Source organism: Microbacterium gorillae (assembly GCF_050990725.1).
Classification (GTDB): domain Bacteria; phylum Actinomycetota; class Actinomycetes; order Actinomycetales; family Microbacteriaceae; genus Microbacterium; species Microbacterium gorillae_A.
Genome location: NZ_CP158844.1, coordinates 687,081 through 802,423 on the forward strand (window position 1 = coordinate 687,081; position 115,343 = coordinate 802,423).

General features: G+C 68.5%; 97 protein-coding genes (2 of these 97 cut by a window edge). 52 read left to right on the forward strand and 45 right to left on the reverse strand.

Going from position 1 to position 115,343, the window contains the following annotated elements; all coding sequences use genetic code 11:
* The 4 genes in view from ABTV68_RS03055 to ABTV68_RS03070 are tightly spaced (at most 26 nt apart) and all read right to left on the reverse strand, a layout consistent with a single transcriptional unit that may run on beyond the window.
* Positions 1-766: the 5' portion of a helix-turn-helix transcriptional regulator gene (locus tag ABTV68_RS03055; protein ID WP_433676152.1), read on the reverse strand. 101 nt of this gene lie to the left of the window's left edge; the window shows 766 of its 867 coding nt (coding positions 1-766); it begins with the start codon at positions 764-766; the stop codon falls past the left edge of the window.
* Positions 767-792: 26 nt separating this feature from the next.
* Positions 793-2,049 (reverse strand): cytochrome P450, encoded by a 1,257-nt coding sequence (locus ABTV68_RS03060; RefSeq protein WP_433676153.1) that lies wholly within the window; start codon positions 2,047-2,049, stop codon positions 793-795.
* A 2-nt stretch (positions 2,050-2,051) separates the two neighbouring features.
* A complete protein-coding gene (locus ABTV68_RS03065; protein ID WP_433676154.1) occupies positions 2,052-3,233 on the reverse strand; it encodes an NAD(P)/FAD-dependent oxidoreductase in 1,182 nt (393 codons plus the stop codon).
* A complete protein-coding gene (locus ABTV68_RS03070) occupies positions 3,230-3,424 on the reverse strand; it encodes a ferredoxin (RefSeq protein ID WP_433676155.1) in 195 nt (64 codons plus the stop codon). The genes ABTV68_RS03065 and ABTV68_RS03070 overlap by 4 nt, the downstream gene beginning before the upstream one ends.
* 268 nt (positions 3,425-3,692) lie before the next feature.
* Here ABTV68_RS03070 and ABTV68_RS03075 point away from each other — a divergent pair, with 268 nt between their 5' ends.
* The 3 genes from ABTV68_RS03075 (at position 3,693) to ABTV68_RS03085 (ending at position 10,495) form a co-directional block, all read left to right on the forward strand.
* A complete protein-coding gene (locus ABTV68_RS03075; RefSeq protein ID WP_433676156.1) occupies positions 3,693-6,362 on the forward strand; it encodes a family 78 glycoside hydrolase catalytic domain in 2,670 nt (889 codons plus the stop codon).
* An 84-nt stretch (positions 6,363-6,446) separates the two neighbouring features.
* A complete protein-coding gene (locus ABTV68_RS03080) occupies positions 6,447-7,397 on the forward strand; it encodes an aldo/keto reductase (RefSeq protein WP_433676157.1) in 951 nt (316 codons plus the stop codon).
* Positions 7,394-10,495 carry a glycoside hydrolase family 2 TIM barrel-domain containing protein gene (locus ABTV68_RS03085; protein WP_433676158.1) on the forward strand — a complete coding sequence of 1,034 codons (3,102 nt, stop codon included), beginning with the start codon at positions 7,394-7,396 and terminating at the stop codon, positions 10,493-10,495. Before ABTV68_RS03080 ends, ABTV68_RS03085 begins: the two co-directional genes overlap by 4 nt.
* Before the next feature lie 16 nt (positions 10,496-10,511).
* Here ABTV68_RS03085 and ABTV68_RS03090 read toward each other — a convergent pair whose 3' ends face one another.
* Genes ABTV68_RS03090 through ABTV68_RS03100 form a run of 3 tightly spaced genes read right to left on the reverse strand, consistent with a single transcriptional unit; the run spans position 10,512 to position 15,002 of the window.
* Positions 10,512-11,759, reverse strand: a complete 1,248-nt coding sequence (locus tag ABTV68_RS03090; protein ID WP_433676159.1) for a four-carbon acid sugar kinase family protein — start codon at positions 11,757-11,759, stop codon at positions 10,512-10,514.
* The gene (locus ABTV68_RS03095; RefSeq protein ID WP_433676160.1) at positions 11,752-13,008 is read right to left on the reverse strand and encodes a RuBisCO large subunit C-terminal-like domain-containing protein; all 1,257 of its coding nucleotides are present in this window, start codon (positions 13,006-13,008) and stop codon (positions 11,752-11,754) included. Before ABTV68_RS03095 ends, ABTV68_RS03090 begins: the two co-directional genes overlap by 8 nt.
* A 5-nt stretch (positions 13,009-13,013) precedes the next feature.
* Positions 13,014-15,002 (reverse strand): glycoside hydrolase family 127 protein, encoded by a 1,989-nt coding sequence (locus ABTV68_RS03100; protein ID WP_433676161.1) that lies wholly within the window; start codon positions 15,000-15,002, stop codon positions 13,014-13,016.
* A gap of 250 nt (positions 15,003-15,252) precedes the next feature.
* On the opposite strand from ABTV68_RS03100, the gene ABTV68_RS03105 reads away from it, so the two are divergent.
* The 5 genes from ABTV68_RS03105 to ABTV68_RS03125 all read left to right on the forward strand — a co-directional run bounded on the left by ABTV68_RS03105 (position 15,253) and on the right by ABTV68_RS03125 (position 19,630).
* Entirely contained in the window at positions 15,253-16,599 is a 1,347-nt protein-coding gene (locus ABTV68_RS03105) for an ABC transporter substrate-binding protein (protein WP_433676162.1), read from the forward strand.
* A gap of 79 nt (positions 16,600-16,678) precedes the next feature.
* Positions 16,679-17,563, forward strand: coding sequence for a carbohydrate ABC transporter permease (locus ABTV68_RS03110; protein WP_433676163.1), 885 nt, complete (start codon positions 16,679-16,681; stop codon positions 17,561-17,563).
* A gap of 1 nt (position 17,564) precedes the next feature.
* Entirely contained in the window at positions 17,565-18,473 is a 909-nt protein-coding gene (locus tag ABTV68_RS03115) for a carbohydrate ABC transporter permease (RefSeq protein WP_433676164.1), read from the forward strand.
* A 4-nt stretch (positions 18,474-18,477) separates the two neighbouring features.
* A complete protein-coding gene (locus ABTV68_RS03120) occupies positions 18,478-19,134 on the forward strand; it encodes an aspartate/glutamate racemase family protein (RefSeq protein ID WP_433676165.1) in 657 nt (218 codons plus the stop codon).
* A gap of 94 nt (positions 19,135-19,228) precedes the next feature.
* Positions 19,229-19,630: a hypothetical protein gene (locus ABTV68_RS03125; RefSeq protein WP_433676166.1), complete on the forward strand. Its 402-nt coding sequence runs from the start codon at positions 19,229-19,231 to the stop codon at positions 19,628-19,630.
* Positions 19,631-19,667: 37 nt separating this feature from the next.
* Here ABTV68_RS03125 and ABTV68_RS03130 read toward each other — a convergent pair whose 3' ends face one another.
* Together ABTV68_RS03130 and ABTV68_RS03135 are read right to left on the reverse strand one after the other, a co-directional pair.
* On the reverse strand, positions 19,668-20,642 hold the full coding sequence (locus tag ABTV68_RS03130) for a sugar-binding transcriptional regulator (protein WP_433676167.1): 975 nt from the start codon (positions 20,640-20,642) through the stop codon (positions 19,668-19,670).
* Between the two features lie 133 nt (positions 20,643-20,775).
* Positions 20,776-23,367, reverse strand: a complete 2,592-nt coding sequence (locus ABTV68_RS03135; protein WP_433676168.1) for a family 78 glycoside hydrolase catalytic domain — start codon at positions 23,365-23,367, stop codon at positions 20,776-20,778.
* 99 nt (positions 23,368-23,466) lie between these two features.
* On the opposite strand from ABTV68_RS03135, the gene ABTV68_RS03140 reads away from it, so the two are divergent.
* Positions 23,467-24,297: an NAD-dependent epimerase/dehydratase family protein gene (locus ABTV68_RS03140; protein WP_433676169.1), complete on the forward strand. Its 831-nt coding sequence runs from the start codon at positions 23,467-23,469 to the stop codon at positions 24,295-24,297.
* Between the two features lie 6 nt (positions 24,298-24,303).
* Here ABTV68_RS03140 and ABTV68_RS03145 read toward each other — a convergent pair whose 3' ends face one another.
* A complete protein-coding gene (locus tag ABTV68_RS03145) occupies positions 24,304-26,028 on the reverse strand; it encodes a hypothetical protein (RefSeq protein ID WP_433676170.1) in 1,725 nt (574 codons plus the stop codon).
* A 129-nt stretch (positions 26,029-26,157) separates the two neighbouring features.
* Here ABTV68_RS03145 and ABTV68_RS03150 point away from each other — a divergent pair, with 129 nt between their 5' ends.
* Positions 26,158-27,405 (forward strand): D-arabinono-1,4-lactone oxidase, encoded by a 1,248-nt coding sequence (locus tag ABTV68_RS03150; RefSeq protein ID WP_433676171.1) that lies wholly within the window; start codon positions 26,158-26,160, stop codon positions 27,403-27,405.
* Positions 27,406-27,580: 175 nt separating this feature from the next.
* On the opposite strand, the gene ABTV68_RS03155 is transcribed toward ABTV68_RS03150, so the two are convergent.
* Genes ABTV68_RS03155 through ABTV68_RS03180 form a run of 6 tightly spaced genes read right to left on the reverse strand, consistent with a single transcriptional unit; the run spans position 27,581 to position 32,958 of the window.
* The gene (locus ABTV68_RS03155; protein ID WP_433676172.1) at positions 27,581-28,351 is read right to left on the reverse strand and encodes an SDR family NAD(P)-dependent oxidoreductase; all 771 of its coding nucleotides are present in this window, start codon (positions 28,349-28,351) and stop codon (positions 27,581-27,583) included.
* A 1-nt stretch (position 28,352) separates the two neighbouring features.
* Positions 28,353-29,207: a phosphogluconate dehydrogenase C-terminal domain-containing protein gene (locus tag ABTV68_RS03160; protein ID WP_433676173.1), complete on the reverse strand. Its 855-nt coding sequence runs from the start codon at positions 29,205-29,207 to the stop codon at positions 28,353-28,355.
* Positions 29,204-29,998, reverse strand: coding sequence for a TIM barrel protein (locus ABTV68_RS03165; RefSeq protein WP_433676174.1), 795 nt, complete (start codon positions 29,996-29,998; stop codon positions 29,204-29,206). Before ABTV68_RS03165 ends, ABTV68_RS03160 begins: the two co-directional genes overlap by 4 nt.
* Entirely contained in the window at positions 29,995-30,759 is a 765-nt protein-coding gene (locus tag ABTV68_RS03170; protein ID WP_433676175.1) for a triose-phosphate isomerase family protein, read from the reverse strand. The genes ABTV68_RS03165 and ABTV68_RS03170 overlap by 4 nt, the downstream gene beginning before the upstream one ends.
* Positions 30,759-31,229: a ribose-5-phosphate isomerase gene (locus ABTV68_RS03175; protein WP_433676176.1), complete on the reverse strand. Its 471-nt coding sequence runs from the start codon at positions 31,227-31,229 to the stop codon at positions 30,759-30,761. Before ABTV68_RS03175 ends, ABTV68_RS03170 begins: the two co-directional genes overlap by 1 nt.
* 1 nt (position 31,230) lies before the next feature.
* Positions 31,231-32,958, reverse strand: coding sequence for a dihydroxyacetone kinase family protein (locus ABTV68_RS03180; protein WP_433676177.1), 1,728 nt, complete (start codon positions 32,956-32,958; stop codon positions 31,231-31,233).
* Positions 32,959-33,101: 143 nt separating this feature from the next.
* On the opposite strand from ABTV68_RS03180, the gene ABTV68_RS03185 reads away from it, so the two are divergent.
* Complete coding sequence (locus ABTV68_RS03185) at positions 33,102-33,839, forward strand: FadR/GntR family transcriptional regulator (RefSeq protein WP_433676178.1); 738 nt, start codon at positions 33,102-33,104, stop codon at positions 33,837-33,839.
* Positions 33,840-33,993: 154 nt separating this feature from the next.
* Here the strand turns inward: ABTV68_RS03185 and ABTV68_RS03190 are convergent, their stop codons facing one another.
* Both ABTV68_RS03190 and ABTV68_RS03195 read right to left on the reverse strand, forming a co-directional pair.
* Complete coding sequence (locus ABTV68_RS03190; protein WP_433676179.1) at positions 33,994-35,067, reverse strand: M24 family metallopeptidase; 1,074 nt, start codon at positions 35,065-35,067, stop codon at positions 33,994-33,996.
* A 136-nt stretch (positions 35,068-35,203) separates the two neighbouring features.
* Positions 35,204-36,586, reverse strand: coding sequence for a glycoside hydrolase 43 family protein (locus ABTV68_RS03195; RefSeq protein WP_433676180.1), 1,383 nt, complete (start codon positions 36,584-36,586; stop codon positions 35,204-35,206).
* 157 nt (positions 36,587-36,743) lie between these two features.
* Between ABTV68_RS03195 and ABTV68_RS03200 the strand changes: the two genes are divergently transcribed.
* Genes ABTV68_RS03200 through ABTV68_RS03220 form a run of 5 tightly spaced genes read left to right on the forward strand, consistent with a single transcriptional unit; the run spans position 36,744 to position 41,517 of the window.
* Positions 36,744-38,075, forward strand: a complete 1,332-nt coding sequence (locus tag ABTV68_RS03200) for an ABC transporter substrate-binding protein (RefSeq protein ID WP_433676181.1) — start codon at positions 36,744-36,746, stop codon at positions 38,073-38,075.
* A gap of 50 nt (positions 38,076-38,125) precedes the next feature.
* Positions 38,126-39,085 (forward strand): carbohydrate ABC transporter permease, encoded by a 960-nt coding sequence (locus tag ABTV68_RS03205; protein WP_433676182.1) that lies wholly within the window; start codon positions 38,126-38,128, stop codon positions 39,083-39,085.
* Entirely contained in the window at positions 39,082-40,005 is a 924-nt protein-coding gene (locus ABTV68_RS03210; RefSeq protein WP_433676183.1) for a carbohydrate ABC transporter permease, read from the forward strand. Before ABTV68_RS03205 ends, ABTV68_RS03210 begins: the two co-directional genes overlap by 4 nt.
* Positions 40,006-40,007: 2 nt before the next feature.
* Positions 40,008-40,640, forward strand: a complete 633-nt coding sequence (locus ABTV68_RS03215) for a hypothetical protein (RefSeq protein ID WP_433676184.1) — start codon at positions 40,008-40,010, stop codon at positions 40,638-40,640.
* A complete protein-coding gene (locus tag ABTV68_RS03220) occupies positions 40,624-41,517 on the forward strand; it encodes a nucleoside hydrolase (RefSeq protein ID WP_433676185.1) in 894 nt (297 codons plus the stop codon). Before ABTV68_RS03215 ends, ABTV68_RS03220 begins: the two co-directional genes overlap by 17 nt.
* Positions 41,518-41,532: 15 nt before the next feature.
* Here ABTV68_RS03220 and ABTV68_RS03225 read toward each other — a convergent pair whose 3' ends face one another.
* Positions 41,533-42,552 (reverse strand): LacI family DNA-binding transcriptional regulator, encoded by a 1,020-nt coding sequence (locus ABTV68_RS03225; protein ID WP_433676186.1) that lies wholly within the window; start codon positions 42,550-42,552, stop codon positions 41,533-41,535.
* A 172-nt stretch (positions 42,553-42,724) separates the two neighbouring features.
* Between ABTV68_RS03225 and ABTV68_RS03230 the strand changes: the two genes are divergently transcribed.
* From ABTV68_RS03230 to ABTV68_RS03250, 5 genes are read left to right on the forward strand one after another with little or no spacing between them, the layout of a single operon-like run.
* Positions 42,725-43,720 (forward strand): NAD-dependent epimerase/dehydratase family protein, encoded by a 996-nt coding sequence (locus ABTV68_RS03230; RefSeq protein WP_433676187.1) that lies wholly within the window; start codon positions 42,725-42,727, stop codon positions 43,718-43,720.
* A complete protein-coding gene (locus ABTV68_RS03235; protein WP_433676188.1) occupies positions 43,717-44,646 on the forward strand; it encodes a 5-dehydro-4-deoxyglucarate dehydratase in 930 nt (309 codons plus the stop codon). The genes ABTV68_RS03230 and ABTV68_RS03235 overlap by 4 nt, the downstream gene beginning before the upstream one ends.
* On the forward strand, positions 44,643-45,770 hold the full coding sequence (locus tag ABTV68_RS03240; RefSeq protein WP_433676189.1) for a mandelate racemase/muconate lactonizing enzyme family protein: 1,128 nt from the start codon (positions 44,643-44,645) through the stop codon (positions 45,768-45,770). The genes ABTV68_RS03235 and ABTV68_RS03240 overlap by 4 nt, the downstream gene beginning before the upstream one ends.
* 2 nt (positions 45,771-45,772) lie before the next feature.
* Complete coding sequence (locus ABTV68_RS03245) at positions 45,773-47,206, forward strand: aldehyde dehydrogenase (NADP(+)) (RefSeq protein WP_433677534.1); 1,434 nt, start codon at positions 45,773-45,775, stop codon at positions 47,204-47,206.
* Positions 47,207-47,237: 31 nt separating this feature from the next.
* Positions 47,238-48,737: a DUF4038 domain-containing protein gene (locus ABTV68_RS03250; RefSeq protein ID WP_433676190.1), complete on the forward strand. Its 1,500-nt coding sequence runs from the start codon at positions 47,238-47,240 to the stop codon at positions 48,735-48,737.
* A gap of 50 nt (positions 48,738-48,787) precedes the next feature.
* Here the strand turns inward: ABTV68_RS03250 and ABTV68_RS03255 are convergent, their stop codons facing one another.
* Positions 48,788-50,146: an MFS transporter gene (locus tag ABTV68_RS03255; protein WP_433676191.1), complete on the reverse strand. Its 1,359-nt coding sequence runs from the start codon at positions 50,144-50,146 to the stop codon at positions 48,788-48,790.
* On the reverse strand, positions 50,143-50,586 hold the full coding sequence (locus ABTV68_RS03260; protein ID WP_433676192.1) for a MarR family winged helix-turn-helix transcriptional regulator: 444 nt from the start codon (positions 50,584-50,586) through the stop codon (positions 50,143-50,145). Before ABTV68_RS03260 ends, ABTV68_RS03255 begins: the two co-directional genes overlap by 4 nt.
* A 212-nt stretch (positions 50,587-50,798) precedes the next feature.
* Between ABTV68_RS03260 and ABTV68_RS03265 the strand changes: the two genes are divergently transcribed.
* The 8 genes from ABTV68_RS03265 (at position 50,799) to ABTV68_RS03300 (ending at position 59,560) form a co-directional block, all read left to right on the forward strand.
* Positions 50,799-51,644 (forward strand): alpha/beta fold hydrolase, encoded by an 846-nt coding sequence (locus ABTV68_RS03265; RefSeq protein WP_433676193.1) that lies wholly within the window; start codon positions 50,799-50,801, stop codon positions 51,642-51,644.
* Positions 51,645-51,761: 117 nt separating this feature from the next.
* Positions 51,762-52,811 (forward strand): lipoyl protein ligase domain-containing protein, encoded by a 1,050-nt coding sequence (locus ABTV68_RS03270; RefSeq protein WP_433676194.1) that lies wholly within the window; start codon positions 51,762-51,764, stop codon positions 52,809-52,811.
* Positions 52,790-53,746, forward strand: a complete 957-nt coding sequence (locus tag ABTV68_RS03275; protein WP_433676195.1) for a DNA-methyltransferase — start codon at positions 52,790-52,792, stop codon at positions 53,744-53,746. The genes ABTV68_RS03270 and ABTV68_RS03275 overlap by 22 nt, the downstream gene beginning before the upstream one ends.
* A gap of 272 nt (positions 53,747-54,018) precedes the next feature.
* The gene (locus ABTV68_RS03280) at positions 54,019-55,200 is read left to right on the forward strand and encodes an ROK family transcriptional regulator (protein WP_433676196.1); all 1,182 of its coding nucleotides are present in this window, start codon (positions 54,019-54,021) and stop codon (positions 55,198-55,200) included.
* A 53-nt stretch (positions 55,201-55,253) separates the two neighbouring features.
* A complete protein-coding gene (locus tag ABTV68_RS03285; protein ID WP_433676197.1) occupies positions 55,254-56,582 on the forward strand; it encodes an ABC transporter substrate-binding protein in 1,329 nt (442 codons plus the stop codon).
* 1 nt (position 56,583) lies between these two features.
* The gene (locus tag ABTV68_RS03290; protein ID WP_433676198.1) at positions 56,584-57,570 is read left to right on the forward strand and encodes a carbohydrate ABC transporter permease; all 987 of its coding nucleotides are present in this window, start codon (positions 56,584-56,586) and stop codon (positions 57,568-57,570) included.
* Positions 57,570-58,463 carry a carbohydrate ABC transporter permease gene (locus ABTV68_RS03295; protein WP_433676199.1) on the forward strand — a complete coding sequence of 298 codons (894 nt, stop codon included), beginning with the start codon at positions 57,570-57,572 and terminating at the stop codon, positions 58,461-58,463. Before ABTV68_RS03290 ends, ABTV68_RS03295 begins: the two co-directional genes overlap by 1 nt.
* Positions 58,464-58,573: 110 nt before the next feature.
* Positions 58,574-59,560 carry an LLM class F420-dependent oxidoreductase gene (locus ABTV68_RS03300; protein WP_433676200.1) on the forward strand — a complete coding sequence of 329 codons (987 nt, stop codon included), beginning with the start codon at positions 58,574-58,576 and terminating at the stop codon, positions 59,558-59,560.
* Between the two features lie 313 nt (positions 59,561-59,873).
* On the opposite strand, the gene ABTV68_RS03305 is transcribed toward ABTV68_RS03300, so the two are convergent.
* Positions 59,874-61,355, reverse strand: coding sequence for a carboxylesterase/lipase family protein (locus ABTV68_RS03305; protein WP_433676201.1), 1,482 nt, complete (start codon positions 61,353-61,355; stop codon positions 59,874-59,876).
* Between the two features lie 221 nt (positions 61,356-61,576).
* Positions 61,577-62,776: an ROK family protein gene (locus ABTV68_RS03310; protein WP_433676202.1), complete on the reverse strand. Its 1,200-nt coding sequence runs from the start codon at positions 62,774-62,776 to the stop codon at positions 61,577-61,579.
* 216 nt (positions 62,777-62,992) lie between these two features.
* Between ABTV68_RS03310 and ABTV68_RS03315 the strand changes: the two genes are divergently transcribed.
* Together ABTV68_RS03315 and ABTV68_RS03320 are read left to right on the forward strand one after the other, a co-directional pair.
* Positions 62,993-63,901, forward strand: a complete 909-nt coding sequence (locus ABTV68_RS03315) for a sugar phosphate isomerase/epimerase family protein (RefSeq protein ID WP_433676203.1) — start codon at positions 62,993-62,995, stop codon at positions 63,899-63,901.
* A 62-nt stretch (positions 63,902-63,963) separates the two neighbouring features.
* Positions 63,964-64,290 carry a hypothetical protein gene (locus ABTV68_RS03320; RefSeq protein WP_433676204.1) on the forward strand — a complete coding sequence of 109 codons (327 nt, stop codon included), beginning with the start codon at positions 63,964-63,966 and terminating at the stop codon, positions 64,288-64,290.
* 136 nt (positions 64,291-64,426) lie between these two features.
* Here the strand turns inward: ABTV68_RS03320 and ABTV68_RS03325 are convergent, their stop codons facing one another.
* Positions 64,427-65,038 (reverse strand): TetR/AcrR family transcriptional regulator, encoded by a 612-nt coding sequence (locus ABTV68_RS03325; RefSeq protein WP_433676205.1) that lies wholly within the window; start codon positions 65,036-65,038, stop codon positions 64,427-64,429.
* 98 nt (positions 65,039-65,136) lie between these two features.
* Here ABTV68_RS03325 and ABTV68_RS03330 point away from each other — a divergent pair, with 98 nt between their 5' ends.
* Positions 65,137-67,377, forward strand: a complete 2,241-nt coding sequence (locus tag ABTV68_RS03330; RefSeq protein WP_433676206.1) for a beta-glucosidase family protein — start codon at positions 65,137-65,139, stop codon at positions 67,375-67,377.
* Positions 67,378-67,518: 141 nt separating this feature from the next.
* Here ABTV68_RS03330 and ABTV68_RS03335 read toward each other — a convergent pair whose 3' ends face one another.
* The 8 genes from ABTV68_RS03335 to ABTV68_RS03370 are packed head-to-tail and all read right to left on the reverse strand — an operon-like array spanning position 67,519 to position 76,621.
* Positions 67,519-69,039 carry an aldehyde dehydrogenase family protein gene (locus ABTV68_RS03335; protein WP_433676207.1) on the reverse strand — a complete coding sequence of 507 codons (1,521 nt, stop codon included), beginning with the start codon at positions 69,037-69,039 and terminating at the stop codon, positions 67,519-67,521.
* Entirely contained in the window at positions 69,036-70,262 is a 1,227-nt protein-coding gene (locus ABTV68_RS03340) for a fumarylacetoacetate hydrolase family protein (RefSeq protein ID WP_433676208.1), read from the reverse strand. Before ABTV68_RS03340 ends, ABTV68_RS03335 begins: the two co-directional genes overlap by 4 nt.
* 32 nt (positions 70,263-70,294) lie before the next feature.
* Entirely contained in the window at positions 70,295-71,062 is a 768-nt protein-coding gene (locus ABTV68_RS03345; protein WP_433676209.1) for an enoyl-CoA hydratase/isomerase family protein, read from the reverse strand.
* The gene (locus ABTV68_RS03350; RefSeq protein ID WP_433676210.1) at positions 71,059-72,171 is read right to left on the reverse strand and encodes a hypothetical protein; all 1,113 of its coding nucleotides are present in this window, start codon (positions 72,169-72,171) and stop codon (positions 71,059-71,061) included. The genes ABTV68_RS03345 and ABTV68_RS03350 overlap by 4 nt, the downstream gene beginning before the upstream one ends.
* Positions 72,168-73,391: a CaiB/BaiF CoA transferase family protein gene (locus tag ABTV68_RS03355; protein ID WP_433676211.1), complete on the reverse strand. Its 1,224-nt coding sequence runs from the start codon at positions 73,389-73,391 to the stop codon at positions 72,168-72,170. Before ABTV68_RS03355 ends, ABTV68_RS03350 begins: the two co-directional genes overlap by 4 nt.
* Complete coding sequence (locus tag ABTV68_RS03360) at positions 73,388-74,458, reverse strand: Gfo/Idh/MocA family protein (protein ID WP_433676212.1); 1,071 nt, start codon at positions 74,456-74,458, stop codon at positions 73,388-73,390. The genes ABTV68_RS03355 and ABTV68_RS03360 overlap by 4 nt, the downstream gene beginning before the upstream one ends.
* A 52-nt stretch (positions 74,459-74,510) precedes the next feature.
* The gene (locus tag ABTV68_RS03365; RefSeq protein ID WP_433676213.1) at positions 74,511-75,467 is read right to left on the reverse strand and encodes an MBL fold metallo-hydrolase; all 957 of its coding nucleotides are present in this window, start codon (positions 75,465-75,467) and stop codon (positions 74,511-74,513) included.
* A complete protein-coding gene (locus ABTV68_RS03370) occupies positions 75,467-76,621 on the reverse strand; it encodes a mandelate racemase/muconate lactonizing enzyme family protein (RefSeq protein WP_433676214.1) in 1,155 nt (384 codons plus the stop codon). Before ABTV68_RS03370 ends, ABTV68_RS03365 begins: the two co-directional genes overlap by 1 nt.
* Positions 76,622-76,730: 109 nt before the next feature.
* On the opposite strand from ABTV68_RS03370, the gene ABTV68_RS03375 reads away from it, so the two are divergent.
* The 5 genes from ABTV68_RS03375 (at position 76,731) to ABTV68_RS03395 (ending at position 82,920) form a co-directional block, all read left to right on the forward strand.
* Complete coding sequence (locus ABTV68_RS03375) at positions 76,731-77,504, forward strand: FadR/GntR family transcriptional regulator (protein WP_433676215.1); 774 nt, start codon at positions 76,731-76,733, stop codon at positions 77,502-77,504.
* 172 nt (positions 77,505-77,676) lie between these two features.
* Positions 77,677-78,951: an ABC transporter substrate-binding protein gene (locus ABTV68_RS03380; RefSeq protein WP_433676216.1), complete on the forward strand. Its 1,275-nt coding sequence runs from the start codon at positions 77,677-77,679 to the stop codon at positions 78,949-78,951.
* 5 nt (positions 78,952-78,956) lie between these two features.
* Positions 78,957-79,913: a carbohydrate ABC transporter permease gene (locus ABTV68_RS03385; RefSeq protein ID WP_433676217.1), complete on the forward strand. Its 957-nt coding sequence runs from the start codon at positions 78,957-78,959 to the stop codon at positions 79,911-79,913.
* The gene (locus ABTV68_RS03390) at positions 79,913-80,740 is read left to right on the forward strand and encodes a carbohydrate ABC transporter permease (RefSeq protein WP_433676218.1); all 828 of its coding nucleotides are present in this window, start codon (positions 79,913-79,915) and stop codon (positions 80,738-80,740) included. The genes ABTV68_RS03385 and ABTV68_RS03390 overlap by 1 nt, the downstream gene beginning before the upstream one ends.
* A gap of 35 nt (positions 80,741-80,775) precedes the next feature.
* Positions 80,776-82,920: a right-handed parallel beta-helix repeat-containing protein gene (locus ABTV68_RS03395; RefSeq protein WP_433676219.1), complete on the forward strand. Its 2,145-nt coding sequence runs from the start codon at positions 80,776-80,778 to the stop codon at positions 82,918-82,920.
* 142 nt (positions 82,921-83,062) lie between these two features.
* Here the strand turns inward: ABTV68_RS03395 and galK are convergent, their stop codons facing one another.
* Both galK and galT read right to left on the reverse strand, forming a co-directional pair.
* Entirely contained in the window at positions 83,063-84,235 is a 1,173-nt protein-coding gene (gene galK, locus ABTV68_RS03400) for a galactokinase (RefSeq protein ID WP_433676220.1), read from the reverse strand.
* 122 nt (positions 84,236-84,357) lie between these two features.
* Positions 84,358-85,521, reverse strand: a complete 1,164-nt coding sequence (gene galT / locus ABTV68_RS03405) for a galactose-1-phosphate uridylyltransferase (protein ID WP_433676221.1) — start codon at positions 85,519-85,521, stop codon at positions 84,358-84,360.
* A gap of 103 nt (positions 85,522-85,624) precedes the next feature.
* Between galT and ABTV68_RS03410 the strand changes: the two genes are divergently transcribed.
* Entirely contained in the window at positions 85,625-86,596 is a 972-nt protein-coding gene (locus ABTV68_RS03410) for a LacI family DNA-binding transcriptional regulator (RefSeq protein ID WP_433676222.1), read from the forward strand.
* Between the two features lie 26 nt (positions 86,597-86,622).
* Here the strand turns inward: ABTV68_RS03410 and ABTV68_RS03415 are convergent, their stop codons facing one another.
* The 3 genes from ABTV68_RS03415 to ABTV68_RS03425 form a co-directional block, all read right to left on the reverse strand.
* Positions 86,623-88,887 carry a beta-galactosidase gene (locus ABTV68_RS03415; protein WP_433676223.1) on the reverse strand — a complete coding sequence of 755 codons (2,265 nt, stop codon included), beginning with the start codon at positions 88,885-88,887 and terminating at the stop codon, positions 86,623-86,625.
* A gap of 148 nt (positions 88,888-89,035) precedes the next feature.
* Positions 89,036-90,004, reverse strand: a complete 969-nt coding sequence (locus tag ABTV68_RS03420; protein WP_433676224.1) for a serine hydrolase domain-containing protein — start codon at positions 90,002-90,004, stop codon at positions 89,036-89,038.
* Positions 90,001-91,332, reverse strand: a complete 1,332-nt coding sequence (locus ABTV68_RS03425) for a Gfo/Idh/MocA family protein (RefSeq protein ID WP_433676225.1) — start codon at positions 91,330-91,332, stop codon at positions 90,001-90,003. The genes ABTV68_RS03420 and ABTV68_RS03425 overlap by 4 nt, the downstream gene beginning before the upstream one ends.
* A gap of 137 nt (positions 91,333-91,469) precedes the next feature.
* On the opposite strand from ABTV68_RS03425, the gene ABTV68_RS03430 reads away from it, so the two are divergent.
* From ABTV68_RS03430 to ABTV68_RS03460, 7 genes are all read left to right on the forward strand, one after another.
* Positions 91,470-92,393, forward strand: a complete 924-nt coding sequence (locus ABTV68_RS03430; protein ID WP_433676226.1) for a PmoA family protein — start codon at positions 91,470-91,472, stop codon at positions 92,391-92,393.
* Positions 92,390-93,496 carry a Gfo/Idh/MocA family protein gene (locus tag ABTV68_RS03435; protein WP_433676227.1) on the forward strand — a complete coding sequence of 369 codons (1,107 nt, stop codon included), beginning with the start codon at positions 92,390-92,392 and terminating at the stop codon, positions 93,494-93,496. The genes ABTV68_RS03430 and ABTV68_RS03435 overlap by 4 nt, the downstream gene beginning before the upstream one ends.
* Positions 93,497-93,512: 16 nt before the next feature.
* Positions 93,513-94,454 (forward strand): family 43 glycosylhydrolase, encoded by a 942-nt coding sequence (locus ABTV68_RS03440; protein ID WP_433676228.1) that lies wholly within the window; start codon positions 93,513-93,515, stop codon positions 94,452-94,454.
* Between the two features lie 211 nt (positions 94,455-94,665).
* Positions 94,666-95,958, forward strand: a complete 1,293-nt coding sequence (locus ABTV68_RS03445) for an ABC transporter substrate-binding protein (protein WP_433676229.1) — start codon at positions 94,666-94,668, stop codon at positions 95,956-95,958.
* Between the two features lie 15 nt (positions 95,959-95,973).
* On the forward strand, positions 95,974-96,972 hold the full coding sequence (locus ABTV68_RS03450; RefSeq protein ID WP_433676230.1) for a carbohydrate ABC transporter permease: 999 nt from the start codon (positions 95,974-95,976) through the stop codon (positions 96,970-96,972).
* On the forward strand, positions 96,969-97,877 hold the full coding sequence (locus ABTV68_RS03455; RefSeq protein WP_433676231.1) for a carbohydrate ABC transporter permease: 909 nt from the start codon (positions 96,969-96,971) through the stop codon (positions 97,875-97,877). Before ABTV68_RS03450 ends, ABTV68_RS03455 begins: the two co-directional genes overlap by 4 nt.
* Positions 97,874-98,542 (forward strand): hypothetical protein, encoded by a 669-nt coding sequence (locus ABTV68_RS03460; RefSeq protein ID WP_433676232.1) that lies wholly within the window; start codon positions 97,874-97,876, stop codon positions 98,540-98,542. The genes ABTV68_RS03455 and ABTV68_RS03460 overlap by 4 nt, the downstream gene beginning before the upstream one ends.
* A 93-nt stretch (positions 98,543-98,635) precedes the next feature.
* Here ABTV68_RS03460 and ABTV68_RS03465 read toward each other — a convergent pair whose 3' ends face one another.
* On the reverse strand, positions 98,636-99,646 hold the full coding sequence (locus ABTV68_RS03465; protein ID WP_433676233.1) for a LacI family DNA-binding transcriptional regulator: 1,011 nt from the start codon (positions 99,644-99,646) through the stop codon (positions 98,636-98,638).
* Positions 99,647-99,826: 180 nt separating this feature from the next.
* Between ABTV68_RS03465 and ABTV68_RS03470 the strand changes: the two genes are divergently transcribed.
* The 5 genes from ABTV68_RS03470 (at position 99,827) to ABTV68_RS03490 (ending at position 105,575) form a co-directional block, all read left to right on the forward strand.
* Positions 99,827-101,683 (forward strand): glycoside hydrolase family 2 protein, encoded by a 1,857-nt coding sequence (locus tag ABTV68_RS03470; RefSeq protein ID WP_433676234.1) that lies wholly within the window; start codon positions 99,827-99,829, stop codon positions 101,681-101,683.
* An 80-nt stretch (positions 101,684-101,763) separates the two neighbouring features.
* On the forward strand, positions 101,764-103,065 hold the full coding sequence (locus ABTV68_RS03475) for an ABC transporter substrate-binding protein (RefSeq protein ID WP_433676235.1): 1,302 nt from the start codon (positions 101,764-101,766) through the stop codon (positions 103,063-103,065).
* A 55-nt stretch (positions 103,066-103,120) separates the two neighbouring features.
* Complete coding sequence (locus tag ABTV68_RS03480) at positions 103,121-104,065, forward strand: carbohydrate ABC transporter permease (RefSeq protein WP_433676236.1); 945 nt, start codon at positions 103,121-103,123, stop codon at positions 104,063-104,065.
* A 5-nt stretch (positions 104,066-104,070) separates the two neighbouring features.
* A complete protein-coding gene (locus ABTV68_RS03485; protein ID WP_433677535.1) occupies positions 104,071-104,976 on the forward strand; it encodes a carbohydrate ABC transporter permease in 906 nt (301 codons plus the stop codon).
* Positions 104,973-105,575, forward strand: coding sequence for a hypothetical protein (locus ABTV68_RS03490; RefSeq protein WP_433676237.1), 603 nt, complete (start codon positions 104,973-104,975; stop codon positions 105,573-105,575). The genes ABTV68_RS03485 and ABTV68_RS03490 overlap by 4 nt, the downstream gene beginning before the upstream one ends.
* 64 nt (positions 105,576-105,639) lie before the next feature.
* Here the strand turns inward: ABTV68_RS03490 and ABTV68_RS03495 are convergent, their stop codons facing one another.
* Genes ABTV68_RS03495 through ABTV68_RS03525 form a run of 7 tightly spaced genes read right to left on the reverse strand, consistent with a single transcriptional unit; the run spans position 105,640 to position 113,869 of the window.
* Positions 105,640-106,317, reverse strand: a complete 678-nt coding sequence (locus tag ABTV68_RS03495) for a rhamnogalacturonan acetylesterase (RefSeq protein WP_433676238.1) — start codon at positions 106,315-106,317, stop codon at positions 105,640-105,642.
* A gap of 52 nt (positions 106,318-106,369) precedes the next feature.
* Entirely contained in the window at positions 106,370-109,000 is a 2,631-nt protein-coding gene (locus ABTV68_RS03500) for a Tat pathway signal sequence domain protein (protein ID WP_433676239.1), read from the reverse strand.
* A 34-nt stretch (positions 109,001-109,034) separates the two neighbouring features.
* Positions 109,035-109,688, reverse strand: a complete 654-nt coding sequence (locus ABTV68_RS03505) for a DUF1961 family protein (protein ID WP_433676240.1) — start codon at positions 109,686-109,688, stop codon at positions 109,035-109,037.
* Positions 109,685-110,566 carry a carbohydrate ABC transporter permease gene (locus ABTV68_RS03510; RefSeq protein ID WP_433676241.1) on the reverse strand — a complete coding sequence of 294 codons (882 nt, stop codon included), beginning with the start codon at positions 110,564-110,566 and terminating at the stop codon, positions 109,685-109,687. The genes ABTV68_RS03505 and ABTV68_RS03510 overlap by 4 nt, the downstream gene beginning before the upstream one ends.
* The gene (locus ABTV68_RS03515) at positions 110,566-111,537 is read right to left on the reverse strand and encodes an ABC transporter permease (protein WP_433676242.1); all 972 of its coding nucleotides are present in this window, start codon (positions 111,535-111,537) and stop codon (positions 110,566-110,568) included. The genes ABTV68_RS03510 and ABTV68_RS03515 overlap by 1 nt, the downstream gene beginning before the upstream one ends.
* 53 nt (positions 111,538-111,590) lie before the next feature.
* Positions 111,591-113,132, reverse strand: coding sequence for an extracellular solute-binding protein (locus tag ABTV68_RS03520; RefSeq protein WP_433676243.1), 1,542 nt, complete (start codon positions 113,130-113,132; stop codon positions 111,591-111,593).
* Positions 113,129-113,869, reverse strand: a complete 741-nt coding sequence (locus tag ABTV68_RS03525; RefSeq protein ID WP_433676244.1) for a DUF624 domain-containing protein — start codon at positions 113,867-113,869, stop codon at positions 113,129-113,131. Before ABTV68_RS03525 ends, ABTV68_RS03520 begins: the two co-directional genes overlap by 4 nt.
* 311 nt (positions 113,870-114,180) lie before the next feature.
* On the opposite strand from ABTV68_RS03525, the gene ABTV68_RS03530 reads away from it, so the two are divergent.
* Positions 114,181-115,308, forward strand: a complete 1,128-nt coding sequence (locus ABTV68_RS03530) for a Gfo/Idh/MocA family protein (protein ID WP_433677536.1) — start codon at positions 114,181-114,183, stop codon at positions 115,306-115,308.
* Positions 115,309-115,312: 4 nt separating this feature from the next.
* Positions 115,313-115,343, forward strand: the beginning of a protein-coding gene (locus ABTV68_RS03535) for a dihydrodipicolinate synthase family protein (protein WP_433676245.1). It continues 1,172 nt past the right edge of the window; the window shows 31 of its 1,203 coding nt (coding positions 1-31); its start codon is at positions 115,313-115,315; its stop codon lies beyond the right edge, outside the window.

Sequence of the window (115,343 nt, forward strand, 5' to 3'; positions counted from 1 at the left end):
GAGCCACCTCGCTCACCCGCAGCCCCGTGGTGCGCAGTAGCCGGGCGGCCTCCTGGAGCCGCACGTGGCGGATCCACGACTGCAGCGATTCGCCCGTGTGGCGGGTGAACAGTCGCTGGGCCGTGGTCTCGCTGCACTTCGCCGCCTCGGCCACCCGCTTCACCGTCAACGGCTCGGCGATGTGATGACGGATGAACGTCATCATCAGCTCCAGCGACCCCGGCACGGCGGCGTGCTGAGCGTGGTCCGAGGTCCACGCTGCGTTGTCGATCATGATCAGCCGACCGAGCGCACGGAAGTAGTCCTCGTCGAACCCACCCTCACCCAGCCGCTCGATGGCGATCGTGCCGTACTGGGTGATGCGCCGCGCGGCGTCCGCGCGCAGGGAGGACACGCCGGGGGAGAACTGCGTCGCATCGCCGTGACGTGCCGGATCGGCGAGCAGGGGATCACCGGGAAGGAACGCGACACGCGGGGTCACCGGGACGCTGGTGTCGTGGCGGGGGACCACGTGCAGCGTGCCGATGTGGAACGGCGAACGCGTGTTGGCGCGGTACTCGACACGGTGATGCCACGGCAGTCGCACCACGTGCTGCGCGTCCACGACGAACCGCTGTCCGCCGGCATGGATCTCGCCGCCGCCGCTGATGATCCACACGAACGACACGCTCATCACGTGCTCGTTGACGATGCGCTCGCCCGACGCGAACCGGTACCAGTTCGCGCCGACGACGACGGGCTCGCCTGCGGGGTGGTCAGCTGTCACAGGGATGATGCTAGTGCTGGCACTCCTCAGGACGTGCTGCCGTCCAGGCTCGCGATGACGGCGCCCGCCTCGTACACGGCCACCGGGTGGGCGAACGGCTGTGGTCGCAGCTGCTCCGCGTCCACCAGCGTGAGGTTCGGAAACGCCTCCAGCAGTGCGGTGATGGCGGTGCGGATCTCCACGCGAGCCACCTGCTGGCCGATGCAGCCGTGGATGCCGTAGCCGAAGCCGAGGTGACCGAACGCATCGCGGTGCACATCGAACTCCTCCGGATTCTCCGCTCCCCAGTGCCGCGGGTCGCGATTCGCGGCCACCGGCGAGACCGCGACCGACGTGCCCGCAGGGATCGTCACGCCCTCGATCTCCACGTCTTCGGTCGTGGTGCGCGCGAAGAGCGTCACGAACATGGCACCCACTCGCATGAACTCCTCAACGGCGGGCCGGATCTGCTCCGGATCCTCACGCAGCGCGGCGAGCTGCTCCGGGTGGGTGAGCAGCGCCACCGATGCGGTCGCGATCAGATAGGCCACGGAGTCGCGTCCCGCACCCATCAGCAGTCGCAGCACGCCCTCCACCTCGATCCGGTCCAGGTCGGGATTGGCCAGGAGGTCGGTGATGACGTCCTCGCCCGGGTCGTTCGCGCGCTCGGCCAGCAGCGCGCGGATGAAGTCGTACTTCTGCTGCGCGGTGGACGGCTCGACGAACAGGGCGACGAAGGCGGGGTAGTGGTGCTCGGGCACGCCCAGAACGTGGCAGTGCGTGCGCGCGGAGATGTGCATGGCGTAGTCGCGCCAGAGGTCGACGGTGGGGCCCAGGGTGCGCAGGTGCACGATCTGCTCGTCCACCATCGTGCGGATCCACTCCTCGCGATAGCGCGCCTGGCGTACCGAGAAGCGGGGCATCACGGAACGACGGAGCTTGGCGTGCTCGTCGCCGTCCAGGTTCAGGAGGTTGAGGGCATCGGAGGCCTGTCCCGCCTCATCCAGTGGACCCGGCAGCTCCAGGGGGACCGCCTCCGCCTCGGCGCGCTCGCCGTGCGCGGATGTCGTATCACCGGGACCGACCGGCATCCGACTCGGACGCATGCTGAATCGCGGATCCTGCAGCACGGCGACGGCGGCATGATACCGGGTGGCGACGAGCCCCTCGTGTCCGTCCTGGAACTCCAGCGGCATGAAGGCGCCGTCTTCTCGCCAGGCGGCGAGCTGCGGCGACGGCGTCAGCGGTGTGCCGTCGCCGGGCAGGGAGCGGGCGTGGAACGGGCATTCGGTGGGGATCGACATCGTCAGGCTCCTTCAGAAACGGGGACGGGGTGGGGCGCGGTCGCGACAGCGGCGCGTGCGGCGCGGAAAGCGCGGGGGGTGGCGTTCCACCCGATGACGCCACGCAGGTCGCCGCGGTCATCGCGACTGCCGTAGACGCGGCGATCGACGGCTTCGTCGGCGGGTGTCTCATCGGTGAGGCGGTGCGTGGGATCGAACCACCCGTAGGCGTTGATGCGCACCCCGTGGATCTCCGACCAGAACAGCGGCACCGGCGGCATGCTGTCGCGCCCGTGCTGGAGACGGAGCGCCACGGCGATGGCCTGCTCGATGGCGTAGCTCTGGTGTTCCACCCGGCGCGGCCGGCCGGAGATCGGATCGGTCCAGGCGGCGACGTCGCCGACCGCCGAGATACCGGGGACGGCTTCGCCGACGGCGTCGCACGCCACGCCATCGGAGACGTCGAGTCCCGAGGAAGCGAGCCACCGCGTCTGAGGCGTTCCGCCGATCATCGCGACGGTGAGGTCGACCTCGCGCGATGAGCCATCGGCGAAGGTCAGGAGGGTTCCGGACGCGGTCACGCTGCTCGAGTCGATCTCGGCGCGCAGTGACAGCTCGACACCGTGGTCCCGGTGCAGGGTGATCAGCTGATCCGAGAGTAGATCGCCGACACCGCCGAATCCGAGTGAGCCGGAGCGACCGATCAGCAACGTCTCGGCCTCGTGTTTGCGTGCGGCGCTCGCGATCTCCGACCCCAGGATTCCGGAGCCGATCACCGCGACGCGGTGAGCTGATCGGAGGCGTCGCCGCAGCTCGATCGCATCGTCCAGGGTGCGCAGCGTCAGGGCGGATGGCACGGCGGCGTGGGAGCGCGGTGCGGTACCCGTGGCGATGATCAGCTGGTCGAAGGCGAGCTCGCCCAGTTCGGTGTGCAGCACCCGTCCGCCCACATCGAGTCCCGTCGCGCGGCATCCCGTGCGCACCTGGATGCCGAGCTCGGCGAGTTCGGCCGCGGTGCGGATGACGGCTTCGTCGCCCTCCCAGTCGCCGAGCAGAATCTGCTTCGACAGCGGCGGGCGGGAGTAGGGGAGGTGGGTTTCGGATCCGATCAGCACGATCTCGCCGGCGAAGCCCTCCTGTCGCAGGGTCTCCGCGGCGGTCAGTCCACCGATCGAGGCGCCGACGACGACAACGCGCTCGGTCATGAGGAGGTGAGGCTGATGGCCCGCGCCGGGCAGAGCCGCACGGCGCGTGTCGCGGCATCGAGATCGGCACCCTCCGGGTCAGGCTCGAGCAGCAGCACGATGCCGTCGTCATCCTGGTCGAAGACATCGGGCGCCACGAGTGCACACTGCCCGGCGCCGACGCAGGCGCTCTTCTGAACCACAACGCTCATCGGTACTCCTTCGTGATGATGAAACGATGCGGTCAATTCAAGTCGGCGCTCCGCTGATCGCCCAGGGTGGCCGCACTCAGAACATGGACTGGACGAGCATGCGCCGGGCGCGGTTCGGGTCGGGGTCGCCGCTCGTGCCGGGGGCCGGCCGCACCGGCTCTCGGACGTCGTGGGGATCCGTGCCACGGAGAATCTGTTTTGACTTCCATTGATGAATCGATTCAGAATCGACATGACGCCGCAACGGCGCGCGTCCGAAAGGATCGGCATGACTGCCCCCCACGCGGCGATCGACTCCGCCACCCGCATCACTCTCGTCCGGAGCCAGCATGGCGCGGGGCTCCTCGGGGTGCCCGCGCGCGGTACCCGCCTGAGCTGGCGGGTGACATCGACCGCCCCCGGCACGGCCCAGGTCGCCTATCAGATCGCCTCCGGTGCCGACGCCGATTCGCTGATTCCGGGAGAGGTGGTCGATTCGAGTGCAGCCATCGGCGTTCCGGTTACCGATCCGCGGCCGGGTGCGGCGCTGACCTACGCCGTGCGGATCGCCACACAGCGGGGGTGGACCGCATGGAGTGAGCCGATCGTGGTGGAAGCGGGCCTGCCAGGGAAAGAGCTGCAGGGGCGGGTCATCGGCATTCCCAGTCCGGTGGAGGGGCCGGTGCAGATCCTTCGGCGGGTGTTCACGCTGTCCGACGTCCCTGCAGCGGCGCGGCTTCGTCTGAGCGCGCTGGGCCTCGTCGATGCCTGGATCAACGGGCGGCGCGTCGGCGATGCTGTCCTCACGCCCGGATGGACCTCCTATCAGAAGCGGATTCTGGTGGACACGCACGACGTGACCGATCTGCTCGTGGCGGGGGAGAACGTCATCGTGCTCGAGGTGGGCGACGGCTGGTATCGCGGCCGGATGGGCTTCGCCTGGCGCACCGAGATCTATGGGACCCGTTCCGGCGCGATCGCTCAGCTCGAGGATGCCGATGGCGTCATCGTCGCCACGGATGAGAGCTGGCGCGGCGGATTCGGTGCCGTGCGCGGCGCGAGTATCTATGACGGCACCACCGTGGATCTGACCCTCGCTCCGGCGGGCGTGCACAGCCCGGGCTTCGACGATGGCGCATGGGCCGGCGTTGACGTGATCGATCACGATCTCGCCGTGTTCGAGCCGCGATCCGCGCCACCCATCCGGGTGGTGGCGGAACTGCCCATGCGTCCGCTTGATCGGCGCGACGGCGAGCAGGGGGCGCGCTTCGATGCCGGCCAGAACGTCTCCGGCTGGGTGCGCGTGGTTGTCCGGGGACGCGCCGGCGATGTCGTGCGGGTGCGTCATGCCGAGGTCCTGGAGCCGTCGGGTGACCTGCACACGGCAGCCCTGCGGTCGGCGAAAGCGACGGACACGTATGTGCTGGACCGCGACGGCGAACATGTCCTCGAACCGCAGTTCACCTTCCACGGGTTCCAGTTCGCCGACATCGCCGGCGCTGAGGTGGTGTCTGCGACCGCGATCGCGATCTCCTCCGACCTCCCGCAGCGCGGCGAGTTCAGCTCCTCCCACGCCGCATTGGATCGGTTCCATGAGAATGTCCGCTGGTCTCAGCGGGACAATTTCGTCTCCGTGCCCACCGACTGCCCGCAGCGCGATGAGCGCCTCGGCTGGACGGGTGATGCGCAAGCGTTCGCCGCCACTGCGAGTACCCTCATGGACTCGGAGGCCTTCTGGCGCACGTGGCTGCGGGATCTCACCGCCGACCAGGGGGAGGACGGTGCCGTGGCCAGCATCGTCCCGGACATCATCCGCTTCGAGGACATGCGGATGGGCGAGGGGGCGGTCGACAATATGGGGCGCGCCGGCTGGGCCGACGCCGCCACCATCGTGCCGTGGGCGGCGTATGAAGCCTCTGGTAGCGATGAGGTGCTGGTCCAGCAGCTGGGGAGCATGCGCGATTGGGTGGAGCACCTGCGCCGACGTGCCGGCGATGATGTCGTCCTGCCCACCGAGCCGTTCCAGTACGGTGACTGGCTCGATCCCGACGCGCCCGGCGATCGACCCTGGCTCGCCAAGGTGTCCAGCGACTATGTCGCCAACGCCTTCTACGTCCGATCCGCCCGACTGCTGGCGCGTGCCGAGCGCCTGGTCGGAGATCCCGCTCGCGGGCAGGAGTATGACGAGCTGGCGGATCGCGTTGCGGACGCCACCTGGCACCGTTGGGGTGCGGAAGCAGCCCGCACCCAGACCGGTGCGGCATTGGCGCTGGAATTCGATATCGCGCCCGCTGAGGAACGATCGAAGATCGCCGAGGCACTCGCCGCCGATGTCCGTGCGCTCGACGGCCGAATCTCCACCGGCTTCCTCGGTACCCCGCTGGTGCTGTTCGCGCTGTCGAACAACGGCCATCTGGAGGAGGCCTACCGGATGCTGCTGCGTCGCGAAGCACCCAGCTGGCTGTACCAGGTCGATCACGGCGCCACCACCGTGTGGGAGCGTTGGGACGCCATCCTTCCGGACGGCAGTATCAACCCGGGCGACATGGACGCGGGATCCAGTGACGACGCCGGCAGCATGCTGTCGTTCAACCATTACGCGTACGGCGCCATGATCGACTGGGTCTACCGAACAGTTGCGGGAATCGCTCCCGCCGAGCCCGGCTATCGCGTCGCCCGCATCGCGCCGCGGCCCGGTGGCGGCATCGATCGCGCGCGGGCCGCGATCGAAACGGCGTATGGGCGGCTGGCGATCGCGTGGGAGCTGGACGCGGAGGTGCTCGCCATCACGCTGGAGGTGCCCTTCGGCGTCACGGCGGAACTGGACCTGCCGGTGACCGCGGGCTCGGAGGTATCGGTGAACGACGGACCAGCGCTTGGCGCACTCACGCATGGCGTGCATCGCATCACCGTGACGGGGGTCGGCGAGACGACGGGTCAGGCAGGACTTCTCGCGTGACAAAGTGAGCCGCGGCGAGTTCCCTGGAGGGCGCTGCTTCGATACACTGATGGCGGAAGTCAATTCACGGAGGAATGGATATTCATGTCGCCTGCAGGCTCGATTCCGACGCTCGGCCCCCTCGCCTTCGGCACCTCCTGGATCGGCGCAGATCCCGCTCGACGTGAACGGGACGAAGAGGCCGTGCTGGCGATGCTGCGCTCGGCGGACGCGTTCGTCGACACCTCCAACGCCTACGCGGGTGGTCGCAGCGAGGAGATCATCGGGGACGTGTTGGCGACACTCTCATCGTCCGAGCGTTCTGACGCCGCTGCGCGGCTGATCACCAAGGTCGACGCGGACCCGCGCACCGGCGTCTTCGATGGGGATCGTGTGCGCCGTTCGGTGGAGGAGAGCCTCGCGCGCCTCGGAGTCGATCGGGTGCCGGTGCTCCACCTGCACGACCCGTACTCCATCACGTTCGCGCAGGCCATGGCCCCGGACGGGGCAGTTGCAGCCCTCATCGCCCTGCGTGAGGAGGGTGTGGCCGGAGCGGTCGGCATCGCGGCCGGTCCGGTTCCGCTGGTGCGCTCCTACGTTGAGACCGGGGCCTTCGATGCGGTGCTCGTCCACAACCGCTTCACGCTGGTGGACGACTCCGCCGCGCCCCTGTTCCGCGATGCGCACGAGCGCGGGATGCGCGTCTTCAACGCGGCGGTGTTCGGTGGTGGACTGCTTGCGAACGGGCCGACGGCGGGAGCGACCTACCAGTACCGTCCCGCGGATGCCGCGCTGATCGACTGGACGCGTCGCGTTCAGGAGCTGTGCGCGGTCCACGGGGTGCCGCTCGCGGCCCTCGCCCTGCAGTTCTCCACGCGCTCGCCGCTGATAGATCACACCGTCATCGGCACCACGTCGGCGCACCGCCTGACGGAGCTGCGCGCGCTCGCGGAGGTGGACATTCCCGCCGAGCTCTCGGACGCGGTCGCGTCACTCGGCCCCGCCCCGACGCCGGTCGACGATACGGCGTATGCGGCGGGCGGCGCTGAGTCGTGACTGACGTCCGTGTCGACGCGTACTGGGAGAGCACGGCGCCTGGCAGCGGGCGGAGAGCGGCGCGTGCTGACGCGGTGTCCGATGCGCGGGTGCTGAGCCTCAACGGAACGTGGCGGTTCCGCCTCAGCCCGACGGCCGATGGCACCGGATCGGCTTTCCTCCACGACGACTTCGATGACTCGTCCTGGGACCCGATGACAGTGCCCTCGCACTGGGTCCTGGAAGAATTCACGCCGCTCGCGGGCGGTGAGCGCCGACGCATGCTGGGCACCGAGGAGGGACCGCTCTACACCAACACGGCGTACCCGATCCCGCTGGATCCGCCCCGAATTCCGGTGGAGAATCCCACCGGGGACTATCGGCTGGTGTTCGACGTCCCCTCCGATTTCGGCGGCGCTGTGCTGCGGTTCCAGGGCGTCGACTCCTGTGCGAAGGTGTGGCTGAACGGCGAGGAGCTCGGCTGGTCCACCGGGTCCCGGCTGCCGTTCGAGTTCGATGTCGTGCTGCGTCCGGGGCCCAACGTGCTGGCCGTGCGAGTGCACCGCTGGTCGGCCGGCACCTACCTGGAAGACCAGGACATGTGGTGGCTGCCCGGCATCTTCCGTGACGTGGAGATCATCGAGCGGCCCACCGACGCCATCGACGACCACTTCGTGCATGCCGACTACGACCACGTCACCGGTCTCGGCACGCTCCGCGTCGACGCGACCGTGTCCGGTGTCGTCGACATCCCCGAACTCGGCATCGCCGCGCTGCCGGTGGGCGAGAGCGTCAGCATTCCGGTCGAGCCGTGGAGTGCGGAGAGCCCGCGGCTGTACCGCGGCGTGCTCCGATCCGCGGGTGAGAGCATCGAGCTGGCCATCGGGTTCCGTCACGTCGAGGTGGTCGACGGCGTGTTCACGGTGAACGGGCGGGCCGTCACCTTCCGTGGCGTCAACCGTCACGAGCACCACCCCCGCACCGGCCGCACCCTCGATCGCGCGACGATGATCCGCGACATCGAGCTGATGAAACGCGCGAACATCGACGCGGTGCGCACCAGCCACTATCCGCCGCACCCGGACTTCATCCGGCTCTGCGACGAGTACGGGCTGTGGGTGGTGGTCGAGGTGGACCTCGAGACGCACGGATTCATCTACGAGGGGTGGGCGCACAATCCGCCCGCGCTGCCCGAGTGGCACGACGCGATCATGGATCGGCTGATGCGCACCGTGGAACGCGACAAGAACAGCCCGAGCGTGGTGGTGTGGTCGCTCGCGAACGAGAGCATGACGGGCAGCACGTTCACGGACATGCGGCGCTGGCTCGACCAGCGCGACCCCTCACGCGCCGTTCTCTACGAACGCGATCCGCGCTATCGGGACTCGGATTTCTACTCGCTGATGTATCCGTCGCTGGACCTGCTGGAGCGCATCGGCCGCCGTGAGGAGCCCCGCGGGGGTCGGCTGAGCATGCACGGCATGGTGTTCGACGCCGATGATGACGCTCCCGATGGCATCACGGACGCCGAGGATGAGCGCCGGCGCGGGCTGCCGTTCCTGCTGGTCGAGTACGCGCACGCGATGGGCAACGGGCCCGGCGGGCTGCAGGACTACTGGCGGATCATCCGAGCGCATGACCGGCTGTGCGGCGCGTTCGTGTGGGAGTGGATCGACCACGGCTTCACGGATCGGCTTCGCGACGGCACGGAGGTCATCCTGCACGGCGACGATATCGACTATGAGCCGCGGGGCGGTCGGTTCGGGCTGCACGGGCTGGTGTTCAGCGACCGGACCCCCACGCCAGCCCTCATCGAGCTGGCGAAGGCGCACGAGACGGTGCACATCGACGTCGGTGCCGCAGAGGTCCGCATCGTGAGCGAGCGCCACAGCACATCGACGGCTGATCTCGAGCTGCGCTGGCACGCGGAGGTGGACGGCGTGATCACGGCATCCGGGGTGCTCGACGCGCCGGTGCTGCTGCCGGGTGGCGAGTGCGTCGTCGCGCTGCCGACGGCGGCGCGGGTCACCGGGCCGGACGCCGTCGTCACGGTGGAAGCCGTCCTCGCGGCGGACACCCGCTGGGCACCGGCGGGGCATGTGGTGTCCTGGGGTCAGTTCGTCGGCACGGGCGGCAATGGCGGCTCGGCGATTCGCACCGCGGGCGACGGAACGGACTCGTGGGCGGAGAGTGCGGACGACCGTACTGTCGCGCCGGCTCCGGAGGCCGACGGTGGTGCGGACCTACGACGCGGAACTGCCACGCGATCGGACGAACACCGCGTCGGACCCGCCCGGTTCGATCCCCGCACGGGGCAGCTGCGCGGTCTCGGCGACCTCACGATCGCGGGGCCGGTGCTGGATCTGTATCGCGCGCCCACGGAGAACGATCGCGGCCAGGGCGACACCAACAACATCGCCGCCGTGTGGCAGAGGACGATGCTGGACCGACTGCTGCACCGGGTCGACGAGGTGGACGCCGAGCCCGATCGCCTCCGGGTGCGCGGCCGGACCGCGCCGCGCGCGCATCCTCACGGCGTGGAGTGGGAGTTCGTCTGGTCGGCCGATGGCGACGCGGTGCTGCTGCAGGTGAGCGTGGACTTCGTCGGACCGTGGACGAATACGCCTTATCTGAACCGGGACATCCTGGTGCCGCGCCTCGGGCTGCTGTTCGAGCTGCCGGCGGAGCAGGATCGGGTGACCTGGTTCGGGCGCGGGCCGGGGGAGACCTACGTCGACTCCTTCGCGGGCTCTCGGATCGGTCGCTTCACGGCGAGCGTCGATGATCTCCAGGTGGCGTATCCCGTGCCGCAGGAGAACGGCAACCACGTCCAGACGCGGTGGCTCGAGATGGCGGGGAGTACGGGTGCCGTGCTCTGTGTGGAGGGCGCTGAGCCCTTCGACTTCACCGCCCGGCGGTGGACCGCGCACGACCTGGCGCGTGCAGACAAGCAGCACCAGCTGCGCGACTCGGGCAGCGTGTGGCTCAACATCGACCACGCTCAGCAGGGCCTCGGCTCCGCCTCCGTGGGTCCCGCTCTCCCCGAGCAGTACCGCATCCCCCGCGAGCACACCACCTGGTCCGTGCGCCTCGCCACTACGCAGACCCCTCGTCAGTGACCGGACCAATCCGGACTCAGCGTGGGAGCGACGTGAGGAGGGTGTCGGCGCCGACCTGACCGCCCTTGAGCAGCAGCTCGAGGCCGTCGATGGCGGGGAGCGCGGAGTGAGCGGTGAGCAGCACGACGTTGTCGGTGGGGTTGGCGGCGATCGAGACGGAGTCCACGCCGAGGAGGCGGGTGACGCGGCCCGAGGTGTCGCCGCCGGCGACCACGATGCGACGCGTCACGCCGGCCTCCGCCGCGGCGCGTACGGTGCCGGCCGCCAGTGCTGCGATCGCCACCAACGGCTCCACGCCGTCGGGAAGCACCGCGTCATCGGCCGTCAGCACCACGCTCCGATCCGCGGACAGCGCCTCGAGCACACGAGGAAGCTGGACGGCATCGTCGTCGAAGGGCAACACCAGCCACCCGGCGTCTGCGGCGGCCTGCGCCTGCCGGCGGGTGGTGGCCGATCGGGAGCCAGAGACCGCGAGGATCGGTCCGGTCGCCGTTCCCACGCGGGGGATGCCGGCGGCTGGGCGTGAGTCGGTGGAGCCGATCGCCCAGCTCAGTCCGCCCGAGCCGATCATGAGGCGCGGTCCGGGGAGCGAGGTGACGGCACCGCCGACGGCACGCAGGTCGTCGTCGTCCAGGCCGTCGAGAACCACGGCGGACGCCGGTGACGCGTCGATGCGCGTCGCGAGATCATCGAAGTCCGTGCGCGCGATCGCGCCGATGGGCAGGTCTGTCTGCGCGGAGAAGTGCCGTGCCAGGTCCGCCTCGTGCATCGGCGTGGACGGGTGATTCGACATGGTCGGCTGGCGGTCGAGGCGATGGACCGTGCCGCCTTCCGACGCGAAGTGCTGACCGAAGACGGTGTACCGACCGAAGTCGGGCTGCGCGAACAGCATCGGCACCACGGAGGTGCCGATGACCTCGCGCCCGATCTCGATCACCCGCCCGATGCTGCCCACATCGGGTGCGGAATCGGCCGTTGAGCACGCCTTGTACTGGATCAGCCGTGCGCCGGTGCGCACGAGTTGCGCCAGGCGCGGTGCCACCTCCGCCGTGAGCGCTGCGGAATCCAGCGAACGCGAGATCCCGGCGATGCCGATGACCTCCACCCCGTCGGCCACCGCCTGCGCGAGCAGCTCATCGTCGGGATCCGCGGTGAAGAGCCGCCCCGACCACCCGTGACGCGCGAACTGCAGCAGCACGTCCACGCTTCCGGTGAAGTCGTCGCCGTAGTAGGCCACGCGCGGGGCGGTGCGGACCTCAGACACGCACGGGTCCGAACAGCTCGGAAGCGCGACGAAGCGGCTCGGATGCTGCGACCGCATCCTCGACGGACTCGCCCGCTTCGGCCGATGCCCACGCCTCGCGCAGGCTGCGCACGCCGGCCTGTGCCCCGTCGGGATGGCCGTGGATGCCGCCGCCGGCGAGCATCAGCAGATCCGTCGTGCCCACGGCGCGGTAGGTGGCATGAGCGAGACCGGCCCACTGTCCACTGGAGAGCACAGGGACGGTCGGCGTGATTCCGAGCAGCGGCTCGCGGACCGCGCTGATCGATGCGAGCACTTCCTCGTCCGTCTCGTAGAACTTGTTGCTGATGCCGTTGGTGTGCAGGTGATCGGCACCGCTCAGGCGGGCGATCTTCTGCCAGACACGGTAGCTCATGCCCAGCTGCTCGGAGCGGATGAGGGAGCCGATCATCGTGCGATGCCCGTGGATCGGGACCTCCGTGTGGCGGCTCAGGAACTCCAGGCCCGCGAAGCCCACCAGGTTCACGCACGCCATGACACAGGTGCCGCCGGCGGCGACCACGAGGTCGTGGTTCGCCTCCAGCCGTCCGATGTCGTCGGTGATGTTGAACGCGTACATCGGCATCACACCGGTGCGATCGGCGTGGCGCTTGAGCACCGGCATCACGGCGGCGACGCGGGCCGCCAGGGGAGCGGATGGGCCGTTGCCCTGCAGCTCGTCGTCCTTGATGAAGTCCACGCCGGCGGTGGCGAGCTCACCCACCAACTCCGCCAGATCGTCGGGGCTGAGACCGATGGACGGCTTCACGATGGTGCCCAGCATGGCGCCGGTGGGACGTCCCATCAGCTCACGTGTTCCGGCCACACCGAAGCGCGGGCCGGCGTATCGCTCGGCGAACGGGGCCGGCAGGTCGAGATCCACCAGCTTGATCGCGGCGAGCTCTTTCAGCTCGTAGAGGTTGCCGGCGACCGCCGCGAGCAGGTTGGGCAGCGAGGGGCCGAAGTTCGACAGCGGGAAGCGGAGGCGGATGAGTCCGCGGCGCCGCTCGGCCGGGTTGCCCGAGGAGCCGGGCAGTGCGCTCGCCCCGGTGAGAGGAAGTTCCTGCACGTCCAGGACCTGAGCGGCGAAGCGGGCGCGCAGATCGTCGGATTCGCGCTCCACCCGCACGAAGGTGCCGGTGGACTGCTCGCCGGCGAGGACCTCGGCGGCGTGCTGCAGGGCGAAGGACGTCTCGATGACGTACGTGGCGATGACGGCGTCGGTGCTCATGGGGATCACCACGCGATCGGCAGCCAGACGGACATCTCGCCCGCGCCGCGATTGCCCCAGGTGAAGTAGGGGACCAGCCGGGTGGAGATGGTCGCCAGCGGAGCGTCGTCGAGCTCACCATAGAGTGCGTCCGGGGTGGCGGGGAGCACCGCGAGATCCGCCTCCAGGGCGACCAGGCGCGTCCCGGCGATCTCGGTCTGCACCGGGGTGAAGACGGTGCCGCGGCGGACGGCGACCTGCTCGAGCAGGACATCCGCGGGCAGGTCGGCGCTCTCGATCGCGTAGACCACGGGACCACGACGAACCGCCACCTGGTTGGTGACCTCCTCGGCGAGGCGGTTGCCGCGCAGCACGGTGACGGGCATCGGCAGATCGAGGATGATCTCATCGCCCACCGACCACTCACGTTCGATGCGGGTGTAGCTGCCCGGTTCGGACACCGGATGCTGCTCGCCCGCGACGGTCAGCGTGGCACCCGCCACCCATCCGGGGATGCGCAGGTGCAGCGGCAGAACTCCGGTCGCGGCGGTGACGGTGAACGCGATACGCCCGCTCCACGGGTAGTCGCTGTCTTCGCGGAGGCTCAGTGCGGCCCCGTCCTGCTCGACGCTCAGCTCGCTGCCTCCGTACTGGTGGACGAACAGGCCCTCGGGGGAGAGCGATGCGGCGCGCTCGTGGAAGCGAGCCAGCGTGCGCACCGTGTTCGGCGGGCAGCAGAAGCAGCTCAGGTAACTCTCGCGCAGGCGTGCGTCGGATGCCGGGGGTGCGGGAACCGGGTGCTGACCGGTGTCACCGGGGCGACGAAGCTCGTACGGGAGATCGCGAACCTGACGCAGCGCGTTCGTGTAGAAGTACTCGCGACCGGAGAGGCTGATTCCGGCGAGGAGGCTGTTGTAGGCGATCTGCTCGATGACGTCGGCGTAGCGGGCGTCGCCGGTCGCCGCCAGCATCCGCTCGCTCCACAGGATCATGCCGATGTTGGCGCACGACTCGTTGTGTGCGGTGGTGTTGGGAAGCTGGAACGCCCGGCCATAGGCCTGGTGCACGCGGCTGATGTCCTGCTGCCACGGCGAGGCGTCCGGCGAGGCACCGTCGTAGAGGGCGCCGCAGCCGCCCGTGATGTACAGCTTGGTGTCGATGACGTCGTCCCAGAGGTTCGTGAGCACGGCGGTCAACTCCTCATCGCCGGTCTCCGCGACGAGGTCGGCGAGTCCCGCGTAGAGGTAGTTGGCACGCACGGCGTGACCCGCGACCACCTTCTGCTCGCGCACCGGGATGCGGTCCTGATTGTCGTCGCCACCCTCCTCGAAGTCATCGCGCACCCGGAGGAACGCCTCCGACAGTCGCAGATAGCGCTCCTCACCGGTGGCGCGGTAGAGCTCCAGCACAGCCATGTAGTGGCTCGGGCAGATCGCACTGCGCGCCAGCTCCACCGGCTTGTTCGTCGCCAGGTCCTCCAGGAACGACGCGGCACCACGGGCGGTGTTCAGCAGCACCTCGCTGCCCGTCACCTCGTAGTGGCGCACGCCCATCGTGATCAGGTGGCCGAGGTTGTAGGTCTCGAAGTGGAAGCGGTCGGCGAGAGCGACGGCGGCCTCCTCGCCGGTGCGCGCGGCGCGCTCGGAGATGAGGGTGGGGGTGTGAAGGTAGCCGTCCTCGCGCTGCACGGAGGCGATGAGGTGCGCCAGCTCATCGACGCGGGCGGCGAGCACCGGATCGGGGGCGACCTCCAGACGGGCGATCGCCGCCTCCAGCCACTTGTAGAAGTCGCCGTCCATGAACGGAGGGCCGTCGTGCTCGCCGGGCTCGAGTCCCGCCGCCACACGGAAGTTGCGCAGGCCCGGGCTGACGGTCGGATCGCTGAGCGACTCCCACATCGCCTCGATGGAGGTGTCGAAGGTGCGCTGCTGTACGGCACCCCAGAAGCCGCTCGCCCATCGGGCATGGGATGCGCCGAGTGGCTGAAGCGGAGCGTGTGGCGATGTCGTCGTCATGAGTGACGTCCTCCTGCGCGGACCGATGAGGTCCGCCGTCGTGCGTGGATTCGCGGGGGCGACGGGCGGCGGAAAGGCGCCGTCGCCCGTTCGCGCAGGTCCTCTCAGGCCTGCCCGGATTTGCAGTATAACCACGATTCGGGTCGAAATGAATAGAATTTCAGCACTGAGTGTTGACACGCACCTCGAATCTTCGTACTGTCGAATCGGTAACAGACACCCGCATGGCCGTCGTCAAGGAGGACGCCCTATGAACACCCGTCGCACCCCTCGCGCCCTGCTCGGTGCCGGCCTCGTCGCCCTCACCGTGGGCGCCCTGGCCGCCTGCTCCGCCGGGGGCTCCGGCACCGGCGAGAACACTGCCGGCGGCGATGCCGGCACCGCAACCGGCACCGACGCCAAGACCTTCACCGTCCTCACGGCGAACGAGAACCCGACCCTCGCCAAGGAGCTGGACGCGCTCGCGGCCGGCGCGTGCAAGGCCGAGAACGAGGCGCTCCCACTGGAGCACCAGACCGTGGCGCAGGCCGATGTGGTCCAGAAGGTCACCCTGCTGGCCAGCCAGGACGCGCTGCCGAGCCACTTCATCGCGGGCACCGCTATGGTGCGACCGGATGGCGACCTCGGCAAGGCCGGTCTGCTCGTCGACTACGACAAGGCACTCACCGACCTCGGCGTGCGCGACCAGGTGCTCCCCGCAGCGTCCTCCACGATCGAGAACGTCTACGGCCAGTTCGTCTCTCTGCCCTACCAGTACAACCTCGAGGGCATCTTCTATAACAAGAAGATCTTCGCGGACCTCGGCATCACCGAGCCGCAGACGTGGGATGACCTGCTCGCCGCCAACGAGAAGATCACCGCCGCCGGCATCACGCCGCTGGCCGTGTCGGGCTCCGCGATGTGGCCGGTGACCCGTCTCATCGGCATGTACGCGTTCCGCGAGCTCGGCACCACCGCCATGACCGACATCCGAGACGGCAAGGCCAAGCTCACCGATGACGCGTACGTCGAGGCGGCACAGGCCGTCGCCGACCTCGCGAAGTCCGGCGCCTTCGGCGACGGATTCATCTCGAAGGATCCGGCCGCCGCCACCAACGACTTCCTCACCGGCACCGCCGCGATGAAGTTCGACGGCACCTGGCTGCTCAGCAACATCAACGACCCTGAGCAGAACAAGATCGGCGAAGAGAACGTCGGCTTCATGCCGTTCCCCGCGGTGGACGGTGGCAAGGGCTCCATCGACCAGTGGCCGGCGAACGCCGGCACCGCTTTCGCGATGAACCCCAAGAGCTTCGGCCCGAAGACGGCGGACTGGCTCTCCTGCATCGCCGAGAACTACGGTGCGCAGGCACTCCAGGACGCCGGTGTGATCTCCGGCTTCAAGGTCAACCAGGAGGTCACCGACCTGCCCGTCATGACCGAGACCGTGCAGCAGAAGGTCGCCGAGGTGACCGAGACGGTGCTGTGGTTCGAGGCGCTGATGGACGCGAAGTCCACCAGCCTCGCGCAGTCCAACATGTCGCTGCTCGTCAACGGCCAGCTCTCCGCAGCCGACTACATGTCGCAGCTGCAGCAGAGCATCGATCAGAACAAGTAACTCCGGTCCTCTCTGATGACACAGGTCGGCCCGCCGCCGCAGGGCGGCGGGCCGACCGCCTCATGAAAGCCGCACGCCTATGAACCGCGTCTTCGGTGATCGCAAGACGATCATCATCCTTCTCGCGCCCACCCTCATCCTCTACACGCTGCTCAAGCTCGTGCCGGTGGCGTGGTCGCTCGGGCTGTCCTTCTTCGAGGGCAACAACCTGCGTGGCTTCGAGTTCGTGGGGCTCGACAACTTCGCGAAGTTCGTGAGCGACCCGGCGGCGATCCAGTCGCTCTGGGTCAGCGTCATCTTCGCCGTACTCGCCACGGCGGGGCAGATCGTGCTGGGGTATCTGCTGGCGCTGCTGTACGTGTTCGTGCTGCGCAAGGGGTCGGCTTTCATCCGCACGGCGGTGTTCTTCCCGATGGTGCTGCCCACTGTTGCCGTCGCGCTGCTGTTCCGCTCGTTAGTCTCCGTGGGGGATAACCAGGGCCCGGTCAACGAACTGCTGAATTTCTTCGGCATCCCCAGCCAGGAATTCCTCGCCACCACCATCGGCACCATGGGCGTAGCCCTGGCGATGACGTGGTGGAGCTCGATGGGCTTCTACGCCGTGCTCATGTACACCGGTCTGCTGGACATCCCGGATGAGGTCATCGAATCCGCGCGCATCGACGGCGCCAACGGGCTCCGGCTCGTCCGACACATCGTGCTGCCGCTGTCGGCGCCGATCCTCGTCTCCTCGATCATCTTCAGCTTCAACTCCACCCTCAAGGTCTTCGACAGCCTGCTCGCCCTGAACAGCGGCGGACCCGGAACCACGACCGCTCCGCTCACGCTGTACATGTACCGCACGGCATTCGACTACGCCGAGTACGGCTACGGCAGCACGATCGCGCTGGTGCTGACCCTCCTGTGCCTCGTGTTCACCCTCGCGGTCTTCCGCACCTCGGCCAAGCAGACGAAGGAAGCCTGACGTGACCGCCACCCAGACCCTCATCCAGGCCGACGCCGTGCCGCGCAAGGCCGCTCCGCGCCGCCCGCTCTCCCGCTCCGCCGTGCGTGTGCTGCGTCGGATCCCGGTATGGATCATCGTCGCGATCCTGCTGGTCGTGGTGCTGTACCCGCAGGTGTGGATCATCCTCGGCTCGTTCAAGACGCAGACCGAGTTCCTCTCCAACCCGACCTGGGCGCTGCCAGAGGCCTTCAACCTCGACAACTACGTGCAGGCCCTCACGCGGGGCAACGTGGCGACCAACTATCGCAACAGTCTGCTGGTGACCCTGCCGTCGGTGGCGCTGATCGTGCTGCTCGGCGTCGCCGCGGGCTACGCGCTCGAGGTGATGATCTGGAAGGGCCGCAACGCGACGTTGCTGCTGATCCTCGCCGGCATCATGGTGCCCGGCCAGATGATCCTCGTGCCGCTGTTCACGGTCTACTTCAAGATCGGCATCACGAATTCGCTCTGGCCGCTGATCATCACCTACACGGTGATGGGCCTGCCGCTGACGACGTTCCTCATGGCCACCTACTTCCGCGCGATCCCTCGCGAGATCTTCGAGGCCGCGACGATGGACGGCTGCAGCCCGCTGCGCTCGTTCTTCGTGATCGCGATGCCGCTGATGAAGAACGCGATCCTCACGGTGGCGCTGGTGCAGTTCTTCAGTGTGTGGAACGACCTGCTGATCGCCCTCACCTTCACCACGAACCCGGACCTCGCCACGATCCAGGTGGGCCTTCTCAGCATGAACGACGAGTATGGTTCCACCCAGTTCGGACCGCTGTTCGCGGCGATCAGCATCAATATCGTGGCGCTGCTCATCGTGTTCGTGTTCCTCAACAAGAAGATCATGACTGGCCTCGCGGCCGGCTCCGTGAAGGGATGACCGCATGACCGTCGACCGCATCGCGTTCCTGCACACCGGCGCCGTGGTGATCGGCCCCGTCGCCGAGCTCACCGCGCGCATCCTTCCGGGTGTGGAGAGCGTCAACTACCTCGATGACAAGATCGTCAAGGACCTGGGCGATGCCGAGCGTGCGTCGTCGGTGGAGGGGCGGCTCGAGGAGCTGGTGCGGGCGGCCCGTGACGCGCAGGCGTCCGTCGTCATGCTCACCTGCTCATCGATCTCCGAGTTCGCCGCGCCGCTGTCGGAGCGCCTGGGGATCCCGGTGCTCCGCATCGATGAGGCGATGGCCGATCATGCCGTCGCGCTCGGCTCGCGCATCGCCGTGATCGCGACGCTTCCCACCACCCTCGCTCCCACGACGCGATTGATCGCCGAGCGTGCCGGCGTCGCCGGCGTCGCGCCCAGCATCGTCAGCGAGGTAGTGGAGGGGGCGTTCGCCGCGGTGTCCGGCGGCGATCGCGCCGAGCATGACCGTCTCGTGGGGGCCGCGATCGAGCGCCTTGCTGTCGAGGCGGATGTCGTCGTGCTGGCGCAGGCATCGATGGCGTCCGCGGCCGATGCGGTGTCGGTGGACGTGCCCGTGCTGACCAGCCTGGAGCCCGGGATCGAGCGACTGCGCAACACCCTCGCCGGTTCCTGAGAAGGTCTGCGCAACCACGCCGCGACCTGATCGACGCTGGTAGCGTCGGTCGGGTCGCGGCCGTTCGTGTCGTGTCCGAGGAGAGGAGTCTGCGATGGGCGTGTGGGGAACCAAGCCGTGGGACAGCGATGAGGCGTCGGACTGGTTCAGCAGCTTCTTCGACGGGATCGATGTGGACGACCGCATCGCCGCCGCGTTCGCCACGGACGACGACTACGACCAGATCCGCGCGGCCTCCTACCTGCTCGCGGTGCTCGGCCGCTCCTACATCTGGCCCGGTGATCTGGACCGGCTCGACGCCCTGCTGGAGCGCGGCATCGAACTGCTCACACGGATGGTGGAGCCGGGGTCGGACTTCCGTGATCTCTACGACGACGATCTGCAGGTCGTCGCCGCCGTCCGCGCCGAGATCGCCGAGCTCGAGGCGCGCCTCGACGGTGACGACGAGGGCGACGAGGACCAGGACCTCGATGAGGAAGAAGACGACGAGGAGTGATCCCGATCGGCGTCTCGGACGCTGACCGGGACGCCGATCAGGCGAGCAGTGTCTGCGCCGTGGTGAGGTCGGTCACAAGAGCGTTGACCCACTTCCCCGCCAGCGCGCCGCGGATCGCCTCCACCTTGTGAGGACCGCCGGCCACGCCGACGCGACGGGGGACCCGCAGGAGGTCCGCGATCGGCACGGCCACGACCCGCTCATCGAGCTCACCCAGCACCGGTGTGCCGTCCGGGCGGAACGTGCGGTGACAGATGTCGCCGATCGCTCCGTCCGCGAGGAGCTGTGCGCGCTCGGCTGAGGTGAACGCGTTGCCGCTCGTGATCAGCACGTCGCTCGGCTCGATGTTTCCGATGCCCAGCACCGTGAGTGTCAACTGCTCCCAGTGCCGCGCGAGCTGCTGGAGGGCGTCATCGGCTAGCAGGGAGTCGCGGATCTCGCGGTTGGCGACGATGCCGGGCGCCTGCACGTAGACCGGCTCGGCACCGAGGAGGCGAGCGAACTCCCCGAGCAGCCGGTGGCTGTGTCCCTGCACCTCCGGGGCGCCGTTTCCGCCGAGCAGCTGCACAACCTCGGTGGCGCCCCGTGCGGTGAACGGCCGCATGCGATCGACCACGGCGAGCAGCGTCTGGCTCCACGAGGAGATGCCGATCCGGTCCGTGCCCGACAGGGTGGCCTCGAGGTAGGCGGCAGCGCCGGAGCCCAGGGCGGCGATCAGCTCAGCGCCGTCCGCCTCCGGGTCCACATCCACCACGACGGCGTCCGCGATTCCGTAGCGCTGTTCCAGCTGCTCCTCGACGTCCGCGTGCAGTCCGGGGGCCACGGTGACGGTCGTGCGCACGATGCCGGTCTGCGCCGCACGCTTCAGGAGACGGGACACCTTCGCCTGCGAGATGTTCATCGCCTCCGCGATGTCCGCCTGCCGGATCCCGCGCTCGTGGTACATTCGCGCCACCTTGGTCATGAGACGTACCTGGCCGTCCAGGGGGCGGTTGTAGCTGCTCGTCGGCACCGGTAACTTCCTCTCGGCCGTGTTCGGCCTCATCCCCAGCCGGTCCGTCCGGCATCCGCGATGTTGATTCGCTAACGAAACAATATTCATCCTCGCGGCGCGGGGCAACCGTTCGACTCCCGAAGACCGGGGATCACGGGAAGGGGAACTCGACCGTGTGGGTTCCGTGGCCGAAGAACTCGGGCGCACGACCGGGGACGTCGAGCACCGCATCAGCGCCCACCGGAACCGTCACGGTGACGGCGAGCACCCCGTCAGTGTGGGTCCAGGCGATCGCCGCCTCGCCGTACGCCGTGAGCTGGGTGGAGCGTGCCCACGTGAGTCCACCGCCGGGCCGAGGGGCGAATCGGAGGGTGCGTCCGCCGGGGGTGTCCAGGGCGAGGCCGGCCACCGTGCGGTGCATCCAGTCGGCCACGGCGCCCAGGGCGTAGTGGTTGAAAGACGTCATCGTGCCGGGATTGACCGTGCCGTCCGGGAGCATCGCATCCCAGCGCTCCCAGATGGTCGTTGCACCCTGCTCCACCTGGTAGAGCCAGGACGGGCACTCGCGTGTGAGAAGCAGACGGTAGGCGGCATCGAGCTGCCCGGTCGCGGTGAGCGCGTCCAGGATCAGCGGCGTGCCCACGAATCCGGTGGCGATTCGCCCCTCCGCCTCGGCGACCAACCCCGCCAGTCGCGCCCCGGCGTGAGAGCGCTGCTCGGCGTCGGGCAGCAGATCGAAGCGGATGGCGAGCGCATACGCCGTCTGCGCATCACTGGTCATGCGGCCGTCGGCGTCCACGTACGCGGTGCGGAACGCGGCGGCCACCTCGTCGGCCAACGCCCGATAGGAGCGCTCCTCCTCCTGTCGGCCCAGGATGCGTGCAAGATCCGCCACCGCCCGTGCCGAACGGGCGAAGTAGGCGGTCGCCACGAGATAGCGGTCGGTCCGGGCATCGGCGGGGTCCTGCGGCGGGGCCGCCGGATCCAGCCAGTCGCCCAGCTGGAAGCCCTCGTTCCACAGGCGGTCGGGGCCGGCGAGCTCGGCCACCCGATCCACCCACCGCCGGGCGCTGTGGAACTGGTCCGCCACCAGGCCCGTGTCGGCGTAGCGGTCGTGCAGCGCCGTGGGCAGCAGCGTCGCGACATCGCCCCACGCTGCTCCGGGACGGATCGGCGTCCACATCCGGTGTGCGGGGATCACCGGCACGTACCAGGGGATCGTCCCGTCGGGCAGCTGCTCCGCGGCGACGTCGCGCAGCCAACCGCCGAGCATTCCGGACACGTCGAACAGGGTGGCCGCCGTCGGACCGAACACCTGGATGTCGCCGGTCCAGCCGACCCGCTCATCCCGCTGCGGGCAGTCGGTGGGGATGTCGACGAAGTTGCCGCGCATGCCCCAGACGACGTTCTCGTGCAGACGGGTGAGCAGCGGGTCGGAGCACGCGAACCAGCCGGTGCGCTCCAGATCGGTGTGCATCACCTCGGCCACCAGGGCTCCGGCGGCGACGTCGGCGTCGAGATCGCCGGGCCATCCGGTCACCTCGACATAGCGGAAGCCGTGGAAGGTGAAGCGCGGCGCCCACTCCTCGCCGTCCGCCCGGCCGGCGAACGTGTAGGAGTCCGTGGAGCGCGCCGTGCGCAGCGGTCGGGTGTAGATCTCGCCGTCTTGCAGCACCTCCGCGGTGCGCAGCGTCACGGTTGTTCCCCGTGGCGCTGTGGCGTGCAGGCGCATCCTGCCGACCAGGTTCTGGCCGAGATCCAGGATCCGCGTGCCCGCGGGGGAGGTGAGGACGGCGATCGGAGCCACCCGCTCGGTCACGCGCACCGGCGGTCCGGTCGGCGCCACCAGTGTGGCGGGGTCCCGCTCGAAGGTGACCACCGGGTGCCATCCGGTCGGGTCGGCGCCCGGCGCGGACCAGCCTTCTTGCTCCTCGCGGCCGTCGTGGTCCTCGCCGTCGTAGTTGCCGGTGCGGATGATCGGCGACGGAGCCCAGGACCACGTGTCGTCGGTGGCGATGATCAGTCGCCGGCCGTCGACGAGTTCGATCTCCAGCTGCGCCACGAGGGACTGATCGCTGCCGTAGAGGTCGTGGAATCCGCCGTACCAGCCCATGCGTCCCCGGTACCAGCCGTCGCCGAGCCAGGCGCCGATGACGTTCTCGCCGGGGCTGAGCAGTGCGGTGACGTCGTGGGTGCGATAGCGGAGCCGATGCTGGTAGGCGGTCCAACCGGGAGCAAGGAGCTCGTCGCCCACGCGCGATCCGTTGAGCTCGGCTTCGAAGACGCCATGCGCGGTGGCGTAGAGGCGCGCGCGACGCACGGGGGCGTCCAGGTGGAAGCTCCGCCGCACCAGCGCGGGTCGCCGGGCGTCGAGATCGTCGGCGGGCACGATGGGTGCGCCCACCGGCACTGCCGTCCAGTCGGCGGGGTGGAGCAGGCCCGTCTCCAGCGTCGTCTCGCCGCTGTCGGCGCTGCGTTCGTCGTCCTCGCCGATCACGGCGACGCGCACGTGCGCCTGTTCGCGCGATGCGAGCGGGGCGTCCGGCCACGGCACGAGGACCTGCTCCGGTCCGGGAATGGTGAAGCTCCGCTCCGATCCGGATCGGCGAATCGTGATGACCGCCGCGCGCTGACGCCAACCGGGGGGTGCTTCCGTGATTCGCCAGCTCAGTCGCGGGCGGGCTTCGCCGATGCCGAGAGGATCGCGATGGTGCTCGATCACGGGGATGGAGACGGTGAGCATATCGTCCTTTCGCGGCGTCATTGCAGGCGTGGCGGGAGCGGCCCCGCCCTGCCATACTAGCGTTTGTACGTTTCAATTCAGGGGTGAATAGGAGATCGCATGATCGTCGCGGTGACAGGCAGCGGGGGCAAGCTGGGGCGCGCGACGGTAGAGCGGCTCCGCGATCACGGACACGAGGTCATCGGCTTCGACCTCACGGGACCGGCCGGACCCGGCTACACGAGGGTGGATCTTGCCGACTACGGGCAGGTGCTGGATGCCCTGCTCGGAGTGACCGCACGCCATAGTGGTGTCGACGCGCTGGTGCACTTGGCCGCCATCCCAGTGAACGGGCTGATTCCCGATGCCGCCACGTTCGACAACAACGTCACGGCGTCGTTCCACGTTCTGCACGCCGCCTATCGTGCGGGGATCCGACGAATCGTCACCGCGTCCAGCATCACCGCCACGGGGTTCCCGTTCGAGGTGGCACCGCCGTTCCTGCCGCTGGATGAGACGGTCTCGGCGGCCTACAACACCTACGCGCTCGGCAAGATCGCCGAGGAGGCCATCAGCGCACAGCTGGTGACCTGGGCCGAGGGCACGTCGATCACCGCGCTGCGTTTCACGAACGTCGTGGGCCCCGATGAGTACGCCACCTTCGAGCGTGCGGGGGAGCCGGGCTACCGTCGGGACCTGCTCGGGTCCTGGATCGACGCGCGTGATGGGGCGCTTGCCGTGGAGCTCGCTCTCGAGCACGCGCAGCCCGGCTTCGAGGTGTACAACGTGACGCATCCGCTCTCCGGCATCGCGGATCCGTCCCGGGTGGCGGCCGAGCGCTGGTTCCCGGGGACGCCGATGGCGGCGGATCTCGGCGAGCACGAGTCGCTGTTCTCCGCACGCAAGATCGTGGAACGTCTCGGCTTCGCACCGGAGCACGACTGGCGCTGACCGGCGTCACACCTCGACGCGGATCCAGGAGTCGGCGGGGACCGTGGCCTGCAGCTCACGGTCGGGGATGCGCAGGGTCACCTGTCGATCGACGGGTGACGGGTTCGCGACGAGGATCGTCGTCGTCTCCGCGGTGCGCGCGCCGATCGCCCAGACCTCTGCCGCGTCGGGCTGGTACAGGAGTTCGGCACCGGTGAGCGACGTGAGCGCGGCGATCGCCGCTTCTGCCGGTCGGGGACTGCCATCTTCCACACGGAGGCCGCGCGGTCCCGTCGTCTCGAAGAGCGACATCGATGCGGTGGTCGGAACGGCGAGGGCGGCGACCGAGGCGATGGTCCAGGTGGCCAGCTCGGGGGCGTCTTGGCGGTCATCGCTCGCACCCGTGAACTGCGCGCCGTAGCCCTCCGCCAGATCGGTGCGCTGAGGAAGACGTTCCGGCGAGGTCGCCACGTTGTTGAAGCGGGGCCGCAGGGACACCGGGCCGACATGCACCGGGCGACCGTCCGCGTAGCGTGCGGTCTGTTCAGCGATCACCCGCTGCATGCCCAGCGACTCCACCAGCTGCTCGGTGTCCAGGGTGTGAAACAGCGGCGTCGTGGTGACGGCATATCCGTCGACGTCCGGGGAGATGCGCTCTCGTTCGCGGTTCAGCTCGGTGAAGTGGGAACGGGCACCGCCGATGACGGGGACCTCGAGGCCGGCCTGTTCCAGCGCGGCGCGCGTGCGGGCGATCACCGCTGCATCGCTGACATGCTCGACGGCATCGAAGGCGGCCACCCGCACCGGGGGGTCCGCGAGTGCGGCCAGTGCTGCGGCCGCATCGATCAGAGGTTCGTCGGAGGAGGGCACGACGAGGTGCACCACCAGCGGACGCCGATCGGCCTCCGCGCGGCGCAGCGCGGCCGGCCAGGTGGGCGTTCGCAGATCGAGCTCCACGACGCGGAACCCGCCGTCTGCCGATGCGGGCTGCGGATCCGGTGCGGTGGAGGCCTCCACGCCGATCGCCGGGAACGTCCCGCCCGCGACGAGATCGATGACGAGCGGACCGTCGTGTGTCGCGGCGGCGGAGTCCACGCGCTCAGCTCGGATGGTGATCGACTGGTCGATCCGCTCCTCCGCTGGCAGGTCATAGGGGTAGGGGAGTGCGAGCGGACGACTGTAGGTCTTGAAGGACGCGTCGGTCCAGTTGCGCTGATCCTCCGTCTCGAACACATCACCCGTGAACGTCAGCGCGAAGCGGACGCCGTCGCGCATCGCGGCGAGACGCGCGATGTCCATCAGCGGCTGATGGGGACGGATGTCGCGCGGGAACTCGGACTGCTCGCTCGTGCCATCGGTGTGGTCGATGCGCACGGGAGTCGCGGCCCACCCCGCGGGGTGCAGTGCCACCAGGCCGATGCGGCACGTGCGGAACGCCTCGTGGCTGACGGCGCGCCACGACACGCGAAGCTCTGCACCGGCGACCCGGACGGTCACGGTGCCGGTGACGCGGGCGCCAAGACCGACCTGCTCGAGGTCCAGCTCGATGCTGTCCTTGCCGAAGCGCGTTGCGACGACCTTCGTGGGAACAGTGAGCCAGCCGGCATCGCGCACGGCAGCGCGGACGGCGCGGAGCACCACAACGCCGTCGAAGGCGATATCGGCGATCTCATCGCCGCGCAGGTCCAGGGTCCAGGCGCCGCTTCGCCACGGGCGGGCGTCATCGCGCCACCAAGAGGAAGTGTTGTCCACCTGACGACCATAACCGGTTGACCAGTTCCGCAGCCGCTGTGTGTCGCGTGGGTGTCACGAAGCTAAGCGGTTTACCGGCGGGCCTGTATCGTCGGGTTCATCCAATGACGGCTCGCACGAAGGACGGATATGCCGCAGAACTGGGCACAGAACTACACGTACGCGGCTCCGCGGATCGTGACGGCGAACAGCGTGGACGACGTCCGCGCGGCGCTCGCCGAGCCGGGTCCCGTGCATGCGCTCGGCACCCGACACTCCTTCACGGATGTGCCAGACACCCCGGGCACGTTGATCGACGTGACCGGGCTGGAGGGGCCCGCCGTGATCGACGCCGAGGCCGGCACGGCTCGTGTCACCGCCGGTACCCGCTACGCGGTGGTGGCGGAGCAGCTGCATCACTCCGGATTCGCGTTGCACAACATGGGTTCGCTGCCCCACATCAATGTGGGCGGCGCCACGCAGACCGCCACGCACGGCTCGGGTGATGCGCGCGGCGTGCTGAGCACCGCGGTGCGCTCGCTGCGCTACGTCGATGCGTCCGGCGAACTGCGTGAGGTCTCCCGCGGCGACGCGGACTTTCCGGCACTCGTGGTCGGCGTCGGTGCCTTCGGCGTGATCGTCGACCTTGATCTGGAGATCGAGCCGGACTACCTCGTTCGCCAGGACGTCTATCACGGCCTGACCTGGGACGCACTGCTGGCGAACGTCGATGCCGTCACCGGAGCCGGCGACAGCGTCTCGCTGTTCAGCCGCTGGGACGAGGCGCCCGGACCCCTCTGGGTGAAGCGTCGGGTCGCCGGCGCCGAGGTCGCTGCGGCGGACGCCATCTTGGACGCCGTGCGTTCGCCCGAGAACGTCTCGCCGCTCGGGATGGGTGACAACATCACCGAACTCGGAACCGCTGGCCCCTGGTATCTGCGGCTGCCGCACTTCCGTGCCGACAGCGAACCGAGCCGCGGTGACGAGATCCAGTCCGAGTACTTCGTCGATCGAGCCCACGCTGCGGCGGCGCTCGCGGCGGTGCGGGAGATCGCCGACGGGTTCCGCGAGCACCTGATCGTGACCGAGGTGCGCACAGCGGCCGCCGACGAGCTGTGGCTCAGCCCGGCGTACCAGCGCGACAGCGTGATCATCCACTTCACGTGGGAGAACCGCGATGCGGAGGTGCGAGCGGCCCTCGTCGACATCGAAGCGGCTCTGGCTCCGTTCGACGCTCGGCCGCACTGGGGCAAGCTCCACCTGTTCGACCGCGAGCGGCTCGAAGCGGTCGTGCCGCGACTGGCCGACGCCCGTGCCGTCTACGAGCGCATCGACCCCGAGGGTCGCTTCGTGAACGCTCACCTCGTCGTCCGCGTCGGCCTCCGCACCCCCCGCTGACCCCCGCGCCCCCGCGCCCCCCGCCCCCCGCGCCCCGCACCCCCCGCGCCCCGCACCCCCGCCCGCCGCACCGCCGAGAAACCCAAGCAAGTCCGAGAAACCCCGCGATGCAGGGTTTCTCGGACTTGCTTGGGTTTCTCGCGGGGGGAGGGGGGAGAGAGGGGGACGGAGGGCGTTAGAGGGTGGTCATGCCGCCGTCGACGGCGAACAGGGCACCCGTGGCGAACGCGGAATCGTCGCTGGCGAGGAACACCATGACGCCCGACACATCGTCGGGGGCTCCGGCGCGGCCCATCGGAATGCGGCCGATGATCGCGGCGCGGGCCTCCGGGTCGGTGGTGATCGTGGTCACCAGCCCCGTTTCGGTGTATGCCGGAACCACCGTGTTCACCCGGATGCCGACCCGCGCGTAGGCGGCGGCGACCGTGCGGCCGAGGCCGTGGATACCGGCCTTCGACGCGCTGTAGGCGGTGAAGTCGGCACCTTCGCCGTTCAGTCCGGTCGGGCTGCCGGTGAGGATGATCGATCCGCCGTCGTGCTCCAGCATCGTGCGCACGGCGTGCTTCACCGTGAGGAACGTGCCGGTGAGGTTGATGTCGATCGTGCGGCGCCAGACGTTGAGGTCGAGGTCGGCGGCCTTCGCGTCCTGGCCGAAGAGCTGCACGCCAGCGTTGGCGACCACCACGTTCGGCGCCCAGCCGGCTGTCGCCACGTGGTCGAACGCGGCGGCGACGGTCGCCTCGTCCGACACATCGCACACGACCGCGCGTGCCGCATCTCCGATGACCTCGGCCACGGACTGCGCGGCGGTGGCGTCGCGGTCGGCGATGATGACGCGTGCGCCCTCACGGGCGAAGCGCTCGGCGACGGCCTGGCCGATGCCCGCTCCCGCGCCGGTGATGAGGGCGGTCTTGCCCGCCAGTCGTCCGCTGTCGCTGGTCGTCATGTCAGCGAACGATCTCGTCGAGGTGCAGCATGCGTGCGAGGTTACGGTCCAGCTCGTCGTCGCGGAAGATCTTCTTCCAGTCGTCCTTGATGATCGACTCGCGGCCGTAGTCCATCGCGATGAGGCAGGCGTCGGAGAACGGGTTGTCGCCGCGCAGGCCGTTCGCGAGGGCCACCTGCGTGTGACCGTAGAGGATGCTGCGGGCGGCGGCCTCCGGCACGCCCATCGTGTGGATGGCCTCCTGCAGGGCCTCGTTGAGCAGCGACCCGATCATGCAGGCGACGGTCTCCACCAGCGTCGGCTCCAGCTGGGCCAGCTGCTTGACCGTCACCCAGTGCACGTCGATGACGGGCGCGTAGATCGCACGCACGGTGGCCTCCACGATCGCCTTCTTGTCCGGGTCGTCGGACTCGACGGCAGCGATGGCGTCCTGCGCAGCGGCGATGCCGCCGAACGTGTCGGCCCACTCCTCCTTCGTGGTGCGCTCCAGGAACACCGACGGGTGGCAGGGGTGTGCGACGGCCTGGATGACGTCCTCGCGTGTGGCCAGCAACCCCGCGTAGGCGGCGGCCGGGTCGAGGGTGAGAACGATCGCGCCGGGCTGCAGCTGCGGGACGACCTCCGCGGTGACCGCCGCGAGGGCGAGGTCGGGAACGGCCAGCACGACGATCTCGGCGTCGGCCACGGCGTCGGACAGCTCGGTGAGCTCGCGACCGGCGGCCAGCGTGCGCTCGCGTCCGGCGGGGGAGTTCTCCACGTACGAGACGGCGTGACCGGTGCGCACGAGGTTGTTGGACACGCGCATGCCCATCTTGCCGCCCGCGCCGACGACGGCGATCCGGTAGCTCTCGGTCATGATGTGCTCCTCAGGTGTTCGAGTGTGATGCGGGTCCATTCCCGCTCGGTTCGGATGGTGGTCTCGGGATCGCCCTGCCAGCTCAGCCAGTGCTCGACGATCTCGTTCACGCCACGTTCGCGCGGTCGTACGGTGTGCAGCAGGTGGTCGTAGTCGTGGAGCCCGTCGCCCATGGGCGCTCCGCCGTAGGTGAAGCCCACCCACCCCGGCATGCGGGCGAAGGCGAAGTCCTTCACGTGCACGTTTCGGACGAACGGGGCGGCCAGTTCCACGCAGTCACGGGGGTTCTCCAGCCGAGCCACGACGTTGGCAGGGTCCAGGCAGACGCCGAGGTTCGCGCTGTCGACGCGGGACACGACGCCGACCAGATCCGCGGTGCTCACCTGCTCGTAGGTCTCCAGCGCAAGATCGACCCCGGCGCGCTCGTAGTCGCCGATCACGGCGCGCAGCGACTCCTCCGCCTGCGCCAGGGTGGGTCGGCTGTCCGGGCCGTAGAGCATGCTGCGCACGAGGCGCGCGTCGAACACGTCGGCGAGACGGAGGAAGCTCGTGAGCAGTTCGGCGCCGACTCCCTTCGTCCCCAGCTCGATCCTCACGCCGAGGTCCCGGGCGGCTGCCGCGGCATCGGCGAGCTCGCGGGCGGACATGGTCAGCAGCGACGCGTAGTCGCAGATCTGGAACAGCTCGACACCCTGTGCCCGGGTGTCTTCGAGGGCGTCGATGAGGCTGAGCGGTTCGGGGACCTCGCTCGAGTGCTGCCAGAAGTAGGCATAGGTGCCGAGGCCGATCATGACTGGTGTCCCGTGGCCAGGGCGAAGGCCTCATCGATCACCGCGAGGAAGGCGGCCGGATCGTGGGCGAAGCGCCCGAGGAAGAGACCATCGACATCACCGCTCAGCTCGGTCAGCAGACCCGGACCGGCCGATCCGCCGTAGATCACGGCCGATCCCGCCCGCTCAGGGTCTGCCGCCGTCAGCTCGCGCAGTGCGCGCGTCACGACGCGGATGTGCTCGATGGGCGCCGGCTCGGACGCGCCGATGGCCCACACCGGCTCGTACGCCAGGATCACGGGCCCGGCGGGGGCGTCGGCCAGCGCCGCTGTCGTCTGGACGACGGCCACCGCGGCCGCCTCCGCGGGGGACACCCGTTCCGCCTCGCCGATGCACAACACGGGACTGATGCCGTGGCGCAGTGCGGCAGCGCACTTGCGCGCGGAGGACGCGTCGTCCTCACCGAACAGGCGTCGTCGTTCTGCGTGACCGATCTCAGCGACGGACACTCCCACCTCGGCGAGTTCCGTAGCTGACACCTCACCCGTGAACGCCCCGGACTCCGCCTCGGCGACGTCCTGAGCACCGATGCGCACGCCGGTGCCGGCGAAAGCACGGACGGCGGGAAGCACCTGCAGGTAGGTGGGGATCACGAACACGTCCACGAGTCCGGTGCGCAGTGCCGGATGCTCGCGCAGCCGAGCGGCGACGTCGGCGAACCACGCCTCGGCCCGCGCATGCCCGAAGTACATCTTCAGGCTCACGCCCACGGTCATCGGCATCAGCAGGATCCGGTGCTCTCGTACTCGCCGATCACCGCGACCTTCTCCGCCGATGCCGACGTGGGGTCGAACCGATAGGTCAGCCACTCGCGCACGAGGCGACGCGCCAGCTCGATGCCGATCACGCGCTGGCCCATCGTGAGCACCTGGGCGTCGTTGGAGAGCACGCTGCGCTCGACCGAGAACGAATCGTGCGCGGTGGCCGCGCGGATGCCGGCCACCTTGTTGGCGGCGATCGCGACGCCAAGGCCCGTGCCGCAGATAAGCAGAGCGCGGTCGGCTTCGCCGCGCGCGACGAGTTCGGCGGCGGCGATGGCCACCTTCGGATACTGTGTGTGGCCGTCGGCGTCCACGCCAACGTCCACGAGCTGGGACACCAGCTCGCTGCCCTGGAGATCCTGTTTCAGGATCTCCTTGTAATCGAATCCGGCGTCGTCGCAGCCGATCACGATGCGCAGTGGTTCGGTCATGTCAGTCCTCCTCACGATCGGTCAGCAGCGTGCCGATCGCCGTCACGATGAGGGCGAGCGAGTGCGCGCCCGGGTCAGGGGTGCCGAGCGAGCGCTCAGCGTGCGGACGGGCACGACCCATCCGTGGCAGCAGGTCGGCGGTTGCCGCTGCGGCGGCCGTGGCGGCGGTCGCGGCGCGCGACCACGCCTCGGCGAGGGAAGCCCCGCCGTCGACGGCGGTAGCGAGCTCCGCGGCGAACGGCACGAGCGCGTCGACCAGGGTCTTGTCGCCGACCTCAGCCTTGCCGTAGTCGGTGACGCCGCGCGAGCCGGCGGCGACGCCTGCCGCCACGGCGGTGGCATCGGGGGTGCCCGCATCGGCGAGCGCGCGGGAGACGGCCGTCAGGATGACTCCCCACAGCGCGCCCGAGGTTCCGCCGGCCCGATCCGACCACGCGTCGGCGGCACGCAGCAGGGTTGTGGCCGCTCCCGCGCCGGACTGCCGCGCGGCTCGCGCCGCGGCCAGCGCGGCGTGGGAGCCGCGCTGCATGCCGATGCCGTGGTCGCCGTCTCCGGCGATGGCGTCGATGCGTCCGAGCTCCTCGACGTTCGCGTCGATCGTGGCGACGATCGTCTCCACCGCGCTGACGACGAGCTCGGCGACGGCGCGTGAGGCGTCATCGGCCTCGGGGATGTCGTCCGTGGCCGCATCGACGATCCGCGCGGCCGCCCGCTGTTGAGCAGCGACCGCGCCCCGGCGGTAGGCGGGAGTGTCCACGGGTGTGTCCCACAGGGCCGTCAGTTCGTCATCCAGCCAGAACAGGGTGAGGGAGGTGCCCGCCATGTCGAAGCTCGTGCAGTACTCGCCGACGTGCGGGTCCACGATCCCCACCCCGGCCGCAGTCAACAACTGCGCGACGCGGCGGTAGACGACGAACATCTCCTCGTACTTGAGGGATACGAGCCCGTTCAGGATCGGCACCACTCGCGCCCCGGCGATCTCCACGCCGTCGGGGACCTCTTCCAGAAGCCGCGAGACCAGCAGCTCGGCCAGCTCGTCGGCGGTGGGGATGTCCGTCTCCTCGATGCCGGGCTCGCCGTGGATGCCGAGGCCGACCGCCATGCGTCCGGAGGGAACCGTGAACAGGGGCTCCGGTGCGCCCGGGAGGGTGCATCCGGAGAAGGCCACACCGAAGGAGCGCGTCCGATCGTTCGCGTGGCGGGCCAGGCGAGCCACCTCCGCGAGCTCCGCGCCCGCCTCCGCTGCGGCCGCGGCGATCCGGAACACGGTCAGATCGCCCGCGATGCCGCGGCGACGGTGACGTTCGGCGGGGGAGGCCGAGGAGATGTCATCGGTGACCGTGACCGTTTCGCACGCGATTCCCTCGGCGCGCAGGCGCTCCTCGGCCGCGTCGAAGTTGAGCACGTCGCCGGCGTAGTTGCCGTAGCTCAGCAGCACTCCGCCGCCGGATTCGACCAGCCGTGCCACCGAATGAACCTGCTGCGTGGAGGGGGAGGCGAAGAGGTTGCCCATCGCGGCACCGTGCGCGAGGCCCGGACCCACCAGCCCGCCGAAAGCCGGGTAGTGACCGGATCCGCCACCGATCACCACGGCCACCTGGCCGTCGGGGATCACGGTGCTGCGGACGACGCCACCGGCCACCCGCTGCACGTAGCGTTCATTGGCCGCCACGAACCCGTCGATCATCTCGTCGGCGAAGTCCGCGGGCTCGTTCCACAGTCGGGTCATCGGATCGCCGTCCGGGTACGGGATGCGCTGCGATGCGCGGCTCCGCTCGATGCAGTGTCCACTTCGACTCCATTCATGATGTCGGCACAAGTTTGGCAAACCGGTTGACCAATTGCAAGGCGAGGGCGAGGTAGGTTTTACGCATGCCCGCCTACTCGGACAACTCCGCCGACACGATCGCCGCCGCGCTGAGCGCACTGCCGTCGGGCACGCCGGTCTCCGAGGTGGCGCGGCGTCTGCTGGACCTCTTCACGTCGGGTGAGATCTCTCCCGGCACTCGTCTGCCGCCCGAGCGTCAGCTCGCGGCGACCTTGGAGGTGGGCCGGTCTGCGGTGCGCGAGGCCCTCGCCGCTCTGGAGATCCTCGGCATCGTGGATGTGCGTCCCGGCTCGGGCACCTATCTGCGCGGCGAGGCGAGTGAGCTGTTGCCGCAGACCCTGCGCTGGGGCCTGCTGATCGGCGAGCGCAACACCCGCCAGCTGCTGGAGCTGCGCGAGGGACTGGAGATCTACGTCGCCCGCCTCGCCGCCCAGCGCGCAGACGACGAAGCGCTCGCGCGCCTCGATGCCGACATGGTCCGCATGCGGGAGGCGCGCGACGACCTCGCCGCCTTCGCCCGCGCCGACCTCGACTTCCACCACCAGCTGGCCCAGACGGCGGACAACGACACCGTCACCGATCTGCTCCACGTGGTGCGCTCGCTCCTGCAGGTGTATGCGGATCGTGCCGTGCGCGATACGTCGCACGCGGAGGTGGCGATCCGCGAGCACGAGGCGGTCCTCACCGCGGTGCGGCGGCGAGACGCGGATGCCGCGGCGTCGGCGATGGCCGCCCACATGGCGACCGCCGCCGTACGCCTCAGCGAAGCGTCCCGAGAATAGGCATTTCGCCCATCGCCGTATGTCAGCCTGACGCCGCCGCCGTACGCCTCCGTGGAGCGTCCCCAGAAGAGGAGATTTCGCCCGCCGTGGTGCGCCCTGGCAAATTCCGTCCTCGTTTGGCGTCAATCTCCTCTTTTCGTGACCGGGTGACGGGTCAGAGCTCCAGCTCGTCGGGGCGCTCCAGCCCGGCGTGCGGCGAGGTGGGCCACGCCGGATCCCCGGTCAGCACGCGCACGCGCGCGTCCGAGATGAGCACCGTGTCTTCGATCTTCGCCCCGGGAGCGCTCGGGTTCCAGGTGAAGGCCTGCCCGTCCTGCACGCGTTCGCCGAGCCCGGGGTGTGCGCGGGGATCACGCCCGTTGTAGCCCGCGGCCCCACCCTGGTGGTGGCGCTGCCATTCGGAGGGATCGAAACCAGCGCGCGCGTACGCGGCGGCACCGTCGGCGAGCACCTCGCCAAATGCGCGACCCGGCGCGGAGGCGGCGAAGAACGCCGCCTCGACATCGCGGATGCGAGCGTTCGCGTCCCGCTCGGACGCTGTGGCCGGTCGGAATCGCACCCAGCGGGTGAGGTTCGTGACCAGTCCGTGTCGTCGACCGCACACGACGGCCATCGCGCGTGAACCAACACGAGCGGTGGTGGGAAGGGGATGGCGGTGCGGGAGTCGTTCTTCACCCGCGACGAGGAGCACGACCGGTTCGATGCCGCGACGCCACAGCTCCGCGGCGAGACGGGCGGCGACCGCCCGCTCGGACTCGGCGGGATCGGCGGCACCGAGCGCGGCGGTCATGGCGGTGGCGGCGTCGGCGCTGAGGTGGGCGTAGCGCTCGGTCTCCGTGGGAAGCAGTGCACCGCGCGCGGCGCGCAACTCCGCCGCCAGCTCACGTTCGTCGGCGTCATCGGGCGCGGCGTCGACCAGCGCGCCATGCCAGGGCACGCGCTCCACGTCGAGGCCGACCGGAAGCTCTTCGGTGATGAGGCGATCGGCCTCATTCGCGAACGCCCGAACACGATCGCAGTCAGGGCTGACGCGAACAGTCAGCACCGGATCGCCGAGGGGGCCCACCTGCACGCGTGAACCGTCCAGATACCAGCTCAGCGCCGCCGGAGAAGTGAGCCAGACGGCGCCGGTGCCCGTCTTGTCGAGGATGTCCAGCACGCGCTGCCGCTTCACCGCGCGGTCGGCGGCGGACGGCGCGAGCGTGGGGGTGAGGTCGAGGGTCGTCATCGCGGTTCGGTCTCCAGTGGGGTGAGCAAAGCGGGCCCTGACGGTGCGAGCGGGGATCTTCATCGCAGCTCTGTCTCCAGCGAGGTGAACATCGCAGGTTCGGGCGGCGTGCGAGTGCGGGTGCGGTTGTCGAGGTTCATCGCAGTTCCGTCTCCACTGGCGTGAACACCGCAGGCCCGGGACCACGCGCGGCGAGCGTCAGCTCGGCACCGGTCCACCGGCGCGGGGCGAGGGCGACGGCGTCACCGAGAGGGATGCCCCCGATATGGAACCTGGCCTCCCTGTCGCTCCACATGATGGCGATCGACACCGGAGCGGTCGCGTTGACGGAGTGCTCGCCGAGGGCGACGCGAGCGGACTCGCGGTCCACGGCGACGACCAGCGTCGCGCCCGGATCGTCGCTCACCGCGATCTCGGCACGGCCGGATCGCACCTCCAGTGATGTCCGCCGCCAGCGCGCGTCCACGGCGAGGCCGAGGGTGGCGGTCGGGTGCGACTGGAGCGCAAAGCCGGCATTGCTCGCGTCGGCGACCAAGGCGGAGGGGAGGGCGCCGCGACCGAACCAGTCCGGCCCCGGAACGGACGAAGGAACGTCCGGTGTCACATCGCGCGCGCTCCCGTACTCCGACACCGGCTCGGCTGGCCCCCCGTCCACCGCCCGACCGATCAGCGGCCAGCCGTCCTCGCCCCAGCGCAGCGGCTGCAGGTGCAGGACCCGGCCGTGCACCGGCGTGGCCTGGAAGTGCAGGAACCACTCCTTCCCGTCGTGCCCGCGGACCCAGGCGCCCTGGTGGGGTCCGTTCACGGCGGATCCGCCCTGCTCGAGCACGATGCGATGCTCCCAGTCGGCGGACCAGATCGACGGCGCGCGGAAGGCGTACTGCCAGCCGTCTTCCACACCGCCGGCGGGAGCGAAGATCCACACCTTGCCGTCACAACGGTAGACCTTCGGGCCCTCCAGGATGCTGCACCCGGGAACATGATCCCCGTCGATGAGAACGCGCGGTGTCCCGACGGCACGGGTGAGGGCGGGGTCGACCTCCACGACGTCGAGGCGGTTGTTGAAGCCGGCGCGGGAGCGCGCGTAGGCGTGGACGATGAAGGCGCGGCCGTCCTCGTCCCAGAACGGGCACGGGTCGATGAGCCCGCGTCCTGCGATGATCGTGCGCGGCGGAGACCAGGGACCGCTGAGCCGTGGGGCGCTCACCGCGAGGATGCCGCGATCCGGGTCGCCCCACACCACGTGGAGCAGCCCGCCGTGCTCGCGCAGCGCAGGTGCCCAGACGCCGGCGTCGTTCGGGTCATCGAGGCGAGCTCCGCCGGCGTGGCCGGCACTCCGCCAGGTGACGAGATCGTCGGAGAACCACAGCGGGAGTCCGGGGGTGCGATCGAAGCTGGACGCCACCATCGCGTAGCCGCCGCCACTGAAGGCGATCACGTCGGGGTCGGGCACATCGCGCGCGAGGATCGGGTTCTGGTAGGGCGGGGTCGGGTGCTTCCCGGGTGACTGCTTCGACACGTCTCTCCTTCGAGGGGGCATCGCGGGGTGTTGGTCTCACCGCGATTGCCTGCTACAGTACCCGAGAAACCGGTTTCTCGCGTTCCCCACAACGGGCAAGAACAACTCTGGCCTCGATCAGAAACCGGTTACCGATTCCACTCGACGAGGAGTAGCAATGACAGCAACGGATACCGGCGCCGCCTGGCGTCGATGGACGGCGGGCGCCGCTGCGGCCGGCCTCGCGGTGACCCTCACCGCCTGCGCATCGAATTCGGCACCGGCCGACGGTGCGTCCGGCCAGGCAGGAGGATCGGCCGATGAGAAGGTCACGATCTCCTTCCAGTGGTGGGGCAACGACGAGCGAGCCGCACTGACCGAGGAGGCGATCGACCTCTTCGAGGAGCGCAACCCGAACATCACCGTGCAGACCTCGTTCTCCACGATCGACGCGTACATCCCCAAGCTCGCGACCCAGATCGCGTCGGGAAGCGCACCCGACCTGTTCCTGATGCCGATGGAGACTGTCAAGGAGTACTCCTCGAAGGGCGCAGCCCTCGACCTCGCGCCGTACATCGGTTCTGTCATCTCGGTGGATCAGATCAGCGAGGCCACGCAGAAGATCGGCGTCGTCGACGGAACCACCTACGGCTTCACGCTCGGCACCGCCACCAACGCCTTCGTCTACAACCCCACCGTGTGGGAGGCTGCCGGTGCCACCCTTCCCTCCGGCGACTTCACGTGGGAGGACCTTCTGGAGGCGGGCAAGAAGATCCGCGCCAACACCGACGGCAAGGTCGCCGCGATCAGCGACCCGGGCGGCTACATCGCCTGGTTCGCCACCTGGGTCAACCAGAACGGCGGCTCCGGCTGGACGGAGGACGGCAAGCTCGGCTTCACGCAGCAGGACCTGGAGGACTGGTTCACCCTGATGCAGGATCTGCGCGATGCGGGTGCCACGACGGATGCCGAGACCACCTCGACCATCGATCAGAGCATGCAGAACTCCGGTCTGGCGCGGGGAGTCTCCGCCGGCGAGTTCGCCGCGGCATCGCTCACGGGAGCGTACGCCGACACCCTCGGCGCGGAGAACGTGGCGCTGGCGCCGCTGCCGAGCGACACCGACAACCTCGCGCTCAGCATGGCGGGAACCAACGTCGCCGCCATCTCCTCGAAGTCGAAGCACCCCGAGGAGACAGCGCAGTTCCTCAACTTCCTGATCAACGATCCGGACGCGGCGAACATCCTGCGCCTGACGCGTGGGATCCCGCTGAACGCGGAGAACTACGAGGCGATCACGGCCGAACTCACCGGTGCCGACAAGGCGGTGGGCGACTTCGTGCAGGAGTACTCCGAGCGCTTCGTCGACCCCGACCCGCTGGCGCCTCCGGGGGCCGCCACCATCCCGGCCGACTTCACGCTGGCCTACGAGAACATCATCTTCGGCCAGATGTCCATCAAGGACGCCGCCGCTGACCTCTTCTCGAAGTTCGAAGCGACCATCAAGTGACCGCGTGCGGCCGGGCGCGAGCCCGGCCGCACGACTGCGAAGGAGGCGCGATGAGCGCAACTGCTGTGGCGAAACGGCGTGCTCCGGCCGCCGGCCTCGGAACGGGAGCGCCCACGCGACGCCCCACGAAGGGATACCAGAACGCCGCCTGGGTGTTCCTGTCCCCGTGGATCATGGGAGCGGCGCTGCTGACCGTCGGGCCGATGATGGCATCGCTGGTGCTCTCCTTCACGAACTACGACATGTTCGGTGCTCCCACCTTCATCGGGTTCGCCAACTACGAGCGGATGTTCTTCGAGGACCCCCGTTTCTGGCGCTCGGTGGGCGTCACCCTGAACTATGTGCTGGTGGCCGTGCCGATCAAGCTGGCGCTGGCGCTGTGCATCGCGCTGCTGCTCAACCGACCGCGACGCGGGCAGGGCTTCTACCGCTCCGCCTTCTATCTGCCCTCGCTCCTGGGTGGATCCGTGGCCGTTGCGCTGGTCTGGCGCGCGCTGTTCTCCCGCGAGGGGGCCGTCGACGAGATGCTCTCGGGCGTCGGCGTGAATCTCGGCGGCTGGATCTCCAACCCATCGATGTCCCTGTACGTGCTGGTGACGCTGGCCGTCTGGCAGTTCGGCGCCCCGATGGTGATCTTCCTCGCCGGCCTCAAGCAGGTGCCCGCAGAGCTCTACGACGCGGCCTCGGTGGATGGCGCCGGACGCTGGCGCACCTTCTGGTCGGTGACCTGGCCGATGCTCTCGCCCGTGCTGTTCTTCAACCTCGTGCTGGAGATGATCGGTGCCTTCCAGGCGTTCACCGGGGCTTACGTGGTCTCCGGCGGTCGGGGCGGTCCCATCGACTCCACGCTCTTCTTCACGCTCTACCTCTATGACCGGGCGTTCACCGCCATGGACATGGGCTACGCCTCGGCGATGGCGTGGTTCCTGCTGATCGTGATCGGCGCCGTGACCCTGCTGATCTTCCGCTCGTCCACGCGCTGGGTCCACTACACGGGAGACGAATCATGACCGCTGTGCTCAGCGACTCCGCCACCAGCACGGACACCGCCGTGGCGATCGGCGTGCCCCCGCAGCTCGCTCGTCGTCGACCCACGCGCACGCGGGTGGGATCGGTGCTGTGGCACGTGATCTGCCTGGTGATCCTGGCCGTGCTGCTGTACCCGGTGATCTGGCTGCTGGGCTCCAGCTTCAAGCCCGGCACCGAGATCCTCGCCAACCCCAGCCCGATCCCGTGGGAGGTGACGTTCGAGAACTACGCCACCGCGCTGCAGGGCGTCGGCCCGCTGAGCCTCTGGCAGCTGTTCCTCAACTCGATGACCATCTCCACCCTCACGGTCATCGGCAACGTATTCAGCTGTGCGCTCGCCGCCTACGCCTTCGCGCGACTGAAGTTCCGCGCGCGAGGAGCGCTGTTCGCGTTCATGATCATGACGATCATGCTGCCGATGCACGTGGTGCTGATCCCGCAGTTCATCATCTTCAATCAGCTGGGTATGATCGGCACGATCCTGCCGCTGGTGCTGCCGAAGTTCCTCGCCACCGAGGCCTTCTTCGTCTTCCTGATGATGCAGTTCATCCGCGGGATTCCGCGTCAGCTGGACGAGGCGGCGCTGATCGACGGGGCGGGGCCGTTCCGCACCTTCTGGTCGATCATCCTCCCGCTGATGCGGCCGTCGCTGGTGACCACCACGATCTTCTCCTTCATCTGGAGCTGGGACGACTTCTTCCCCCAGCTGATCTACTTACAGAATCCGGACACCTACACGCTGCAGCTCGGTCTGCGCCTCTTCGTCGACCAGACCAGCGCCTCCGCGTTCGGGCCCATGTTCGCGATGAGTGTGCTGGCGATCCTGCCGGTGGTGATCTTCTTCGCCATCTTCCAGCGCTACCTGGTGGACGGCATGGCCACTTCCGGATTGAAGGGCTGAAAATGGCGCCCACGGTCACACGGCGCCGAGTCCTCACTCCGTACTCGGACGGCTTCCGTCAGTTCAGCGACGTGCTGCTGCTCGGGCTGCTGATCTTCCTCGCCTCCCTCCCCATCGTGACGGCCTTCGCGGCACTCACCGCGGGGGTGGACGTGCTGGCGGCGGCCCGGCGTGTGGACGGCCCGGTGCGCGTTCGCGCGTTCGCGGCGGCGCTGGTCGCACGTCTGCGCCGCTGGCTCTCGCACATCGTGGTGCCGGTGGTGGTGATCGTGCTGCTTGCGGCGGATCTCCTGCTGCTGCCGCTGATCACCGCCAGCACGACAGCCTCCGCCGTGATCGTCGGACTCCTTGCGGCGGCCGCGCTGACGGCGGGCGTGCTGTTCGCGGCCATGCTGCAGCCGGGGGAGCGGGCGGCGCACGCCTGGGGCCGGACCGGGGCGGCGCTCGGTCGTGCGCCAGGGGCTGCGGGAATGATGCTGCTCGCGTCGGTCACCGCGATCGCCCTCGTGGTGATCGCTCCCGTGCTGGCCACAGTGATCGCGGGCCCTTATGTCCTGGCCGCTGTCGCCGTGCTGGTGCGGCTGCCGCACGAGATCACTCACGCCCGAAAGGCACCCCATGAAGATCACCGATGATCGCACCCGTCGCGTCATCATCAACTCCGACGTGGCCAACGAGGCGGACGATCAGTTCGCCGTCGTCCACGCGATGCTCTCACCGACGCTCGATGTTCGCGGGGTGATCGCCGCACATTTCGGCACCGGGCGCACGGAGACATCGCAGCGGGAATCGCGCGAAGAGCTCGAACTCCTCGGGCGGCTCCTCGGTGACACGGTGAGCATCCCAGCGGTCGACGGTGCGCCGCATGCGCTGGTGGACGAGGTCACACCCGTGGACAGCCCCGGAGCGCGACTCATCATCGAGGAAGCACGTCGCGATGACGCCGGTCCGCTGTTCCTCGCGTTCCTCGGGCCGCTGACGGATCTGGCCTCTGCCCTGCTGCTGGCCCCGGACATCGCCCAGCGTGACGTCGTGCTGATCTGGATCGGTGGGCCGCCGTATGGCGACATCGTCTCGTTCGGCTCCTGGCCCGAGTTCAACCTCAAGAACGACATCGCCGCCGCGAACGTGGTGTTCGACTCCGGCATGGAGATCCGTCAGGTGCCGGCGAACATCTATCGGCTGGTCAGTGTGAGCTACGCGGAGCTGCGTGCGCGCGTGGAGCCGCACGGCGCATTGGGGGAGTACCTGACACAGAAGGTGCACGACTTCAACGCCGCGCATCACCGCGTGGCGATCGAATCGCGTTCGCTCGGAGACTCGCCGGCGATCGGCATGATGCTGGAACCGTGGAGCGCGGTGCTGCGGCGTCAGAGTCCGGTGCGGTTCGCGCCGGACGGCTCCTATGCGCCCAACCCTGTGGGTGGCGACGTCTTCGTCGTGGAGAGCGTGGACACCCGATTCCTGCTGGAGGACATGTTCGCGAAGATCGCCGAGCACGCGGCGCGCTGACCGCCGCGCGCGGACTCAGTGCGGTGCCGGTCCCGTGCTGTCGCGTTCCTGAAGCTGCCCGCGCAGCCAGACGGTTCCGTCTGCCTCGAAGGGTGGGAGCGTCGGATCCAGTGCCGCGCGCAGGGCGCGCCAGGCGAGTTCGCCCAGCTGGTCCTGTGGCAGAGCGACCGACGTGAGCGTCGGATAGGCGAAGCGAGCGAACGGGATGTCGTCCATGCCGACCACCGAGATCCGCTCCGGGACGTCGACCCCGCGCTCGCGCAGTCCCGAGATGAGACCGATCGCGACCAGGTCGTTGTAGGCCATCACCGCACTGGCGCCGGAAGCGAGAGCGGCCTCGACGGCGTCGGTGCCGTCGCTCAGGGACGGGCCCACGGTCATCTGTTCGATGCTCACGTCCGGATGGCGGATGGCCGCTTCGGTGATGGCGCGCACGCGAAGCCGGTTGGATGCGCTCGCTATCGGTCCGCCGAGGTACAGCACCCGACGATGCCCGAGCGTGGCGAGCCGATCGATGACCTGCGCGGTGGCATCGGCGTAATCGAGCGCGATCTGGGGGATGGCGGAGTCGGCGACGGCACGGTTCACGATCGCCACGGGCGACGACTGTGCCAGCACCTCGCTGAGTTCGTCGTCGGCCATACGCGGTGCACACAGCACGAGCGCATCGGTGGCGCGGCGCATCTCCAGCGCCACCTCGCGCTCGGCATCCGCCTGCTCGCCGGTGTCGGCGACGAGAATCCGCTTGCCGTCGCGGCCAGCCGCACGAGTGACCCCCGACAGAATCGCCTGGAACATCGGGTTGCTGAGGTCGGGCACCACCACACCGATGGTGTTGGTACGTCCCAGGGAGAGGTTGCGCGCCGTGACGCTGGGTCGGTATCCGAGCTCGGCGATCGTCCGCTCCACGCGCGCCACGATCTCTCGGTCCACGGTGGCCAGGCCGTTGAGGACGCGCGACACCGTGGCCCGCGACACCCCCGCTGCGGTGGCGACGTCGCCGATGGTCACGGCCTGTGCAGACTGTGCGGCCATCGTGACTCCTCCCCGGGGCGATGACCGTATGCATGCCCGTCCGGGCGCAAGCTTAGCCCGATCGATGACGCGGCTTGGCGCGGCGACGCGAGCACGCTATGGTGTGAGAAACCGGTTTCTCGACTCTCGTAGACGTCGCCGGTCAGCGACAGATCACAGCGAAGGAGCTCGAATGCGCGTCATCGTCACCGGAGGGCGTGGCCGTCTTGGCCGCACCGTCGTGCAGGTGCTGCACGAGCGCGGGCACGACGTGGTCAGCGTGGATCGTGACGAGACCGCCCCGGGTGGCGAGCAACCTCGGTTCCGAGCCGTCGACCTGCAGCAGCGGGACGCCCTGCGTACCCTGATCGCCGAGGAGCGGCCGGAAGCGATCGTCCACCTTGCGGCCATCGCCGTGCCGTTCTCGCGCCCGGAGCACGAGATCTTCGCCGTGAACACCTCGATGGCGTTTCAGCTCATGGAAGCGGCAGTGGACTTCGGGGTCGCTCGCGTGCTCGCCGCGTCGTCACCGACCGTGCTCGGCTACCCGCGTGCCGACTGGACGCCGGAGATTCTCCCGCTGAGCGAATCGACACCGGTGATGCCGGACAACGCCTACGCCCTGTCGAAGGTCGTGGTGGAGGAGACGGTTCGCATGTTCGCACGCTCCCACCCCGATCGCCTGTTCGGTGCCTTCCGTCCCTGTTACGTGATCGCGCCCGAGGAGTGGAAGGGCGCGCTCACCCAGCAGGGGCACACGATCGCAGACCGCCTGACCGATCCGCGGCTGTCCGCGGTGGCGCTGTTCAACTACCTCGACGCCCGCGATGCGGCGGCCTTCATCGACGCCTGGCTCACGGCCGACGTTGACAACGGTCAGTGCTACTTCGTGGGTGCCGCCGACGCGCTCGCCACGAGGCCGCTCGCCGACTTGCTGCCGGCGACCCGGGGGTACGACGAGAGCGTCTGCGCGCCGCTCACCGGAACCCGTCCGGCTTTCGACAGCGCTCGGGCCGGCACCGATCTCGGCTGGAGCGCGCGGCGCACCTGGCGCACCGAACTCGACCCCCAGACCATCGCGGACATCGACGCCGCGCAGCGGCCTGCCGGCGGGCAGGTCGATCACACCGAGCACGATGCCCCGCACCCGTCGGTCGGCGCGGCGCACAACGAGAGGACCACGGCATGAGTCACCAGCAGAGCATCGCGTTCGCGGACGGGCCCCTGTACTTCCCCGTCACGGCCTTCGGCGCAGACGGTGAGGTCGATCTCGAGCGCACCACGAGCGTCATCGAGTCGTCGCTCGAACACGGCCCCGGTGGCGTCTTCCCCGCCTGCGGCACCGGGGAGTTCCACGCGCTGTCCCCGGCTGAAGCCATCGCGGTGGCCCGCGCCACGGTGCACGTCGTCGACGGTGCGATCCCTGTGCTGCCCGGTGTGGGCGGTCCCGTGGGCGGCGCCGTCGCCGCCGTGCGTGAACTGGAGGCCTCCGGGGCCGACGGCGTGCTGCTGCTGCCGCCCTACCTGGTCGGTGCCAGCCAGGAGGGGCTGTATCGCTACGTGTCCGCCGTGGCGGGTGCGTCGTCGCTGCCGGTCATCATCTATCACCGCGGCGTGGCGGCGTACACCGCGGATACGGTGGCGCGCCTGTTGGCAGATCACGACAACATCGTGGGGTTCAAGGACGGCATCGGCGATGTCGCCCGCGTGCAGGAGATCGTGCTCCGCGCCGGCGAGGTGCGTCCCGGAGTCCAATTCTTCAATGGACTGCTCACCGCGGAGGCAAGCCAGTCGGCGTATCATGCGGCGGGTGTTCCGCTGTACTCCTCGGCGGCCTTCGCGATGGCACCGGAGGTGGCAACGGCGTTCTACCGCGCATATCGCGCGGCGGACACCGCTACCGTGGAGCGACTGCTGCGCGGCTTCTATCACCCGCTCGTGCACCTGCGCGACACCACTCCCGGTTACGCCGTCTCGCTGATCAAGGCGGGGCTGCGCCTGGCCGGCCACGAAGTGGGCGGGGTGCGCGCGCCCCTCGTGGACCCGTCGCCCGAGCACCTCGCCGAGCTAGAGCGGATCCTGGCGGTAGGCCAGGAACTGGTGAGCGCGGCGTGAGCGCCATCGCCGACATTCGCGTGCGTCCGGTCTCCTTCCGGATGCCGCGCCCGTGGGTGCCGACGGCGCCGGACATGCATCTGGTGCTGGTGGAGGTCCTCGACACCGAGGGCGCGGCCGGTACCGGCTTCTCCTGGACACCCACCATCGGCGTCTCCGCGGTTGCCGCGCTGTTGCGCGACGACATCCGCTCCTTCGCGCTGGGTCGGGACACCGATCCGCGCGAGCTGTGGCCGCAGCTCTGGGTTCACCTGCACGAGGCCGGCGGCGGCGGGATCACAACGATCGCCCTCGCGGGTCTCGATCTCGCCCTGTGGGATCTCGCCGCGCGTCGTGAGGGCACCGGTGTGGCCGGACTGATCGGCCGCCGACACCAGTCGCTGCCCCTGTACGGCTCGGGAGTGAACCTGCACTATGCGGATGACGAGCTGCGCGCGCAGGCGCGGCGCTGGGCCGACGTCGGCTACCCCGCCGCGAAGGCGAAGGTGGGCCACGCCGACCCAGCCGAGGATCTGCGCCGCATGCGGCTCATCCGAGACGAGCTCGGTGCCGATCGCCGACTCATGATCGACGCCAACCAGCGGTGGAGCCTCGACGACGCCGAACGGGCGCTGGGCGTGCTGGGTGAACTCGATCCGGCCTGGATCGAGGAGCCGCTGCGCGCGGACGATCTCGCGGGCTACCGTGAGCTGCGACGACGCACCGATCTGCCGATCGCGATGGGGGAGAACCTGCACACCGTGCACCGTTTTCGGGAGGCGATCGACGCCGGGGTCGACGTGCTCCAGCCCAACGTCGTGCGCGTCGGTGGGATCACCCCGTTCCTGGAGATCGCCGCCGAGTGCGCTGCTGCGGGAGTCACACTGGCCCCGCACCTGCTGCCCGATCTGTCGGCCCAGGTCGCGGTGGCCCTGAACACCGAAGTGTGGATCGAAGACGTCGAGGACGCCTGGCTGAGCGACCTCGGAGCTCTCGCCGAGCCCGGTCCCGTGCGCCGCGATGCGGAACGTGTCACGGTGGACGATCGGCCGGGTCTGGGACTGAACTGGCGAGCCGCGACCCCTGTCATGAACCACTCCGACCCCCGAACCTCGCCGCTGTCTTCGATTGGAGCAGAGCAATGACCATCACCACCACCCCTGACGAGGCCCAGGCGATCATCGCGCGCGCTGCGGCGGCGGCCCCGGTGCTCCGGGACTCCGCGGATGCGGATCGTGCGGGCTGGCTGGACGCGGCAGCGGACGCACTCGATGACGCTCGAGATGACCTGGTCCCGATCGCATACGACGAGAGCCGACTTCCGATCACGCGGCTGCAGGGCGAGGTGGCTCGCACCACCGGTCAGCTGCGTCTGCTGGCCGACGTGGTGCGCGAAGGCTCGTGGCGCGAGGCGATCATCGACCACGCGGTGCCCGAGCGCGCGCAGCCGGAGCTGCGGCGCATGCTGATACCCGTGGGCGTGGTGGCGAACTACTCCGCGTCGAACTTCCCGTTCGCGTTCTCCGTGGCCGGCGGCGACACCGCGAGTGCGCTCGCGGCCGGATGCCCCGTGGTCGTCAAAGCGCATTCCGGCCACCCGCTGCTGTCGGAGCGGACGGCCGAGGTGCTCTCCGGTGCGCTGATCGCCGCGGGAGCGCCGGAGGGCGTCGTCGGGCTGGTGCACGGTCGCGAGGTGGGGCGCGAGCTCATCGTGCATCCGGTGATCGCGGCGGGCTCCTTCACCGGCTCGGTGGGTGGCGGTCGGGCGCTCTTCGATCTCGCTGCCGGTCGCCCCGACCCCATCCCGTTCTACGGCGAGCTGGGCAGCGTGAACCCCGTCGTGATCACCCCCGCCGCGCTGGAACAGGACGCCGCGGGTCTCGCCGCCGGCCTCGCCGCCTCCTTCACTCTCGGCGTCGGACAGTTCTGCACCAACCCGGGGCTGATCTTCGTCCCCGCCAGGCACGGGTTCGCCGAGCGGGTCGCGGCCGCGGCATCCGGAACCGCTGCGGCGGAGATGCTCACCCCCGGCATCGCCCAGGCCTATCGGGACGGCTGGGACCGCCTCGCGGCGGTCGCGGATGTCCGCGTCGTCACCGCGGCGCAGGGCAGCGATCGTGCGGCCGGGCCTGGTGTTGCCGTCGTGTCGCTCGCCGCGTTCGCCGCCAATTCGGTGCTGGCGGAGGAGGTCTTCGGACCGGCGACCCTCATCGTCGAGTATGCGGATGCTGTCGAGTTGCACAAGGCGCTCACCGGGCTCGCCGGGTCCCTCACTGCCACGGTGCATGCGGGCGCCGACGAGGAGATCGGTGAACTGGTGGCGGTGCTGTCCGCGCGCGCCGGGCGCGTGCTGTTCGGCGGCTGGCCCACGGGCGTCGCGGTCACCTGGTCGCAGCACCACGGTGGTCCCTGGCCCGCAACCACCTCGCTGCACACCTCTGTCGGCGCCACCTCACTGCGTCGCTTCCTGCGGCCGATCGTGTTCCAGGACGCACCCGCCGCGGTGCTCCCGCCGGCGCTGCGCGATGAGAATCCGCTCGGCATCCCCCGCCGTGTGAACGGCGTGCTCACCCTCGCCTGAGATCCACCCCATCATGAAGGACGATGACCCCATGATCACCGTGCACGAGTGCACCGAATGGACCTTCCGCGCGCCGGGAAGCCCCATCCCCGCCGATCGCACCCCGATCACGATGACGCTTCGCCTCGGCGGCCACACGGCCCGGGTCCCCGGATTCTGGGACGGCGACGATGTGTACCGCGTGCGCTTCGCCGCCCCGCTTGCGGGGACCTGGACCTGGGAGACGAGCAGTGAGCACGCCGCGCTGAACGCACTCTCCGGCACGCTCGAGGTGGGCGAGGGGGAGCATCGCGGACCGGTGCGCGTGGCGGCGGGCTTCCACTTCGCTCACGCGGACGGCACGCCCTTCCGTCCGGTGGGCGCTACAGCGTACAACCTGCTGCACCAGAGCGACGATCGCATCGACACCACGGTGCGCGCCACGCGTGAGGCGGGGATGAACAAGTTCCGCTTCATGGTGTTCCCGCAGGCGGGGGATCGGGTGGGACGCATACCCGAGCTGATGCCGTTCGAGAAGCGCTCCGACGGATCGTGGGATCCGTCGCGCCCGGTGCCGGCGTTCTTCCAGCGACTCGATCGGCTCGTCCAGGCGTTCGGTGACGCCGGGATCCAGGCCGACGTCCTCATCTTCAACGCGTACGACCAGGGCTTCTTCGGCCTCGACAGGATGACCGAAGAGGAGGACGCCGTCTATCTGCGCTATCTCGTCGCCCGTCTGTCGGCCTACGAGAACGTCTGGTGGTCGCTGTGCAACGAGTTCGACGTCATCACCGACCGCCCACGCGAGCGGTGGACCCGGATGGGAGAGCTGCTGCGCTCCATCGATCCGCACGATCATCTCCGCTCGATCCACAACTGGATGGACATCTACGACAACAACCAGCCGTGGGTCACGCACGCCTCGATCCAGAACGGTTCGGCGACGATCGATTTCGGGCGCGCGCTGCTGTATCGCGACGTCTACGAGAAGCCCATCGTCCTCGACGAGATCAAGTACGAGGGCGACATCAGCGACCGCTGGGGCGACCTGTCCGCCGCGGAGCTGGTGCGACGCATGTGGATCACCACCGTGAGCGGCTGCTACGTGACCCACGGTGAGAGCTTCGTTCTCCCGGACGGCGGTCTGCACATGGTGGAGGGCGGCGAGTTCCAGGGGCAGAGCGCCGTGCGCGCCGGATTCCTGCGTCGCATCCTGGACGAGCTCGAGATCGCCGGGTTGGATCCGATCGACAAGTGGGACGATCCGGCGTACGTTGCGGGAGCTCCGCGTCGGCAGTATCTCCAGTACCTCCCGACTGCTCCCGAGACCTGGACCTTCCGGCTACCGCAGGGCAACGTCGGTGAGCGGCTGGAAATCGGGGATCGGTTCGCGATCGACGTCATCGACACGTGGAACATGACCGTGACTCCGACCGGGCGGGTGTTCACGCTCACCGAGGTGCAGCGCAACGACGCCTATGCGCACGACGATGCGCCGCTGGAGCTTCCGGCGGGGGAGGCGCTCGCCCTGCGGATCACACGACTGGCGTGATCCGCATCGCAGCCGTCGTGCTCCTCGCGGAGTGCGGCGGCTGCGGCGTGTCAGCGCCCCGGCCGGTCCTTGTCTTCCGGCGCGATGCGGATCGGGGTGGTGGAGGCGACCTCGTCGCTGAACTCCTCCGGTTCCACCTCCGGGATCACCGGGATCGCGGCCGTTCGATCCAGGGTCAGGGCGAAGCGGCGACTCGTCGAGCGGTGGATGCGACCGGAGCGCAGCACCCAGATCGCCCCCACCGCGAAGGCGATGAGGCCCGCGATCGCACCGAGGATGATCGCCCAGCGCGGGCCATAGGCGTGCGCGACCCAGCCGACGATGGGGGCGCCGATCGGCGTGCCGCCCATCAGCACGGCCAGGTACAGCGCCATGACGCGCCCGCGCAGTGACGGGTCGGTGGTGGTCTGCACGTGGCCGTTCGCGGTGGTCATGACGGTGACCGTGGAGAAACCGACGAAGACGAGCATGATCGCGTACAGCCAGTAGCTCTGCATGAAGGCGGAGATCGTGGACGCGACGGCGAACATCGCCAGTCCGCCGATCGCGACGCTGAGACGTGGGCGGTCGCGTCGAGCGGCTAGGAGTGCTCCAGCGAGCGAGCCGATGGCCACCACGGAGCTCAGCACGCCGAAGCCGTCGGCGTCACGGCCGAACTCCACCGCCATCGTGGAGGTGAAGATCGGCAGGTTCATGCCGAACGCGCTCAGCAGGAACACCATGATGAACGTGACGATGAGGTCGGGGCGGCGCGTGACGTAGCGGAAGCCGTCGGCCAGCCGCTCCGGTCCCTTCTGCCGGACGCGGGGGACCAGTTCGGCGGGGCGCATCATCGCGAGGGCGATGAGCATCGCGATGAACGTGATCGAGTTGGCGAAGAACACCCAGCCGGTGCCGATGGCCACCACGACGATGCCGGCGGCCGCGGGGCCGAGCATGCGAGCCATGTTGAAGGATGCGGCGTTCAGGGCCACGGCGTTCGAGGCGTTCTCGCGCGAGACCATGTCGGACACGAAGGCCTGGCGAGCGGGGTTGTCGAAAGCCTGCACGAGGCCGAGCGAGAAGGCGAAGCCGTACATCATCGGCAGGGTCATCACATCGGACAGCAGCAGCACGCCCATGACAGCGCCGAGCAGCAGCATGACGGACTGCGTGATCATCAGCAGCTTGCGTCGATCGAACCGGTCGGCGACCATGCCGGTGATGCTCACGAGCAGCAGCGGCGGAGCGAACTGCAGCCCCATCGTGACGCCCATGGCCCCGGCGTCGTTGTCGGTGAGCTGCGTGAGCACCACCCACTGCAGCGCGGTCGACTGCATCCACGCGCCGACGTTGGAGATCAGTGCGCCGATGAACCAGACGCGGTAGTTGAAGACCCGGAGGGAGCGGAAGGTCGCGCCGCTGCTCATCGATCGGCCACCTTCCGCATGATCTCCGCGGCTCGGACGAGGATGGCGTGCTCGTCGTCGTCGAGCTCGTCCAGCGCCTGGTTCAGCCACGTGTCGCGCTTGGCGATGGTGGCCTCCACCACGGCGGTTCCCGGAGCGGTGATGGTGATGATCACCTTCCGGCCGTCGGCGGTGTCCGCGGAGCGCACCACGTAGCCGGCCTCCTCGAGGCTGTTGACCGTGCGGTTCATCGATGGAGCGGAGACGCGTTCGTGGGTGGCCAGCTGGCCGAGCGTGGACGGCCCGTGTTTGTGCAGCACCCCCAGGACGGCGAACTGCGCATCCGACATGGAATCGATCGCGCGATGCGTGCGCAGACGCCGCGCGAGCCGGAACGTGGCCATGCGCAACGATGCGCCGTCGGTGGGATTGGTCAGGGGATTGTCATTCACGCCAGTCATGTATTTCTTTAGCATAGCTAATTACTCTCGCTAAGTAAATCCCCCGACCCCCACCTCCCCCCCCACTCGCGCGTCCCCCTCACGTGCACCCATGACCCGCGAGAATTCCCTCTGTGGGCGAGAATCGCCGCATTGCGCCGTGTTTCGCCCACAGACGGAAGTCTCGCGGGGGATGTTGCGGCGCTGACTCTTCCGCGGCCTAGACTCGCGGCATGCCCGAATACATCGACGCGCATGGCATCACGATCGTCTACGACCGCTACGACGCCATCGGCGAAGCACGTGGGGTGGTGCAGCTGGCGCACGGCGTCGGCGAGCACGCCGGTCGTTACGCGCTCCTCATCGCCGCGCTGCAGGGCGAGGGATGGATCGTCTATGCCGACGATCATCGCGGCCATGGTCGTACGGGAATGAAGCAGTGGGGCGGAGACGTCAGCAAGCTCGGGCGCCTGGGCCCCGGGGGACTCCGAGCCACGATCGCGGCGCTGGCGCAGTTCACCGAGCTGATCCGCGCCGAGAACCCGACACTTCCGCTCGTGCTCCTCGGACACTCATGGGGTTCGCTGATGTCGCAGGAGCTGATCGCACAGCACGCCGAGCGTTACGACGCGGTGATCCTCTCCGGCAGTGCTCAGCGCACCTTCACCGGACTGAACTCCCGTCCCCTCAATCAGCGCTGGGACGGCCCCGGAGCGCACGGGCTGGAGTGGCTGTGTTCGGTCCGCGAGGTGCAGGAGGGCTTCCGCAACGATCCGCTCACCACGGAGACGCCGCTGCCGAAGCTGTTCGGCATTCGCGACACCCTGCGCATCCGCGGACGCGCCGGTGCGATGGCGAAAGACCTCCCGGTGCTGCTGATCGTCGGATCGGAAGACCCGGTCGGTGGACCGCGCAGCGTGCACAGGCTCGCCGACGACTATCGGACCCGCTCGAAGCTCACCGATGTCACCGTCTATGTTTACCCGGGCGCTCGTCACGAGATCTTCAACGAGGTCGACCAGGAGAAGGTGCGCGCGGACCTGCTGGGGTGGCTGAACGCGCGCTTCCCTCGCGACTGAGCGCGTCGCGCTGCCCCGTCGCGCTGCCCGCGGGATGCCGCGCCCACGGGATGCCGTGCCCACGGGATGCCCCGCCCACGGGATGCCCCATCGCCCCTCGCAAACTAGGCTGGGAGGATGCACGGCGAGTACAAGGTTCCCGGGGGGAAGCTCGTCGTCGTCGACTTCGCGGTCGACGGCGGACGGATCAGTGATTTCCACCTGGCGGGTGACTTCTTCCTCGAGCCCGATTCGGCTCTGGACGACATCAACGCCGCGATCGAGGGGCTGCCCGAGACCGCCGACGTCGCCACGATCGCCGCCGCCGTGCGCGCTGCTCTTCCGGAGGGGGCGCAGCTGCTGGGACTCACGCCGGAGTCGGTCGGTACCGCCGTCCGCCGCGCTCTGGTGACCGCACCCGGGTGGAAGGACTTCGAGTGGGAGATCGTCCGCGACCCCGCCGTGTCCCCGAACATGAATCTCGCCCTCGATGAGGTCCTCACCACGCGCGTGGGGGAGGGGCGACGCAAGCCCACCCTGCGGATCTGGGAGTGGGACGAGTCGGCCGTGGTGATCGGCTCGTTCCAGTCCTATCGCAATGAGGTGGATCCGGAGGGTGCCGCACGCCACGGCTTCCAGGTGGTGCGTCGCATCTCGGGCGGCGGGGCGATGATGATGGCCGCCGGTCAGATCATCACCTACTCCCTGTACGTGCCCGCCAAGATGGTTGCGGGCATGACGTTCGCCGACTCCTACGCCTACCTCGACGACTGGGTGCTGCAGGCGCTGCGCTCGCTGGGTATCGATGCCACCTACCAGCCCCTCAATGACATCGCGAGTCCCACCGGGAAGATCGGTGGCGCCGCGCAGAAACGCCTCGCCAACGGCGGTGTGCTGCATCACGCCACGATGAGTTACGACATCGACGGTCAGATGATGACCGAAGTGCTGCGCATCGGTCGGGAGAAACTGTCCGACAAGGGGACCACGTCCGCCGCCAAGCGTGTCGATCCGCTGCGCTCGCAGACCGGGCTGTCGCGCGATGACGTGATCCAGGCGTTCATCGGCACGTTCCGCCAGCTCACCGGGGCCGTGGACGGCACGATCGCTGCCGACGAATACGCCGATGCCGAGCGTCTCGTCGAGACCAAGTTCGCCACCGACGCGTGGCTGCACCGCGTCCCGTGACGGTCACCATCTTCGAGGGCGACAATCTCGACGTCCTGCGCCCCTACCCCGACGCCTCGTTCACGCTGGTCTATCTCGATCCGCCGTTCAACACCGGACGCACGCGGGAGAAGGCGATCGAGACCACGCGCTCGATCCCGCAGGACGTGACCGACGAGAGCCTGGGACTCGACCCGGCGGAACGCGCCACGGAAAGCGACGAGATCACCGAGGCGGTCATCCGTCGTGGCTTCCACGGTCGCGCGTACGAGCGGATTCGTGGTGCGCTGCACAGCTTTGATGATCGATTCGACGACTACTGGGAGTTCCTGGAGCCGCGCCTCTGGGAGGCCTGGCGGCTGCTCGCCGACGATGGCACGCTGTACCTTCACCTCGACTATCGCGAGGCGCACTACGCGAAGGTGATGCTGGATGCCATCTTCGGTCGCGACAACTTCCTGAACGAGATCATCTGGGCCTACGACTACGGCGGCAAGACCCGCAAGCGCTGGCCCACCAAGCACGAGACGATCCTCGTGTACGTGAAGAACCCCGACAACTACGTGTTCAACTCCGACGACGTGGACCGCGAGCCATATATGGCTCCGGGCCTGGTCACGGCCGAGAAGGCCGCGCGCGGAAAGCTCCCGACCGACGTGTGGTGGCACACCATCGTGCCCACGTCCGGCAAGGAGAAGACGGGGTATCCGACCCAGAAGCCGGAGGGGATCCTGCGTCGTATCGTGCAGGCGTCCTCGCGCCCCGGCGACATGGTGCTGGACATGTTCGCGGGCTCCGGCACCACGGGTGTCGTGGCCGATGAACTGGGCCGGCACGCGGTGCTGGTGGACGACAATCGCACGGCCGCCGTCGTGATGCGTTCGCGTCTCCCGCGCGCACGTTTCGTCGCCCCCGACGACGCCGACCACTCCGAGTACGAGCAGCTCACCGACTGAGCCCGCGCACCTCAAGCCCGGGTCGTCGTGCCTCATGTCCGGGCTCTCTCCGGCGTACCCCATGTCCCGTGAGACTTCCGTCTGTGGGCGAAAATCCGCGCAACGCGGCGATTGTCACCCACAGACGGAAGTCTCGCGGGTGATGTGTGCACCTCGAGGCAACACGGTGGCCGGCCCTCCATCGCGGGTGTTGGGTTGACGGCGGGGCAGGAGCGTCGTAGTCTCAGCAATCGACTGGTAAGTTTCCAGTCGATTCTCGAAGAGGAGACACGATGTCGGCACCCGCACAGATGCGCTTGCGCAACGACCAGGCGGCGCTGCGGCTTATCGCCGACAACGGACCGATCGCGCGCTCCGAGCTCCAGGACCTGATCGGCCTCTCGAAGCCCGCCGTCACCGATCTCCTTGCGCGCCTCGAGCGTGCCGGACTCATCGAACCCGGCGGGCTGCGCGCCAGCGGCCCGGGTCCGCGCGCTCAGCTCTGGAGCATTCGCGGCGACGCCGGTGCCACGGCCGCGATCGACCTGCGCCACGATCTCGTCGAGGTCGCGCTGTACGACGCCGCTGGTCGCGAACGCGTCCGGGCGCGCCGCGAGAACCACAGCTCCGACACGCTGGACACGGTCGTGGCAGCGCTGGAGGATGCGTGCGCCGAGAGTGGCATCGCGCGGTCCCAGATCTCCGAGGCCGTGGTCGGCGTTCCCGGCGCGATCGACCCGGCCACCGGGCATCTGCTGTACACGCCCCGATTCCTGGAGTGGACCGGCGTCAACGTCGTCGAACTGCTCTCCAGCCGCCTGGGTTTCCCCGTCGACATCGAGAACGACGTGAACCTGCTGGCGCTCGCGGAGAACGACGACCGCGTGGAGCGGGGGATCACCTCCGCGGTGTTCCTCTGGGTCGACACGGTCGGACTCGGCTCCGCGGTGGTGCTGCAGGGGCAGCTGCACCGGGGAAACTCCGGGGGTGCCGGTGAGATCGACTACCTTCCCACCCCTGACCTTGCCGGTCCCGTAGACCACGGTGGGGCGTCCGACCTCGGCGGAGCGCTCGACCCGGTCGCGATTCTCGGTGTGGGTGCGCGCTACGGCCGCCCCGAGCGCAGCGCGCGCGACCTGATCGCCGCGTGCGCGGCCGAGTATCGCGAGAAGGACTCCGCTCGCGCGGTGATCCAGGAGACCGCGGCGCGCATCGCCCGCGGCGCGGTGGTGCTGATCACGGTCATCGACCCGCAGCTCGTGATCCTGGGCGGAAGCTACATCGACGCCGGTGGCGATCTCCTGCTCGCCCGCATCCGCGACGAGGTCGACCGGCTGCTCACGCGCGATCGCACCGGTCACCTCACCTGGGCGCGGCAGGCGCATCGGGATGACGCGATCCTCGTCGGCGCCGGACAGCTGGCCGTCGCCCGCCTGCAGCAGCGCGTGTTCGCGCGCGGCTCCCTCGACAACTGATCCCCTCGCCGGAAAACGGCATCCTCCCCACCACAGCACGATCGGAGACATCAATGAAGAAGTCCATCGCCCTGGCCGGCCTCGTGGCCGCCAGCGCTCTCGCCCTCAGCGGCTGTTCCGGCACCGGCGGCGGCACCAGCGGTGCGCCCGCTGCGGCCCCCGGTGACGACGAGAAGGTCACCGTCACCGTGTGGAGCGCGTTCTCCGATCGTGAGCTCGCCGCCCTCGACGGCATTCTCGCGAAGTTCCACGAACTGCACCCGAACATCACCGTCAAGAACGTCGGCAGTCAGACCGACGACAAGATCACTCAGGCGATCCGCGGCGGAAAGTCCCCGGATGTGGCCATATCCTTCTCCAGCAACGCGGTCGGTCAGTTCTGCTCGTCCGGCACGTTCCAGGACCTCACGGACTACATCGACCGCGACAAGGTCGACCTCACGAAGATCCCGCAGGCAACGCTCGACTACACGCAGTACGACGGTGTGCGATGCACCATGCCCCTCCTCGCAGACGTCTACGGCCTCTACTACAACAAGAAGCTGTTCGCCGACGCCGGCATCACGGAGCCGCCGAAGACGATGAGCGAGTTCACTGAGGACATCAAGAAGCTCACGCAGTTCAACGCGGATGGCTCCATCAAGGTGGCCGGATACGTGCCGACGCCGGGGTACTACGCCAACGCGATCGAGATGCTCGCGCCGCAGTGGGGCGCCACGTGGCAGACGAAGGACGGGAAGTCGAACCTCGCGGCCGATCCCGCCTGGACCGACATGTTCGAGTGGCAGAAGGAGATCACCGACTTCTACGGGCTCGACAACATCACCCGTTTCACAGCGGAGGCCGGTCAGCAGTACTCGGCCGAGCAGGACTTCCAGACCGGACGCATCGCGATGGCCTTCGACGGCGAGTACCGCACGGCCTTCATCACGGACGGCGCCCCCGATCTCGACTACGCCACCGCTCCGATGCCCGTCGCCGACGACCACCCCGAACTCTACGGCACGGGCTACACCACGGGAACGGTGATCGGCATGCCGAAGGGTGCGCAGAACGCCGGTGCCGCGTGGGAGGTCATCAAGTACCTCACCACCGACACCGACGCCCTTGTCACGCTGGCGAATGCGCTCGGCAACGTGCCGACGTCCACGGACGCGCTGAAGTCGCCGGACCTGAAGCTGCCGGAGCAGTTCCAGACGTTCCTCGACATGTTCGACAGCGGCAAGGTGCAGACCAACCCGGCCACGAAGAACGGCAACGCGTACACCAAGATCGCCCAGGACTTCGAGACGGCATTCGTCGGCGGCTCGAAGACGGATCTCGCTGCCGGACTGAAGGATGTCGACCAGCAGATCGACGACGCCAACGCACTGGGGCAGTGAGATGAGCGCTGTCACGACCGCGGGGGTGGCTCCGGCCGCCCCCGCGGGGGCGCCGGCACCGCCGGTCGCGCGACCCACCCGCACGAAGAGGCGACGCAACCTCACCGTGCTGCTGTTCATGTCGCCGTGGATCATCGGCGCGCTGGTGTTCTTCGTCTACCCGCTGATCGCCACGCTGTTCTACTCGTTCACGAACTTCGACCTGATCAACGACCCCACCTTCGCGGGATTCAGCAACTACATCCACCTCCTGTCCAAGGACCCGCTGGTGTGGAAGGCGCTGAGCAACACCGTGTGGCTGACGATCGCCGTGACGATCGGTCGTGTCGGGTTCGGTCTGTTCGTGGCGCTGGTGCTCGTTCGAATCCGCCGCGGAGCCGGCGTGTTCCGGACGCTGTTCTACCTGCCGTCGCTCACCCCGCCGGTGGCGGCCGTGCTCTCGTTCGTGTTCCTGCTGAGCCCCGGGTCGGGTCCTGTGAACCAGTTCCTGCGGTGGATCGGTATCGATGCTCCGCTGTGGTTCAACGATCCGGCGTGGTCCAAGCCCGGTCTCACCACGATCGCCCTCTGGATGAGCGGCTCGGCGATGGTCATCCTGCTGGCGGCGCTGCTGGATGTGCCGACGGAACTCTACGAGGCCGCGTCGCTCGATGGCGCGGGCGAGTTCAAGCAGTTCTGGCATGTCACGCTGCCGGCCATCACCCCGGTGCTGCTGTTCACGGTGGTCAATTCGATCATCGTCGGCCTGCAGTACTTCACGGAGGCGATCGTGGCAGGGCAGACGGCGTCGGGAAGCCCGACACCGTCGCTCGGGTATCCCGACAACTCCACCCTGACCTTCCCCATGTGGCTGTACGAGCAGGCGTTCCGGCAGTACCACATGGGCTACGCCTCGGCGATGGCGATCGTGCTCTTCGTGTTGTCGGGAATCTTCACCATCGTGCTCGTGCGCCGGATGCGGTTCGCGGGTGTCGGAGAGGACGAGTGATGGCCACGCAGGCGTTGACCGTTCCGGCCCGCGCTGACCGCACCCGCACCCGTGCGCCGCGCAGCGCGAAGCGGCAGAACTTCCTCACCTGGGTCGCGGTGCACGCCGTCGCGATCGCCCTGGTGATCATGTTCGTCGCGCCGCTGGTGTTCGTGGTGCTCACCGCCTTCATGAGCGACCAACAGGCGCTGACGAGCAACCTCTGGCCCACCACGTGGCACCCGGAGAACTTCGTCGAGGTGTTCAACCGGGTTCCGCTCCTGCGCTACTTCGGCAACACGCTGCTGTACGCGTGCCTCGCCACGCTGTTCATGCTGCTCTCTAGCATCCCGGTGTCTTACGCTCTCGCGCGGATGAAGTGGAAGGGCTCCAATGCCGCGTTCTACTTCGTGATCATCGCGATGTTGCTGCCGACCCAGGTGACGGCGATCCCGATGTACGTGGTGTGGGCCCATCTGGGTCTCACCGGGTCGCTCTGGCCGCTGATCCTGCCGAATCTGTTCGGCGATGCCTTCAGCATCTTCCTGCTGCGTCAGTTCCTCGTCACGATCCCGCAGTCGTACATCGATGCCGCGCGCATCGATGGCGCGAGCGAGTTCGGCGTGCTGTGGCGTGTGGTGATCCCGATGGCGCGCCCCGGAATCGCGGCCGCGGCCCTGTTCAGCTTCCTGAACGCGTGGAACGACTACTTCGGACCACTGCTCTATGCGGGTGAGAACCAGGACGAATGGACGCTGTCGCTCGCGCTGGCCTCGTTCCAGTCGCAGCACCACGTGCAGTGGAATCTCACGATGGCGGCCACCGTGCTCGTCATGATCCCCGTGGCGATCCTGTTCTTCGCCGCACAGAAGCAGTTCGTCGAGGGCATCAAGTTCTCGGGTGTGAAGGGCTGACCCATGTCCCGCGAGACTTCCGTCTGTGGGCCGGAATCCGTGCAACGCGACGATTCTCGCCCACAGATGGAAGTCTCGCGGACAGGGGCCGGCGGATCTAGGCTGGCCGCATGAGATTCGGTGCGTTCATTCCGCAGGGCTGGCGATTCGATCTGGTGGGCATCGACCCCGCCGAGCAGTGGGCGACGATGCACGGCATCGCCGCCGACCTCGACAGCGGACCGTGGGAGTCGCTGTGGGTGTACGACCACTTCCACACCACCCCGGTTCCGAGCGGCGAGGCCACCCACGAGGCCTGGACGCTGATGGCGGCGTTTGCGGCGTCGACCTCGCGGATCCGACTCGGGCAGATGTGCACGTGCATGGGATATCGCAACCCGGCGTACCTCGCGAAGGTCGCCGCGACGGTCGATATCGTGTCGGGCGGGCGCGCGGAGATGGGCATCGGCGGTGGCTGGTACGAGCACGAGTGGCGCGCCTACGGGTACGGCTTCCCCGACATCCCCGATCGCCTCCGCATGCTGCGCGAGGGCGTCGACATCATGAGCCAGGCCTGGCGCACCGGTACCGCCACACTGAACGGCCGGTACTACCAGGTCGATGGCGCGATCGTTCAGCCGCAGCCACTCCAGGACGGCGGGATCCCACTGTGGATCGCGGGCGGCGGCGAGAAGGTCACCCTCAAGCTCGCGGCACAGGCGGCGTCGTACACGAACTTCACCGGCACCCTCGAGGAGTTCGATCACAAGAACGCGGTGCTCACGGAGCACTGTCGCGCGCTCGGCCGCGATGACACCGAGATCACCCGATCGTCCAACTTCAACACGATCATCGCGACCACCGAGGCGGAGGCCGACGAGCGTCTGTCGCGGGTGATCGATCGACTGCGCCCGCACGTCGGCGACGATCGCGCCGCGCGCATCGAGGCGGAATATCGCGCTTCAGACGCCTTCGGCACGCCGGCACAGATCGTGGCGAAACTCGCCGAGCGAGCCGAGCACGGCCTCGGCTACGCGATCCACTACTTCCCGGAGGCTGCGTATGACCGGTCCGGGCTCGAGCTGTTCGCGAGCGAGGTGATCCCGGCGCTGCGCTGACGGTCACGTTCGGCCGGCGCGGAGAGGGCCCGGCTCGCGGCGTCCACGGTTCCGTGTCTCGCTCGGGTGCTGCGCTGACGGTCACGTTCGGCCGGCGCGGAGAGGGCCCGGCTCGCGGCGTCCACGGTTCCGCGTCGCGATCGCGTGCTGCGCTGACAGTTCCGTGTCTCGCTCGGGTGCTGCGCTGACGGTCACGTTCGGCCGGCCCGGAGAGGGCCCGGCTCGCGGCGTCCACGGTTCCGCGTCGCGATCGCGTGCTGCGCTGACAGTTCCGTGTCTCGCTCGGGTGCAGCGCTGACAGTTCCGTGTCTCGCTACAGCAGGGGTTCGACGGAGGCGAAGCCGCCGACCTCTTCCGCCGTCGTCGCGGTCGCACCGCCGAACACGATGCCGGAGTTCGGCACCGCGGACCATGCCGTCCAGCCCGGGTTCCCCGTCTTCACGAAGGTCACGGCAGCGCCATGGATCGCGTCGGCCAGGGCCTGCGGCGGGTTCGGTCCGGTCAGTGCGTCGACGGCCGGGCCGTCGAGACAGTCGAAGAAGAACGGTACGTCGATGCAGTGCACCGCCGCGTCGAACTTCGTCGAGCGGAACGCGATTCGATACACCCACGTGGGGGCACCGCCGCGGGCGCGAGCGGTCTTCACCACCCCGGTGCGGAACATCTTGTCGGTGATCAGTCGTCCGAGCACGGCGGCGTGACCACGCGCGACGACGGCACGGTTGGCGGCGAGATATCCACGGCGAACGGCCGACGACAGCTTGAACGGACGCAGCAGCAGCGCGAGCGGGATCCAGCGGAGCTTGCTCGCCTGGTCCTGAACCGCCATCGAGAACTCGTCGTCCGCGGCGCCGAGTACGAGGGGTTTGTCGGATCCGATGCCCTGCGCCAGCGACTGCGTCGTGGGTCGGACGATGAGGTCGTCGTCGATCGCGGGTCCGAGTCCGAGGCCTTCGTCGATCGTCTCGCCCATCGAGCTGAGGTCGAGCTGGCTGAGCTTGCGCTGCGCGGTGAGAACCTCTTCTTCGGATACTGACGCGAATCCATCGCGCGTGGCGGGAACGCCCAGCTCGCGCGCCATCTTCGTGCTGAATGCACGGGCGCGTTCGGGCGAGACATCCGCGAGAGCGCTGGACAGTGCATAGACGCCGTGGAAGAGGTGCTGGGCGGCGGGCATGCCGAGAAGGGTCAGCACGGCACCACCACCGGCGGACTGGCCCGCGATCGTGACGCGCGACGGATCTCCGCCGAACGCCGCGATGTTCTGCTGCACCCACTCCAGCCCGGCCAGCCAGTCACGCACACCGCGGTTGGAGGGGGCGCCCTCGATGTGCCCGAAGCCGTCGAAGCCGAGGCGGTACCCGATCGAGACCGTCACGACCCCGTCGCGGTTGAAAGCCCGACCGTCGTACCAGGGGCTCGCAGGGGATCCGGCGAAGTATCCGCCGCCGTGGATCCAGACCAGTACGGGCAGCTTCGCCGCGGTGTCGCCGGGCGCCGGGGTGAAGACGTTGGCGTTGAGGGTGCTCTCACCGGGCACCGACGGCTCCGGGATCAGCGTGACGCCGGGATCGCCGCGCTGTGCGGTGGCGCCCTGCTCCAGCGCATCACGCACGTCCGGCCACGGTTCGGCCGGCTGCGGCGCCGCGAATCGCAGATCTCCGACGGGTGCCTGTGCGAACGGGATGCCGAGGAACGCCGCGCTGCGCACCGACGATCCGGCGACCTCACGCCACGCGCCGCGCACGCGACCGGCGGCTGTCTGGACTTCGACGTGTGCGGGGGATTCGGTCATGTCGTCTCCGGATCGAGGGGGCACCGATGCTCATCAGCGTAGCGACCGGCGCTTAAGTTCATTCCGTGAAATAAATTAAGCGACAATCCACTGAAAAGCAATTGACATTCGGTTTTGATCCGATCCCGCGGTCTGCATCGGCTGGTTTGGCGCGGGCGAGCGATGCCGTCCGTTCAGTGCCGCGACGGTGGAGCGGGGAGCAAGTGCCGGCCTGACGAGAGTCAGCCGAGGAGCGTGTCGATCATCCGCAGTCGAGCCGCACGTTCGGCACCGAGCAGCGCAGCATCGGGGCCAAGTCGGCTGGCGCTCACGCGCGGGGGCATGGTGCGGCCCGCTGTCACCGCGATCCGGGCGAGTTCGTCGGCGATGTCATCGGCGAAGGACGCCAGATACCCGCCCAGCACGACGCGATCCGCACCCACCGTGAGCAGGGCGATCTGGAGTGTCCGCGCGACGTGGGGCAGCGCCTCCGCCCACGCGGCGACGCACTCGGGGGCGCCCGCGCGCACACCCGCAACAAAGTGACTGAGTGCGGCGTCGAGTCCGACATCGTGCGCCGTCTGCGTGAGGCCGGTCGCCGCGAGAAGAGCGTCGGGTCCTGCCACGGTGACCAGACACCCGCGCTGTCCACAGTCACAGAGCACGCCGTCGGGGATCATTGGCAGGTGTCCGAGCATGCCCGCCCACCCCGCGGTGCCGGTCAGCGGGCGGCCGTCGGCGAACACCGCGCCGCCGATCCCCGAATCGCTCTTGAGGTACACGAGGTGATCCGGTGCGCCGGCATCGGCGTGCTCTTCCAGCGCGGCGACAGAGGTGTCGGCGATCATGGGGATCTGTGCGGCGCTGAGTCGGGGGAGGCGTTTCTTCAGAAGCCCGATGACGTCGACGCGTTCCCAGCCGAGATCCGTGTCGGCGAGCACGACCGCGGGTGTGCCCCCGACGGGAGCCCACACCACCACCGACAGATCTGCCAGCGGACGACCGATCGTCGCGGCGTGGGCGAGAGCCTCCGACACCACCAGTGCGAGCGCGTCGATGACGGGACCCGGATCACCGATCGGACGGCCGTGTCGCCGGGAGAATCGGCCGAGACGTTGGCCGTCGAGTGTGGAGACCACGGCCTCCACGCGATCTGCGTCCAGGGTGGCGATGATCAGCGCCACGTCGGTGGCCGACAACTCCAGCAGCGTCTTCGGTCGACCACGCCCTTCGGGGGCGATGCGGTCGGATTCGCGGATGATCTCGTGCTCGATCAACTCCGCCGACAGGGACGTGATGGCCCCCCGTGTGAGGCCTGTCTCCAGAGCGAGCTCACTGCGTGACAGCGGGCCGGACGTCAGAGCCAGCGCGACCAGCCCGAGATTGTGGCGACGCACATCCTCCGAGGTGAGCGAACCGCGAAGGGAGTCAGGGGAAGGCACTCATCAATTGTCTCGCAGAGCGCGGGCTCGCCGTGTCATTGGCGCCTGCGTCGGAGCGCGGCGCGCGGTGAATCGATGAACATGCGCCGAATCCAGGAGTATTCGCCAAGATCCGTCATGCGTTGGGCGCACTTTCATGCGTTCACGACTGCCATCTCGGGCTGACCGACTGCCCTGCGGTTGCGGAGCTGACCGGGCGTGGACTTGGCTGGAGACATGGCGACGGACGCGGGAGAGGCGATGCGGCAGACCGATCGTGGACATTCGGCTGCGCAGGAGTCGGAACGTGTGCGTAGGCCGGAGAGCGACGCGGGGCATCAGGCCGGCACGGGGCGAGTGCCGGACAGCGGGCATCAGGCCGACATCGGGCGAGTGCCAAGCCAAGCCGTGACTCGCCCCCGAACCGGACTGTGCTCGGTCACCTTCCGTCAGCTCAGCGCAGAGGACATCATCACGGCAGCCGCCGAAGCGGGGCTGGAGTGCATCGAGTGGGGCGGCGACATCCACGTCCCGGCCGGGGACACGACCCTCGCGGAAGGCGTCGCGCGGCGAACGGCGGATGCAGGTCTGGCGGTCGCGTCGTACGGGTCGTACTGGCGCGCGGACGAGGACATCACGCCGGTGCTGGATTCCGCTGCGGCGCTCGGCGCGGACCGCGTGCGGATCTGGGCCGGACGAATCGGCTCGAACGAAGCGAGCGACGCCGAACGTCGCGCGATCACGCAGGCGATCGCCGCCGCCACGACGGCGGCCCACAGCCTGGGTATCACGCTGGCGCTGGAGTATCACTCGGGCACCATCGCCGATACTCCGGCCGCGGTTCGCAGGCTCCTCGACGATGTGCCCGCGCTGCGCACCTATTGGCAGCCGACGGTCGGAGCATCCGATGAAGCGGCGCTGCACGAATACGATCTGCTGCGCGATGCGGTCGCGGCCGTGCATGTCTTCTCCTGGTGGCCGACCACGGAGCGCGTGCGGTTGGCAGAACGGGAGAGCCTGTGGAGCGCGCTGTTCCGCACCGCGATCGAGCCACGCGACGCCCTGCTGGAGTTCGTGCCGAACGACGATCCTGACCTGCTCGTGCACGAAGCCGCGACGCTGCGGAAGTGGGTCGCTCGGGGGTAACGAATGTCTGTGACGCGATGGTCGTCAGGACTACGCTCGCGTGCGCGTGATGGGATAGAGCCATGCCGGCTCCCGAGAACGCCCTGTCGATCACCATCGTCGATCCGTCCGGGGTCACGCCCGACACGCTGAAGCAGCTCTACCGGATCACCGGACGCTCGAGCGTCGAGCTGCGCGACGCGATCCTCGCCGGCACGCCCGTCTACTCCGCGCCCCTGTTCGGCAACGATCACATCCAGGTGGTTCCACGGCTGGAGCGTACCGCAGCACTGCTCGACGAACTCAGGGTCCGATACACCGTGCACGAGTGGGCCGACGGCGAGGTCGAGGAGATCTCGGTGGAGCTGATGCGGCAGATCATCGAAAGCGCTGAAGGCCGGTACAGCTAGCGGGCACGGATCCCCGAGCGCTCGCGACAGCCCGACGCCAGCACTTGCTGCGCGCAACGGAGCGCGATCGCTCAAGATTCGCCAACGCCGGCACCCGCGTGGGTACCTCGCGCTCGCGCGAGGTGAGAGAAGCGCCTCACCTCTTCGCCGGCGCGAACGCTGCGAAGAGATCCGTGACGGCGCCCGCCATGTCGATGCTGGGGTCGGTGAGCCACTGCAGCTGGAGGCCGTCGGACGCTGCGTGGAGGATGCGCGCGAAGGACTCGGCGGGGATCGCGTCGGTGATGATCCCGGCGCGCTGTGCGGCGGCGGCGATCCGCGCGAAACGGTCGTGAAGCTGTTCGCTGCGCTCCAGGAAGTAGTCGTGTGCGGGGTGCTCGGTGTCGGCGGCATCCACGGCGAGGCGGGAGAACAGCTCCACGAGACCCGGAACTGACGCGTTGTGGCGGATCACGGCGATGTACGCCTGTGTGGCCTGCTCCCAGACGACCGCGGTGTCGGCGGAGTCGAGGTCGGGGAGGGTGAAGGCGAGCCCGTCCACCTCGTCGCGTTTGCGCAGGATCGCGGTGAACAGCTCCTCTTTGCTCTCGAAGTAGTGCAGGAGCCCCGGAGGCGTGAGGCCGACGGCGTCCGCGATCTCCTTGACCGACGCACCGCGCATGCCGGAGCGGGCGATCACGTCGAGCGCGCGCTCGAGGATCTCCTCGCGCTTCGCGATCCCTTTCGCGTATGAACCCCGCTTTGCCATGTGTCGAGTCTGCCAGGTGCCGCGGGTCATTGCCATCATAAACCGAATGACGTAAAGTTTTCGCCACGGCCCATACGCTCATCGACGAGAGGATCACCATGACCGAGTCCGGACAGCTTCCCGAGGTCAGCGACCTCACCACCGCCGAGAAGGCATCGCTGACCAGCGGTGCCGACTTCTGGACCACCAAGTCGATCGAGCGCGCCGGAGTCCCGGCGCTGATGCTCACCGACGGCCCGCACGGGCTGCGCAAGCAGAACACCGGAGGCGATCACCTGGGTCTCGGCGACAGCGTGCCCGCGACCTGCTTCCCGCCGGCGGTGGGACTCGGCTCGTCGTGGGACCCGGAACTCGCGGAGCGCGTCGGCGTGGCTCTCGGTGTCGAGTCCGCGCTTGAAGACGTCGCCGTCATCCTCGGCCCCGGCGTGAACATCAAGCGGTCTCCGCTGTGCGGTCGCAACTTCGAGTACTTCTCGGAGGACCCGCTGATCGGCGGTGTGATGGGCGCGGCGCTGGTCCGTGGTATCCAGTCGCAGGGAGTCGGGGCGTCGCTGAAGCACTTCGCCGCCAACAACCAGGAGACCGACCGGATGCGGGCGTCGAGCGATGTTGATCCCCGCCCCCTGCGGGAGATCTACCTCCGCGGCTTCCAGCGGGTGGTCACCGAGGCGCAGCCGTGGACGGTGATGTGCTCGTACAACCGCATCAACGGCGTCTACGCCTCGGAGGACCCGTGGCTGCTGACCAGCGTCTTGCGCGAGGAGTGGGGCTACACCGGTCTGGTCGTCTCCGACTGGGGTGCCGTGAACGATCGCGTCGCCGCCCTGGTCGCCGGACTCGACCTGGAGATGCCGGCCAGCGGCGGACACACCGATGCGCAGATCGTCGACGCGATCGAGTCGGGCCGCATCGACGAGTCCGTGCTGGACCTCGCCGCCGAGCGCATGCTGGAGCTCATTCGTCGATCCCAGACGGTGGTCAAGCCCGAGGGCGCGCTGGACGTCGATGCGCATCACGACCTCGCTCGCGAGGCGGCGGCACGTTCGATCGTTCTGCTGCGCAATGAGGGTGACATCCTGCCGCTGAACCCACAGCAGCGCATCGCCGTGGTCGGCGCGTTCGCCGACCAGCCGCGATACCAGGGTGCCGGTTCCTCCCTCATCAACCCGACGCGTCTCGATCGCGCCCTCGAGGAGATCCGCGCGATCGTGCCGGAGGCGACGTACGCCGCCGGCTTCTCCCTCGACGGATCCGGCGACGCTGTCGCGTTGCGTGCCGAGGCTGTGGCCATCGCGGCGGACGCCGATGTGGTCGTCGCGTTCCTCGGGCTGCCCGCGGCTGCGGAGTCGGAGGGCTACGACCGCACCGACATCGACCTGCCCGCGGACCAGCTGGCACTCGTCGCCGAACTGCGGGCGGCCAACCCGAACGTCGTCGTCGTGCTGTCCAACGGCGGGGTGGTGGCGCTGCCGTTCCGCGACGAGGTTCCCGCGATCGTGGAAGCCTGGCTGGGTGGGCAGGGTGGCGGTCACGCCGCGGCCCAGGTGCTGTTCGGCTCCGTCAACCCCTCCGGTCGCCTCACCGAGACCATCCCCGTGAAGCTGGAGGACAACCCCTCTTTCGGGAACTTCCCCGGGGAGTTCGGGCATGTCCGCTACGGCGAGGGCATTCTCGTGGGCTACCGCTGGTACGACGCGCGGGATCTGGAGGTGGCGTACCCGTTCGGACACGGTCTGTCCTACACCTCGTTCGCCTACGGCGACGTGTCGGTCACGGCGGACGATGAAGCGCTGACGATCCGCGTCGACGTCACGAACACCGGCGGCCGCGACGGGCGCACCGTGGTGCAGGCGTACGCTTCCATCGACGCCTCCGTGGTGCAGCGGGCTCCGCGTGAGCTGAAGGCATTCCAGTCGGTGGCGATCGCTGCCGGTGCCACGACCACTGTCGAACTGCGTGTGCCGCGAGCGGATCTGGCCTACTGGGACGTGCGCGTGGACCGCTGGGTCGTGGAGGGTGGCGAATACACGGTGTCGGTGGGTGAGTCCAGCCGAGACCTGCGCGGTTCCGCGACGGTGACCATCGCCGCCGATGAGGTGAACATCCCGATCACGCCCGATTCGTCGCTCGGCGAGGTGCTGGCACATCCCGTCGTCGGGCCAATGGTGCAGCAGGCCATCTCCGGATTCCTCGGCGGCGGCTCCGACGCGCCGACGGAACTGGACGAGGGCATGCTCGCGATGATGCAGTCGCTTCCGCTTGCGCGAATGGTGGCCTTCCCCGGTTCTCCGATGACCCCCGAGGCGATGCACCAGCTCATCGCCACCGCGAACGCCTGATCCTGACGCCGCTCTGAGGCGAAGGGTCTACAGGAACGACGCACGCTCGTCATCACTTCTGGTGGCTGGCATCGTGCGTTCGTCACCGAGGCCCTTCGTCTCGCTGCGCTCGCTCTGGAACCGGAGGGGAGGGGCGCTCGCTCAGGCGTCAGTGGCGAGGACCAGCGTGCCGTCGACACGGCGGGGGAGGGTGGCGGGGCCGTCGCGCAGCTCCTCGGGGAGCACGTCGGCGGGGGCGTCCTGCCAGGCGAGCGGGCGTAGGAAACGACGGATCGCGGTCACGCCCACCGAGGTGTGCTGCGTGTTCGTCGCGGGCCACGGGCCACCGTGGTGCATGGCCCACGACACCCGGACGCCGGTGGGGAAGCCGTCGTAGACGATGCGACCGGCGACATCTCGCACGGTGTCGGTCAGCTCGCGGCGCAGGACGCCCTCCGCTGGCGCCGAATGGATCGTCGCCGTCAGAGAGTGGGGGATCGCCGCGAGCACAGCTCGCACGTCCGAGACTGACTCGTACCGGACGATGACCACGAGCGGTCCGAACGCCTCCTCCGCCGCAGCGGGCGAGAACGCTGCCGCGTCGATCTCGAGCACATCGGCCGAGCGGGAGAAACCGTCGCCGCCGGTTCGGGAGACGACGAGGGGGCGCGCGCCGCCGATCTCCATCAGCCGGGAGCGGATGTCGCCGAACGCCTCGTGGATGCGTTCGTTGAGGAGCGTCTGCGGCGTGGATGCCTCGGCCAGCGCGACGATCGCGTCCACGAGCGCGTCGCCCGCCTCTCCCGCGGGCACCAGCGCGATGCCGGGCTTCGTGCAGAGCTGACCTGCGGAACCGGTCACCGAGCCGAACAACCCCGCGGCGATCGTCGCGGTGCGCTCGCGGACTGCACCGGGCGTGATGATCAGCGGATTGACGCTGGAGAGCTCGCCGAAGAACGGGATCGGCGTCTCTCGTGCCGCGATGATGTCCTGCAGAATCCGGCCCGTCGACAGCGATCCCGTGAAGCCGACCGCCGCGATCCGCGGATCTGCGACGAGAAGGGCACCCGCCTGCTGGCCGTACACGATGCCCACGAGTCCCGCCGGTGCACCGTATTGCTCGGCCGCCTCGGCGAGCGCGGCGAACGATCGCTGGGACGTGACGAGGTGGGAGCTGTGCGCCTTCACGACGACGGGGTTGCCGCCGGCGAGCGCCGACGCAGTGTCTCCGCCGACGACGGAGAACGCGAAGGGGAAGTTGCTGGCACCGAACACCGCCACCGGGCCGATCGGCACCAGCATGCGCCGCACATCGGGTGCCGGACCGAGAGCCGTCGTACCGGCGTTATCGATGATCGCCTCGACGTAGCCGCCCTCCTCCACCGCGTCGGCGAAAAGCCGGAACTGGAACGCGCTGCGAGAAACCTCGCCGTCCAGTCGCGCCGCGGTGAGTCCGGTCTCCGCCACCGCGGCCTCGACGAGCGCGGCGCGATGGCGGTCGAGGCCGTCGGCGAGCGCTCGCAGCAGCCCGGCGCGCCACGCCCGCGACGATCCCCGCACCGCCGGGAAAGCTGCCGCCGCGGCAGCGGTCACAGCGATCACACCCGCCGCATCCGTGGTGACGATCCCGGTGTCACGTCGATGTCCGGTACGCGGATCCGTGGTGAACAGTGACGTCGTCATGCGAGCTCCTTCTCTTCTGCTCGATCGTCGGTCGGAACGTCCGTCCGAACACCGCGCCCGCTGACGGCAAGCAGTCCGCGGGAGGCGAGGTTCGCCATGAGCGCTCCGATGCCGAAGGTCCAGGGCGGCAGGCTCTCGCTGTGCTGAACGCGGTTGATGAGCGCGCCCAACCGTGGCGAGGCGATGCGCACGATGTCGCCGAGGTGGTGAGTGAACCCGCGCCCCGCCTCTCCGCGATCGTCCGTGGGGGCGAACATCGTGCCCAGGTACAGCACGAAGCCGTCCGGGTAGGAGTGATGTGCTCCCGCCGCCTGTCGGACGAGGTCGGCCGGGTCCCGGCTGATGCGGGACATGTGCGAGACCGCGTCGAGCACGAAGCCGTCCTCGCCGTGGATGGACAGCGACACGGACTCGGCGCGCACGTCGTCCAGATCGAAGCTCTCGTCGAAGAGGCGGATGAAGGGTCCGACCGCCGCGGACGCGTTGTTGTCCTTCGCCCGGCCCAGCAGGAGCGCGGATCGACCCTCGATGTCACGGAGGTTCACGTCGTTGCCGAGCGTCGCGCCCACGATGACGCCGGCCGAGGAGACGACGAGGACCACCTCGGGTTCCGGATTGTTCCATCGCGATTCCGCGAGCACGCCCACATCCGCCCCGCCGCCGACGGTGGCCAGCACCGGGGCCTTGGAGAAGATCTCGGCGTCCGGCCCGATGCCCACTTCGAGATACTGACTCCACAGTCCCGCCTCGATCAGTGCGTCCTTCAGACGTGCCGCCTCGGGAGATCCGGGAACGAGCCCCTGCAGATCGCCGTCCAGAGCGTCCGTGATCACGCCGCGGATCGCGTCGGCGGAATCCGCATCGCCACGAGCCCGCTCTTCGATGATGCGCTCCAGCATCGACACCGGGAAGGTCACGCCCGACGCCTTGACGACGTGCAGGTCGATGGGGGACAGCAGCCAGGGCCGCCCGGGATCACGGGTATCGGGTGCGGTGTTGGCCCAGAGGTCCGAGAGCGTGCCGATCGCCGAACCCGGGGCGGCGCGGACCGCGGCGACGGGATCCTCGGACTCAGTGAGGTCGCGCACGGTGGGAAAGGCCCTGGTGATGTCATGCACCGCTTCTCCGCGCACGACGATCACTGCGGGCCCCTCCGGGAGCTGCGCGCGGCCGATGAGCAGTGCGGTGTCGGCGTCTTCGGGAAGGATCGGACTGGTCGTCATCACGCTCTCCTGTGTTGTGGAAATCACGACGTTCACCGGCCGTGGAAGACGGCGGGACGCTTCTCGGCGAAGGCCGCGCGTCCCTCTGCGGCGTCGGCGGTGGCGAAGGCGATGGCCTGCATCTCGCGTTCGTAAGCGATGGCCTGTTCGCGCGGCAGGTTCCCCGCCGCGCGGAGGTCTGCCTTGGCAGACTCGGCGGCGATCGGGGGGCGCTGCGCGATGGTCGCGGCGAGCTCCTGCGCGCGCGGGAGCAGGGCATCGGCGGGGACCACCTCACTGACCAGCCCCCAGGCCAGGGCGCACTGGGCATCGATCGGGTCGCCGGTCAACAGCATCAGGGCGGCGTTGCTCGCACCGAGGGACTCCGCCAACAGCACGGACATCCCGCCGCCGCCGACCCAGCCGAGCTTGATCTCCGGTGCCGCGAAGCTCGCGGTGTCCGCGGCGATGCGGATGTCGCAGGTCAACGCAGCCTCCAGGCCGCCGCCGAAGGCGAACCCGTTGATCGCCGCGATCACGGGCTTGCGAAGCTCGCGCAGCGCGTCGCAGTAGTCGCGTCGGTTGCGGAACTCCCACGCGGTGGCGTAACGGTCGAGGGTGGCGATGTCGCTGCCGGCGCTGAAGGCGCGCCCGGTTCCGGTGTAGACCACGCACCGCACCGCCGGGTCTGCGTTGAGTTCGCGGACGATGCTCTCCAGCTCGTCGCTCATCGCCTGCGTGACGGCGTTGAGCTTCTCGGGACGATTGAGCCGGATCGTGGCGACGTGGCCGGTGGTCTCGACCTGGATGAGCTCGCTCATGCGGGGATCTCCTCTGCGGTGGGGAGGGCGGCGAAGCGCTCCTCGATCTCATCGAGCGCGTCGCCCGGAGTGCGGTCGCCGCGGACCGCGGCGCGCACGAGCGCGGACGCGTGGCTCTGGAAGGGGATGTATCCGGGCACGCGGGGCCGCACCCAGGAGGATTCGATGGTCGACAGCGTCGCGGAATAGAAGCCGTGGGCGGCGTCGTCCACGCCGGCATCGGTCCACGCCGCCCGCATGCTGGGCTGACCGTCGTGGCGGGGGATGAAACCGCGCTGCGTCTCGGGCGACAGCAGCCCCGCGAGGTGGCGCAGCAGAGCGGGCGAGGGCGGCGTACGGCGGGTGATGGCGATTCCCGTGCCACCGATCGTCGAGCCGATCCGTCCGTTCCGGGTGGGCGGAGGACCGAATACGACATCGGGTGAGCTGTAGGTGACATACCCGTAGATCAGCGGGATGAATCCGATGTCTCCCCGGTCATGGAGGCGATCGAGCAGACCGATCGGATTCAACCGGTCGGTGCCGGCCGGAGCGTGCGCGGACAGACGGGTGAGGAGATCCAGCGCCCGTTCGCTCACGTCCCGATCGAACAGCGTGTCGGCGGCGGGCACCTCGGTACCGAGGGACACCGTGATCGAGCAGAAGGAGAGGAAGGCGTGGGGCCCCGCGAGTGAGGTGGCGACGAGTCCGCGATCGGCCAGATCAAGAGCCTCCTCCCACGTCACCGGTGCGGTGGGCACCAGCGACGGGCGCCGCACCGACACCTGCGTCGCGGCATCCAGCGGCAGCGCCCACAGTCCGCCGCCCCACCGATAGGAGTCGATGCTCGGACCCACGGCGTCCGCTTCCCAACGCTGCCGTATCTCGTCGGGAAAGAGGTCGTTCAGCCGACGCAGGCTCCCCGTGGCGAGTGCGTCGCCGAGGTGCGGATGATCCAGGACCAGGAGATCGTAGTCGCGGGCCAGTTCGTCGATGGGCGCCGACTCGAACCCCTCCAGCGACTGCACCTCCCAGCGCAGCGTGTCGCCGTCGCCGATCTCTCCGGCCGCCGCCTCCAGGGCGTTCCGCCCGCGCGGATGGTCCCAGGTGAGGCCCACGAAGTCCGTCACGGTGCGCTCGTCTCCGCGATCACGCCGGAATCGAGCAGCTCGCGGATCCGGTCCGCCTCGATGCCCAGCTCCGCCAGGATCTCGGAGGAGTGCTCGCCGACGAGGGGTGCGCCACGGTCGATGCGCGCCGGAGTCTTGGCGAACCGATACGGGAAGCCCGGCGTCTTCACCCGACCCTCGGTGGGGTGGTCGTACTCAACGAATGTGCCGTTGTGGATGATCTGCGGATCGGCGACGAGATCCTCGTAGCCGTACACCGGCCCCACCCACATCCCGGCGGGGAGCAGGGTGTCCAGCCAGTGCTGCGTGTCCCGGGTGCGGAGGTGGCGGGCGACCGTGGCGTACAGATCGTCGCGATGGGTCCAGCCGTGCACCTCGGGATCCATGTCGGCGAAGGAATCCTCGCCCAGGATCTCGCCGAGCTTCTGCAGGTCCGCGAACCCGAGGGCGAGGTAGCCGTCGGCGGTCGCGAACACACCGTACGGAGCGCGGATGTACACGTGAGCGTTGGGCTCCGCGCCCCGCCGCTGCGGAACGCCGCCCACGGTGTACACGCTGAGCTCCTGCATCTGGAGCGTGGTGAGAGCGTCGAGCATGTTCACCGTCACCAGCTGTCCTTCGCCGGTGCGCTCGCGGTGCAGGAGCGCGGCGAGGACCGCCTCGAACGCGGTGGAGGCGGTGATGGCGTCTGCGAGGTACTGACCGGCGGGCGACGGGGGTTCGCCCTCGCGACCGGCGGAGAGCATGGCTCCGCTCATCGCCTGCAACAGCAGGTCTTGACCCGGGCGGTCCTGATACGGACCGTCTTCGCCGTAGCCGGACATCGACACGTAGACGAGCGATGGGTTGATCGCGGCGAGCGTTTCGTAGTCCAGCCCCAGTCGCGCCGCCACGCCGGGGCGGTAGTTCTGCAGGAAGACGTCTGCTCCCGCGATCAGCTCCCGCACCACCTCGCGACCGGCATCGGATTTGAGGTCGACGGCAAGGGAGCGCTTGTTGCGGTTCAGGGAGAGGAACGACACGTTGATGGCGTTGCCGCGGGCCCCGCCGGCGGCGGCGAAGCGCTGCCACTCTCCGGCGGTGGGCTCGACCTTGACCACGTCGGCGCCAAGATCACCCAGACGCTGCGCGGCGAAGGGCCCCGCCATCGCGATGGAGCAGTCGACCACCCGGTAACCGTCGAGCACGCCGCGCGCGCTGGGGGAGGAAGATGCAGTCATGCTGTTCTGCTTTCTGTCGCCGCCACGGAGGTCTCCACACCGTCGGCCGCCGAGGAGCGCAGCAGCGCGTCGATCAGCTCCACCGAACGGGCGGCGACGGTGACGTCTGAGTTGTTCTCGGTGCTGCGGCCGGTGATGAGATCGATGAAGCGATGGGGCGGGACGAGGCACTCGTACTCGCCTTCGCCGGGTTCGATGCTCACCGATTCGCGACGACCGTCGTACCGGCTGAGCTCCACGCGTTCTCGTTCGACGTCGATCATCAGCACGCCCTCGGTCCCGAACAGGCGGATGTCGACCTGGTACTTGTCACCGTCGGCGAGTGTGGCGGCACCGGAGAGGGAGCCGAGCGCACCGGTCGTGAAGCGGATGACGCCCGCATCGAACAGATCGACGGCGGAGCCGGCGGTGCTCACACGTCCGGCCACGGATGCCGCCCGCAGCCCGGTGAGCCAGAACAGCAGGGCCGAGGAGTGCGTCACCTGGCCGTGCGCATAGCCGCCGCCGTGCTGCGGGCTGGACCACGTGCTCGGGTCCGGAGCGGTGTCGGAGTTCCAGCGTTCGAGCATGTGGGTCGGGTCGGTGCCGAAGAGCCCGCGGGTCGGCGAGGCCATGTGACACGTGGCGAACTGGATCTCGCCGATCGCTCCGGCATCGAGCAGCCGCTTGGCGGCGACGGTGAAGGGCTTGTAGTTCCAGCCGTAGGGAACGAGAAACACCGTCCCCGCCTCCTCGACGCGCGCCGCGAGATCCCACGCCTCGTCGGCATGGAGGGTCATCGGCTTCTCGCACAGGACGTGGAGTCCGCGATCGAGCGCCCGCGCGGCGAGCGGGTGGTGCAGGTCGTGGGGTGTGGAGATCACCACGGCATCGATGTCTGCTTCCAGGAGCTCATCGGCATCCTCGGTCGCGAACCCGAAACCGAACCTGTCGCGCACGGACTCGAGACCTGGCCCCCGTCCGCAGACGCCGACCAGCTCGACGTCCTCACGCGCTGCGAACAGGGGGAAATGGTTGCTCGTCGCCCACCATCCGGCACCGATCGCACCGAGTTTCACGCGACTCATCGCACCCACCTCCGTGCTCCCGGGATCCACACGGTGCCCAATTTCACGCGACTCATCCCACCCACCGCCACGTCCGCACGCCATCGCGCACACCCTCGACGACGCGGCCGGCGGCGACGAAGCGCTCCAGGTTCCCCGTCATCGGGAAGATCAGGTACTCGGCAGCCGGCAGAGCCCAGCTGCCGAGGTCGCTCGCGCAGCGGTGGATGAGCTCGAGGCTGGTGAGCTCGCCCGCGCCGGTCAGCTCACGCTCGATCACGGTGTCGATGCGCTCGGTGTAAGCCAGGGACTGCGCCAGGAAGTCATCCACCGCGGATCCCTCGTATACCGGATAGTGCGCGGTGAGGAGGAGTTCAGCATCGCGCTCGCGGAGGCGGGCGATGGTGTCGACGTAGGCGATCGTGTCACGGTAGGTGGGTGGGAAGGCGGGACGTCCGTCGGCGGTGGGAACCGTCTCGCCGAGCACAGCGTCGGAGATCAGCAGGGTGTCGTTGGCGCCATCCCACAGCGCCAGATGGCCGGGCGAGTGGCCCGGTGCGGCGACCACCTCGATGGTGCGGTCGCCGAGATCGATGCGCTCGCCGCCGTCGAGGGCGCGGTCCACCGGCACGAGTCCGGTGCTGGCGCGCACCTCCGCGGTGGTCTCGGGCGGATCGGTGAAACCGTCGCGGTCGGCGAACTCCCCGTAGCGGCCGGAGATCAGCTCCTCTACGTCCTCGGTCATCGTCACATCCGCACGACCGGCGAGGAACTGCGCGTGCGGTGCGACGGCGCCGAAAGCGGCGTTGCCGCCGGTGTGATCGAAGTCGCAGTGCGAACTGATCACCCAGCGGATGCCCGCCGGATCGAATCCGATTCGTTCGAGGTAGGGCAGGAGCGTCCCCGGCACGGAACCGGCGATGCCGGTGTCGAACAGGAGCGCTCCGGCGGGGCCGGTGAGCAGGTACATCGCGATGAAGCGCTCACCCAGCGGCGCCTCGATGCGGTGGATTCCGGGGCGGATCTGCATCACTGCTCCCAGGATCCGGTATCGACCAGGCGGAGTCCCGCCCGTGGCGATCGGACATGGGGGCCCGCGGGCTCCTGCCAGTCGCCGTCGGCGCGCGCGCGGCTGATCGCGGCCTCGTCGACCTCGATGCCGACGCCGGGGCGATCCCCGAGCACCACACCGCCGTCCTGGAACTCCTGGTCGAGAGTGAGGCCGAACGGAGCGCCGAGGTCCTGCACCTCCGCGGACAGGTGGTTCGGCACGGCGGCCGCCGCCGCCGTGACGGCGTGGTTCGCCGTGAGGCCTACGGGGCTCACGGGCAGGTCTCGACTGTGCGCGGTGACAGCTACGCGTAGGAAGTGCGTGATCCCCCACACGGCGCCGGCCTGGACGATGTCCGCACCGCCGGCATCCAGCAGCGGGCGGTACTGCTCGAGACCGGTGAGGTTCTCGCCGGTGGCCACCGACGCCCGGATGGCACCGCTGAGGCGGGCGTGACCCGTGGCATCCCAGCGGCGCAGCGGCTCCTCCACCCAGGTCAGATCGATGCTCTCCTCAAGCGCGCGCACGTGCCGAACGGCCTGCTTGAGATTCCACGACTCGTTGGCGTCCAGCATGAGTGCCGCAGTGGTGCCCGCGGAGGAGAAGAGATCGGACAGGATCCCAAAGCGCCGTCGATCCGCCGCGAGGTTGCGGCCGCCCTTCAACTTCGCCGCCGAGAACCCGCGTTCGACGAATCCGGCGTACAGGGTCGCGAGATCCTCATCGCTCAGGGCGGCGTCGAGCCCCGATGCGTAGCCCGGCACGAAGCGGTCCCCGGCACCGAGCAGACGCCAGAGCGGCTCGCCGGCGAGCTTCGCCTTGATGTCCCACAGCGCGGTGTCCAGCGCTCCGATGCCGCCGAAGGTGGCGCCGCCGTGCGAGGACTTGAAGACGCGGGCGAGCATGGCGTCGTAGAGCGTCGCCGTGGCGCGTGGATCCTGCCCGTCGAGCGCCGGGAACAGGCGCTCGAGGTCGGCGTGCGACCCCATGCCGACGCCCTCCACCCCGGCGTCCGTCTCCAGGATGACGATGGGCACGTCGGTCACTCCGGATGCGATGAATCCGTTGACGTCGCCGACCGGGCGACCCCAGTCGTGAACGGTGCGCAGTGTGCGATAGCCGGTGATCTTCATGTCGCCCTTGAGTGTGAGAGATCGGAAACGGAAACACCATACATCATATGTCTGCCCTTTCGCGAGTGTCGGCGAAGAGCGCAAGACCGAGGTCAATAGAGTGGCTGGCATGACAGCATCCGCACAGCACCGCGACGATCCCGTCGCGGATGTGGCACCGACGCAAGCGCGGGGGCGCGCGCCGATCGACAGGATCGGGGTCACCGTGCTCAAGGAGCTGGTGCAGTCGATCGTCTCCGGTGAGTTCGCGCCCGGGGATCTCCTGCCGCCCGAGAGCGTGATCAGCGCGCAATTCGGCGTGAGTCGCACGGTCATCCGCGAGACCATGAAGCGGTTGCAGGAGAAGGGCATGGTGACCGTCGCGCAGGGTCGCGGCACGAACGTCAATCCCGCCACATCGTGGAACGTGCTGGATCCCCTGGTGCTCTCGGCGATGATCGGCAACGACTCCACCCTGGGTGTCCTCGATGACCTCAGTGTCGTGCGCGCTGCTCTGGAGGCCGCGATGGCGGCGGCTGCGGCTGCAGCGGTAGACGATGAAGCGCGTCGGCGTCTCGCGGAGGGTCTCGCCCTGATGGCTGACCGGCTGGACGACTCCGCCGGCTTCCGCGACGCCGACGTGCAGTTCCATATCGCCGTGATGGAGCTGTCCGGCAACGCTCTCGCCGAGAACATCGCGCGCGTGCTGATCCGCCATGCCGTCGGCAGCGATCGGTTCACCGGCGTGGATCCCGCACATGCGTTCGAGCTCACCCTGGCCGAGCACGAGCGCATCGTCGAGGCGATCACCAGTGGTGATCCCGAGGCTGCACGTGTCGCGATGAGTGAGCACATCCTGGGCTCATGGTCGCGGCGGCGGCTTCCGTCGGACCGTCAGGCCTGAGCCGGCCCGGCCGCCCCCGAGGCAGGGTGCTTCGACGTGCGCCCGCGCGGGTGCGTCCTGACATCAGTCATGTGATGTTTGTTGAGATATGTCGTAAGACGTAGTATGTTTCATCGGCGAGGCCTCCTGCACCAGGTCTGCAGCACATCCCATCACCGTTGAGAGGATCGCAATGAAGCGAACAATCGCCATCACCGCCCTGATCGGCGCGGCCGCACTCGTTCTCACGGGGTGCGGCGGCGCCTCGCCGTCGGGCTCCACCGCAGCAACAGGGGGAGCGGGAGGCGCCGGCGACAAGCTCACCGTGTGGAACTGGGGCGACGCCGATGAGGCGGCCGCGGCGTACACGGACGACGTGAAGGCCGCCTTCGCGAAGACGCACCCCGACGTCGAGGTCGAGATCGTCAACCAGCCGTTCGATCAGTACTACACGCTGCTCGGCAGCGCGATGGAGGCGGGCACCGGTCCGGACGTCGCCCTGTTCAACGGCGGCACGCAGCTGAAGAGCCGGGTCTCCTCGCTCGTTCCCGTCACCGCCGAACTCGCCGACCTGCAGGACACGCTCGCCGGCTGGCCGGCGTTCCAAGCCGACGGCGAGACGTATTCGGCGCCGATGTTCCTGCAGGGCTTCCCGATCTACTACAACAAGGCGCTGTTCACGGCCGCAGGCCTGGACGCGGACAACCCGCCGAAGAACTGGGATGAGCTGACCGCCGCCTGCACCGCGATCGTCGACAAGACCGATGCCTCATGTTTCGCCCTCGGCAACAAGGAGGGCCTCGGCATCGAGTTCTTCCTCTCCGGCTTCGGCTCCGGGGTCTTCACGCCGGAGGAGTACGACGACTGGATCGACGGCACGCGCGACTGGACCAGCGAGCACGCCACCCAGGTGCTGCAGATGTGGGCCGATTCGGCGAAGGCCGGCTGGTACAACGACGGTGCGAACTCCACCGCCATGTTCAACGACTCGTTCGACCTGTTCTCGGCCGGGAAGTCGGCCATGGTGATCGGTCTGATGAGTGGGACCGCGCACTGGAAGCAGTTCGACGAGTTCCTCGGTGCCGACCTCGGCTTCATGATGCCGGTCACGGTCAACAGCGGCACGACCCTGGGCCTGCCCGCTGAGGGCGGCATCGGCTACGCCGTGCTGAACGCCGACAAGAAGGAGCTCGGCACCGACTGGATCCGCGCCACCGTCGATCACGATGCGCTGGCGGCGTACTCGCTGGCGGGTGGGCAGATCACGTCCGACACCACCATCGAACTCGACACCGACATCGCCTCCGCCAACGACATCGTGGCCGAGCTCGGCGGCAGCAAGCCGCTGCTGCACACCGCGCTTGAGGGCGAGACGCTGGACCTGCTGCACCGCCTGGGCCAGCAGCTGCTCGGCGGTGAGGTCACCGTCGCAGACGCCGCCTCCCAGCTGGCGGCCTCGGAGGGCTGATCGCGGTGACCACCGACACCACCTCGACCCGGAGCGTTGTTCTCGCGAACAAGGCTCCGGGCCGCGGCCGGGCTGACGCCGGCCTCCCGCTTCGCAAGAAGCCGTGGACGAGTGAACGCATCGCGCCGTATCTGATGGTGCTGCCGGTCATCCTCATCCTCGTGATCTTCCGCCTGTACCCGCTGCTGCTCGGCGTGAACTACTCCTTCACCGGCGACAAGGAGCTCAACGGACAGTTCATCGGGTTCGACAACTACGTGACACTGCTCGGAGATCAGCGGTTCCAGGCGGCCGCGCGCAACGTCCTCGTGGTTCTGCTGTTCGTGCCGATCCAGGTGTTCGTCGCCGGCATCCTCGCGACCTTCGTCTTCCTGCGCATCCCGGGGCACCGCTTCTACCGCAGCGTCTACTTCCTGCCGGTGGTGCTCTCGCCGATCATCATCGGTGCCATCTTCAACATCCTGCTCGCCGCCAATGGGCCGCTGAATGCCGCCGTCGGCACGGTCGGTCTTGCGGGGGTCGACTGGCTCGGTCTTCCCGGGACCGCGCTTCCCTCCGTCTTGGTCGTGCACATCTGGGCGACCTTCGGCATGGCGTTCACGATCTTCCTCGCCGGCTTCGCCACCCTGGACTCCGAACTCCTGGACGCGGCGAAGATCGACGGCGCGAACCTCCGTCAGCAGATCGTGCACGTGATCATCCCGGGACTGAGTCAGACCATCCAGTTCGTCTTCGTCACCACCACGATCGGAATGCTCACCGGGCTGTTCGGTCTCCTCTACACGATGACGGCGGGCGGACCGGGAGCGGCCAGCTACCTGCCGGAGTTCCTCATCTGGAAGCTCAACGGCGAAGCCCGACCGGCTCTCGCCTCGGCGGCGTCGGTGTTCCTCCTGCTGATCGTGCTGGTGATCGGTCTGATCCAGATCCGCGTGCTCCGCCGCGCCACCAAGGAGGCCTGATGCGCAGGGAACGCGCCGCGCGGTGGATCATCGCCGTGCCCATGATGCTGCTGGCCGTCGCCACCATCTATCCGATGCTCTACGCGCTGAACATCTCGCTGAAGACGCGCAAGGACTACGTGCTGGATCGTCTCGGCTTCACCCAGACGTTCAACATCCAGAACTACATCGACGCATGGACGAACGCCGACATGGGGCGGTACTTCCTCAACACCATCATCGTGACGGTGTTCTCGGTGGCGCTGCTGCTTGTGCTGGCCTCGATGTGCGGCTACGCGCTCAGCCACCTCACCTTCCGTGGCAGCCGACTGTCGTTCTTGGTGATCCTGGCGATGATGATGATCCCGTTCCAGGTGATCATGGTTCCCACCATCAAGGTGCTGAGCGACATGGGACTGATCAACACCTTCCCCGGCCTCATCGCCGCCTACGTCGCGCAGTTCCTGCCGTTCACCGTCTTCTTCATGACCTCCTACTACTCGGGGATCCCGAAGGAGCTCACCGAGGCGGCTCGGGTGGATGGAAACGGCCTGTTCGGGGTGTGGTGGCGGATCATGATCCCCGTCGGCAAGCCCGCGCTCATCTCCATGGGCATCCTCAACGCGCTCTTCGTATGGAACGACATCCTCATCGCGCTGCTGATCATGCAGTCGCCCCAGAACCGTACGGTCATGGTGGGGGTGAGTGCGCTGCGGGGTCAGTACCCTGACAACGTCCCCACCTACATCGCGGGCGTTCTGCTCGCGGTGCTGCCGATCATCGTCGTCTATCTCGTCTTCCAGCGTCAGATCTCTGCCGGTGTGACCGCCGGTGCGACCAAGGGCTGAGAAACCGGCATCGCGAGAACTGTGAAGGAGCAGGAGTGAGCACCGACCGGATCGAAGTGCATGTGGCACCCGACGGCTCGCCGTACGCCGACGGATCGCGGGGATACCCGACCAACGATCTCGCGCACGCGCTGGCGCTCGTGCGTCGTCGTCGGGAGCCGGGCCAACGGGCCGTGATCTGGATGGCGGGAGGCGATTACGAGCACACCGCCCCCGTCGTCTTCACCGCTGCCGACTCGTTCACCTCGGTGGTCGCCGCCGATCCCGACGATCCGCCGGTACTGCGTGGTGCCGCGCGGATCGCCGGCTGGCGCCGCGTTCCCGTGAACGGCGTGGAGGCCTTCGCCGCGCCCGCGCCGCGCTCTGCCGGCCGGCGACTCTACGTCGACGGCGTCGCCGTTGCTCGCCCCCGTCATCCGCGCACGGGCTTCCTGCGCGTGGCCGAGCAGGAGGGGCTGAACCCGGCGGGCAGCTTCGTCGGCACCCTGTTCGACGGTGCCGCGTCATTCCGCTTCTCCGAGGGTGACATCCCGGACCTCGCGCAGCCCGACGCTGTCGAGGTCGTGGTCCCGCACTACTGGGTGCAGGAGCGGATGCCGATCGAGACCATCGATCGCGATGCCCGCACCATCACCAGCTCGCTGCGCAGCATCTTCGCGCTCCGCGACGACGCGGCGGCGCTGTTCGCGCGCTACTACCTGGACAACGTGGCGGAGAGCTTCGGCGAAGTGGCGGGGGAGTGGTACCTCGACCCCACCGGCGAACTCGTCGGTGCCGACAGCGCTCAGGTGCTGTATCTGCCGGAGCCGGGAGTGGACATCCACGGACTGAACGTGCGCATGCCCGTCGTCGACTCGTTTGTGGTCCTGGCGGGAACGGCGGAGCTGCCGGTGCGCGAAGTGCGATTCGAGGGAGTGCGGTTCGTGGAGGCGGACTTCGCCGAAGTGCCGGCGGCAGTCGCACCGTTCGGCGTGCGGGAGGACCCACAGCTTCCCGCCGACGGGCGCTACGCCTCCGATGTGCAGGCAGCCAGCACCGTGCCCGCGGCGATCCGCTTCGAGCATGCGCGCTCGTGCGCTCTCGTGGGCGGTGCCGTCGAGCGGGTCGGGGGATACGGAGTGAGTCTCGGTGCGGGCACTCGCGGTGTCCTCATCAGCGGTGTCGAGTTCCGTGACCTCGGTGCCGGAGCGGTGCGCAGCGGCGGCGGCATCGACGCGCTCAGTGCTGACTACAACCAGGCCAATGAGGTGTCCGACTGCGTCATCGAGCGTGGCGGCCAGGTGTATCCGAACGCCGTGGCCGTGCTGTTCCAGCACGGCTCGCACAACGTGATCGCGCACAACGAGATCCGAGACTTCCGATACTCGGGGATCTCCGTGGGGTGGATGTGGGATTACCTGCACAGCCCGTCGGAGGGCAACCGCATCGAGGGCAACCACATCCACCATCTCGGCGGTGGTCTGCTGAACGACATGGGTGGCGTGTATCTGCTCGGGATCGCTCCGGGCACGGTCGTGCGTGGCAACCACATCCACGACGTCGAATGTGCCAACTACGGCGGCTGGGGCATCTATCTCGACGAGGGTTCGTCACACGTGGTGATCGAACAGAACGTCGTGCACGATGTATCCAGCCAGGCGTACCACCAGCACTACGGCCGCGAGGTGATGATCCGCGACAACGTGTGGGCGTACGGGCGCAACGGTCAGGTGTCGATCACCCGGCCCGAGGAGCACGTCTCATTCACGTTCCATCGCAACCTCGTGGTCGGGAACGGGATGCCCGCTTTCGTCGGCTATCCCGATCACCGCGACATCCGCAACTTCCGCATCGACAGCGACCTCAACCTGTTCTGGGATGAGGCGCCTCTCCCGGGCGCCGCGCGTGCGGCGAACGCGGAGCGCGCAACGCAGGAGGACGGTTCGGTGGGCTTCGAGATCGTCGAGCGGCTGGACGAGGAGTGGGAGCGCCGCGGTCACGACCGACATTCGGTCACGGCCGATCCGCTGTTCGTCGACGCCGCGGCTCGCGACTTCCGCGTGCGCGAGGGGTCGCCCGCGGCGGGGCTCGGCATCCGCGTTCCGGACGTCAGCGATGCGGGTCCTCGCGCGATCGGCGAGCGCCGTCATCCCCTCGCCGCGCCGACCCTGCCGGACCCGTTCCCGCCCACGCAGGGCTGACCCTGACCCGCCGGACCGACAACGTGCGGCGGGTGAGCGCGGGCGGGCCGGGGACGAGCGACCGCTCGGTGGCGAGGTCACCGTGAACCCTCAGGCGTCGCGGGGAACGAGTGGCGGACCGTGTCCCTCCCTCGCGCCCGGTTCAGACGTCGCGGCGGGGGCCCTCGGACGGGACGATCGGGAAGATCGCCGGCTCCGTGAAGCCCGCGTCGGCGAACGCTTCGCGCACGGCGGACTCCACCGCGGCGGCGTCGTCGATGCGCACCAGCGCGATGGCCGCACCGCCGAACCCGCCGCCCGTCATGCGGGCGCCGATCGCCCCGGCTGCCAGGCTCGCGTCCACCGCCAGATCGAGCTCGGGGGTCGAGATCTCGAAGTCGTCGCGCATCGAGACGTGGGACGCGACGAGCAGGTCTCCGATCGCTCCGGGACCCTGCTCGCGGACGGTGCGGACGGTGTCCAACACGCGCTGGTTCTCGGTGACGATGTGGCGCACGCGGCGGAAGGTGATGTCGTCGAGCTTCTCCTGTGCTGCGGCGAGGTCGGACACCGCGAGATCGCGGAGCGCGGGGACGCCCATCTCGCGTGCGCCGAGCTCGCAGGATTCACGCCGCGCACGGTAGCCGCCCGTGGCGTGCTCGTGGGAGGTGCGGGTGTCGATCACGAGGATCTCGAGTCCCGCCGCCTGGAACCCCACCGGCACCGACTGGACGTCGAGCGTGCGGCAGTCCAGGAAGGTCGCGGCATCCGCGCGCCCGTGCATCACCGACATCTGGTCCATGATTCCCGTGGGTGCGCCGACCGCCTCGTTCTCGGCCTTACGACCGGCCACAGCGAGCACGGTGGCGTCGGCCCCGAGGCCCCAGATCTCATTCATCGCCGTGGCCGTCGCACCCTCGAGCGCCGCGGACGATGACAGGCCCGCGCCGACCGGAACGTCGGAGTCGAAGGCGAAGTCGAGGCCGATCGCGGGAGCCTCGGGGAACGCCGCACGCAGCGCCCAGGCCACACCGAGCGGGTAGGCGGCCCAGGTGGGCACCGCGGGCTCGCCGTCGCTCGGGAACAGCGAGTCCAGATCCGTGAGGGCGACCTCGACCGGCTCCGAGGAGAACGAGGAGATCACGCGGAGGCGATCGTCCTCCCGAGGCGCCACGGCGGCGAACGTGCGCGCGGGGATCGCGAACGGCAGCACGAACCCGTCGTTGTAGTCGGTGTGCTCGCCGATGAGGTTGGCGCGGCCGGGTGCCGAGTACACGGCGGTGGGCTCGGCGTTGTACGCGGTGCGGAACAGGTCGCGGGCTGTGGTGTCGCTCACGGGTCTCTCTCTTACTTCTGGACGGCGTCGTCGCCGGGTGGTCTGTGCTTGTGTCGGTGTCGCTGGTGGGCGTGGAAATAGGTCGCGAGCAGTGGTGGCCTACCGCTACGACGTGTTCTGGTTCAGACCGTGACGGACTCGATGGCGGCGCGGATGCGCTCCGCGGCGGCCTCCGGCGGAACATCGCCGATCCACGCGCCCATCGCGGCCTCGCTTCCGGCGAGGAACTTGAGCTTGTCCGCACCGCGGCGCGGGCTGGTCAGCTGCAGGTGCAGGCGCGCCCCGGTGCGCGCGCGGTTCACCGGTGCGGCGTGCCAGGCGGCGATGTACGGCGTGGGGTCTTCGTAGATGGCATCGACGCCCCGCAGCAGTCGCAGGTAGAGGTGCGAGAGCTCTGCGCGCTGCGCCTCGTCGGTCTCGGCGAAGTCGGCGACGTGGCGGTGCGGGACCATGTGGATCTCGATGGGCCAGCGTGCGGCGAACGGCACGAAGGCCGTCCAGTGCTCGCCCTGCAGCACCACCCGCGGACCCGCTTGCTCGAACTCGAGGATGCGATCGAACAGGGCGTCACCCAGCTGCTCGATCGACTCCAGCAGTCGAGTGGTGCGGGGGGTGATGTACGGGTACGAGTAGATCTGTCCGTGCGGGTGCGGGAGGGTGACGCCGATGGCCGCGCCCCGGTTCTCGAAAACGAACACCTGCTCCACGCCCGGCAGTGCTGAAAGTGCCGCGGTGCGGTCGGCCCAGGCTTCGATGATCGTGCGCGCCCGGGAGGGAGTCTGAGATCCGAACGAGCCGGCATGCTCCGGGCTGAAGCAGACCACCTCGCAGCGGCCGACCGACGTGCGGGTGCGTCCGAGCCCCAGCTCGCTGAGATCGTCGAGCCCACGCGGCGCGTCCTCCGCGGCCGGCGCGGCACCGACGGCCGCAGCGAGTTCCGGACCGAACGACGGCGACTTGTTCTCGAACACCGCCACGTCGTAGCGCGACGGCACCTCGGACGGGTTGGTGGGCGTCTGCGGGGCGAGGGGGTCGAGTTCGGCCGGCGGCATCATCGCGCGGTTCTGGCGCGCCGCGGCGATGGACACCCATTCTCCGGTGAGCACGTCCTGGCGCATGGTGGCGGTGGCGGGTCGCGGGTCGAGGGCGCGGGCATCGACGGCTCGTTCGGCCGGCAGTGTGGTGTCCACGTCGTCGAAGTACATGAGCTCGCGACCGTCGGCCAGACGCGTGCTGCGCTTGGTCACTCCGGCACCGAGTGTGCTCACCTGCTGCTCGACGTTCATGCCACGTTCCTCTCCCGGGTCTCGGCCCGTGCGTCAGCATAATCAGCGAACGATGTTGACGTCAACATGCCCGTCAGGCCGCAGCTGTGGCACCATGTGAGGCATGACTTCCGCACGCCGTCCCGCGATGAGCGACGTGGCCGCGCTGGCCGGCGTTTCCGGGCAGACCGTGTCGCGTGTGATCAACGGTCACGACAACGTCAGCCCCGACACGCGTCTGCGGGTGGAGCGCGCGCTCGCGGAGCTCGGCTATCGCCCGCATCGTGCTGCCCGCGCGCTGCGCACCGGTCGGTCCGAGGTGCTCGGTGTGGTCGTCGCGACGCTGGAGACCGTCGGCAACTCGCTGATGCTGCAGGCGGTGGCCGCCGCGGCCGAGCGCGAGGGATACTCGATCGCGCTGGTGTCCCTCGGGGAGAACGTGGCGCTCGCGGACGCGGTGGACCGGCTCGCGGAGCAGGGCGTCGACGCAGCGGTGATCGTCAACGAGGCGACGCGGTACATCGCGGATGTGGTGGGCGCGCCGATCCGTCTGGTGCTGGTCGATGCGCCCGCTGACATCTCGTATCCCACGGTCCGCTCCGATCACGAGCGTGCGGCGTTCGAGCTGACGTCGCACCTGATCGCGCGCGGGTTCCCGGTGCATCACATCGCGGGGCCCGTGGATTCGTTCGCGGCACAGGCGCGGGAGCAGGGATGGCGGCGTGCACACGAGGCGGCCGGTCTGGGAGCGCCCGATCCGCTTCGAGGTGACTGGACCGCCGAAGCCGGAAGACGTCTCGGTGCCGAACTCGCCCGCCAACCCGAGGTGCGAGCGGTGTTCTGCGCGAACGATCAGATGGCGCTCGGGGCGATGAACGCGCTGCACGCGGCCGGGCGCACGATCCCCGCCGATGTGGCGGTGGCCGGCTTCGACGGCATCTCCGACGCCGCGAACTTCTGGCCCCCGCTCACCACCGTCGAGCAGGACTTCGCCGGCCTCGCGGCGGCCGCGATCGGCCTGGCGCTGTCCGACACGGACGTGCATCGTGTGATTCCCGCGCGCCTCGTGCAGCGTGCGAGCTCCGCCGCGGACTGACCCGGCACCGCCCCACGGTCCGCGATTCAGGACAACCGTGGGAGGGGAATCCAGGGGCCGAGGTCGCGGATCCGGACATCGATAACGCGAGCGAGAGGAACCGTCGAACCGCGCTGGACCTGGGCGGCCGCGGCCGGCAGCCCCACCGTCGAACGCGGGGAGAGAGGAAGCACTTCGAGCAGGAGTTCGCGGGCGCCCGGTGCCAGATCGGACAGCGACACATGCCACGTGCTGCCATCCCAGAAGCGATCATCGATGATCTCGCCGTCGCAGCGCAGGCGAGCGGCATCGCCCTGCCAATCGATGGACAGGACGGTGTCCGCAGCGTCGGGTTGCTCCGGCAGGTCGAGGACGATGCGCATCGCGAAGGCGTCGTAGTCCCGGTCGGTCGGCGCGCTGTGACGACCCTCTCGGAAGCCGTAGTCGGCGGGGGGATCTCCGGCTGGACGAATCGTATGGGCGATGATCCCGGTCGCCGCGGGTGTGTTCTGCTCGCTCGTGTCACGTGGCTCGCCCGGACCTACCGGCACGAAGTCCTCGGCGGCGGGGTCATACATCTGCGTGAACGTCGCGCCGCGGACCAGGACGGTCCCCGACCCCTCCGCGCGCAGTTCGCCGTCGGTGAGGAACAGCGTGCGGTTGCCGGCGTGCTCGATGACCCAGATCTGATCGTGGACGGACGCGGGGAGGACCAGGATGTCGGCGGTCTCGCCAACACGCGTCGTGCCGAGCGGCAGCGGCGTCACTGACCCCGCGATCTCGGCGCGCGGCGGCACGCCATCGATCGACGCGAGCACCAGCGTGGATCTGTCGCCATCCAACAGCGTTACGGTCGATGCGGTCGCCCATGACAGCCGGGCATCACCCCAGTCGAGATTCACCGGGAAGCAGGCGAGGGTGCCCGGCGCGATCGTGATCGGAGCGTCCGGGAACACGAGATCCGTGCCGCCATGCAGCGTGAATCGAACGTCGCTCACGGGCTTCACCTGCTCGTGAGCGCGGTGGTGCGACACCAGAACGAAGCCGGTCGGATCGGGATCCGCCGCGAGGCGCGCCGCCCAGCGCAGTGTCCGCAGGTCGTCGGGATCGGGGGCGCCGGCGTCGGGCAGCGCCGAAGGCAGCTGCGCGAGGCGGTCGCCGAACGCCTGCAGAAACGCGTGCTGCACCCGCAGCGGAGCGAGCGCGCCGCCCACTGTGCCGGCCTGTCCGATCGGAGCGTGGAAGTCGTAGCTGAGGTCGGGCACATCGTTGGGATAGCCGGTGGCGTGTGATTCGCCCAACCCTGGTCGCGGGTTCCGTCCGCCGACAAACATGTAGTACCCCTGCCAGGCCGATCCGTTGCCGATCTTGATGTGCGCAACCGCGGCGATATCGGCGCCGGTGGGCACCGGTCGACGATGGTAGGCCGTCGCCATTCCGCCGCCGAGCTCACACGTGGCGGGCGGGAATCCGAGCAGGCGCGTGCCCGATACGGTGTCTCCAGTGCCGAGAGCGGCTCGCACATCGGCCCCGGTGCCCGGGTCATCCCACTCGTGCGAGGGAACGAAGTGCTGACGGAAGCTGGGATGCCAGTCCTCCTGCGGATCCACCCAGAACCCGTCCGCGTAGCCGCCGAACAGCGGCATGACCCCCGTCTCCGGCAGTTCCGCGCCGCCCCAGGCGGTCGCCGTCCACAGCGGCGCGTGCAGCCCCGATTCGCGTGCCATTCGCTGCAGCGTGCTGAGGTGCGCGGGCTGGTCGTACAGCTCGTTCTCCACCTGAATGGCCCAGATCGCATCCGAGGCATGAGCGGACCGCGCGACCTCCTCACCGATTCGCTCGAACCATGGACGCACCACCGCCAGATACGCCGGGGCGTCGGTGCGGTGCGCCACTGGCAGCGCCTGCACGGCGTCGGGGAAGCCCCCGTTCCGCACCTCGCCATGTGCCCACGGGCCGATGCGCAGCACCACGCCCAGACCAGCGCGGTGTGCTTCGTCGATGAAGGCCGCGACATCACGATCGCCCGTGAAATCGGTTCTTCCGTCGGGCAGCACATGGTGCGCCCAGATCACGTAGGTGGACACCAGAGTGATGCCGTTCGCGCGCATCCGCTCGAGCCGCTCGCGCCACCGCGCGCGAGGCACGCGGGAGTAGTGCAGCTCACCCGACACCGGCACGATGCCCCGCCCGTCACGGAGGACAGCCCGGTCCGTGACCACGATCCCCAGCGCCTCCTCACCCGGGGCCGGCAGACTCGCGCGCCGCGGTGGGTTCGGCCAGGTCGGGACGGTCGCGGAGTGCGGGTTCATCGGGGGGCTCCGGTTGGTTCGGTGTGGGGGAGTCGTGGGTTCGGCCAGGTCGGGACGGTCGCGGAGTGCGGGTTCATCTGGGGTCTCCGATCGCTGTCGTGAGAGAGGGAATCACGGGCCGACCCCGGCATCGTCTCCGAGAGTGTGCTCACCGCGGGGTGATCCAGGCTGATCGCGTGCGTGCGATCAACCGCGCGAGGGCCGCCGCATCGACGCCGTTGCGGAGAGCACGGTTCGTCAGCAGAACCCACGCGAGTCCTTCCGTCGGGTGCACCCAGAACTCGGTGCCCGCCCAGCCGCCGTGGCCGAACACAGCGGGATCGCCGAATCCGGTGGGCGACACGTGCCAGCCGAGACCCCAGTTCCGGTCCGCCGTCGGTGAGTTGGGATCGAATCGGGGGAGCCCGGTCGTCCGCGGTACGCGCATCGCGTCGAGCATCGCGGGAGCCAGGAACTCACCGTCCTCCCCGGCCGCGATGCGCAGCAGCGCCGCCCCCAGCCGCAGCAGATCCTCCGCGCGCCCGCCGAGGCCGGCGCCCGGATTGCGCTGAGCTGCGAAGGCCCCCATGTCGTGACCCGCGTCGGCTGCGTCGGGGACGGAGCGGGCGTCGGTGAGGTCCGTCGAAATCGAATGAGGCGCCCCGAGCGAGGCGAAAAGATCGTCGACCTCCGCCTCCCAGCTGCGACCGCCGGCGTGCTCGATGAGCGCCGCGATGCCGGAGTATGCCAGTGTCGAGTACTGCACGGCGCTTCCCGCAGCGAAGACCCGACCCCGGGTGAGGAGTTCATGACGCAGTGGCACTGCCGTGTCGAGCGCGGGCTCATCGAGGCCGGAGGTGTGTGAGGCGAGATGATCCAGGGCGGTCTGGGCATCTGCGAAGTCGGGGAGCACCGCCTGGAGCGGAGTCCGCACACTCAGTCGGCCGGCTTCGATGTGTCGCGCGGCTGCCAGGGCGACGATCGGCTTCGTGATGGAGAACAGCGGATAGCGGTCGGACGGGTGTGCGCCGAACGCGACGAGTTCGCGCACGCCGGACGCGTCCGCGACGCCGAAGACGGCCGACGGGAGCCGTCCAGCGGTGACGTGCTCGCGCACGATGTCGACGGGGGTGCTCATCGGATGATTCCGGTCGGGAGAGCGAGATCCTCGATCCGCACCGCTTCGTGGGTGGCGAGTGACTGGTTTCCAGCAATGCCGACAGCGATGGAGCGTATCCCGTCCGACCAGTCCGCTGCGCGCGAGAGCGGATCAGGCACCTCGCCCGCGAACACGTCTCGAAGCAGCAGAGCGTCTCCGCCGCCGTGGGCGCTGCGGTCGCCGTCGATCCGGACCTCCTGCGCCTGCTCCCAGTGCCGCTGCACGAGGAGTCGTTCCCCGACGGGGCGGGCGGGTGTGCCGTCGATGATCGGGGCGGCGGACGGGTCGACCGCCGGGTGCAGGCTCTCATCCACCAACACCGCGCCGCGTTCCACCACTTCGAGTTCAGCACGTCCCCGCGTCCCGTTGACGGCCACCCGGTATCCCTCCCACGGCGCATGAGCGTTGAGGGAGTAGCTGAGCGTGGCACCGCGGGCGTAGTCGACGACGAGTGCCAGGTTGTCTTCGATGGTGATGCCGGATCCGAAGACGTCCCGATCGCGCAGATAGCCGTCATGTTGCTCGGCGGCGAGGTAGAGGGCGGCGAGCCGGGCGTCATCGCGGAGGTCGAGCTCGAAAGGATCGTGCGGACCGTCATGCGTCCCGCGACTCGGCCGCTCGCCGATACCTCGGCGAGCGGCGTTCTCGACACCGTAGAAGCGCAGCCCGCCCGATGCATACACCCGGGTGGGGGAGTCCTGGAGCCACCAATTGACAAGGTCGAAGTGATGGCTCGCCTTGTGAATCAGCAGTCCGCCGGAGTGTTCCTTCTCGCGATGCCAGCGACGGAAGTAGTCGGCGCCATGTTTGGTGTCGAGCACCCACGAGAAGTCGATGCTGGTGACATCACCGATCTCTCCCGTCTGCAGGAGGCGGCGCAGTGCAGAATTCCGGGGTGAGTAGCGGTAGTTGAACGTCAACACGACGCTGCGTCCCGTGCGGGCGACCGCCTCCGCGATACGACGGGCGGAGGGTGCATCGATCGTGAGCGGCTTCTCGACCACGACATCGACACCGGCATCGAGAGAGCGGACGATGAGCTCGGCGTGCAGGTCGTCGCGTGCGCAGATGATCGTCCGATCCACCCGCTGCTCCGCGATCATGCGCTCGAGGTCGGCGGGGCCGTATACCGCGGGGGCAGGGGCGCCGCCTGCCATCGCACGGGATACGGCGTATTCGGCGCGAACCGGATTGGGCTCGCACACCGCGACCAGCTCGGCGCGATCCGCATAGGTGGTGGCGATTGCATCCACATACATCTGGGACCGGTGGCCCGCCCCGAGCAGGGCGTATCGGGTGGAGGGCATGACTTCTCTCTCGCCGGTGAGGGGACGGTCGCTCCGACGTCCGAAGCGCGTCGTGCAATGGAAGCCACGATAGGACGGATAGCGCTTTCCCGCAATCCGTCCTATCGTGGACCCACCCCCCAATTCGAGGAGAACTCATGCAGTTCATCGCCGCTGGTATCGACCGCGTCGCCTTGCGCGACGAGGGGCGCATCATCGCCGAGTACGTCTTCCGTCCCTCCGAGCCGCAGATCGAATCCCCGCGTCCGTATCTCACGCTGCGCACCCGTGCCGGCATCGACGTCACCGCCCATCGACCCGCCGATCATGTGTGGCACAAGGGACTGTCGCTCGCGCTGCCGGCGGTGGGCTCGCACAACTTCTGGGGCGGCCCCACCTACGTCCACGGCGAGGGCTACGTGCAGCTGGCGAACAACGGTGCCCAGGTGCATCGCGGCCTGCGGGCGGAGGGGCACGACGACGAACCCGCGCGCATCACGTCCTCGCTGACCTGGCGTTCCCAGGACGACGAGCCGGTGCTCAGTGAACGGCGGCGCATCACCGCCGACGTGGTGGATGAGCAGACCTGGGCGCTGACGTGGGAGAGCGACCTGCGCAATGAAACGGACGCTCCGCTGGCTTTCGGCTCACCCACTTCGAAAGGCCGAGAGAACGCCGGCTATGCGGGCATCTTCTGGCGTGGTCCCGAGAGCTTCCGGGGTGGTGTGATCACCGCCCCCGACGGCCGTGTGGGTGATGAGGCGCGCGGTCGGGTCGCGCCCTGGCTCTCGTATGCGGCGCCGGATCGCTCGGCCGGAGTGCTGATGTTGAACGCCGATGGGGCATTCGACAGCGAGCCGTGGTTCGCGCGCTCGGAGGAGTACGCGGGACTCAATCCCGCTCCGTTCTTTCACGAGGAGACGGTGCTGGATCGCGGCGCGTCCCTCACACTGGCGGCCGTGCTGCTCATTGGCGGCCCCGATGTCCACGAGCTGGCGGCGACCGCCGGTGCCGAACGCGTCGCGCGGGTGCGACGTTCGGCCCTGGTCCCGTCCAGAACCCGAGAGAAGAGCCCTGTATGACTCCGCTGCCCATCCCGCATGATCTCCGCGTCGCCCTCGTCGGAACGGGGGGTGTCTCTCGCCTCCACGCCGAGGCGGTGGCGGCCTACCCGCACGCACAGATCGTGGCGGTGACCGACCTTCATCCAGACAGCGCGGCCGCTTTCGCCGAGCAGTGGGGCGTTCCCGCCAGCTACCCGGACCTCATCCGGCTGCTCGCGGAGGAGCACCCGGATGTCGTGCTGGTGTGCACGCCTCCCGGCGCTCACCGTGGTCAGGTGATCGCGGCGCTGGAGTCGGGTGCGCATGTCGTGGTGGAGAAGCCGCCGGCATCCTCGCTCGTGGAGCTGGACGACATGCGCCGCGCCGCCGTCGCGGCCGACCGTCGACTGGCCGTGGTGTTCCAACAGCGCACCGGAACCGCCGCCGCTCACGTGAAGAGTCTGCTGGCCTCGGGTGCACTCGGGCGCCCACTCCTGGCCGTCTGCAACACGCTCTGGTTCCGCGACGCCGACTACTTCGCCGTGCCGTGGCGGGGGAAGTGGGCTACCGAGGGCGGCGGAACCACCCTCGGTCACGGGATTCACCAGCTCGACCTGCTCGCGCACCTGCTGGGGGACTGGTCCAGCGTGCAGGGGCGGCTCTGGCGGCTGGATCGGGAGACCGAGACCGAGGACATGTCCACGGCCACGGTGACGTTCGCCAACGGGACGGTGGCGCAGGTGACCACCAGCGCCGTCTCGCCGTGCGAGACCAGTTCGATCCGCATCGACACGCAGCGTGCGACCATCACGGTCGACCACCTCTATGGGCACGGTCACGAGAACTGGCGCATCACGCCGGCACCGGGATTCGAGGCGGAGGCCAAGGGATGGGTGTTTCCCGAACACGAGGAGCCGAGTTCGCACGCGCCCCTGCTGCGCGACGTGTTCGATGCTCTACGCGCGGGTACAGATCTGCCTGAGACCGCCGATCATCCGGCGCGCTCGTTCGAGATCGTGGCGGCGATCTATGCCTCCGCGGCAGCTGACGGCGCCGTCGTGACACCCGCCGACCTTGCCGTGCATCCCACGCATCGCGAGAGCTTCGCGAGCCCCGTGATCGACCGTCGGGCAACCCCATGACAGGACGCTCCCGCTCGTGACCCGCGGCGCTCGGACTCCCCTCTACCGCGACCCCGTCTACGACGGTGCCACGGACCCCACGGTCGTGGTCGACGACGACGGCACCTGGTGGATGCTGTACACCCAGCGCCGCGCCGACCACCCCGATCCCGGCCCGGGGGTGGCGTGGGTGCACGGTTCGCGGGTGGGTGTGGCCCGTTCCGATGACGGTCTCGTGTGGTCCTACGTCGGCACGCTGGAGCCGTCCGCGGACGGGCTGGAACTCACTGCGGGCCCGCCGCCCGAGGCCGTGGATTGCACGCACTGGGCTCCCGAGCTGATCCGCGTGGGCGGCGGGTGGCGGATGTACCTGACCGAGATCGACGGCATCCCGGATCGATGGGAGGGACACGAGCGACGGATCGTCGAGTACCGGTCTGATGACCTCCGCCAATTCCGTCGTCGCGGTCCGATCGACCTCGGCAGCGATCGGGTGATCGATGCCGCAGTGGCGCGTATCGGCGACCACTGGCGGATGTGGTTCAAGGATGAGGCCGCCGGCTCGATCACCCGCACCGCGGTGTCGGAGGACCTGGAGTCGTGGACCCCCGACGGCGTCGCGATCGGTGGTCGTCCGCACGAGGGGCCGTTCGTCTTCCCGCTCGGCGACGGGTACTGGATGATCGTGGACGAATGGCGGGGGATGGCCGTCTATCGCAGTCACGACGCTGCCCACTGGCGCCGGCAGGGAAGCCCCGACGACGTGATCCTCGGTGAGCGTCACGATGCGACCGGAGTGCAGGTGGGTCGGCACGGCATGGTGGTCGTGCGCGGCGACGTGGGCCTGCTGTTCTTCTTCACCCATCCGGCGTGGAACGGCGTCGAGATCGCCGACGCCGATGATGTCGATTCGCGGCGCAGCGCCGTCTTCCGTGCCGAGGTGCGCGTGGTCGACGGTGTGCTCTGCTGCACGCGGTGAGCGATCGCACCGCTCCACGGCCGACCGTTCCGTAAAATGTGACCGGTCCCAGGGTTTTCTCCAATCCGCGTTGTGAGTCGTTTCAATCGGTGGTAGTGTCCTGGCAAGCGCTTTCCCATCGCGTTCGAAAACGGTGTTTCCGAACCAGGGGATACGTACACAGCACGGACACCGACGTTCGCGATCAGCGGGCGCCACAGAGAGGACAAGGATGTTCAGCAAGAAGCGACTCGCGGCGGTTGCCGCGATCACGGGCGCCGCACTCGCGCTCGCTGGCTGCGGAGGCGGCACCGACGCCGGATCCGCCGGAGGCACCGCCACGCTCGACCCCAACGAGAAGGTCACGCTGACCTTCACCTGGTGGGGCAACGACGACCGCGCTGACCGCTACAACCAGCTGATCGAGAAGTTCAACGAGGAGTACCCGAACATCACGATCAACGGCACCTTCACCGACTTCCCCTCTTACTGGGAGAAGCGCCAGACCGAGGCGGCCGGTGGCGGCCTGCCCGACGTCTGGCAGTTCTCCGACTCCTACCTGCGTCAGTACGGCCAAGCCGGCTACCTGCTGGACCTCAACACCGTCAGCGACGAGATCGACATGTCCACCTTCGAGGACTCGCTCAAGGGCACCGGCCAGCTCGACGGCAAGCAGTACTCGCTGCCCACCGGCTACAGCCTCTGGGCCAACTTCATCAACACCGACCTGCTCACCGCGAACGGGCTCACTCCGCCCGCGGCGGACGCCACTTTCGACGACTTCGACACGTGGATGAAGGAGGTCACCGACAAGACCGGCGGCGCCGTCTATGGCGGAACGGACTACACCCAGCGCATCCAGCAGTTCGAGCTCAAGCTGCGCAGCGAGGGCAAGAACCTCTACACCGACGACGGAAAGCTCGGCTTCGACGAGGACGAGCTCGCCGAGTTCTGGAGCTCCGGAGATGCGCTGCGTGACGGCGTGACGATCCCGCAGAGCAAGCTCGAGGAGATCAACCCGAAGTCCGGCTTCGGCGCGGGTCTCACCGCGAGCGAGATGAGCTGGAGCAACTTCCTCGGCGGCTACCTCGCCGACTCCGGTGCGTCCTCGATCGAGCTCGTCGCCCCTCCCACCTACAAGGTCGGCTCGAAGGACCTGTACCGCCAGGGCGGTCTGCAGATGGCGATCTCCGCCAAGACCAAGCACCCGGCTGCCGCCGCCGCGTTCCTCGACTTCGTCGTCAACAGCCCCGAAGCGGGCGAGATCTTCGGCACCACTCTCGGCTTCCCGGCGTCGTCCTCGAAGCTCGAAGGCACCACGCTGGAGGGCGTCGACAAGCAGGTCGCCGACTACATCGAGTCCGCCGCAGACCGCATCGGAGACGCACCGCCGCCCGCCGTCGTCGGCTACGGCGCCCTGGAGCAGAAGTTCTGGGATCTCGGCAAGGCGCTGGGTCTCGGCAGCATCACCGTCGACGAGGCCGTCAAGCAGTTCTTCGACGAGGCCAAGGTCACCCTGGGCTGAGAGGCCCGAAACATCATGACGCAATCGGTCTCGACGCCCACCCGGCGCGTCTCGCCCGCCTCCGCTTCCCGCCCGGCCGCCGGCCGGGCGGGAAGCGCCCCGGGCTCGCGCAACACCCGGGGACGGGCCGCACGCCGCCGCGAAACGGCGGCCGGCTACATCTTCCTGTCGCCGTGGCTCATCGGCTTCTTCGCCCTGACGGCGGGGCCGATGCTGTTCTCGCTCTACCTGGCCTTCACGAACTACGACATCTTCAGCGCTCCGCGCTTCATCGGGTTCGACAACTTCACGCGGATGTTCTCCGATGACGTGTGGTGGAACTCGGTTCGCATCACGCTGATCTACGTGCTCGTCGGCACGCCGATCAAGCTCGCGGCCGCTCTCGGCGTGGCGATGCTGCTGAACTTCCGCAACAAGGGCAGCGGGTTCTTCCGCTCCGCGTTCTACGCTCCCTCCCTCATCGGAGCCAGCGTCAGCATCGCCATCGTCTGGCGTGCCATGTTCTCCACCGACGGACCTGTCGACAGCTCGCTGAGCCTGTTCGGCATCAACGTCGGTGGCTGGGTGGGCATCCCTGCCCTGGTGCTGCCGATGATGATCCTGCTGGCGGTGTGGCAGTTCGGTGCGCCGATGGTGATCTTCCTCGCCGGCCTGAAGCAGGTGCCGCAGGAGCTCTACGAGGCCGCGGAGATGGACGGCGCGGGCCCGTTCCGCAAGTTCTCCTCGGTGACCATGCCCATGCTGTCGCCGGTGATCTTCTTCAATCTGTTGCTGGAGATGATCAACTCGTTCCAGGTGTTCGCCTCCGCCTACATCATCGGCTCGGGCACCGGCGGCCCGGCCGGCGCCACCAACTTCTACACGGTGTACCTCTACACCCGTGCGTTCACCAACAGCCAGATGGGCTACGCGTCCGCCATGGCGTGGGTGCTGCTGATCGGTGTCGCGATCCTCGCGTTCATCCTGTTCCGCAGCTCCAACACCTGGGTCCACTACGCGGGAGATGACCGATGACCACGACCAACATCGGGCTGCGCGACACCGGCGTCGCTCCGGGGGCGACCGCCGCGCGCCGACCCATCAGCCGCAAGACCTGGCAGACGGTCATCTGGATCATCGTGATGATCGCGATCACCGCCCTGGTGCTCTATCCGCTGGCGTGGATGGTGCTGGCCGCCTTCAAGCCCACCAGCGAGTTCGGTGCCAACCAGAGCTTCTGGCCGCAGAACCCCACGATCCAGAACTTCTTCACCGTGTTCGAGGGCGTGGGCGGGGTGCCGCTGTGGCGCTTCTTCCTGAACTCGTTCCTGCTGGCGGTGGGTGCGGTGATCGGAACGGTGTTCTCCGCGTCGCTCGCCGGCTACGCCTTCTCCCGCATCAACTTCCGGGGTCGTGGGATCTTCTTCGCCGTCATGATCGGCACGCTGCTGCTGCCGTTCCACGTGCTGATCATCCCGCAGTACATGCTGTTTCGCGGGCTCGGGCTGGTGGACACCTTCGTTCCGCTGCTGATCGGCAAGTTCCTCGCCACCGACGCGTTCTTCGTGTTCCTGGTGGTGCAGTTCATCCGGGGTCTGCCGAAGGACATGGACGAGGCGGCACGCATCGACGGTGCCGGTCACGGCCGGATCTACTTCTCGATCATCCTGCCGCTGATCAAGCCCGCGCTGGTCACGGCCTCGATCTTCGCGTTCATCTGGAGTTGGAACGACTTCCTCGGTCCGCTGCTCTATCTGAACTCGCCCGACAACTACCCGCTGCCACTGGCGCTGCGCGTGTTCAACGATCAGACCAGCACCTCCGACTACGGTGCGACCGTCGCCGTCTCGGTGCTCGCCCTGCTTCCGGTGCTGCTGTTCTTCATCGTGTTCCAGCGCTTCCTGGTTGACGGCGTCGCCACCCAGGGGCTGAAGGGATGAGCGCGGCATCGCAGATGCGGACCCGCCGCGCGGCCGATCGGGCCGCGCGGTCTGGGAGCGGTCCGCTTCCGGCTAGTGCGCCGATCGCCCGGTTCCCGGGGGCCACGGCGAAGTTCGCGCTGCTGGGGGAGGTGCTTCTCGCCGGAGTGGTGGTGGCCGCGCTGTCGATTCCGCTCGTGACTCTGCCGGCCGCCCTCGCGGCGGGCACCGCCCACGTGCGTCGCTTCATCGCCGCGGAGGGGTCGACGATGCGGCAGCTGCTCGCGGACTTCCGCGCTGCGCTCCGGGGTGGCGTCGGCATCGGCGCCGCAGCGCTGGCGGTGGCCGCGGTGCTCGCCCTGGACATCGTGGTGGCACCGTCGGTTCCGGGTGGCGCCGTAGTGGCGGTGGCTGGTTGGGTGCTGCTGGTGGCGCTTGGCACGATCATCGCGCTGGCCGCCGCGTCGTTCTCGCCCGAGGGCGGCTGGATCGGAACCCTTCGGCGCGTGCCGCGGGCGGTGGCTGCGGATCCGGGTGGGGCTGCCTACACGGCGGTGGCCGTGGCGTTCACGGGATTCATCACCACGGTGCTGGTCCCGCTGCTGCTGCCGGCGATGGGCTGCCTGGTGCTGGCACTCGTCGCCATCCCCGAACGCCCGCGCCGCACCGGAACACGGCGCGACTGAGAGATTCGCACGCGGGACCCGCTCACGTCGGATATCCGCGCAGACCGCGAGGCGCCGCGTCCCAGCATCGCTCCGGCTTCGCGAGCACCGTCATCAATCGGCGCGGCGGTCCGAGCGGCGCACGACGTGGTGTGGCACCACGTGACGCACCCCTACGGGCGGTGGGGTAGGCAGAAGATCGAGCACCGTATCGGCCACGGCGTCGATGCCGGGATCGATGGTGGAGAACGCCGGAAAATGGTATTGCCCCTCTTCCAGCCCGTCGAAGCCCATGACCTGCACGTCACCGGGAACTGAGATGTTCTCGCTGGCGAGTGTGTAGAGGGCGCCGAGAGCGAGGGTGTCGCTGAAGCAGAACATGCCGTCGAACGTCGTTCCCGAGCTCAGCAGTTCTCGCACCGCGCGCGACGCTTCGGCGCGATTGAAGTCCTGCACCGGGGCGAAGAGGGTGGGGTCCACCCGTATGCCGGCACTCGCCAGCGCACGTCGATAGCCCTCCAGACGCAGTCGTGACGTAGCGCCCGGACCGCTCTCCTGCACTCCGACGACGGCGATGCGCCGGCATCCGCTGTCCAGGAGCGCCGTCGTCGCGGCGGCGGCGGCGGCGATGTTGTCGATGCCGACGTGGTGCACGTCGGATCCCACGAGATTCTCCGCTTCCTCACCGATGAGCACCAGCGGCGAGGGAGCGTCCCTCCCGGCGACGTCATCGGCGGTCAACCGCAGTGGGCTGAGTACGATCCCATCCAGTGCAGGAAATCCCTCGCCGGTCATCATGCGCAGCTCCGCGTCGCGAGCGCCATCGGTCTGAGCGATCAGCACGGTGAGACCGCGCAGCTGCGCGCGGCGCACGAATCGGGATGCGAACTCGGCGAAGTACGGCTCGCTGAGACGGGGGAGCACGAGGGCGATGAGCCCGCTGCGGCCGTTTCGCAGCTGCCGCGCCGCGAGATTCGGGCGGTAGCCCATCTCGTCAATGGCGGTGAGGATGCGTTCGCGCACCTCATCGCTCACCCACCCGGTTTGGTTGACGACGTTCGACACCGACTTCGCGCTGACGCCAACTCGCGCGGCGACATCGGCGAGGGTCACCCGTCGGGTCATCCCGTCTCCTCCCGTCCCCGGCATCTCATCTTCGATGCATCTCCCTGTTGACTCTAGTTCAACGTGGAACTATGGTGATGATTCAACGTGGAACTACGGCGGTCGAATGGGCATCCCTGGTTCTCGTTTCAATAGTTCAACGCTGAATCACTGGAGAGATCCAGGCGAAGGAGCCGCACGGTGTCGCACCCTCCCATCCCACCCACCGCCGAACTGCGCGCGAGCCGGCTGGAACCGGCGCGTCCGCGTCCCCAGCTGGTGCGCTCGTCCTTCGTCGAACTCGACGGCACGTGGGGCTTCGCGTACGACGACAGGAACGTGGGCCTTGCCGAAGGGTGGTTTGACGGTCGCGATCTGGCGGGGACGATCCTCGTGCCTTTCCCTCCGGAGTCGCGTGCGTCCGGCATCGGTGACACTGGATTCCACCCGGTGGTCTGGTACCGGCGCGAGATCTCGGAGGAGGACCTCACGGCCGCCGGTCACGGGGACCGCCGACGAGCACTGCTGCACTTCGGCGCGGTCGACTACCGTGCCCGGGTCTGGGTGAACGGCATCGCGGTGGGGGAGCACATCGGCGGACACACGCCCTTCGTGCTCGATGTCACCGATGCCCTCGGCCGCCACGACGGCCCGGATGTCATCGTGGTGCGCGCCGAGGACGACCCGCATGATCTCGCCCAGCCACGCGGCAAGCAGGACTGGGAAGCCGGCGCACACGCGATCTGGTACCACCGCACCACCGGCATCTGGCAGCCGGTGTGGATCGAATCCGTCGGCGAACAGCACGTGACCGATCTGCACTGGACGAGCGACCTCGCGGCGGGAACCGCGCGCGTCGACGTGACGCTCGCGCGACGCACCCCGACCCGCGTGGAAGTCGCGATCGCGCATGACGGCGAGGTGCTCGGCACGGCCGCCGTCGATGCGAACGGCCTGTCGGCCTCGCTGACGGTTCCGCTGGCGGGCCAGAGCAACGGCCAGGCGTACGAGCGGCTGGTCTGGCGCCCCGGATCGCCCGTGCTCCTCGATGCCTGGGTCACCACTGTCGTCGGCGACCAGGCGACCGACGTCGTCGCGAGCTATCTGGGGCTGCGTGAGGTGGGCACTGCTCACGGCGCCATGCTTCTCAACGATCGCCCGATCGTGCTGCGCTCGGTGCTCAGCCAGGGGTACTGGCCCACGTCACACCTGGCCGCTCCGTCCGCCGACGCGCTGCGCCGGGAGGCTGAACTCGTCCTGGAGCTCGGCTTCAACGCGGTCCGTGTGCACCAGAAGATCGAGGACGATCGCTTCCTGTACTGGGCGGACCGGCTCGGGCTGCTGGTGTGGGGCGAGATGGCCGCGACCTACACCTTCTCCGCGCAGTCCGTTCAGCGCACCGTGAGTGAGTGGACCGAGGCGGTGCTGCGCGATCGCAGTCATCCGTGCATCATCACGTGGGTGCCGCTCAATGAGAGCTGGGGCGTGCAGCACATCGCGGCGCGCGCGGACCAGCGTGCCCTGGCCGAGGCGCTTTACCACCTCACCCACGCGCTCGACACGACGCGTCCGGTCATCTCCAACGACGGGTGGGAACTCGGCACCTCCGACCTGTGGACAATCCACGATTACGAGGCGGACGGCGGTGTGCTCTCGCGGCGCTACGACATCCCCGAGTCGCAGCTTCGCCGCGACCTCGAGGGCATCGGTCCCGCTGGTCGGCGCCTGCGGCTGGCGGGGACGCAGGACGGCGAGCAGCCGATCATGGTGACGGAGTTCGGTGGCGTGAAGTTCGCCGCGGCGGCTGCGGCAGCGGATTCCTGGGGCTACTCCGAGGCCTCCGACGTCGACGACTACGTCCGCCGTGTCGACGAGATCATCGGTGCTGTCCGTTCCGGCACGCGCGGTTTCCGCGGACGCCCGGACGGTCTGGCCGGATGGTGCTGGACCCAGCTCACCGACACGATGCAGGAGCAGAACGGCCTGCTGACCGAGGACCGCGAACCCAAAGCCGACCTCGCTCGCCTGCGTGCGCTGATCGCCGGCGACGAAACCTGACCCCCCACCAGAAACTCATCCGGATCCGTCGCGGTGCGGCGGATCCCGCGGGCACAGCCCGCTGACACAGGAGGAATGCAATGTCACTGAAGACACTGTCCGCCGTCGCTCTCACCGCGGTGGCCGCGCTCGCGCTGTCCGGGTGCTCGGGAGGCACCGCGGCACCTGCCCCCGGCGAATCGTTCGATCCGGATTCGTCCGCCGAGATCACGTTCGCGTGGTGGGGCAACGATGACCGCGCCGCGCGGTTCGAACAGGCCATCGCCGCGTTCAACGAGGAGTATCCCAACATCACGGTGGTGCGGAACTTCAACGCCTGGGGCGACTATTGGACCGCGCGCAACACCGAGGCCGCGGGACACTCTCTCCCTGATGCCGTCATGATCGACGCCGGCTACCTCGGGGAGTACGCCTCGAAGAATCTGCTGGCGGATCTGAACCCGTACCGCGGTGGGGTGCTTCCCCTCGACGGTGTGTCCGATGCGGTGCTGGGTGCTGGAACCGTGCAGGACAAGCTGCTCAGCGTGCCGCTGGGCACCAACGCCTACTCGCTGATGTACAACAAGGACATCCTCGACGAGCTCGGCGTCCCCTATCCCACCGACACCATGACGTGGGAGGAGATGGACGACTTCATCCTGCAGGTGAACAAGGCGGGAGGTGCCACGGAGCCGCGTATCTACGGATCCGAGGACTACACCGGCGGATTCGTCGGCTTCATCTACGCGATGATGCAGCGCGGCAACGAGGTCTTCGACGCCGACGGGAAGGCCGCGTTCACCGAGCAGGACGTCGTGGACTACCTCGAGACCGGCAAGAAGCTGCGCGACGCCGGAGACTTCTACCCGGTGGAGCGCAGCGTCGCCCTCGCTCCGAAGGGCGGCTTCCTGGCCGGTGAGTCCGCCGTGTGGTTCAACTGGTCCACCACCGTGCTGCAGGGCATGACGGACGCCGGGACAGAGAACATCGGCATGGTGCAGCCGCCCCTGGACGCGGGGGAGAAGACGCACGTCCTCGCGCCGCACCCCAGCATGATGCTGAGCGTGGCAGCCAACTCGAAGCAGCCGCAGGCGGCGGCCGCTCTGGTGAACTTCCTCGCCACCTCCCCGAAGGTCGCTGAGATCTTCGGCACCTCGCTGGGCACGCCGCCCACCGAGGCCGGTCAGGCCGCCATCGATCGTCAGCCTGCCGACACCGTGAACCTCGACTACATCGCGTCGATTCAGGACGAGCTGACCGCGAGCTATCCGATCCTGCCGGCCGGCTACGGCACCATCGAGGCGAAGTGGGGCGAACTGCACGAGCAGATGCGCTACGGCGAGATCGACGAGAAGCAGTTCGCGCAGTCGCTGTTCTCCGAGATGTCGATGGTCCTGGGCTGACAGACCCGTTTCCCGCCACCGGCCCGCGTGGTCGGTGGCGGGGAGAGGAATCGAGATGACAACCACAGCTTCCGCCGTCCGCCCCACCTCCGTGGCAGGACGCAACCGCCGGCGCCGGGAAACCCGTGCGGGGTATGCGTTCCTCAGCCCCTGGCTGATCGGCTTCTTCGCCCTCACAGCCGGGCCGATGCTCGCATCCCTCGCGCTCTCCTTCACCGACTACAACCTGTTCAGCGCGCCCAACGTCGTCGGCTTCGACAACTACACCCGGCTGTTCGCCGACCCCAACTTCCTGCAGGCCGTCAAAGTCACGGGCATCTACGTGCTCGTCGGCACACCGGTCAAGCTGGTCGGCGCGCTCGCGGTGGCGCTGCTGCTGAACATGCCCCAGCGCGGGCAGGGCTTCTATCGCTCCGCGTTCTATCTGCCCTCCCTGATCGGCGGGAGCGTGTCGATTGCGATCGTGTGGAAGGCGATGTTCATCGACGATGGCATCGTGGCACAGATCACCGAGCTGCTCGGGGGCCCGGCCGCGGCGCACGGCGGCTGGGTGGGCGATCCCGCCAAGACTCTGCCGCTGCTGATCCTCCTCACCGTGTGGCAGTTCGGCGCGCCGATGGTGATCTTCCTCGCCGGTCTCAAGCAGGTGCCCACCGAACTGTACGAGGCCGCCTCTGTCGATGGTGCCGGTCCCGTCCGCCGGTTCTTCGCCATCACCATCCCGATGCTCTCCCCGGTGCTGTTCTTCAACCTGCTGCTGGAGACCATCCACGCCTTCCAGGTGTTCAACTCCGCCTACATCATCTCCAACGGCACCGGTGGGCCGGCGGGATCCACGCTGTTCTACACGCTGTACCTCTACCTGCGCGGCTTCCGTGACTTCCAGATGGGCTACGCGTCTGCGATGGCGTGGGTGCTGGTGATCGTGGTCGGAATCGTCACGATCATGCTTTTCCGAACGTCCAAAGCCTGGGTCCACTATGCGGGAGAAGAACGATGAGCGCGATGACCGAGACCGAGCGGATCACCACCGGATCGACCGAGCGCAGCGCGCGGCTGCGCTCGCGGGCACGAGGACGGCGACTTGTGCGAGCGGGTGTCTTCCACCTGTTCTCCCTCGCCGTGCTGGTCGTGATCCTGTACCCGGCGGTATGGATGCTGATGTCGTCGTTCAAGCCAGGCAACGAGATCATCGGCTCCGTCAGCCTGTGGCCCGACAGCGCGAGCCTGGACAACTACGCCACGGCGCTACGCGGGATCGGCGGGGTGTCGTTCTGGACCTTCGTGGTGAACTCGCTGATCCTGGCGGTCGCCTCCGTCGTGGGAATCGTGCTGTCCTGTTCGATCACGGCATACGCTTTCGCGCGGATCTCCTTCCCGGGACGCACGTTCTTCTTCGCGTGCATGATCGCGACGATGCTGCTGCCATTCCACGTGGTGATCATCCCGCAGTACATCGTGTTCAATCAGCTCGGCCTGGTGAACACCTACTGGCCGTTGCTGTTGGGCAAGTTCCTCGCGGCGGACGCGTTCTTCGTCTTCCTCATGATCCAGTTCATGCGGGGTCTGCCGCGCGAACTGGATGAGGCGGCGCGCATCGACGGTGCCGGCCACGTGCGCACGTTCCGCTCGGTGATTCTGCCGCTGATGAAGCCTGCGCTGGTGACCAGTTCGATCTTCGCGTTCATCTGGTCGTGGAACGACTTCTTCGGGCCGCTGCTGTACTTGAAGAACCCCACGATGTACACGATGCCCTTGGCGTTGCGCTTGTACGTGGATCAGACGTCCACCAGTGACTACGGCGCGCAGATGGCGATGGCGATCCTGGCGCTGCTTCCCGTGGTGGTCTTCTTCATGGCCTTCCAGCGCCACCTCGTGGGCGGCGTCGCGACGCAGGGGCTGAAGGGATGAGCGAGCCCGCGCGGGCGCCTGAGCAGTTGCGCCGGTTCGGCGGTGGCGGTGTGTCGGCGTTCGGGGAGATGCTCGTGGTGGGGTTGGTTGTGACGGCCGCGTCGCTCCCGCTGATCACGATGCTGCCCGCGATCGCGGCCGGCGTTCGTCATTTCGATGGGCACCTGGCCGCCCGCGATGACTCGCTGCAGGCGTTCATGGGGCTGGTGTGGCGCTCTGTCCGCTCGGGATGGTGGTTCGGGCTCTGCTGGATCACGGTTCTCACCGCACTCGGTGCCGGCGCGGTGCTCGGTGCCCGTGGCGTCCTGCCCGGCGGTGAAGCGTACGCCGTGGTCTGCCTGCTGCTCGCGCTGGGCGTGGCGTTGATCGGCTTGCGGTCCGCCGCCCTGTGGGATCCGGTAACAGGGTGGCGCGGGCTGCGACGTCGCGGCAGCGCGCTCGTGCTGGACGATCCGGTCGGCACCGGCTATCTGCTGGTGGGGGTGCTGGTGGCTGGTGTTGTGGTGTGGATGCTGCCGCCGCTCGTGGTGATCACACCGGGGCTTGTGGTGCTCGCCATCGTGGCAGCCGAGCGCCGCCGCCGCGCCCGAGCGGCGTGACTCGCAGCGAGCGGACAGCTGCGCGGACGGGGCCGCGGATTCGGTGCTGCCGTGATCGTCGCGACTACGGAACGATGCCGCGCCGTCCCTTCGCCGGCCGGTCACCGTCGAGACCCGCGATCCCGCGCAGCGCGAGCGCGACGAAGGCGGCGATGCGTCGCGCACCCGTCACGCTGAAGTGCGTGTCGTCGGCGAGGCCCTCGGGCCAGCCCACGTACTCGCCCGGCGCGTAGTGCGAGAGCAGGGCCCGCGAGGACTCATCTCCGAGGTCCTCGTACAACCACGTGGTGAACGCGGTGAGGTCGATGAGCGGCGCTGCCGTACGACGGGCGAGCTCGCGCACCGCGTTCGGATAGTCGCCATGCGTGGGATCCACCCGCTCGCCGTCGAACCAGCGGCGCTCGACGGGGGTGCACAGCACCGCGGCCGCGCCGCGCTCGCGTGACTCGTCGATCATCTCCGTCAGTCGCTGCGTGAAGCCGCCCCGAGAGTCGAGCTCGTGCTCTTTCTGGTCGTTGTGACCGAACTGGATCACCACCACGTCTCCGGGCGTGACACCGTCGATCAGTCGCTGCCAGCTTCCCTCCTCTGCGAAACTCCGCGTGGTGGCCCCGCCGAACGCGTGGTTGCGCACCTCGAAGCCGAGCCGCTCCGCAAGGAACGTTCCCCATCCCGCCATCGGGTGCTCCGGCGGCTTGCCGGGCGCCACCGTGGAGTCGCCCGCGAGGTGGTAGACCGTCATCTCACGTCCCCGATCATCGCGATGTGCTCGACGCCGATTGCATCGGAACTCGTCATCGGGCCTCCTGTGAGAGCCGGTTTCCAATCAGAGCCAGATTCTGAATCGCGGCCAATCCGTACTGTGCGGCATCATTCGTGGACACCGAGGGGGCCTCGTCAACCGGGTTCAGCACGTACGGGGGATCGATCCGATCCAGTCGGAAATCGCGTCGGTGCACGAGCCATTCGCCGATGCCCTCGAACGCGGCCCACGCCCGCGCCGCCTGCTCGTCATCGCCCTCCTGCGCTGCGACGTACGCGGTGAGGCGGCTGTGCGCCTGCTCCAGGTGGATTCCGCTGAGCGGCGCTCCGACGGCGCGCGTCTGTTCCTCCGGTGTGGCCAGATACAGGCGGCAGTAGGCGAGCCAGGCGTCACGGAAGCCGGGGACGTCGACCAGATCGATCAGCTCGCTGACGATCTCCACCAGCCCGAACACCGCACTCAGATGCGAGACGGCGATGCGGTCACGCGTGGTGTCGAAGCGACCCGTGTCGAGGTCGTACAGCGCCTCCCCGGTGAGGAAGCCGTGCGGGAGCGCGGCGATGTCGGCCATCGTGCCGAGCAGTCGATCGCGCGACCACTCGTTTCCGGTGCGCTCCCAGTCGGCGAGCCAGGTGGCGGCCAGGGCACCCCAGTCGGTGCCGAGTCCCACCGCCAGCGCGTTGCGGTCGGGGCGGTAGGTCGCCGCGTCCTCGCGCACCTTCCGTGTGGGGTCGGTGTCCAGGAAGCGCCGGTCGCTGTGACGGAGCTCTTCGAGCAGATCGCCCACGCGTTCGTCGGCGGTGAGGTAGTGGAAGTAGCGGCGGTAGGCCGGGCTGGAGATGCGAAGCTGCTTCGCGCTGCAGCCCCAGTGCTGCACGTTGTGCCGGGAGCCGAGACCCGCCCAACGGCCCACGTGGTAGACATCCACCTCGCCGGTGTGACGCGTCATGGCCTCGGCGAGACGGAACACGTCGGCACGGCCGGTGCGGAGGTACGAGGTCCACAACCAGAGGTCAGGGGAGAGTTCGCTGTTGTCCCAGGCGTAGCCGCCGACGTCATAGCGCCAGACGTGACGGTCGGGGTCGTAGGCGTGCATGACGTCGCCGTAGTTCCAGAAGCCGTACCAGCGGCGCTGTTCGACCTGACTCAGGTAGAAGTCGAGGAGGAAGTCGATGGAATCCTCGATCTCCGTGCGCAGCGGAGTCGATCGATCCGCCAGGTCCCAGTCTCCGAACACTCCCGCGGCGTGCAGGTGCTCGCTGGTGGGTTGCAGCAGCGGGGGATTCTGCAGCGCCGCCACCTCGGCAGCCACCTGCTCGACGGGGGCGGTGCCGGCATAGACGAAGAGCGTGAGCTCGTGGGTGCGCGCGATTCCATGGGCGTCGCCGAAGCCCGGCTCGTAGTCCTCGTAGGTGATCTCCAGCGCTTCCAGCTGGGTGGCGAAGTCGTCCTGACCGAGACCGTCGTGATAGAAGCGCAGATCCATCGGGTCAGCATCGGGAGCATGCAGCCAGGCCGTGACCGTTCCCGAGGCACTGGCCGCATCGCGCACATCCAGGCGCCCCGGGAAAGACTGCCAGAACGACCGCACGCCGATTCCCAGACCGCCGACGTTCGCATCGGTCAGGGAGATGTAGCCCTCGCTGCGCGTGCCGGCACCGGCATCGATCCAGGCGTGCCCCGCTCGCGTGCGCTTGCGCAGCAGGAATCCGTCGGCATTCGCCTGGGTGAGTGAGTAGTCGCTCCAAGTGGGGATCAGGTGCAGACGCTTCGACACCAGCGGACTCCACTCGGACAGCGCCGGGAGTGCCTCGCCGCGGATCTGGGCGGCGCGGATGTGCTCGCCCGGGTCGCGGCGCAGTCCGGTGATCCCGCGAACCGCCTCGGAGAACAGCCCGCCCTCGGCCCCGGCGATGCGCACGTGCCGGTCGTGCTCTGCTGAGTGCAGCGGGACACGCGCGCTGACGCCGAGTCCCGCGAGGAAGTCGTGATCGGCGTCGCCGTCCCACACGAAGGAGTGCACCATGCGGATCTGCTCGGCCCCGGCCACCAGCACGAAACGCACGGAGAACGGCAGCCATTCGCGACCGGAGCCCTCCTCCCGGTGTCGACCGGTGAGCTTCACCACGGCGCGAATCGGGCCGCGCTGCTCGACGGCCACGCTCTCGATCACCGAGGCGGCCGGGGTGCGAGACCCGCCACCGAGTTCGTCGACGCTGTCCTGTCGGGAGCTCACCAGCGTGAGATTCTCGGCGACGACCGAGCCGTTTCGACGAATGCTGGACACCAGCGCCGCGCCACCCGGCTCCCCGAACACGACCTCCATCACGTCGGTGCTGACCCGCACGGCTCGCGCATCGTCGACGCGAACCGGCCCCTCGGGCGCGGCCGCCTCATCGGCGATGATCAGTTCGTTCTCGCCCGGGGTCGAGGTCGCGCCGATCGCGCACCCCACCCACTTGAGCGAGCCGTCGGGCCAGGTCGCGAGAGGCCAGAACTGGGCAGAGCGCTCGTCGCCGCCCACCTCCCGCACGCGCAGCCGCGCGGGGTCTGTGAGCACGCCGCGGGGGATCGGCGTCCCCCACGTGACTCCGGCCACGCCGGTGGGCGCCTCGCCGTCGAGCCAGCGCAGCGGAATGATGACGGTGTCGTCAGCGGACATGGGGGAGACCTCCGTGGGGACGGGAGGGCACGCCTCAGAGGGCGTGCACCTCGAGGTTGCGGTAGTCGGCGACGAGCGGCGCCATCTGACGGAAGCCGATGCGGCCGCCGCGGATGCGTGGGCCGGTGGATTCGTCGTCGTGCCAGGAGAACAGAGCGAGGCCGTCGATTGCGAAGCTGATGTCTGCACCGTCTTTCACCACCTCGACCCGGTAGAACGAGCCGCGCGCATCCACCACGGGTGGCAGGGGATCGGCACCCTGGGACACGAGGTGGAAGCCGGGGGACTTGCGGAGATTGCACGTGTGGAACGCGCGCTCGTCCTCCCACCGACGGCGGAAGTACGAGACGTGAAGCGTGCGCAGATCCGCGGAGTGGTACTGCGGATACGCGCCCGTGCGCGGCTGCAGGTGCGGGTCGAAGATGCTGCCGCCGTCGATGGCGGCTGCCCCGAAGAAGAGCATCGCGAGGCCCGGCTCGCGCACCGGCGAGAACTCCCAGCTCACCCGGATGCGGTCACCGAAGACCTCAGGACACCAGAGGGTGAAGTGATCGTCATCGCCGCCCGCGGACGACAGCCGGAGCGCGCCGTCTGCGTCTTCGGCCCGGACCGGGCCCTCGCCGATCCAGTCGGAGATCGACGATGCCCCCGACAGCGAGTTCGCGTAGACCAGTGAGCTCCCGGTCATCCCTTCACGCCGCCGATCAGCATGCCCTTGGCGAAGTGCTTCTGCAGGAACGGATAGAAGATGAGGATCGGCAGCGTCGCCACCACGATCACGGCGAATTTGATCCCCTGTGCTGGCGGCAGCTCTGTCATATCGCCCTGCACCAATGAGAGGTCCGTGGCGACCGTCACCTGACGGAGGAACATCTGCAGCGTCCACATTGACGAGTCGTTGAGATACAGCAGCGGCGACATGAAGTCGTTCCAGATGCCGACGGCGTAGAACAGCGCGAACGTGGCGAGGACGGGCGTCGACAGCGGCAGGATGATGCGCCAGAGCGTCTGGACCTCGTTGGCGCCGTCGATCTTCGCCGACTCCTCGAGCTCCGCCGGCAGCTGCTGGAAGAAGTTCTTGATGATGATCAGGCTGAACGGGTTGATGGCCGCGGGGAGGATGAGCGCCCAGTAGGTGTTGAGCAATCCCAGGTCCTTCACGACGAGGAAGGTGGGGATCATCCCGCCACTGAACACCAGCGTGACCACGACCAGTCCCATGATCACGCGCCCGCCGGGAAGGTTCGCTTTCGACAGCGGGTAGGCCATCGCGGCGGTGAGGAGCAGCTGGATCCCGGTTCCGACGGCGGTGACCAGCACAGTCGTGATGATCGCGCGCAGGAAGGCCGGGGACGTGAGGATCGACTCGTACGCCTTCAGGCTGAACGTCTCCGGCCAGAGGAAGAAGGATCGGGTGGTGAGCTCGGACTCGGTGGCGAACGAGCCTGCGAGCACGTAGATGAACGGGATGAGCGCCACGACGCCGAGCGCCGCGAGGAAGACCACGTTGACGACATCGAAGACCCGTCCGGCGGGGGTGTTGAAGCGGTAGCGTTCCCGAGCCATCAGAAGACCCCGTTCTGGTTGAAGCGCTTGGCGAGCCAGTTCGCGCCGAAGATGAGGATGACGCCGACGATGGCCTTGAACAGGCCGACGGCCGTCGAGTAGCTATAGGAGCCCTGGGTGATACCCATGAAGTAGACGTAGGTGTCGAACACGTCGGCGACCTGACGGTTGAGGGCGTTGGTCATGAGGTAGATCTGCTCGAAGCCGGTGTTGAGCACGTCACCCATACGAAGGATCAGCATGACGATCACGGTGGGCATGATCGAGGGAAGCGTGATGTGCCACACCCGCTGGAAGCGGCCGGCGCCGTCGATGATGGCCGCCTCATACTGCTCCTGGTCCACGGTTGCCAGCGCCGCGAGGAAGATGATCGTGCCCCATCCGGTGTTCTTCCATATGTCCTGCAGCACGATCAGCGGACGGAACCAGCCGGGGTCGGTGAGGAAGTCGATGTCCGTGCCGAGCATGCCGTTGATCAGATGGAACAGCGGCCCCATATCGAGCGCGAACAGCAGGTAGGTCAGCGATGCGACCACTGTCCACGACAGGAAGTGGGGGATGTAGACCAGCGTCTGCACGGTGCGCTTGACGATCGTGACGCGGAGCTCGTTCAGAAGCAGCGCCACGATGATCGTGAGGGGGAAGCAGATGAACAGGCTGAGGGCGGCGAGGATCAGCGTGTTGGCGAGCAGCCGCGCGAAGTCCGGGCTCTGGAAGAAGGCCTCGAAGTGTCGGAAGCCCACCCATTCGCTGTCGGTGATGCCGAGAAACGGCACATAGTCCTTGAAGGCGATGACGGCACCGTACATCGGGCCGTAGCGGAAGGTCGCGAAGTAGATCACTCCTGGCAGCAGCAGCAGATACAGCCACTTGAACTGGGTGAAATGCACGCGCACGCCACGGCGACGCCGACGCGGCGACACGACGAGTGCCTCCGTCACGGCGAGGTTCTGATCGTTGACGACTGTCATCGCTCGTCCTTTCCTCGGTGTGGGGGCGGTCGCAGGACCGCCCCCACACGTCGTCACTTCTTCGCGGCGTCAGCCTGGTAGAGCTCGTTGATCTCGGAGGCGACCGCTTCGCCACCGCTGGAGCGCCAGCGCGCGATGGCGTCCTCGAGCCCCTTCTCATCAAGCTGGCCGGCGAGGAACTGAATTCGAGCGTCGGAGATGATGGTGTCCAGCTGTGCACCCTGAGCCGTGTATGTCGCCGAGACATAGGGGGCCGCCGGGTTGTACACGGCGTGCTCCAGATCGCTGTCCTGGATCTTGAGACGCTCGTCGTACATCTGCTGCTCGAACTCGGTGGGCTGCTTGGGCAGGTAGCCCTGGAAACCGTTCACGTTCGTGCCGAGCTGGGCGAAACTCAGGACCGTGTCCTTGTCCACCTGCGAGGCGTCATCGACGGCCACCGCCAGGTCGTCCTCGACGGTGTAGGTCACGCCCTCGATGCCGTTGTTGATGATCTTTCCGGCCTCGGGGGAATTCATCTCGTTGAGCACCTCGAGGACAGCACGCAGCTGCTCCTCGGTGCGCACCTGAGCCTTCGGGATGGCGAGGAACCCGCTGTAGCCGGCGGTGGGCAGCGCGTTGAGCTCGCCGTCGGAGTTCGCCAGGTTCCCCGTGACGGTCACGAAGTTCTCGTAGTCGTCGGGGTTGCTCTCCTTGAGGAGGCTGGTGATCACACCGGCGCGCGAGTGCACGTCGATGATGATGCCGCCCTTGCCGTTGAGGAATGGCTCGTTCCACTTGGCCGAGTCGAATGTGGCGTAGTCCGGGTTGACGAGACCTTCGCTGATGAGCTTCTTCTCGAACTTCACGGCGGTCAGCCACTCGGGCTGCTCGAACGAGGGCTCCAGCGTGCCGTCGACGTCCTTCCACAGGTTCCCGGCACCCGACCACACCTCGATCGCGTCGTACGGGCTGTTGCTACCGATCGAACCCGGCCACTTCGGGATGATGAGGCCGTAGGTGTCGTTCTGGCCGTTGCCGTCCGGGTCGTTCTGGGTGAACGCCTTCGCGACCTCATACAGGTCATCAATCGTCTTCGGCGCCTCGAGCCCGAGGTTGGCGAGCCAGTCCTTGCGGATGATCACCGCGGCGCGCATGGCGTCACGGGCACGGAAGATGCCGTAGACCTTGCCGTTGATCGACGACGCGGCCTGCACGGCCGGGAGGTTCGTCTTGAGGTTCGGGTAGTCGTCGAGGTAGTCCGTCAGCTCCCAGAACGCACCGGCCTGGGCGTTCTTCACGAATCCGGGGGTCTTGCCCTGGATCACCATGACCTGCGGGATGCTGTCGCCGGCCAGGGTGATGTTGGTCTTGTCCTCGTAGGAGGCGTTGGGGACCCAGTTGATGTCGAGGTCCACGCCGATGACCTTCTCCAGCGCCTGCTGGACGTCACTGTCAGCAGCAGGGGCGTTGGTGGTGAGGAAGGGCGCCATGATTGACAGCGACGTGAGTTCAGCGGATTCGGAGGACGACGAGTCTTGTCCTGCCGAGCAACCGGCCAGTGCGAGCGCGCCAGCGGTGGCGAGCCCGATTCCGGTGAGGATTCTGCGGTTCATCGTGATGTTCCTTCTGTTGTGATTCGGCTCGCTGTCGTCAGCGGGCTGGTACGGGAGGGGACAGGTGCAGGCGCTGCGGAGACACGGGCAGCGGAGGTGGAAGTCGCGGTTCGATCGGCCACGCGACGATCGTTCGCGGTGAAGAAGCCGAGGCACAGCGTCGTGGACAGAACCAGCCACGCGCCCACGCTGAACACCGGGATCAGGCCCGGCAGGAAGAAGGACGCGACGATGATGGCCACGGCGGCGATCATGAGCAGCACCCCGTGGATGAGATTCGTGAGGAGCCAGCGCGAGGCGACGAGGAGGTAGCGGCCGCGGGGGAGGTCGTAGTTCACGTACAACGGCGCGAGCACGGCGGTGAGCAGGAATGCGAAAACGAAGCCGACCACCGTGGCGGTGGCGGCGGGTGCGGGAGCGCCACCGGAGATCTGGTGCGCAGCTCCCCACAGCAGGAGAACGGTCAGAACCATGGCTGGCCCGACCACGATGTTCGCCGCCCGGAACTCGTTCAGCCACCCACGGGAGAACTCCCGCACCACGCGGACGCGATCTCCGCGAAGACGCCGACGGGTCAGGGCGGCCGCTGTGACCGTGGCGGGTGCGGCACCGAGCACGATGAGACCGGCCAGCGTGAACGCGATCCACAGGAGGTTGATCAGGGCGGTGAACCAGATCCACTCGCACACCCCGTGCAGGCGGAGCGCCCAGCTCGTCGAGCCGCCGTCACCGCTCATGCCGTCTCCATCGATCGTCGTTGTCCCTGCGCGAGCGACATTGCGTCGCGCAACCCAGCGTAGGAATACGCTTTCCCGGCGAACGTACCTGGCGTTTTGAATCGTGTCAACCGGACCCCGCGGATTCGGGGTAGCGCTTTCCGATCCGGACTTGCGCGTGCGCGGGGTGCGTGCCACGATATCCGGAAAGCGCTTACCACTCGAGACTCATCCGAGTGGTCTGAAAGCCGGAACTTGCCGTTCGATTTGGAGAAAACGTGTCAGAGACGACCACAGCCCCCCGCCCCGCCGTGCGTGAGGTTGGCATCATCATGAACGGCGTCTCGGGACGGATGGGCTATCGCCAGCACCTCGTGCGCTCGATTCTCGCCATCCGGGACGCCGGGGGAGTGGAGCTGCCGGACGGTTCCCGCCTCACCGTGCGCCCCGTGCTGGTGGGCCGCAGCGCGGTGAAGCTGGCGGAGCTGGCCGAGCGCCACGGCATCGCCGACTACACCACCGATCTGGATGCCGCGCTGGCTGACGAGCGCAACGAGATCTACGCCGACTTCCTCGTGACCAAGGCTCGCGCTGCGGCGCTGCGCAAGGCCATCGCGGCGGGCAAGGCGATCTACACGGAGAAGCCCACCGCCGAGTCGCTGGAGGAAGCTCTCGAACTGGCACGCCTCGCCGAGGACGCCGGTGTGAAGACCGGAGTCGTCCACGACAAGCTGTATCTACCCGGCCTGCAGAAGCTCAAGCGCCTGATCGACTCCGGTTTCTTCGGTGAAGTCCTGTCGGTGCGTGGCGAGTTCGGCTACTGGGTGTTCGAGGGCGACTGGCAGCCGGCGCAGCGCCCCAGCTGGAACTACCGCACCGAGGACGGCGGCGGCATCATCGTCGACATGTTCCCGCACTGGAGCTACGTGCTGGAGAACCTGTTCGGCCGGGTGGAGACCGTGTACGCACAGGCGAAGACCCACATCCCGCGTCGCTGGGACGAAGCAGGCAAGCCCTATGACGCCACGGCGGACGACGCAGCCTACGGCATCTTCGAGCTGGCCGGTGGTGCTGTGGCGCAGATCAACTCCAGCTGGACCACGCGTGTGAACCGCGATGAGCTCGTCGAGTTCCACATCGACGGCACGCTCGGCTCCGCGGTAGTCGGTCTGTTCGGCGCCAAGATCCAGTCCCGCAACGCCACGCCCAAGCCGGTGTGGAACCCCGACCTCGCCGACGAGCACGACTACGACGCGGACTGGGCGACCGTCCCCACCAACGACGTCTTCCTCAACGGGTTCCGCCAGCAGTGGGAGGAGTTCCTCATCTCGTTCGCGGAGGGCACTCGGTACCCGTTCGACCTGCTGGCCGGGGCGCGCGGCGTTCAGCTGGCCGAGGCCGGCCTCGCCTCCAGCCGCGAGGGTCGTCGCATCGCGCTCGACGAGCTGACGCTGGGCTGATCCGATGACCGATCTGACTCTCCTTGACGCGTCCG

Bases quoted from the DNA above. Each gene is read 5' to 3' on its own strand.
- ABTV68_RS03060 (WP_433676153.1), bottom strand. From the start codon at position 2,049: ATGTCGATCCCCACCGAATGCCCGTTCCACGCCCGCTCCCTGCCCGGC.
- ABTV68_RS03065 (WP_433676154.1), bottom strand. From the start codon at position 3,233: ATGACCGAGCGCGTTGTCGTCGTCGGCGCCTCGATCGGTGGACTGACC.
- ABTV68_RS03070 (WP_433676155.1), bottom strand. From the start codon at position 3,424: ATGAGCGTTGTGGTTCAGAAGAGCGCCTGCGTCGGCGCCGGGCAGTGT.
- ABTV68_RS03075 (WP_433676156.1), top strand. From the start codon at position 3,693: ATGACTGCCCCCCACGCGGCGATCGACTCCGCCACCCGCATCACTCTC.
- ABTV68_RS03080 (WP_433676157.1), top strand. From the start codon at position 6,447: ATGTCGCCTGCAGGCTCGATTCCGACGCTCGGCCCCCTCGCCTTCGGC.
- ABTV68_RS03095 (WP_433676160.1), bottom strand. From the start codon at position 13,008: ATGAGCACCGACGCCGTCATCGCCACGTACGTCATCGAGACGTCCTTC.
- ABTV68_RS03100 (WP_433676161.1), bottom strand. From the start codon at position 15,002: ATGACGACGACATCGCCACACGCTCCGCTTCAGCCACTCGGCGCATCC.
- ABTV68_RS03105 (WP_433676162.1), top strand. From the start codon at position 15,253: ATGAACACCCGTCGCACCCCTCGCGCCCTGCTCGGTGCCGGCCTCGTC.
- ABTV68_RS03110 (WP_433676163.1), top strand. From the start codon at position 16,679: ATGAACCGCGTCTTCGGTGATCGCAAGACGATCATCATCCTTCTCGCG.
- ABTV68_RS03120 (WP_433676165.1), top strand. From the start codon at position 18,478: ATGACCGTCGACCGCATCGCGTTCCTGCACACCGGCGCCGTGGTGATC.
- ABTV68_RS03125 (WP_433676166.1), top strand. From the start codon at position 19,229: ATGGGCGTGTGGGGAACCAAGCCGTGGGACAGCGATGAGGCGTCGGAC.
- ABTV68_RS03135 (WP_433676168.1), bottom strand. From the start codon at position 23,367: ATGCTCACCGTCTCCATCCCCGTGATCGAGCACCATCGCGATCCTCTC.
- ABTV68_RS03140 (WP_433676169.1), top strand. From the start codon at position 23,467: ATGATCGTCGCGGTGACAGGCAGCGGGGGCAAGCTGGGGCGCGCGACG.
- ABTV68_RS03150 (WP_433676171.1), top strand. From the start codon at position 26,158: ATGCCGCAGAACTGGGCACAGAACTACACGTACGCGGCTCCGCGGATC.
- ABTV68_RS03155 (WP_433676172.1), bottom strand. From the start codon at position 28,351: ATGACGACCAGCGACAGCGGACGACTGGCGGGCAAGACCGCCCTCATC.
- ABTV68_RS03160 (WP_433676173.1), bottom strand. From the start codon at position 29,207: ATGACCGAGAGCTACCGGATCGCCGTCGTCGGCGCGGGCGGCAAGATG.
- ABTV68_RS03165 (WP_433676174.1), bottom strand. From the start codon at position 29,998: ATGATCGGCCTCGGCACCTATGCCTACTTCTGGCAGCACTCGAGCGAG.
- ABTV68_RS03170 (WP_433676175.1), bottom strand. From the start codon at position 30,759: ATGCCGATGACCGTGGGCGTGAGCCTGAAGATGTACTTCGGGCATGCG.
- ABTV68_RS03175 (WP_433676176.1), bottom strand. From the start codon at position 31,229: ATGACCGAACCACTGCGCATCGTGATCGGCTGCGACGACGCCGGATTC.
- ABTV68_RS03180 (WP_433676177.1), bottom strand. From the start codon at position 32,958: ATGACCCGACTGTGGAACGAGCCCGCGGACTTCGCCGACGAGATGATC.
- ABTV68_RS03185 (WP_433676178.1), top strand. From the start codon at position 33,102: ATGCCCGCCTACTCGGACAACTCCGCCGACACGATCGCCGCCGCGCTG.
- ABTV68_RS03190 (WP_433676179.1), bottom strand. From the start codon at position 35,067: ATGACGACCCTCGACCTCACCCCCACGCTCGCGCCGTCCGCCGCCGAC.
- ABTV68_RS03200 (WP_433676181.1), top strand. From the start codon at position 36,744: ATGACAGCAACGGATACCGGCGCCGCCTGGCGTCGATGGACGGCGGGC.
- ABTV68_RS03205 (WP_433676182.1), top strand. From the start codon at position 38,126: ATGAGCGCAACTGCTGTGGCGAAACGGCGTGCTCCGGCCGCCGGCCTC.
- ABTV68_RS03210 (WP_433676183.1), top strand. From the start codon at position 39,082: ATGACCGCTGTGCTCAGCGACTCCGCCACCAGCACGGACACCGCCGTG.
- ABTV68_RS03215 (WP_433676184.1), top strand. From the start codon at position 40,008: ATGGCGCCCACGGTCACACGGCGCCGAGTCCTCACTCCGTACTCGGAC.
- ABTV68_RS03220 (WP_433676185.1), top strand. From the start codon at position 40,624: ATGAAGATCACCGATGATCGCACCCGTCGCGTCATCATCAACTCCGAC.
- ABTV68_RS03225 (WP_433676186.1), bottom strand. From the start codon at position 42,552: ATGGCCGCACAGTCTGCACAGGCCGTGACCATCGGCGACGTCGCCACC.
- ABTV68_RS03230 (WP_433676187.1), top strand. From the start codon at position 42,725: ATGCGCGTCATCGTCACCGGAGGGCGTGGCCGTCTTGGCCGCACCGTC.
- ABTV68_RS03235 (WP_433676188.1), top strand. From the start codon at position 43,717: ATGAGTCACCAGCAGAGCATCGCGTTCGCGGACGGGCCCCTGTACTTC.
- ABTV68_RS03250 (WP_433676190.1), top strand. From the start codon at position 47,238: ATGATCACCGTGCACGAGTGCACCGAATGGACCTTCCGCGCGCCGGGA.
- ABTV68_RS03255 (WP_433676191.1), bottom strand. From the start codon at position 50,146: ATGAGCAGCGGCGCGACCTTCCGCTCCCTCCGGGTCTTCAACTACCGC.
- ABTV68_RS03260 (WP_433676192.1), bottom strand. From the start codon at position 50,586: ATGACTGGCGTGAATGACAATCCCCTGACCAATCCCACCGACGGCGCA.
- ABTV68_RS03265 (WP_433676193.1), top strand. From the start codon at position 50,799: ATGCCCGAATACATCGACGCGCATGGCATCACGATCGTCTACGACCGC.
- ABTV68_RS03270 (WP_433676194.1), top strand. From the start codon at position 51,762: ATGCACGGCGAGTACAAGGTTCCCGGGGGGAAGCTCGTCGTCGTCGAC.
- ABTV68_RS03280 (WP_433676196.1), top strand. From the start codon at position 54,019: ATGTCGGCACCCGCACAGATGCGCTTGCGCAACGACCAGGCGGCGCTG.
- ABTV68_RS03285 (WP_433676197.1), top strand. From the start codon at position 55,254: ATGAAGAAGTCCATCGCCCTGGCCGGCCTCGTGGCCGCCAGCGCTCTC.
- ABTV68_RS03290 (WP_433676198.1), top strand. From the start codon at position 56,584: ATGAGCGCTGTCACGACCGCGGGGGTGGCTCCGGCCGCCCCCGCGGGG.
- ABTV68_RS03295 (WP_433676199.1), top strand. From the start codon at position 57,570: ATGGCCACGCAGGCGTTGACCGTTCCGGCCCGCGCTGACCGCACCCGC.
- ABTV68_RS03300 (WP_433676200.1), top strand. From the start codon at position 58,574: ATGAGATTCGGTGCGTTCATTCCGCAGGGCTGGCGATTCGATCTGGTG.
- ABTV68_RS03305 (WP_433676201.1), bottom strand. From the start codon at position 61,355: ATGACCGAATCCCCCGCACACGTCGAAGTCCAGACAGCCGCCGGTCGC.
- ABTV68_RS03315 (WP_433676203.1), top strand. From the start codon at position 62,993: ATGGCGACGGACGCGGGAGAGGCGATGCGGCAGACCGATCGTGGACAT.
- ABTV68_RS03320 (WP_433676204.1), top strand. From the start codon at position 63,964: ATGCCGGCTCCCGAGAACGCCCTGTCGATCACCATCGTCGATCCGTCC.
- ABTV68_RS03325 (WP_433676205.1), bottom strand. From the start codon at position 65,038: ATGGCAAAGCGGGGTTCATACGCGAAAGGGATCGCGAAGCGCGAGGAG.
- ABTV68_RS03330 (WP_433676206.1), top strand. From the start codon at position 65,137: ATGACCGAGTCCGGACAGCTTCCCGAGGTCAGCGACCTCACCACCGCC.
- ABTV68_RS03335 (WP_433676207.1), bottom strand. From the start codon at position 69,039: ATGACGACGTCACTGTTCACCACGGATCCGCGTACCGGACATCGACGT.
- ABTV68_RS03340 (WP_433676208.1), bottom strand. From the start codon at position 70,262: ATGACGACCAGTCCGATCCTTCCCGAAGACGCCGACACCGCACTGCTC.
- ABTV68_RS03345 (WP_433676209.1), bottom strand. From the start codon at position 71,062: ATGAGCGAGCTCATCCAGGTCGAGACCACCGGCCACGTCGCCACGATC.
- ABTV68_RS03355 (WP_433676211.1), bottom strand. From the start codon at position 73,391: ATGACTGCATCTTCCTCCCCCAGCGCGCGCGGCGTGCTCGACGGTTAC.
- ABTV68_RS03360 (WP_433676212.1), bottom strand. From the start codon at position 74,458: ATGAGTCGCGTGAAACTCGGTGCGATCGGTGCCGGATGGTGGGCGACG.
- ABTV68_RS03365 (WP_433676213.1), bottom strand. From the start codon at position 75,467: ATGCAGATCCGCCCCGGAATCCACCGCATCGAGGCGCCGCTGGGTGAG.
- ABTV68_RS03370 (WP_433676214.1), bottom strand. From the start codon at position 76,621: ATGAAGATCACCGGCTATCGCACACTGCGCACCGTTCACGACTGGGGT.
- ABTV68_RS03375 (WP_433676215.1), top strand. From the start codon at position 76,731: ATGACAGCATCCGCACAGCACCGCGACGATCCCGTCGCGGATGTGGCA.
- ABTV68_RS03380 (WP_433676216.1), top strand. From the start codon at position 77,677: ATGAAGCGAACAATCGCCATCACCGCCCTGATCGGCGCGGCCGCACTC.
- ABTV68_RS03390 (WP_433676218.1), top strand. From the start codon at position 79,913: ATGCGCAGGGAACGCGCCGCGCGGTGGATCATCGCCGTGCCCATGATG.
- galT (WP_433676221.1), bottom strand. From the start codon at position 85,521: ATGAACGTCGAGCAGCAGGTGAGCACACTCGGTGCCGGAGTGACCAAG.
- ABTV68_RS03410 (WP_433676222.1), top strand. From the start codon at position 85,625: ATGACTTCCGCACGCCGTCCCGCGATGAGCGACGTGGCCGCGCTGGCC.
- ABTV68_RS03415 (WP_433676223.1), bottom strand. From the start codon at position 88,887: ATGAACCCGCACTCCGCGACCGTCCCGACCTGGCCGAACCCACCGCGG.
- ABTV68_RS03420 (WP_433676224.1), bottom strand. From the start codon at position 90,004: ATGAGCACCCCCGTCGACATCGTGCGCGAGCACGTCACCGCTGGACGG.
- ABTV68_RS03425 (WP_433676225.1), bottom strand. From the start codon at position 91,332: ATGCCCTCCACCCGATACGCCCTGCTCGGGGCGGGCCACCGGTCCCAG.
- ABTV68_RS03430 (WP_433676226.1), top strand. From the start codon at position 91,470: ATGCAGTTCATCGCCGCTGGTATCGACCGCGTCGCCTTGCGCGACGAG.
- ABTV68_RS03435 (WP_433676227.1), top strand. From the start codon at position 92,390: ATGACTCCGCTGCCCATCCCGCATGATCTCCGCGTCGCCCTCGTCGGA.
- ABTV68_RS03445 (WP_433676229.1), top strand. From the start codon at position 94,666: ATGTTCAGCAAGAAGCGACTCGCGGCGGTTGCCGCGATCACGGGCGCC.
- ABTV68_RS03450 (WP_433676230.1), top strand. From the start codon at position 95,974: ATGACGCAATCGGTCTCGACGCCCACCCGGCGCGTCTCGCCCGCCTCC.
- ABTV68_RS03455 (WP_433676231.1), top strand. From the start codon at position 96,969: ATGACCACGACCAACATCGGGCTGCGCGACACCGGCGTCGCTCCGGGG.
- ABTV68_RS03460 (WP_433676232.1), top strand. From the start codon at position 97,874: ATGAGCGCGGCATCGCAGATGCGGACCCGCCGCGCGGCCGATCGGGCC.
- ABTV68_RS03465 (WP_433676233.1), bottom strand. From the start codon at position 99,646: ATGACCCGACGGGTGACCCTCGCCGATGTCGCCGCGCGAGTTGGCGTC.
- ABTV68_RS03475 (WP_433676235.1), top strand. From the start codon at position 101,764: ATGTCACTGAAGACACTGTCCGCCGTCGCTCTCACCGCGGTGGCCGCG.
- ABTV68_RS03480 (WP_433676236.1), top strand. From the start codon at position 103,121: ATGACAACCACAGCTTCCGCCGTCCGCCCCACCTCCGTGGCAGGACGC.
- ABTV68_RS03485 (WP_433677535.1), top strand. From the start codon at position 104,071: ATGACCGAGACCGAGCGGATCACCACCGGATCGACCGAGCGCAGCGCG.
- ABTV68_RS03490 (WP_433676237.1), top strand. From the start codon at position 104,973: ATGAGCGAGCCCGCGCGGGCGCCTGAGCAGTTGCGCCGGTTCGGCGGT.
- ABTV68_RS03495 (WP_433676238.1), bottom strand. From the start codon at position 106,317: ATGACGGTCTACCACCTCGCGGGCGACTCCACGGTGGCGCCCGGCAAG.
- ABTV68_RS03500 (WP_433676239.1), bottom strand. From the start codon at position 109,000: ATGTCCGCTGACGACACCGTCATCATTCCGCTGCGCTGGCTCGACGGC.
- ABTV68_RS03505 (WP_433676240.1), bottom strand. From the start codon at position 109,688: ATGACCGGGAGCTCACTGGTCTACGCGAACTCGCTGTCGGGGGCATCG.
- ABTV68_RS03510 (WP_433676241.1), bottom strand. From the start codon at position 110,566: ATGGCTCGGGAACGCTACCGCTTCAACACCCCCGCCGGACGGGTCTTC.
- ABTV68_RS03515 (WP_433676242.1), bottom strand. From the start codon at position 111,537: ATGACAGTCGTCAACGATCAGAACCTCGCCGTGACGGAGGCACTCGTC.
- ABTV68_RS03520 (WP_433676243.1), bottom strand. From the start codon at position 113,132: ATGAACCGCAGAATCCTCACCGGAATCGGGCTCGCCACCGCTGGCGCG.
- ABTV68_RS03525 (WP_433676244.1), bottom strand. From the start codon at position 113,869: ATGAGCGGTGACGGCGGCTCGACGAGCTGGGCGCTCCGCCTGCACGGG.
- ABTV68_RS03530 (WP_433677536.1), top strand. From the start codon at position 114,181: ATGAACGGCGTCTCGGGACGGATGGGCTATCGCCAGCACCTCGTGCGC.